The 85462-nt window shown below is 48.2% G+C and carries 82 protein-coding genes and 3 pseudogenes (1 of these 85 running past the window's edge); 32 read left to right on the top strand and 53 right to left on the bottom strand.

Annotation, left to right across the window (positions count from 1 at the left end):
• From IV433_RS22370 to IV433_RS22360, 3 genes are all read right to left on the bottom strand, one after another.
• Window positions 1-1087, bottom strand: a 1087-nt coding sequence (locus tag IV433_RS22370) for a TonB-dependent siderophore receptor (RefSeq protein WP_229893648.1), incomplete at its 3' end; no start/stop codon positions are given.
• A gap of 103 nt (window positions 1088-1190) precedes the next feature.
• The gene (locus IV433_RS22365; protein ID WP_195816005.1) at window positions 1191-2171 is read right to left on the bottom strand and encodes a FecR domain-containing protein; all 981 of its coding nucleotides are present in this window, start codon (window positions 2169-2171) and stop codon (window positions 1191-1193) included.
• Between the two features lie 19 nt (window positions 2172-2190).
• Complete coding sequence (locus tag IV433_RS22360) at window positions 2191-2718, bottom strand: sigma-70 family RNA polymerase sigma factor (RefSeq protein ID WP_104925356.1); 528 nt, start codon at window positions 2716-2718, stop codon at window positions 2191-2193.
• A 97-nt stretch (window positions 2719-2815) separates the two neighbouring features.
• On the opposite strand from IV433_RS22360, the gene IV433_RS22355 reads away from it, so the two are divergent.
• Window positions 2816-3730 carry a GGDEF domain-containing protein gene (locus IV433_RS22355; protein ID WP_195816004.1) on the top strand — a complete coding sequence of 305 codons (915 nt, stop codon included), beginning with the start codon at window positions 2816-2818 and terminating at the stop codon, window positions 3728-3730.
• A 1550-nt stretch (window positions 3731-5280) separates the two neighbouring features.
• Here the strand turns inward: IV433_RS22355 and IV433_RS22350 are convergent.
• Window positions 5281-6252 carry a helix-turn-helix domain-containing protein gene (locus IV433_RS22350; protein ID WP_195816003.1) on the bottom strand — a complete coding sequence of 324 codons (972 nt, stop codon included), beginning with the start codon at window positions 6250-6252 and terminating at the stop codon, window positions 5281-5283.
• 299 nt (window positions 6253-6551) lie between these two features.
• On the opposite strand from IV433_RS22350, the gene oxdA reads away from it, so the two are divergent.
• The 14 genes from oxdA (at window position 6552) to IV433_RS22280 (ending at window position 20001) form a co-directional block, all read left to right on the top strand.
• Window positions 6552-7598: an aliphatic aldoxime dehydratase gene (gene oxdA, locus IV433_RS22345; RefSeq protein WP_195816002.1), complete on the top strand. Its 1047-nt coding sequence runs from the start codon at window positions 6552-6554 to the stop codon at window positions 7596-7598.
• Between the two features lie 47 nt (window positions 7599-7645).
• Window positions 7646-8512 carry a transporter gene (locus tag IV433_RS22340; RefSeq protein WP_195816001.1) on the top strand — a complete coding sequence of 289 codons (867 nt, stop codon included), beginning with the start codon at window positions 7646-7648 and terminating at the stop codon, window positions 8510-8512.
• A 112-nt stretch (window positions 8513-8624) separates the two neighbouring features.
• A complete protein-coding gene (locus IV433_RS22335; protein ID WP_195816000.1) occupies window positions 8625-10139 on the top strand; it encodes an amidase in 1515 nt (504 codons plus the stop codon).
• A 79-nt stretch (window positions 10140-10218) separates the two neighbouring features.
• Window positions 10219-10827 (top strand): nitrile hydratase subunit alpha, encoded by a 609-nt coding sequence (nthA, locus tag IV433_RS22330; RefSeq protein ID WP_195815999.1) that lies wholly within the window; start codon window positions 10219-10221, stop codon window positions 10825-10827.
• A gap of 41 nt (window positions 10828-10868) precedes the next feature.
• The gene (gene nthB / locus IV433_RS22325; protein ID WP_195815998.1) at window positions 10869-11528 is read left to right on the top strand and encodes a nitrile hydratase subunit beta; all 660 of its coding nucleotides are present in this window, start codon (window positions 10869-10871) and stop codon (window positions 11526-11528) included.
• Window positions 11525-11950, top strand: a complete 426-nt coding sequence (locus IV433_RS22320) for a nitrile hydratase accessory protein (protein ID WP_195815997.1) — start codon at window positions 11525-11527, stop codon at window positions 11948-11950. The genes nthB and IV433_RS22320 overlap by 4 nt, the downstream gene beginning before the upstream one ends.
• Before the next feature lie 32 nt (window positions 11951-11982).
• Window positions 11983-12192: a CbtB domain-containing protein gene (locus IV433_RS22315; protein WP_195815996.1), complete on the top strand. Its 210-nt coding sequence runs from the start codon at window positions 11983-11985 to the stop codon at window positions 12190-12192.
• 10 nt (window positions 12193-12202) lie between these two features.
• Window positions 12203-12967 carry a CbtA family protein gene (locus IV433_RS22310; protein WP_195815995.1) on the top strand — a complete coding sequence of 255 codons (765 nt, stop codon included), beginning with the start codon at window positions 12203-12205 and terminating at the stop codon, window positions 12965-12967.
• A 4-nt stretch (window positions 12968-12971) separates the two neighbouring features.
• Complete coding sequence (locus IV433_RS22305) at window positions 12972-13526, top strand: histidine phosphatase family protein (protein ID WP_195815994.1); 555 nt, start codon at window positions 12972-12974, stop codon at window positions 13524-13526.
• Between the two features lie 492 nt (window positions 13527-14018).
• Entirely contained in the window at window positions 14019-15398 is a 1380-nt protein-coding gene (locus IV433_RS22300; RefSeq protein WP_195815993.1) for a methyl-accepting chemotaxis protein, read from the top strand.
• Window positions 15399-15512: 114 nt separating this feature from the next.
• Window positions 15513-15842, top strand: a complete 330-nt coding sequence (locus tag IV433_RS22295) for a flagellar transcriptional regulator FlhD (RefSeq protein ID WP_195815992.1) — start codon at window positions 15513-15515, stop codon at window positions 15840-15842.
• Window positions 15843-16314: 472 nt separating this feature from the next.
• Window positions 16315-17106, top strand: a complete 792-nt coding sequence (locus IV433_RS22290) for a spermidine synthase (protein ID WP_195815991.1) — start codon at window positions 16315-16317, stop codon at window positions 17104-17106.
• A 274-nt stretch (window positions 17107-17380) separates the two neighbouring features.
• On the top strand, window positions 17381-18214 hold the full coding sequence (locus IV433_RS22285; protein ID WP_229893646.1) for a GGDEF domain-containing protein: 834 nt from the start codon (window positions 17381-17383) through the stop codon (window positions 18212-18214).
• Between the two features lie 530 nt (window positions 18215-18744).
• A complete protein-coding gene (locus IV433_RS22280; RefSeq protein WP_195815989.1) occupies window positions 18745-20001 on the top strand; it encodes a dicarboxylate/amino acid:cation symporter in 1257 nt (418 codons plus the stop codon).
• A gap of 264 nt (window positions 20002-20265) precedes the next feature.
• Here IV433_RS22280 and IV433_RS22275 read toward each other — a convergent pair whose 3' ends face one another.
• Together IV433_RS22275 and IV433_RS22270 are read right to left on the bottom strand one after the other, a co-directional pair.
• Window positions 20266-21450 (bottom strand): MFS transporter, encoded by a 1185-nt coding sequence (locus IV433_RS22275; protein WP_195815988.1) that lies wholly within the window; start codon window positions 21448-21450, stop codon window positions 20266-20268.
• 46 nt (window positions 21451-21496) lie between these two features.
• A complete protein-coding gene (locus IV433_RS22270) occupies window positions 21497-21679 on the bottom strand; it encodes an SDR family oxidoreductase (protein WP_326838673.1) in 183 nt (60 codons plus the stop codon).
• Window positions 21680-21734: 55 nt separating this feature from the next.
• Here IV433_RS22270 and IV433_RS22265 point away from each other — a divergent pair.
• Window positions 21735-22299, top strand: a pseudogene (locus IV433_RS22265) (substrate binding domain-containing protein); the annotation flags it as partial.
• 14 nt (window positions 22300-22313) lie between these two features.
• On the opposite strand, the pseudogene IV433_RS22260 reads toward IV433_RS22265, so the two are convergent.
• Window positions 22314-22982, bottom strand: a pseudogene (locus tag IV433_RS22260) (LysR substrate-binding domain-containing protein); the annotation flags it as partial.
• Window positions 22983-23216: 234 nt separating this feature from the next.
• On the opposite strand from IV433_RS22260, the gene IV433_RS22255 reads away from it, so the two are divergent.
• The 3 genes from IV433_RS22255 to IV433_RS22245 all read left to right on the top strand — a co-directional run bounded on the left by IV433_RS22255 (window position 23217) and on the right by IV433_RS22245 (window position 25318).
• Window positions 23217-23498 (top strand): type II toxin-antitoxin system RelE/ParE family toxin, encoded by a 282-nt coding sequence (locus IV433_RS22255; protein ID WP_195816010.1) that lies wholly within the window; start codon window positions 23217-23219, stop codon window positions 23496-23498.
• Window positions 23498-23800 (top strand): HigA family addiction module antitoxin, encoded by a 303-nt coding sequence (locus IV433_RS22250; protein WP_195815987.1) that lies wholly within the window; start codon window positions 23498-23500, stop codon window positions 23798-23800. The genes IV433_RS22255 and IV433_RS22250 overlap by 1 nt, the downstream gene beginning before the upstream one ends.
• 418 nt (window positions 23801-24218) lie before the next feature.
• Window positions 24219-25318, top strand: a protein-coding gene (locus tag IV433_RS22245; RefSeq protein WP_195815986.1) for an IS3 family transposase whose coding sequence is annotated in 2 segments (ribosomal slippage) — window positions 24219-24477 and window positions 24477-25318 — 1101 coding nt in all. Because the reading frame shifts where the segments join, the coding sequence is not laid out codon by codon here.
• Window positions 25319-25848: 530 nt separating this feature from the next.
• Here the strand turns inward: IV433_RS22245 and IV433_RS22240 are convergent.
• Entirely contained in the window at window positions 25849-26682 is an 834-nt protein-coding gene (locus IV433_RS22240) for a hypothetical protein (protein WP_195815985.1), read from the bottom strand.
• A 588-nt stretch (window positions 26683-27270) separates the two neighbouring features.
• On the opposite strand from IV433_RS22240, the gene IV433_RS22235 reads away from it, so the two are divergent.
• The 3 genes from IV433_RS22235 to IV433_RS22225 all read left to right on the top strand — a co-directional run bounded on the left by IV433_RS22235 (window position 27271) and on the right by IV433_RS22225 (window position 32436).
• A complete protein-coding gene (locus tag IV433_RS22235) occupies window positions 27271-27762 on the top strand; it encodes a helix-turn-helix domain-containing protein (protein ID WP_195815984.1) in 492 nt (163 codons plus the stop codon).
• A 196-nt stretch (window positions 27763-27958) separates the two neighbouring features.
• Window positions 27959-30703, top strand: coding sequence for an autotransporter outer membrane beta-barrel domain-containing protein (locus IV433_RS22230; RefSeq protein ID WP_195815983.1), 2745 nt, complete (start codon window positions 27959-27961; stop codon window positions 30701-30703).
• Between the two features lie 683 nt (window positions 30704-31386).
• The gene (locus IV433_RS22225) at window positions 31387-32436 is read left to right on the top strand and encodes a tyrosine-type recombinase/integrase (RefSeq protein ID WP_195815982.1); all 1050 of its coding nucleotides are present in this window, start codon (window positions 31387-31389) and stop codon (window positions 32434-32436) included.
• A 90-nt stretch (window positions 32437-32526) separates the two neighbouring features.
• Here the strand turns inward: IV433_RS22225 and IV433_RS22220 are convergent, their stop codons facing one another.
• The 3 genes and pseudogenes from IV433_RS22220 to IV433_RS22210 all read right to left on the bottom strand — a co-directional run.
• Complete coding sequence (locus tag IV433_RS22220; RefSeq protein ID WP_104925469.1) at window positions 32527-33006, bottom strand: GNAT family N-acetyltransferase; 480 nt, start codon at window positions 33004-33006, stop codon at window positions 32527-32529.
• Window positions 33003-33263 (bottom strand): type II toxin-antitoxin system TacA family antitoxin, encoded by a 261-nt coding sequence (locus IV433_RS22215; RefSeq protein ID WP_195815981.1) that lies wholly within the window; start codon window positions 33261-33263, stop codon window positions 33003-33005. Before IV433_RS22215 ends, IV433_RS22220 begins: the two co-directional genes overlap by 4 nt.
• A 420-nt stretch (window positions 33264-33683) precedes the next feature.
• Window positions 33684-34271: pseudogene (locus tag IV433_RS22210) on the bottom strand (O-methyltransferase); the annotation flags it as partial.
• Window positions 34272-34343: 72 nt separating this feature from the next.
• Between IV433_RS22210 and IV433_RS22205 the strand changes: the two are divergent.
• Together IV433_RS22205 and IV433_RS22200 are read left to right on the top strand one after the other, a co-directional pair.
• A protein-coding gene (locus tag IV433_RS22205) for an IS3 family transposase (RefSeq protein WP_195815980.1) occupies window positions 34344-35518 on the top strand; the annotation gives its coding sequence in 2 pieces (ribosomal slippage) (window positions 34344-34602 and window positions 34602-35518; 1176 coding nt in all).
• A gap of 771 nt (window positions 35519-36289) precedes the next feature.
• On the top strand, window positions 36290-36490 hold the full coding sequence (locus IV433_RS22200; RefSeq protein ID WP_195815979.1) for a hypothetical protein: 201 nt from the start codon (window positions 36290-36292) through the stop codon (window positions 36488-36490).
• A 95-nt stretch (window positions 36491-36585) separates the two neighbouring features.
• Here IV433_RS22200 and IV433_RS22195 read toward each other — a convergent pair whose 3' ends face one another.
• Window positions 36586-37071, bottom strand: a complete 486-nt coding sequence (locus tag IV433_RS22195) for a hypothetical protein (protein WP_229893644.1) — start codon at window positions 37069-37071, stop codon at window positions 36586-36588.
• Window positions 37072-37449: 378 nt separating this feature from the next.
• Window positions 37450-37776, bottom strand: a complete 327-nt coding sequence (locus tag IV433_RS22190) for a hypothetical protein (protein WP_195815977.1) — start codon at window positions 37774-37776, stop codon at window positions 37450-37452.
• Between the two features lie 494 nt (window positions 37777-38270).
• Between IV433_RS22190 and IV433_RS26365 the strand changes: the two genes are divergently transcribed.
• The 4 genes from IV433_RS26365 (at window position 38271) to IV433_RS22170 (ending at window position 42517) form a co-directional block, all read left to right on the top strand.
• Window positions 38271-39929 carry an ATP-dependent nuclease gene (locus IV433_RS26365; RefSeq protein ID WP_195815976.1) on the top strand — a complete coding sequence of 553 codons (1659 nt, stop codon included), beginning with the start codon at window positions 38271-38273 and terminating at the stop codon, window positions 39927-39929.
• Entirely contained in the window at window positions 39922-41076 is a 1155-nt protein-coding gene (locus tag IV433_RS22180; protein WP_195815975.1) for a UvrD-helicase domain-containing protein, read from the top strand. Before IV433_RS26365 ends, IV433_RS22180 begins: the two co-directional genes overlap by 8 nt.
• Before the next feature lie 253 nt (window positions 41077-41329).
• Window positions 41330-41761, top strand: coding sequence for a TraX family protein (locus IV433_RS22175; protein ID WP_195815974.1), 432 nt, complete (start codon window positions 41330-41332; stop codon window positions 41759-41761).
• Between the two features lie 201 nt (window positions 41762-41962).
• Complete coding sequence (locus IV433_RS22170) at window positions 41963-42517, top strand: hypothetical protein (protein WP_195815973.1); 555 nt, start codon at window positions 41963-41965, stop codon at window positions 42515-42517.
• 101 nt (window positions 42518-42618) lie between these two features.
• On the opposite strand, the gene IV433_RS22165 is transcribed toward IV433_RS22170, so the two are convergent.
• The 27 genes from IV433_RS22165 to traM form a co-directional block, all read right to left on the bottom strand.
• Complete coding sequence (locus IV433_RS22165) at window positions 42619-42822, bottom strand: hypothetical protein (RefSeq protein ID WP_195815972.1); 204 nt, start codon at window positions 42820-42822, stop codon at window positions 42619-42621.
• 14 nt (window positions 42823-42836) lie between these two features.
• Window positions 42837-43178 (bottom strand): hypothetical protein, encoded by a 342-nt coding sequence (locus tag IV433_RS22160; RefSeq protein ID WP_195815971.1) that lies wholly within the window; start codon window positions 43176-43178, stop codon window positions 42837-42839.
• A 961-nt stretch (window positions 43179-44139) separates the two neighbouring features.
• Window positions 44140-44970, bottom strand: coding sequence for a plasmid replication initiator RepA (repA, locus tag IV433_RS22155; RefSeq protein ID WP_195815970.1), 831 nt, complete (start codon window positions 44968-44970; stop codon window positions 44140-44142).
• A complete protein-coding gene (locus IV433_RS22150) occupies window positions 44967-45170 on the bottom strand; it encodes an Hha/YmoA family nucleoid-associated regulatory protein (RefSeq protein ID WP_195815969.1) in 204 nt (67 codons plus the stop codon). The genes repA and IV433_RS22150 overlap by 4 nt, the downstream gene beginning before the upstream one ends.
• A 12-nt stretch (window positions 45171-45182) precedes the next feature.
• Window positions 45183-50351: a conjugative transfer relaxase/helicase TraI gene (gene traI / locus IV433_RS22145; protein ID WP_195815968.1), complete on the bottom strand. Its 5169-nt coding sequence runs from the start codon at window positions 50349-50351 to the stop codon at window positions 45183-45185.
• Window positions 50348-52558 (bottom strand): type IV conjugative transfer system coupling protein TraD, encoded by a 2211-nt coding sequence (gene traD, locus IV433_RS22140; RefSeq protein WP_195815967.1) that lies wholly within the window; start codon window positions 52556-52558, stop codon window positions 50348-50350. The genes traI and traD overlap by 4 nt, the downstream gene beginning before the upstream one ends.
• A gap of 75 nt (window positions 52559-52633) precedes the next feature.
• A complete protein-coding gene (locus IV433_RS22135; protein ID WP_195815966.1) occupies window positions 52634-53179 on the bottom strand; it encodes a hypothetical protein in 546 nt (181 codons plus the stop codon).
• Entirely contained in the window at window positions 53176-56028 is a 2853-nt protein-coding gene (traG, locus tag IV433_RS22130) for a conjugal transfer mating-pair stabilization protein TraG (RefSeq protein ID WP_195815965.1), read from the bottom strand. The genes IV433_RS22135 and traG overlap by 4 nt, the downstream gene beginning before the upstream one ends.
• Window positions 56029-56030: 2 nt before the next feature.
• The gene (gene traH / locus IV433_RS22125) at window positions 56031-57386 is read right to left on the bottom strand and encodes a conjugal transfer pilus assembly protein TraH (protein ID WP_195815964.1); all 1356 of its coding nucleotides are present in this window, start codon (window positions 57384-57386) and stop codon (window positions 56031-56033) included.
• Window positions 57383-57676: a hypothetical protein gene (locus IV433_RS22120; protein ID WP_195815963.1), complete on the bottom strand. Its 294-nt coding sequence runs from the start codon at window positions 57674-57676 to the stop codon at window positions 57383-57385. Before IV433_RS22120 ends, traH begins: the two co-directional genes overlap by 4 nt.
• Complete coding sequence (gene trbB, locus IV433_RS22115; RefSeq protein WP_195815962.1) at window positions 57673-58215, bottom strand: type-F conjugative transfer system pilin assembly thiol-disulfide isomerase TrbB; 543 nt, start codon at window positions 58213-58215, stop codon at window positions 57673-57675. Before trbB ends, IV433_RS22120 begins: the two co-directional genes overlap by 4 nt.
• Window positions 58216-58226: 11 nt before the next feature.
• Complete coding sequence (traF, locus tag IV433_RS22110; protein ID WP_195815961.1) at window positions 58227-58982, bottom strand: type-F conjugative transfer system pilin assembly protein TraF; 756 nt, start codon at window positions 58980-58982, stop codon at window positions 58227-58229.
• Entirely contained in the window at window positions 58979-60826 is a 1848-nt protein-coding gene (gene traN, locus IV433_RS22105) for a type-F conjugative transfer system mating-pair stabilization protein TraN (RefSeq protein ID WP_195815960.1), read from the bottom strand. Before traN ends, traF begins: the two co-directional genes overlap by 4 nt.
• On the bottom strand, window positions 60823-61440 hold the full coding sequence (gene trbC, locus IV433_RS22100; protein WP_195815959.1) for a type-F conjugative transfer system pilin assembly protein TrbC: 618 nt from the start codon (window positions 61438-61440) through the stop codon (window positions 60823-60825). Before trbC ends, traN begins: the two co-directional genes overlap by 4 nt.
• Window positions 61437-61658 (bottom strand): TraR/DksA C4-type zinc finger protein, encoded by a 222-nt coding sequence (locus IV433_RS22095; RefSeq protein ID WP_104925408.1) that lies wholly within the window; start codon window positions 61656-61658, stop codon window positions 61437-61439. Before IV433_RS22095 ends, trbC begins: the two co-directional genes overlap by 4 nt.
• 11 nt (window positions 61659-61669) lie before the next feature.
• Window positions 61670-62656 (bottom strand): conjugal transfer pilus assembly protein TraU, encoded by a 987-nt coding sequence (gene traU / locus IV433_RS22090; RefSeq protein WP_195815958.1) that lies wholly within the window; start codon window positions 62654-62656, stop codon window positions 61670-61672.
• A complete protein-coding gene (gene traW / locus IV433_RS22085; protein WP_195815957.1) occupies window positions 62653-63282 on the bottom strand; it encodes a type-F conjugative transfer system protein TraW in 630 nt (209 codons plus the stop codon). Before traW ends, traU begins: the two co-directional genes overlap by 4 nt.
• Complete coding sequence (gene trbI / locus IV433_RS22080) at window positions 63279-63701, bottom strand: type-F conjugative transfer system protein TrbI (RefSeq protein ID WP_195815956.1); 423 nt, start codon at window positions 63699-63701, stop codon at window positions 63279-63281. The genes traW and trbI overlap by 4 nt, the downstream gene beginning before the upstream one ends.
• Window positions 63698-66289, bottom strand: coding sequence for a type IV secretion system protein TraC (gene traC / locus IV433_RS22075; RefSeq protein ID WP_195815955.1), 2592 nt, complete (start codon window positions 66287-66289; stop codon window positions 63698-63700). Before traC ends, trbI begins: the two co-directional genes overlap by 4 nt.
• A 12-nt stretch (window positions 66290-66301) precedes the next feature.
• The gene (gene traV / locus IV433_RS22070) at window positions 66302-66847 is read right to left on the bottom strand and encodes a type IV conjugative transfer system lipoprotein TraV (protein WP_195815954.1); all 546 of its coding nucleotides are present in this window, start codon (window positions 66845-66847) and stop codon (window positions 66302-66304) included.
• Entirely contained in the window at window positions 66844-68175 is a 1332-nt protein-coding gene (traB, locus tag IV433_RS22065; protein WP_195815953.1) for an F-type conjugal transfer pilus assembly protein TraB, read from the bottom strand. Before traB ends, traV begins: the two co-directional genes overlap by 4 nt.
• A complete protein-coding gene (gene traK / locus IV433_RS22060) occupies window positions 68162-68899 on the bottom strand; it encodes a type-F conjugative transfer system secretin TraK (protein ID WP_195815952.1) in 738 nt (245 codons plus the stop codon). Before traK ends, traB begins: the two co-directional genes overlap by 14 nt.
• Window positions 68886-69452 carry a type IV conjugative transfer system protein TraE gene (gene traE, locus IV433_RS22055; protein ID WP_195815951.1) on the bottom strand — a complete coding sequence of 189 codons (567 nt, stop codon included), beginning with the start codon at window positions 69450-69452 and terminating at the stop codon, window positions 68886-68888. Before traE ends, traK begins: the two co-directional genes overlap by 14 nt.
• A 19-nt stretch (window positions 69453-69471) precedes the next feature.
• Window positions 69472-69780, bottom strand: coding sequence for a type IV conjugative transfer system protein TraL (traL, locus tag IV433_RS22050; protein WP_195815950.1), 309 nt, complete (start codon window positions 69778-69780; stop codon window positions 69472-69474).
• Between the two features lie 13 nt (window positions 69781-69793).
• A complete protein-coding gene (locus tag IV433_RS22045) occupies window positions 69794-70135 on the bottom strand; it encodes a type IV conjugative transfer system pilin TraA (protein WP_195815949.1) in 342 nt (113 codons plus the stop codon).
• A gap of 103 nt (window positions 70136-70238) precedes the next feature.
• Window positions 70239-70577, bottom strand: coding sequence for a TraY domain-containing protein (locus IV433_RS22040; RefSeq protein ID WP_195815948.1), 339 nt, complete (start codon window positions 70575-70577; stop codon window positions 70239-70241).
• A 775-nt stretch (window positions 70578-71352) separates the two neighbouring features.
• The gene (traM, locus tag IV433_RS22035) at window positions 71353-71739 is read right to left on the bottom strand and encodes a conjugal transfer relaxosome DNA-binding protein TraM (RefSeq protein ID WP_195815947.1); all 387 of its coding nucleotides are present in this window, start codon (window positions 71737-71739) and stop codon (window positions 71353-71355) included.
• Between the two features lie 431 nt (window positions 71740-72170).
• Here traM and IV433_RS22030 point away from each other — a divergent pair, with 431 nt between their 5' ends.
• On the top strand, window positions 72171-72626 hold the full coding sequence (locus tag IV433_RS22030) for a transglycosylase SLT domain-containing protein (RefSeq protein WP_229893642.1): 456 nt from the start codon (window positions 72171-72173) through the stop codon (window positions 72624-72626).
• Between the two features lie 351 nt (window positions 72627-72977).
• On the opposite strand, the gene IV433_RS22025 is transcribed toward IV433_RS22030, so the two are convergent.
• From IV433_RS22025 to IV433_RS22015, 3 genes are all read right to left on the bottom strand, one after another.
• Window positions 72978-73799: a DUF932 domain-containing protein gene (locus IV433_RS22025; RefSeq protein WP_195815945.1), complete on the bottom strand. Its 822-nt coding sequence runs from the start codon at window positions 73797-73799 to the stop codon at window positions 72978-72980.
• 880 nt (window positions 73800-74679) lie between these two features.
• Window positions 74680-74958: a helix-turn-helix domain-containing protein gene (locus IV433_RS22020; RefSeq protein WP_195815944.1), complete on the bottom strand. Its 279-nt coding sequence runs from the start codon at window positions 74956-74958 to the stop codon at window positions 74680-74682.
• Window positions 74948-75268, bottom strand: a complete 321-nt coding sequence (locus IV433_RS22015) for a type II toxin-antitoxin system RelE/ParE family toxin (RefSeq protein ID WP_195815943.1) — start codon at window positions 75266-75268, stop codon at window positions 74948-74950. The genes IV433_RS22020 and IV433_RS22015 overlap by 11 nt, the downstream gene beginning before the upstream one ends.
• A gap of 367 nt (window positions 75269-75635) precedes the next feature.
• Between IV433_RS22015 and IV433_RS22010 the strand changes: the two genes are divergently transcribed.
• Window positions 75636-75776 carry a hypothetical protein gene (locus tag IV433_RS22010; protein WP_195815942.1) on the top strand — a complete coding sequence of 47 codons (141 nt, stop codon included), beginning with the start codon at window positions 75636-75638 and terminating at the stop codon, window positions 75774-75776.
• Between the two features lie 198 nt (window positions 75777-75974).
• Here IV433_RS22010 and IV433_RS22005 read toward each other — a convergent pair whose 3' ends face one another.
• From IV433_RS22005 to IV433_RS26230, 6 genes are all read right to left on the bottom strand, one after another.
• Window positions 75975-76229 (bottom strand): type II toxin-antitoxin system RelB/DinJ family antitoxin, encoded by a 255-nt coding sequence (locus tag IV433_RS22005; RefSeq protein ID WP_195815941.1) that lies wholly within the window; start codon window positions 76227-76229, stop codon window positions 75975-75977.
• Window positions 76230-76316: 87 nt separating this feature from the next.
• Entirely contained in the window at window positions 76317-77177 is an 861-nt protein-coding gene (locus IV433_RS22000; protein WP_229893638.1) for a DUF4942 domain-containing protein, read from the bottom strand.
• A complete protein-coding gene (locus IV433_RS21995; protein WP_195815939.1) occupies window positions 77167-77631 on the bottom strand; it encodes a DUF3085 domain-containing protein in 465 nt (154 codons plus the stop codon). Before IV433_RS21995 ends, IV433_RS22000 begins: the two co-directional genes overlap by 11 nt.
• An 87-nt stretch (window positions 77632-77718) precedes the next feature.
• Window positions 77719-78078 carry a hypothetical protein gene (locus IV433_RS21990; protein ID WP_195815938.1) on the bottom strand — a complete coding sequence of 120 codons (360 nt, stop codon included), beginning with the start codon at window positions 78076-78078 and terminating at the stop codon, window positions 77719-77721.
• Window positions 78079-78165: 87 nt separating this feature from the next.
• A complete protein-coding gene (locus IV433_RS21985; RefSeq protein WP_195815937.1) occupies window positions 78166-78360 on the bottom strand; it encodes a hypothetical protein in 195 nt (64 codons plus the stop codon).
• A gap of 2381 nt (window positions 78361-80741) precedes the next feature.
• The gene (locus IV433_RS26230) at window positions 80742-80933 is read right to left on the bottom strand and encodes an NUDIX domain-containing protein (protein WP_229893653.1); all 192 of its coding nucleotides are present in this window, start codon (window positions 80931-80933) and stop codon (window positions 80742-80744) included.
• 344 nt (window positions 80934-81277) lie between these two features.
• Here IV433_RS26230 and IV433_RS21975 point away from each other — a divergent pair, with 344 nt between their 5' ends.
• On the top strand, window positions 81278-81709 hold the full coding sequence (locus tag IV433_RS21975) for a bifunctional diaminohydroxyphosphoribosylaminopyrimidine deaminase/5-amino-6-(5-phosphoribosylamino)uracil reductase RibD (RefSeq protein ID WP_195815936.1): 432 nt from the start codon (window positions 81278-81280) through the stop codon (window positions 81707-81709).
• Between the two features lie 154 nt (window positions 81710-81863).
• Here the strand turns inward: IV433_RS21975 and IV433_RS21970 are convergent, their stop codons facing one another.
• Both IV433_RS21970 and IV433_RS21965 read right to left on the bottom strand, forming a co-directional pair.
• Window positions 81864-82331, bottom strand: coding sequence for a GNAT family N-acetyltransferase (locus tag IV433_RS21970; RefSeq protein ID WP_195815935.1), 468 nt, complete (start codon window positions 82329-82331; stop codon window positions 81864-81866).
• Between the two features lie 364 nt (window positions 82332-82695).
• Window positions 82696-83337, bottom strand: coding sequence for a GntR family transcriptional regulator (locus IV433_RS21965; RefSeq protein ID WP_195815934.1), 642 nt, complete (start codon window positions 83335-83337; stop codon window positions 82696-82698).
• Between the two features lie 217 nt (window positions 83338-83554).
• Between IV433_RS21965 and IV433_RS21960 the strand changes: the two genes are divergently transcribed.
• Window positions 83555-84043: an OsmC family protein gene (locus IV433_RS21960; RefSeq protein ID WP_195815933.1), complete on the top strand. Its 489-nt coding sequence runs from the start codon at window positions 83555-83557 to the stop codon at window positions 84041-84043.
• 628 nt (window positions 84044-84671) lie between these two features.
• Here IV433_RS21960 and IV433_RS21955 read toward each other — a convergent pair.
• Entirely contained in the window at window positions 84672-85433 is a 762-nt protein-coding gene (locus tag IV433_RS21955; protein WP_195815932.1) for a plasmid SOS inhibition protein A, read from the bottom strand.
• Window positions 85430-85462: the final stretch of a conjugation system SOS inhibitor PsiB family protein gene (locus IV433_RS21950; RefSeq protein ID WP_195815931.1), read on the bottom strand. 414 nt of this gene lie beyond the right edge of the window; 33 of the gene's 447 nt are visible here — the last part of the coding sequence; its start codon lies off the right edge, out of view — the gene reads right to left on this strand; the stop codon is at window positions 85430-85432. The genes IV433_RS21955 and IV433_RS21950 overlap by 4 nt, the downstream gene beginning before the upstream one ends.

The raw sequence follows: 85462 nt of genomic DNA, 5'->3' as shown, positions 1-85462 counted from the left end.
TGTCAGTTTTTTGCCACGAAATACCTGTCGTCAAAGTGGTCTGTGGCGTGAGGTCGTAGGCCATCGTCCCGAACAGCACCTGACGTTCACTGTTTACGTAATCAGTAAAACTGTCTTTTTTTTGCAGCACCCCAACCAGACGCCCCCGCAGCGAAGCATCGTCATTGAGCGGGCCGGATATATCCACTTCGCTGCGATAGTTATCCCAGCTTCCTGCGCTGGCGCTCACTGAGGTTCGAAAATCGTATGTAGGACGTTTGCGCACCATATTGACGGTGCCGCCCGGTTCACCGCTGCCCTGAGTCAGGCCGGATGCGCCGCGTAAAACTTCCAGATGGTCGTAAATCGCTAAATCAGGCGATTCGGTTGACGCTTCGGCGTATCCCATACCCGCGAGGCTGTTTTGAAACGAGGAACTGATACCATCTTCCTGAATGTTGTCCATCGTAAAGCCACGTGTCTGGTAGCGGCTCTGGTACGAACTCTCGTTAATCACATTGACACCCGTCACCTGACGCATGGCATCGTCCAGGGAGGTCATATTCTGATCATTCATGCGCTGACGGGTTACAACACTGACCGACTGCGGCGTTTCACGCGGAGAAAGATTCAGACGGGTCGCGGCTGACATGCTGTGGGTAGTGTAAGAGCGTGTATCTTCAGTCATCGAGCCGTAATCAATTTTACCTACTACCACGAGTTCTTCGCCTTCAGGGATCTTATTTAGTACATAGCTGCCATTGGATTGTTGATCGGCCTGAAGACCGTGGGATGTCAGGAGGCGGGATAACCCTTCTGTTATGGTGAAAGTGCCGTTGAGCGCTGTCCCAGATAACCCATTAGTTAAGGTGGCATCGCTCGCCAGATATATACCGGACTGTGCGGCAAACTGATTGAGCTGAGATGCAAGCGGTGCCGCCGGAATGGCATAAACATTTTGACGCGCTGTGATTTCAGCGGCCTGAACAGATGTCACCATGTACGTGGCGAAAGAAAGTGCTGGCACGTAAAGCATCATGTGCATAAATGTGGCAAGTGGTTTGCTGCGCAAGGCGCGTGGCTGGTCATTTTGTGATGATGGTGACATAGATCCCCCTGAAAATTCCCAAAAGTAGAAGTGCTGCACAGGGTTAATCGGATGAGGAAACGAAATGGGGAACCGGCGAGGTGAATTTATTTTTGGCGATCATTTATCCGCCGCGTGGTGCAACAGTCAGCCACCACGAAAAACGGCGGTGAATTTGTACAGGGAGTATGTGGGTCAGCATCTCCAGCGCCATATCAGTGTCATGTAACGGGAACGTACCGGTAACGGCCAGCGCCTCTACGGCGGGATCACATCCCAGATAACCGTTTCTATACGCAGAGAGGCGTGTGATGAATTCTCTTAGCGGAATATTTTCGGCCTGCAAAAGTCCACGTGGCCATACTGGTTCAGGCTTGCTCAGCACCGTGACAGGTTCAAACGCATCCTGCCGGAAAGTCACCCCATGACCTGCTGTGATAATCAGCTTATCGGCGGTGGCGGCCGGTGAGACTTCCACTGCGCCCTGATAGACGTGCAGCACCGTGCCTTCGTTGAGCATATGCACGCTAAATCGTGTGCCGAGTGCGCGCATTTTTCCCTGAGCCGTAGTCACCGTCAGCGAACGCTGGGGATCGGCTGCGGTTTCAATCATGACGCGGCCATTAATTAACTGTAACGCCCGCTGTTTCGTGGAATAGTTGACGTTCAGCGCACTGTCAGTATCGAGCCAGATGCGGGAACCGTCATTTAGCGTGAACTGCGTGATTGCGCCGTGCGGGCTGTGATAATCAGCACGCCATGCCAGTACCTGATTACGCAATGGGGTATGACGCCATGTGCTCCAGCCGATCAGCGAACCGACCGAAATCCATGCTGCCATTTTCAGCACCTGACGGCGCCCGGCATTATGTTGAGCATGAGTTAATGCTGTCAGGGCCGCTGTTTTCCGGGCATCGCTCTCGCACAGTGGCGTAAAACGCTGACTAATTTTTAGCACATACTGCCAAGCAAGCCGGTTCTCTGAATTTTCATTCAGCCAGTGCTGGAATGCATTGGGGCTGGCTTGCGATGCGGGGATATCTTGTAGCTCGGCGTACCATTTTGCAGCCTGTTGAAGCGCGATAAAACCGGGTTTATTCGTCATGTTGCTTTGCTCAGTTCACCTATATCGCGCCGAAATGCTCAACTTCTAAGACCAGACAGTGCAGCATGGCTTGAGCCATATACTTCTTCACCATGCGCACTGATACGCAGAGTTCGACGGCAATCTCCGGGTAAGTCAGCCCGCGGATTTGCGACATCACGAATGCTGTTCGGACTTTAACTGGCAGCGCACGTAGCATCGTATCCACCTGAAATAAGGTTTCGAGTACGACTGCGCAATGTTCTGCCGAGACTGCCACAGGCTTTGGCTGAGCGTTTAATGTCTCAAGCCATAGGCGTTCAATTTCTTTTCTACGCCATAAATCAATACACATTCCCTGAGCCATAGCGCCAAGATAGGCACGCGCGCCGGCCAGACTGTCAAAGTTTCGCGGTTTTAACAGCAGCCGTAGAAAAACATCTTGTGCGAGATCGGCGGCATCGCTGGCATTTCCAAGGCGTCGTCTGAGTATTTTTTGTAGCCAGTTGTGATGTTCTGAGAAGATCAGCACAATGTTTTCAGCCGAACCAAAACAAGGAGATGACATTTCGTTCTAACCACCAGCGATGCGTAAATTATGAAATATATAGACATATAAATTTACATGAGAATGATTTTCATTTCAATATGTATCAGGGGGGCATATGCCATTCGTGAAATATGAAGACGGACTTTTTACTAAAAATGAATCACGAAAAACCCTGTATACGCCAATGATATTCTCACTGGCGTTGTGTCTTTTGGTGATGGTTATTAATCTTTTCAGCTTTCCGAAAAAAGAAATCGGACATTCCTGGATGGAGAACTCCGGCTGGGTTGTGGATACCGTTCAGTGGTTGATACTTAATTTTATCTTATGGAGTTTTAACCGTTTGACAGTTAAAGCCAGCCTGCGAAGATGGATTAACCTGGGCCTTTATATCTGGATAATGTCAGCAGCATTTGATGTGATGGATGAGTTTATCCATCAACCTCTGTGGGTGGGATATTATATTGAGGATGTTTCCAGACTGGCAGGAATGCTCTGCGTTTCGATTGGCATCTACTTTATCGTGCAATACGTGAATGATAAATATGCCGATGTCAGTATAGATTCTTATCGTGATGAATTGACGCATCTGCCTAACCGACGTTATTTCAGAAATATTCTTCTGGAATTAGACAATAAAAATATTTATGTTTTTATCATCGATATCGACTTCTTTAAAAACATCAATGACAAATACGGGCATGACATCGATGATGAAGTTCTTCGGGCATTCGGAGAACTACTGAGCAGCCTGTATGACGGCAATGTCACCGCCTCCAGAATCGGGGGCGAAGAGTTTGCGGTTATCTTGCAATTGCCCTCAACACAGGACGCCAGTGTCGTGGCGGAAAAAATATTATCCCGAACGCGGGACTTGGTTATCCATGGGGAGATACGGTTCACCGTCAGTATCGGAGCCGGTCACAAAAAAGAAGACGAGACTGTTGAGAACTTACTCAAGCGTGTTGACGTCGCCCTTTATGAAGCGAAATGTGGGGGGAAGAATAGAATCGAATGGTCCACAGCATAATTGCTCAGATTCTAGTCTCAGGACCAGATCAACATTATTTCCAACTTCATTTAGCGATAAATAATATCTAGTAAATGAAAACTTAGGTCATTTCGTGGCAGATCAGTTGCATCTTTGATACCCGTAGTGTTACCACATAATATTATGGTTGCCAGCAGCCCCAGTAGTTCTGTTATGTCCCAATACCGGGTATTATCTTGCAGCAGCATAAGCCAGACTATATGCTCATCTGGAGTAATCGAGATCTTCCTGAAATGGAAATCTTCCACGTGTACGTCGCAGGTATGCGAAAATTCTCAACCCCTTCAAAATTCAATTTTTTCTGGTTAGGAGCCACAAAAAATCCGATCATCTATTAACCATCAAATTACACTCCTTTTAACAACGCCATATACATACCTATGCAAAAAATTGACGAGCAAATAACTAAAAGTGAAAGAATAAGTAAGCAGATACGAAACATATTTTTCTCAAAAAGGAAGGTTCGCTCCATGCCCAGAAAATCACATCCTTTGGCAAAGCCCCGAATCCCTTGGTAGTTGAAATTATGATGAACTGAGATTAAAAATCCGCCTCAAGTTAGAGGCGGTTAATGATACGACCAAGGGGTTTTCCAAATGTGACTACATGAGGGTAAATAATCACGCAAGCAATTATAAGCACTGTATGAAAACACACAATATAAATTTAAGTCTTTGTGCAAAAACTCCTGTAAAACCTTTTTTTACGGCTCAATCGTTAAAAATCGATATTTTTATTGATTACCAATAGCTTAGGTATGGTGAGGTATGCCTGCAAATTGCTTAGGCTGGGATTAAATGTCTTTTCTGGGAGTAATGAATCTTACAAGATGTGTATTCATTGAATAGTGAATTTTTCCTAGTGGGTCTTTTCTTGCCTCCCGAACGGTCAACTATCTATATTTAGGTGTTGGAAAGTAACCACATTAGAAAACTAAATGGTGTCGATTGAAGAGTATGCTGAAATGTGCATGATTTTTGGGGGACGTTGTGCTTGGACTGCGTGGTAGCGGGTACGCCATCAGCAGGGAGAATCTAATCATCGTTTTTGCCAAATTGAAAAAAGTGAGTAAAAACCAAAGGGAATCAATATGCTATCAGTCAATTATCAACCAATTGAGTGATAGCTAATAAAGACTCCTCAAGCATGAAAAACACCACTAAGGATCGGTTATTTATTAATGCATGGCATATTTGCTCACATCCTGAAGAATTGAAATTTTCAACAGACAGAAAAAAAAGCCTGCAATAGCAGGCGAAAATATCATATCAAAATTTAGTTACTAGGTAGGAGTGATACTCCTGAATTTATTTTAGTATAAGATTAAGTTCTCATGGTGTTTAGTAACTAATAAAAGAGCCCCTGGTATCGGAGGGGCTTTTAAGTATTATTGTAGCGCTTTTCATAGCAACAATTTTAGACTTGGTTCAGAACTATGAGAAGTAATCTTGATTAAACCGAATATTAAGAGGCAGAAATTTCTGCTTATTCAATTTCACAATATTATTTTCTTGCGAGTATTTTTATCGTCAGGGTTGAATAAAAAACTGACGTTGCTGTTTCATAACAGAGCTTGGTGTAACGCCAAACGCTTTACGGAATGCATGGCTGAAATGTGAGAAATCAGAGAATCCGTAGTCAAGTGCAGCCTCAGATACGCTGCAAACATGCCCATTTTCAAGTGCTTCTCGGCTGGCCTGAAGCCGTTCCTGCCAAATAACCGCTGCTGGTGTTTTCTGGTGACGCGCAAAAGTCCTTGTCACCGTGCGTACTGACACATGATGAGCGAGAGCAATATTCTCCACGCTGAGTTCAAGATTAGTAAGGTTCCTACTGATATAGTTTCTCATTCTTGCGTATAAATCGCGTTCTACAGACACGGTGTTCTGATCCTGAAGCTCCAGGCTCAGCATAAGTAGATCTAACATCGTTTGTGAAAAGCGGCTGGCCACATCCGGATTGCTTACCAATAGAGGTGTTTGAGCTGCCTGGTGAATCATCTCACGCAGCGGAACAATACCCGGACGGGTATCATCAAGAACTGTTGCGGTCAGGCTATCACTCGCAGGCACTTTTCCTGCAAGCAGGTGCCGGGGGATTCTTATCAGGTGGTTATTTTTACCCCCAATGCTGAAGCGAAAGGTCTGCGCCGCATCATAAAGAACAAGATCATTTGAAGCCAGGCAGGCCTTTCGTCCTCCCTGTTCCAGCTGCCCGTAGCCACCCTGGATATAACCGAGCCACAAGTCATCGTCCGGTCCCGTTCTCAGATGTCGTGATTTTCGCTCCCAATGGTGAAGTGTTGAAGTGAGAGTACACACATCTACAAGACCCACTTCACGCACGTTAAGTTCACCGTCAAACCCGCAGTCAGCGAGTGGTTTACCATCGGAAGGAATGCAGTGACGAAGAATAACATCATTCCAATACTCGAAACGGTGATGCGCTGAAACATGTTCGGTGGAGTAGCGTATTTCCCGGGAAATGGAATGGCTGTTCACGGCAACACCTCTTATCAGAATGAATTATTTCAAACTGAAAGCAATATTTGCGCCATGAGCGCTTTGCGAGAGATTTCCTAAATAATGGATATCTTTAGATACGATAAACGGAATGAAACGCACTATTAACGGGCAGTGCCGCACTGTTTTATTTCATCATCAGTCACACGACTCAAAAAATATCACACGTGTCCTTCCAAGCCAGACGATTGTCCGGTTGAAACAGGTCTCCGGCTGATTTCTCCTTAGTATCAGTGGTGGGTTAACCCATCGCTGAAACTATTTATCCAGGAGTCTTTATGGAATCTGCCATTGATAAACACCTGCAATGCCCCCGTTCGCTTTCACGCCGGGTACATGACGATTATCAGCCGCCGTTCCCGATGTTCGCTGGTCGATCTGGGGATGATCTGACACAGGTCGTTATGGCCTATCTGGGCGTGCAGTTTCGAGAAGAAAATCGTCAAGATGCTGTCCGGGCAATGCAGCACATGGTGTCGACTTTCAAGCTGAGTAACGGGCCAGGCAATCATGACATCTCTTTCCATACCGACAATCAGGGCTACGGTAATTTTATCGTAGTGGGTTACTGGCGGGATCCGGCTGCTTACTGCCGCTGGATCCGTCAGCCGGAGATCGAGCAATGGTGGTCTTCTGATGAACGCCTGCTGGATGATGTCGCTTACTTCCGTGAAATTATAGCCCCGCGGGCTGAACAGTTTGAAACGCTGTATGCCTTTAAAGAAGACCTGCCGGGTGTCGGGGCAGTAATGGGCAGTATTAGCGGCGAGATCCAGGAACATGGCTACTGGGGTTCCGTACGTGACCGTATTCCGGCCTCCCAGAATGACTGGCTTCAGCCTGGTGAAGAACTGCGCATTATTTCTGGCGATCCTGATGCCGGCGGGAGAGTTGTAGTGCAGGGGCATGACAACATTACGCTAATCCGTTCAGGGCAGGATTGGATGGAAGCGGATGCAGATGAACGTCAGCTTTACTTCACAGAGATGCTTCCTCCTTTGCAGGCTGGTATGGATTTTCTTCGGGATGAAGGTCACATGCTCGGCTGTTATAGCAACCGGTTCGTTCGCAACGTAGATATCGACGGAAATCTGCTGGATATTGCCTACGATATTGGCTTCTGGCGTTCACTTGACCGGCTTGAGCGCTGGGCAGAATCACACCCCACTCATCTTCGCATCTTCACTACATTTTTCCGGGTGGTGACGGGTTTGCAGAAACTGCGACTTTACCACGAGGTTTCTGTTTCAGACGCTCGCTTTCAAACCTTCGAGTACATCAACTGCCATCCTATGACCGGGATGCTACGTGATGCTCAGCGCTAAACCACACGACTATAACTCATCATCCAACTTTCTCCGGGGATTACTCCATGCACGCATTGCGCTTTTTCCTGCCTCTTATATTGATTGGGTCTGCTCCAGTCCTCGCCGTTGAAGTCGCACCTGGCGATTATAGCCAATTTCCCGACGGTACAACAGTGGGGCTGCTTTATTATCAGCATGCCTCAACCGGTTCAGCGCACTCGCGTGGTGAAAAAGTCAGTTCTGATTATAACCTGACTTCTGATATTGGCATGTTGCGTCTGCTTCATACCGTACAAATTTCTGAGACAGCAACGCTGGATCCGCAGTTTCTATTGCCCTTCGGGAGGATATCTGGCGGCGGTGATGCGGCTTCTCTTGGCTCAGCCAGTGGGACCAGTGATCTGATCCTTACCGTGCCTTTAAAAATCAAACTCAACGCAGGGGGGGACATTTTTGGCTTCGCCCCTTATCTCTATGTGCCCAGCGGCAGCTATGACCATAACGATTCACTAAATCTGGGCGAGAACCGCTGGAAGGTCGACCTGCAGGCGGCTTGGGTGAAATATTTCACTGAAAAGTGGGCGCTGGATATGGTCGGTGATGCCATTTGGTACGGTGACAATAACGATTATGGGCCCGGCACATCTCGCCTTCAGCAGGATAATGCATGGGCAGCACAGATTATGGGGCGCTATATGCCAGACCCTACACTGGCGTTGGGTCTGGGTTTTGGTCAGACCTGGGGGGGAGAAACCACGATTGACGGTGATAAGCAAAATAACCAGTCACAAACCACCAACGTCCGTATCACAGCAACAAAATTTGCCACACCTCGTGATCAATTCCAGATACAGCTGGGCAGGGACCTGCGCGTTGAAAACGGTGCTGAAGAAAATTTCAGGCTAAATTTTCGCTACGCACGCGTTTTCTGAGGCTGTCCTTCCTAACAACGTATCTGTCCGTCTAAGACAGGTAACCGCTGTGCCGGTGCGATATGTTCAGGTCAGGATTGAGTCAGTCAATTTTTTTAGCTAAGGAATAAATATGCCTATTGAACGTCCGAATGTCAGTCAATTGCAACAGCTTGCAGGCGAGCTTCATTTGCAGATTTCTGAGAGCGAAGCGGCAGAATATCTTGCTCTCATGCAACCAAACCTCGATGCCTACGACCTGATTGATGGCCTGAGTGATGAGGTCCCCACGGTGAAATATCCGCGTGAAAAAGGATACCGCCCGGAGGGCGAAGAAAACCCGCTGAATGCCTGGTACTACAAAAGTGAAGTGCAAGGCGCACAACAAGGCGTGCTGGTCGGGAAAACCGTGGTGCTTAAAGACAATATCTCCCTGGCAGAAGTCCCAATGATGAACGGTGCATCTTCACTGGAGGGGCATGTACCAGCTTTCGATGCCACCGTTGTAACCCGTCTTCTTGATGCCGGCGCCACTATTCTGGGTAAAGCCACCTGTGAACATTTTTGCCTCTCAGGGGGAAGTCATACGTCAGATCCTGCTCCGGTACATAATCCGTGGCGCAAGGGACACAGCGCAGGCGGTTCTTCATCGGGTAGTGCAGCGCTGGTGGCTGCCGGGGAAGTTGATATGGCGATAGGCTGTGACCAAGGGGGCTCGATTCGTATTCCATCTGCATTTTGTGGCACATATGGCATGAAACCCACCCACGGACTCGTCCCCTACACTGGCATTATGCCGATTGAAGCCACCATCGATCATGCCGGGCCCATTACCGCTAATGTGAAGGACAATGCACTGATGTTGGAGGTGATGGCCGGAGCTGACGGTCTTGATCCAAGGCAGTACATCTCCCGGGGCGGAAGCTATACCGCTGAGCTCGATAAAGGGGTACGCGGGCTGAAAATCGGTGTGGTAACGGAAGGGTTCCAGTTGCCTAATCTCCAGCCTCAGCTTGCAGAAAAGGTCCGTAATGCTGTTGCACGGCTGGAAAGTCTGGGAGCGCTCGTCGGGGAAGTCTCTGTGCCCGGTCACCAGCTTGCCGCCGCACTGTGGTCGCCGATTGGTTGCGAAGGACTCACCATGCAGATGATGCATGGCAACGGAATGGGGTTTAACTGGGAAGGGCTCTACGATGTCCCTCTGTTGGACAAACATGCGGGATGGCGTGACAGCGCTGACACGCTTTCTCCTTCTCTCAAAATCTGCATGCTCATAGGCCAGTTTGGCCTGAAACATTATAACGGCCGTTATTACGCGAAGGCACAGAATCTGGCCCGCCGAGCACGGGCAGACTATGACCGCGCGTTCGATGATTTCGATTTACTGGTCATGCCGACCGTTCCGGTGACGGCTCCGCCACTACCACAACCGAACTGCTCACTTACCGAATATATCTCCAAAGCATTCGAAATGATTGGTAACACGGCCGCACTGGACGTGACGGGCCATCCAGCAATGTCGGTGCCCTGTGGGTTGGTTGACGGATTACCGGTAGGCATGATGCTGATTGGGCGGCACCACGCTGAAAGCACTATTTATCAGGCCGCCGCCGCGTTTGAAGCAAGCGGTAACTGGCAGGAAATGTAACCGCTATTCATCGATAGGTTCAGAGTTATACCGGCGGACTTAAAGCCCGGCAGTAACATTAAATTTATGGAGAAATATCATGGCACACGACCACGACCATACCGAACCACCTGAGGAAATTGCGCTTCGTGTTAAAGCACTCGAGTCCCTGTTAACGGAAAAGGGAATGATAGATCCAGCTGCGCTAGATGAGCTTATTGACACCTATGAACATCGAATTGGCCCTCGGAACGGTGCACTTGTTGTGGCAAAAGCCTGGAGCGATCTTGATTACAAAGCCCGTCTTCTTGCAGATGGTACCGGTGCAATTGCTGAACTAGGTTTTTCAGGCGTGCAGGGGGAAGACATGATGGTTGTTGAAAATACCCCTGAGGTTCACAACGTGACGGTTTGCACACTTTGCTCCTGCTACCCTTGGCCAACACTCGGTCTTCCGCCCGCTTGGTACAAATCAGCACCCTATAGATCGCGAATTGTCCTTGAACCGCGAAGCGTGCTGGCTGAATTTGGTCTTAACATCAGTGAGGACAGAGAAATCCGGGTGTGGGACAGCAGCGCTGAGTTGCGTTATCTGGTTCTGCCAGAAAGGCCAGCTGGCACTGAGGGATGGAGTGAAGAGCAACTTGTCGCGTTGGTAACCCGTGATGCAATGATTGGTACGGGCGTGGCACTTCAGCCGGGCAATTAGCAACATAGGGTATTTCTTTCAACTTTCTTATGGAGAATCCGATGAACGGGATACATGACATGGGCGGTATGCATGGTATGGGCGCCGTCATTTCTGAAGAAAATGAACCTCCCTTCCATCATGAATGGGAGCGGCGCACCTTTTCGCTTTTTGCCTCTTTGTTTGTTGGTGGTCATTTCAATGTTGATATGTTCCGGCACGCCATTGAACGCATGCCCCCAGTACACTATCTCGAAGAAAGCTACTACGAACATTGGATGCATGCTTTCGAGACGCTTTTGATTGAGAGGGGAGTGATTACCGCTAATGAGCTTTCAGGTGCGGTTAAGCCACTCCCAGTCCCGCCGGAAACACCTGTACTGCGACAGGATATGGTGCAGGCAGTTGTCAGTACCGGAGGGGGGGCGCGGGTTGAAATTGATCTGCCTGCAAGCTTTAGTCCAGGCGACCGCGTAAGAGCAAAAAATATCAATCCTGCCGGGCATACCCGTCTGCCACGATATGTTCGAGGTAAGGTCGGTACGATTGTGATTGACCATGGAGTATTTATTACTCCGGATACGGCAGCACACGACCAGGGTGATCATCCTCAGCACGTTTACAGCGTGAGTTTTGACGCGACCGAATTATGGGGTAGTGAAGCGCCGCGTAAAGATACGGTGCGAATCGACCTATGGGACGACTATCTGGAGGCGTTATGAGTAAAGAAATCGGATTAGCTCCTGCTGCTGAGAGTGCCACCTTTGAGCATCCGTGGCAGGCGCAGGTTTTTTCATTGATTGTTTACCTTCATCAGGCCGGAAACTTCAGTTGGAAAGAGTGGGTTGATGTTTTTAGCGAGGAAATAAAAGCCAGTCCATTGCGGAAGGGAGAAAGCATCAACGATGCCTATTACCGGCAGTGGGTCTCAGCAGCGGAAAAAATGTTTATCTCACTGAAACTGGCACTTAAGGAAGATGTTCTCCGGCGAACCGATGAATGGCGTCAGGCTTATCTTAACACCCCACACGGGATGCCAGTTGTACTTACCAACGCGACCTGCATGCCGGCACATAATCACCACCACCTGGCACTTCGTAGCCCTGTGGCAGTGAGCCCAGCATCCATCTGTCTTAAACCCTAAAAACTATCTAAAGTCAGATATAAGGAAAAAAAATGGAGCAGACATCAAATGAGATTCAAGTCGAGCATAAGCCCATCCCGCTTAATGCAATATTGCCGTGGATTGCATTTATCACGCTGATTGTGATGCTGTGCGTCTATTTTATCGGTGCAGAGCAGGGGGCAACGGCTGTTTTCTCTGGTAATCAGATACACGAATACTTCCATGATGCCCGACATCTACTGGGATTTCCCTGCCACTGAGGATAAGACAATGACGGGAAGACTTCTTTTAAATGGAATGATAGCCGGAATACTCGCTGGCATTATCGCTTTCAGTTTTGCCCACGTCTTCGGTGAGCCGCAGGTTGATCGCGCGATATCATTTGAAGAAAAAATCTCTCACAAGCCACTGAATGTGGAGGGCAGTCATCATCACGAGGAAGAAGCTGATGAGCAAGTATTTAGCCGCAAGACCCAGTCCGGTGTAGGGCTACTGAGCGGGATGATCCTATTCAGCGCAGCTATGGGTGGTGCTCTGGCACTGGTCTGGTCGCTGTGCTGGCAGCGAACTGGGCCGCGCAGCGCGAGAGCGTTGGCTCTGTCTTTGTCGTTGGCTGGGTTTCTGATAATGAGCATGATGCCTGGGCTCAAATACCCTCCAAATCCCCCCGCCGTGGGAGATCCATCAACGATTGGTTATCGGACTGCACTCTATTTTAGCATGTTGTTGGTTTCCATGTTGATTGTCGTGGCTGCTGCGTGGAGCGCCCATCATCTCAGATCGCGGCTAGGTGGCTGGAACGCTACGCTGTGCGGAGGCCTGGTGGGACTGACGATGCTGACTGTCGCCTGTGTTTTGATGCCCACAGTCAATGAGATCCCGGAGGTCTTTTCCGCGGATCTACTGTGGCGTTTTCGCCTAAGTGCTTTCAGCACTCAGCTGACGATGTGGTGCTTAATAGGATTGTTGTTTGGTGCCTTTGCCGAGAGGACGATGAACAAACCTGGGCATCGTTATCAGGTGGAAAGGTGCTGATTTCATGACCTGTGTTATGCAGCTTATTTGCCAGGGGGAAACCCTGGCAAACAGGAACTCACGGTTCCCGTTTGATGACCCACTGACCGAAGTCTCCCAGAAACAGGCTCAAGAGCTAAAGGGATGCTTTGGGCCATTCAGTAAAACCTGGACAGCTCCGGATCAGGCGGCGTGTCAAACTTCGCGCGAGTTGGGCTTTCTTAGCGAGTCTGTTTTGGAGCTTGCTGAGGCAGGATATGGAAGATGGAAAGGGGTCTCGATTAAAAAAGTTATAGAACAGGATTATGGTACGTTTCAGTGCTGGCTTTCGGGGGAGGCTCCGCCGGAAGGGGAAAAAATTGCACAAGTTATGGCGCGAACTGGGATATGGCTATCGCGCAGAGTCTCGGACCGAGGGATACATTGTGCCGTTGCATCCTCAACTGTCATTCGGGCGATAGTTATTCAAATACTTGATGCACCCGCTAGTTCTCTTCAACTTATTGATATCTTGCCATTAAGCACAACGCTGCTGCGAAGTGATGGTAAACGATGGCATGTAGTGAGCCTGGGAAAATAATTAGAAACCTTGTATCTTCAAACATTAGTAAATAAGAACTGTTATTTATCATTAAGACCGGAATTGAAATTAGATAATAAACAACAAATTATAAGTAATTTTAACATCCACCAGAATACCCCATCTCCGTTCTAATCTTTCGCATTACGCAACCACACACACTTAGTGTTTAGGGTCATAAAGTATCTCCCGATGAGCGATTACTCCATCCACAGAGAGAAACTTCCACATGAGTGGAACTGATTATCGATTCCAATGGCATAAGCTATCAAATCACAGATTTTCCCTAAAAAAGCCTTACATAACAATCTCATTCCATTCCTTTGAATCTCCGATAGAAATAATAATGTTTCATCATGAAATTATTTAATTGTAGTGATGTTTTATTTAGTCAAACATACTGACATACTCGCACTATTAAGTTGTTCATAAATAAATAGTGAGCTACTTAATTTTCTTTTTATATCACTACAACAAGATAAGAGTGTGACAATGAACTTCCTGAAAAACTTTACTATTCGCCGAGTCGTTCTTTGGATCCTACTCACGGCAATGGGGTTAATCACCGTGACTGGAGGCTATGCCGCGTTTGTGGTCCATGACATGCATAGATATTTTGATCAGAGCTTTGCCCTGACGCATCAAGTGATTTTCCTGGCACATGCCGAAGATGTCTTACACAACGGAACTGCTGCTCAAAAGGTTGCGCTACAAAATGAGGTTCCAAGTGGATTTGAGTGGGCGAGCTATAAACAGCATCTTTCTGATTCATCGTTGTCATCTGAAAATGCTTCGGGTTCACACCTTTCATTGTTAACCAAGCAGATAGATGCTGCTCAACTACAGGTAGTTGATGAATTGCATCAGTTGAATGCTGTTCTCTTTTTGGCTGTCTCATTTACCATATTATTGGTGATTTTTTGCGATCGTTACCTGGTCGTTCACCTGGTTCGCCCCGTCTCCCTGATTAGAGGACATTTTCATGATATTGGTAACGGGGATCTCACACGTGAACCAATAGAGCAAGGACGAAACTGCATAGGCCAAATGGTGCCACTTTTACGAGAAATGCAACAAAGTCTGCAAAAGACGGTTCGTGCTATCACTGTTAACTCCAATGCTCTCTATAAGGAGGCAAGTGAAATCGCCGAAGGGAATACGGATCTTGCAAACCGTACAACACAGCAGGCTGCCGCTTTGGAAGAGACTGCAGTGAGTATGGAGGAGTTTTCGTCGACTGTAAGGCACAATGCTGACAATGCATGTCAGGCACGCAATCTTGCTTTAATAACTGCCACAGTAACGGATAAAGCAAGTGTTCTTGTTGAAAGACTGACCGTAACAATGAGCCGAATTTCCGAAGAAGCAGAACAGATACGTCGCTTTACCTCTACAATCAATAGCATTGCCTTTCAGACAAACATCCTTGCTCTAAACGCAGCGGTGGAAGCGGCTCGGGCAGGAGAGCAAGGACGGGGCTTTGCAGTGGTAGCTACAGAAGTACGTTCGCTTGCTCAGCGTAGTGCCTCTGCTGCCCAGGAAATTGAAACACTAATAAGTACTACTTTCGAATTTGTTCGAGAGGGAGCTGAGGTAGCCGGCGGTGCAGGAAGCGCAATGTCCGAGGTAAAAGAAAATGTCAATAGCGTTAATGAACTTATTGGACTAATCGCTTTGTCTTCTAATGAACAGAGTAAAGGTATTTCACAGGTGACGCTTTCGATCGCAGAACTGGACCGAGTAACTCAACAGAATGCAGCCCTTGTTCAGAAAGTGACTCTTTCAGCTGGAAATCTTCACGCCAGAACCGAGAAGCTGCGTGAAGTCGTCAGTAGTTTCGTTCTTCCTAAACCTAATTCTAATATTAAATAATTTATCAAAGTATTAATTCTGCATTCTGCGCAAACAGCATTATTTCACTTTTGCTGTTTGCATGAAATTGAGTCAACCTTTATAAGTCTAGGGGTTGTTATCTGGAGGTAGCCAGTGAAAAAAAATAAACTTCTGCACAGAAGTACTTATGACATAAATCTGTCTTATTTAATTTTTGCACAGAATGCTTTATATAAAGATATAATAGCTGGAATGTCTGAGTTGAACATTAACCGAGCAACCGCGGAAGTTATACTTGGTTTGACCTTACCTCAAATGCTAAAATTGTCTGAGGCTAATCAGATAATCAGCCAAGTTAGTTTTGATAAGCAAAAAATAATGATGTATATGCAGGCCTCCACACTGTACAAGTTTGAAGAGGAAAGTTTGGGAACTGTATTGAACAATAGGATATTAAAAAATATCGAAAAATCGGAAGAGTGAACATCTTACTTTGAGACATACATTGCTGCTTCACTAAAAATTTTTCATCAGGACTCAAATGCAATCATTTTTGATGTATACTCTTGGACATTCATTAGAAGGAATAACTGGGGTATTTTAAAGATTATGTCAAGCGGCAGGTTCTTAGGGAAGTATATTTTACTCCCATTTATCCCTAAGTGTACGGCACCGAGATCACAGGTTTCCAATGACAACATGTGTGCCAATTATTCCCATTGTCACACGCAACTACCATAGCCTCTTCGGATATCAACCCGTGTCAATTAATGGATTATAAAACACTCAAAAATCTTTAAAGAGGGGGCGAATTCAACAGCAGATACTAATTCCGTCCTTACATTCCAGTGATATTACAAGTATGCGCTGTAATTGTAGATGCTTAAATCTACTCCGTGAGGGCTCATGGATGCGTTCTCTTTTCTATATATTTTAAACATGGACTCAATATTGAATGTCAATATCAAACACTATGAAGTCACTTTCTCCCTTTCGAATTCACGGCAAAAAATTGGTGCATAAGGATGATGAATACGGTTCCATTACCGTTATAGAAAAAAACAAGTACTTTATTTTAACTTTCGATATGATTTATGAGCAAAGTAAAATACTCAAAGCTTCACCCATGGTTCCAGTTCATCATTACATCAGAGCAATGCTTATGGCTCTCGCTTTTACTCCTGTCAACAAGGTGCTTGTTTTGGGGCTAGGAGGAGGGTGCTTGGTCCGAGCTGTTAACGCTTACAATAATGAAGCCGCTATGGATGTGGTCGAGCTTCGGGCTGCTGTGCTAAGTATTGGTTACGAGTATTTTTCGTTACCTGCAAATGCTCTAACCCATTATTATGTTCAGGATGCTAATCATTTCATTAATCATGAGAATAATTCTCTGTATGATCTTATATTTTCCGACCTTTATTCAGAGGATGAGATGTCTCCTTTGCAATCAAAAGGGAGTTTTTTAGTTTCATGCGCTGACCGACTTACACTTAACGGTTGGTTGGTAATGAATTATCATATTCGTCCTGATGCATCATCAGTCTTTTCTCATGCATTACACGAACTTTTTAAAACCGTTCTTTACTGCACAACACATAGTGGTAATGTAATAATTTATGCAAGCAAAATGGATTATCCATTACCGCTTTCAAAATATCAGGAGTTAGGTAATTCCATTGGTGAAATTCTAAATTGTGAGGTGAGATCATTAGCGGAAAAAATATCTTTTTGGCCAAAACTTATTTAACAGATTTTAAAAAATAAAATAAAGTGTTGTATTCCAAGCAACATGTTTTGTAAAAAAATCCAAAGTTTAAACTTTTTATATAAAAATCCTGAGGATTATAACTGAAAGACTGAGCATATCGTGCCTGGTGAGTAAGGAAGCACAAATTATAACCAAATTGATTAATAACATGATACACTAATTATCTCAATTAATCTAAGGTCATAAGATGAATTTCAAGATACATGACAAACTTGTTCATGAAGTTGAATCCCCGAAGGGATTACTATATCGAATGATTATCATTTATGCTTGCTGCATAACTGCCTTATTAACTGTGCTAGCTCTGGTCATAGGTGATACATCAAGATTAAATTTTTACTTTTTTATAAACACATGCACAGTAGCAGTGATGACATGGTTCATAAGAAAGTCATTTAATATTCATTCAAGGGAAGCGCATTTATTGGTTTTTAGGATTAGCTTATTTTTTCTACTAAACTCATCTCTTGCCTCTATGGCTGGAGGAATGAACCTAATCGATAGGGATACGGCTTCCCTAATAGCTGCTATTCTTTATGTGCCGGCTATGCTTATGATTATCTATTCATTCAGGAAATTCATAAATTACGTTAATCATAATTACAAATCAGCTGTGAATCTCTCCTTAACAGATGAACTAACAGGCTTACCAAACAGAAGATATTTGAATATTAAGCTGAGGGAAATTGAAAATAGACTTGCGACAATTTGTATTGCTGATATTGATCATTTTAAAAGAATAAATGATACATACGGTCATGACGCTGGTGATAGGGTATTAAGAAATACAGGGTTAATACTGAGTAATTTGGCAAGCGATAATGTTTTTATTTCCAGATCGGGTGGCGAAGAGTTTGCAATTGTCATTATTGATCATGCCAGTGCAGAAGGTATCGTAAGAAAAATAAAAGAATCAGTTTCATATGATTGTAATGGTACTTTTAAAGTCTCATTTAGTATAGGAGTTGCAATCAAACAGAAGCACGAATCATCATCATCCACAATAACTGCTGCGGATGATGCACTGTATCAGGCAAAAAGATCTGGAAGAGACCGTATAATATATGCTTCGCGTTTCAATAATTAATTATATTGAGAGGTAAGAGGGCAATACTGCCCTCTTGAGTGGCAGCATTCTATACCCGACTTGTAAGTCTATGGCATATTTTCAATTCTCACCAAAGATACGTTTTCTCGAAAAAATACGTTCATTGTTTAAGTGCGTGAATTGAAATCTTCTTTGAGAGTATGCTTGCCTGCGGTAAATGTTGTATCCCAGAATGGCAAGCACTTCCACTGCTTCCCACTGAGGCACCAGTCTCGGTCAGGTTGTCTATGCATAGCTTGGGCAGAATGGTGGAGTGTGAAACACCAGGGGCGTTTCCTTAGGTACTGGGAGACAACTGCAATACGGCCGTTGTGCATCGTTGTTACGACAGCTAGATGATCGCGATACACAGGGCAAACTAAGATTTATTCGACAAAAAATAACACAAAAAAGGGTTGTATCCCACGACACTTTTACTCAATGTATGCGTCGAATATTTCAGTCTATTACGATAAGTAAGTCCTCAGGGCTGAAATCAATACGTAAAAAATATGATAGGGGTTATTTTTGTGGCAACCAAAAACAAGCTAACGTTGTTTATAGTAATTTTCATGCTGGCCGGCATTATTTCAGGAGCAACAATCCATTCTTACGCTTCGTCAGATACTATCCAATCATGGGCTGGAAACATTACTCTTTTTACCGATTTATTTTTACGGCTGATAAAAATGGTGATTGCACCATTAGTTTTTAGCACGTTAACCGTGGGCATCATGCGTCTTGGTGAGACTGCTACTATAGGTAGGGTCGGTGGCAAGGCAATGATTTGGTTCATCATTTCATCCATTTTTTCTATTCTGGTTGGTCTTTTTATTGTTACTATTTTCCATCCTGGTAGTGGCTTAAATCTGGCTATCCCAAAAGAGTCAGTTGATACGGGCCTGGCCGTAAGCGGGATGAATCTTAAAGCGTTTTTATCGCATACCATTCCAACCAGTATAACCGAAGCAATGGCTAGCAATGAAATCTTGCAAATTGTTGTATTTTCATTGTTTTTTGGTATTGCAGGTGCGTCTCTGGGTGAAAAATTCAATGCCCCGTTGGTAGCTTCGCTTAGCGTTGTGTCACATATTATGCTCAAAATGACAGGCTATGTGATGTATGTAGCGCCATTAGCCATTTTTGCGGCAATATCGTCGGTTATAGCGACTCAAGGTCTAGGCATCCTACTAAATTATGCCTCTTTTATCGGAGGATATTATGTCGCTATTATGTTGACCAGCGTGATGTTATTGTCGGTAGGTTATATTGTCCTTAAGAAAGAAGTTTTCCGTCTTTTGAATATGCTTAAAGATCCAGTTCTGGTTGCTTTTACAACAAGTAGTTCTGAGGCCGCGTATCCTAAGACACTCGAGCAATTGGAGAAGTTTGGTTGCTCACGTAATATCGCCTCATTCGTTCTACCTATTGGTTATTCGTTTAACCTCGTCGGTTCAATGGTTTACTGCTCTTTTGCATCAGTCTTTATTGCACAGGCTTATAACATTCATCTTAATTTCACAGAAACTACCATGATGATGCTGACATTGATGCTGGCTTCAAAAGGGATTGCAGGAGTGCCACGCTCTGCCCTTGTGGTTCTGGCTGCGACTATCCCAAGCTTCAATATCCCGGTTGCAGGAATTTTGTTGTTAATGGGAATCGACCACTTCCTTGATATGGGGCGTTCGGCAATTAATGTGCTTGGTAATGGTATTGCCACAGCCATGTTATCGAAGAACGAAGGTTCTGAGCCGGAATCAGTTAAATTGCAGACTGAATTCTGATAATAAAAAACCGCTCTCTTGAGTGGAGAGCGGTTTCGTCACAATCTTTATCAGTCGGTAGTGAAAAAATGTGTTCGCCTAATTCAGGTCTTTGTAGGCAGGTCTGACGAATCGCTAGCACGCCAATTTGTCGGAAATACGGTTGATAAACTCGTCAGTTTTAACGACAACAATTTTTTGCAGTTACTTGATTATGTGGCCCCAGGCAACATTAGCTGCAATTGTTATAGATAACCGGTGTTCAGTGAAGGTTCAAAAATCCAGTCAGGGTAATCGCCCTCTCGAGCAAAGCGCTACCGGAATAGCAAGACTCACCAAAACCATGCTCCACAGAAAGACAATGCTGATTTTATCTGGTGAAACTAACAGTCCTAAAACCGGGCTCGCCAGACCGATGGCAAAGTCAGGGAAGGCTGAATAGGCTGCCATTGCCATGCCTTTATTTGCCATGCCAACGCGGCGTACAGCCTCTGCGCCAAATGCTGGGTATACCATTGCCCATCCGGCTCCGGTCATTGCAGCTCCCAAGGCAGCAATCAGGGGATTTGGGGCAAATCCAATTAACCCTTGCCCAGCCGCGGTAATGACAGAAAAGATGACCCCAACACGAATGCTGCCGAGCGAATCGATCAGCTGTCCTAATAAAAGTCTCGCAGCTATGAGTGCTGTCGCGAATGCGGAGACCGGCAGCCACCCCATTCCCCATCCTTTATTTGCATACATAAGTACAGAAAAGGAAAGCAGAGCTGCATAACCGACGCCGTTGAGTGCCGCACCCAGTCCTGGGACCCATACGGCTTTCATTGTCCGTGTGATTGCGCCTTTACTGGCTTTGGGGTCAACATGGTCCTGGAGGATACGCACAGTTGCAAGCGCGGCAAATGGGAGGAGGATGGTCGCTGATGCAATCCATAAAAAACCGGCTTTGTCGTAAAGATAGGTTCCTACAGGCGCGCCTAAAGCGAAAGCTACAAACATAGCGGTGCCCACCCATGCGATGACACGACCTGCTTGTTTTTCGCCGGTGAGAGCCAGACCGAGTGTCATTCCTCCGGTGATAATGAAGCTTTCAGCCGCGCCGATGACTGCTCTTCCTGTCAGTATCAGACTTATAGCGGCTATTGGATGTGTGATGAACAGCAGTGATATGAGATAGAACATACCGCCACCGATAGCCAGAAACAGACCCAGAACGATGGATTTCTTACCACCTCGAAGGTCGGCGTAGCGGCCTGCGGCAAAACGAGATGCCAGAGATGCTGCGAATTGAAAACCGGTCACCAGGCCAACCGTAAAGGTGCCAAAACCCAATACGTTATGGACATATCGCGGCAGAACGGGCAGAGCGCCCCCGATAATAAGAAAACCAGAAAATATGACAAGCATGAGAGTCAGCAAAACTCGCAAGAAACCTTTATTTGAATGTGGTTCAAATGACTCACGGGACATAATCTGGTTCTCATTTAAGCTAAACTAATTCGTAAAAAAACAGATGTTAGCGAACGGTATATCCGCCATCGACAGGCAGTGCATGTCCCACGATGAAACTTGATGCCGGACTGCATAACCAGAGCACGGCATCGGCGATTTCCTCAGCGCGGCCCAACCGTCGCATGGGAACTTCTTTCATGAGTTCGGCCATCGCTTCAGGCTGGGATTCAAGCATGCCGGATACAATTGGGGTCTCGATAATCCCCGGGCAAATCGCATTAATTCGGATACCTTTGTGCGCGTATCCGGGTATACAACTGGAAATATCGGTTTACGACCGTACCGTGAATATAATCGAAGAGCGTTTTGATTTTGGGATCCGTTTTGGAGATATCCTCGAGGGTGGGGTGGTGGCGCGGCCGTTAATGAAACCCTTTCGTGAAGGGTTATATGCATCCTCAGCCTATCTCAGCGAGCATGGAACGCCTGAGGTACCGTCAGATCTCAGTCAACACAAGCTGATTGGCTACCGCTTTATTACTAACAACCGAATCCTTCCGTTGATCCTGAACGACCGTGGAGAGCAGTTGACGGTTGAGATGCCCGGGCAGTTAATCAGTAACGATATCGACGTTATGGCTGACGGGATCCGTAACGGGCTGGGAATTGGACGCTTGTTTGAACCCATCTGGCAGTTACAGCCCGACAGGGAGCTCTTTATCCCCGCGATGGAGAGTCACTGGAAAACCTACCCGCCAGTCTATCTCTATTACCCCAAAAACGCGGGTAAAACGAAAAGAGTGAAGGCCCTGATTGATTTACTGATATCCGCCACGGAACGATAAAGACGAAATCGCATCGTCCCGTATGGAAGCGCTATTTCACAACCCCAGCGGCCTGGCCTCCTGTATGAACTCAATCAGAAGGCGAAACCCGGTCGGCAGTTGCCGACGGCTTGAATAATAAATATGAAAACCTTCCTCCAGTGGGGACCATTCCGTAAGCACCAGGCGGAGCCGTCCATCCTTCACGTAGGGGGCAACAAGAGGCTCCGGAAAATACATCAGGCCGGCTCCGCCCAGTACGGCCACAAGGCCGGTTTCAGCCTGATTGACCGTCACTGAGCCGGGCACAGAGATTTGGTACGTTTCACCGTCTCGCTCAAGCTCCCAGCGATAAATCCGCTCATCGCCGAGACGATTGCTGATGCAGCGATGGTGTAACAAATCATCCGGATGTTCAGGCGTTCCGTAGCGTTCCAGGTAGTCGGGGGATGCGGCGATAACCCAGCGAATATCGGCAGATAAACGCCGGGCAACCATGTCTTCCGGGACAGTGCCACCATAGCGGATACCGGCATCAAAGCCCGCATCAGTGACGTCAACCATACGGTTGCTGCCCACAATATCGATTTCAATATCGGGATAGCGATCTATAAATGCGGGCATGACCGGCGCAAGCAAAAGGTTTGCCGCTTCAACGGCAGCATTGATGCGGATGCGTCCGGTAGGCGTATCACGATACCGGTTAAGCGATTCAAGCGCGGCTTCTTTGGATGCAGTGCAGCCGATTCAATGCGTACTGATAATTCCATTATAAAATGGGGCTTACATCGTGGTGCGGTTAATGCTATTTATGTTAATTAAATCAATATGATAAAATTAATCGAGCGGTGGTAGAGCTTCGTGTCTTTCCTTCATTCTTATAAAGTGGCAAAGCCCGATGTTTCCTTTTAGGAAACGCATGGTATACTGTTTCCTATTGAGAAACAGGAAGTGATTAAAGTGATAAAAAGCTGGAAGCACAAAGGGCTGCAAAAGCTCTACGAAAAAGGGGACGTAAGCGGGGTTCAAGCTAAAGACGCTGAGCGCATTAAACTCCGCTTACTCGTACTTGATGAAGCATCAACCACTGATGACTTTAGGCTTTATCCAAATTTTAAACTGCACCCTCTGAAGGGTGATAAACATAATCTGTTTTCTATAACTGTTAGAGCTAACTGGCGGATCACCTTCGAATTTAGAGATGGGGATGCATATATACTTAATTTAGAGGATTATCATTAATGGCTATGTTTAACCCACCGCACCCAGGCGGATTAATTACGGAGTATCTTGATGATTATAAAATCACTCTACGTTCACTTGCTCGAGATCTTGGTATCTCGCCGTCAGCTTTGAGCAAGGTGGCTGCCGGTAAAACGGCGATTACTCCAGAGATGGCGGTACGCCTCGAAGCTGGGCTAGGCATAGCTGCACGCCTTTGGCTTGCTATGCAGGCAACTTATGATCTCAGTAAAGCACGTGAAGCTGTAGATATTTCGCATGTTGTTCCATCCCCACATTCCCAAACTACGCAGATACACTAAAGAGAGCCTCGCCTGAGCGAGGCTCTCTTTTTCAAAACAGATTTTGCATTGAGTTGATATTTAGTCGTCTGACTACACGCAATATCTGGCAGATTTTCTCAATGGTCATGTCGAGACCCATATGGACGCGAACGTATACCGCATCTGTTGGTGACGAACATCATGAGTAATACCAAAGCACAATCTCGTATTGATAAATTCCCACCAGTGCGCATCGGAATTATGTTTATAAACAATAACTTAAGTTCACATAATCATAATTATGTTAAATCTAGTTCATTAATATGGACATAATTTTATCATGTTAGCTGTTTTAGTGCTCCAGCGATATTCCACACATTAAGGCTTGACCTGCTCCCCGTTGATTAATACACCACGATGTTAGTAATGTCTTCATAAGCCACATGAGGACATCCCCATGAAGAAGCAATTTTCCGATGAACAGATCATCAGTATTCTCCGCGAGGCTGAAGCCGGAGTTTCTGCCCGGGAACTCTGCCGTAAGCACGCCATTTCCGACGCCACGTTTTATACCTGGCGTAAGAAGTGTGGCGGCATGGAGGTGCCTGAGGTTAAGCGCCTGAAGTCACTTGAGGAAGAGAACGCCAGACTCAAGAAGCTGCTCGTCGAGGCCATGCTGGATAAGGAGGCGCTTCAGGTGGCTCTTGGGCGAAAGTACTGACGACAGACCAGAAGCGCGAAGTCGTGGTGTTGATGTGTGATGCGACCGGTCTGTCGCAACGTAGTGCCTGCAGACTCGCAGGTTTGTCCCTGTCGACCTGCCGCTATGACGCTCAGCGTCAGGCGGCTGATGCCCATTTATCAGGGCGCATTACTGAACTGGCACTGGAGCGCAGCCGTTTGGGCTACCGCCGCATATGGCAGTTACTGCGTCGTGAAGGACTTCTGGTTAATCACAAGCGCGTGCACCGCCTTTATCATCTGAACGGGCTGGGCGTTAAACGCAGACGTCGTCGTAAAGGGCTTGCAACAGAACGTCTGCCGCTGCTCCGCCCGGCGGCGCCCAACATGAGCTGGTCGATTGATTTCGTCATGGATGCGCTGGCTACCGGTCGCAGGATCAAGTGCCTTACCTGCGTCGATGACTTCACAAAGGAATGCCTGACGGTCACTGTTGCCTTCGGGATTTCAGGCGTTCAGATCACACGTATTCTGGACAGCATTGCACTGTTTCGAGGCTATCCGGCGACGATAAGAACTGGCCAGGGGCCGGATTTCACCTGCCGCGCACTGGATCGATGGGCTTTTGAGCATGGTGTTGAGTTGCGCTTAATCCAGCCAGGCAAGCCAACGCAGAACGGATTTATTGAGAGTTTTGATGGGCGCTTTCGCGATGAATGCGTGAATGAACACTGGTTCAGCGACGTCAATCATGCCAGGAAAACCATCAGCAAATGGCGTCAAGATTATAACGAATGTCGCCCGCACTCCACGCTGAATTATCAGACGCCGTCTGAATTTGCAGCGAGCTGGAGAAAGGGTAATTATGAGAGTTAAGGGTCCGACATTACTAACTGAGCCTTGTATTTAATTCTGGGGGCAGGTCAACGACATCCATTCTCCCAGGATGAGTGCACTTGGCACGCTGGATAGAAACAGTTTTGACGAGTATTTAGGCTATATAGAAGTTATATACCAAAGATATTCCAAGTTATTTACCAATTGTTAAGTCTAATGCTTAGGTAATTCAATACCTTTTGTATTCTCGAATTTACGTCGAGTCGAATTTACTGCAGCTAATTCAGCAGCTTGCAGAATCGACGTAGAGAATTTGAAAGATGTTTCCAACAAATGGATGATGTCAAGAGATTATAGTTCAGAACATGTTTTTACCAATTAGTAAAGGTTGTGGGTTGTTAAAATTTGGGGGTAATTTTTGTATTACTCAAAAACCACAGCTAAGGTTATTCTTATATCAGATTTGAAGCTTAGCAGTTCTCAGTCAAGATGTTTTAGGGAATAACGGTAGTGTTCCTAAATATAGGCTATTACTTTGAAGTATATTGCAAATTTTTTTTCAGAATTTTTTAACTCACTTTTAACCCGTAAATTACAAAAGAAAAGTAATATGCCATATAGGACCTGAACATAGAATTGAAAGTATCAAGGATTTGAATGTGCCCTGACTTGTTATCAAAAACGAGGAGGTTCAATTTATTTGCCTCAATGAGAATGTTTCTTAAGTGCGAACGTGATACTCCACAATTTTTTGAAATATATAAAATTTTCGATTTTTTTGACTCAATCTCGTTATTTTGGCATAACATAAATAAGCTAACCATGATCATATGGCCTGAGTCCTTAGTGATGAATATCTCAGCTCCTTTAGTTAAATCTACAAGATATAAACCAGCGTGGAAAATATCATAGTATTTTTTGAAAAATAAACTTAACTCATTTTTCGATAAACTGGGTGAGTTGACAATGTCAGGGAACAAAATATTGAGAGCTGGCATTACAGAATTTATTAAAGATAGCGTATCTAACTCCCCTTTCTCTGTGAAAGAAAACTTTATTTTACGTTTATCTAACCTGCTCTTGTCAATAGTTATTCTTCCTGTGATTTTAAGCATGGAGAGTAGTGAGGTTATTGTATTTTCACTAATCATTCCTGTTTTTAAGCACTCTGATTTTACATCAGAAAAATAGGAATCATTTTGATTATAAAAAACACATGCAGCGATACTAACAGCCAAAAAACGATTATTTTTAAAAATATATTTATAAAAAAGTTTTTTTGAACGGAATTCATCCAAAATGAGCAATGAATGATTTATGATGGCTTCGTTTATAGACTCATTTTTAAGTATGGTTTCGTAAAGGCCGCATATTTCCCTGAAAATAACTAATTTATTTTTCATGAATATCTCTCATAATTACTTTTTAAGTTTCGTGATCGAATCATTTTATAGTAATTAATTCCACAACTATTTATAGATTAGACTATACTTGAAATTTGAAAGCAGACTTTCGAAAATTTGTAACTAAAAATTCACATAATTTATGTGGGAATATTATTGGTAATAAAAAAGTGTTCAAAGTTTTTAATTTTAACTAATTATTAAAGAACATTAAAAATTGAAGGTAATTCATATGTAGCATGCAATAATCTAAATAATAAAACTAAAGTTTATATGTTCATGATGATAGTGAACACGATATCAAAATTATAATTATAGATCAACGCATTCAAGAGTGAATGCCATAGCTTTAGTTAATCTTGATAACACACGGTTTTTTTGTAGCAGCATCTGATTTAGATTCACAAGTGTTACTTATAAAAATTAACGCATTTCTTTGGGTGCATGGCAAATAGACATAACTGGGTACGCTATATACTGCAGAAAATTACTGCGTTCCTATTTTAATATATTCCCCTTAATTTATGATGCGAAAATAACACTTTTTTTTTCAAATTCGAAGGCATTTTATGAAATGGGAGTTAGTTGATGATTATTACAGAGAATAGTTATTTTGAGATTGGTTTAAAAGAGGTGTTAAAGAATGGTTTCTTACCTTCGAACCTCAATATTAAATATTTTTATACAGGACACGGTAGCGTATATGTTTTTTTTCCTGATAAAATAAAACCAAATTTATTTGTTGAACCAATACAGATATTTGCAATATGCAGAAAGAATAAAATTTCGATGAACCTCAACACTAATGATTTTGCTGATGAACTTATGGAAGTTATAGGAAATAGTCACTTCATCCCTAAACCACCGCTTACTATGCGTGAGTTATTGGTTTTAGATAATCTTTGCAAAGGTATGAGTTCAAAAAGTATTTCAAAATTTCTTAATATTGAGGAGAAAACAATCAGTAGCCACAAAAATAATGCATTAAATAAATTGAGTATGGAAAGTTTTTCAAGTTTCCATATGGAATTTAGGTCTTGGTGTAAACTATGGTTTAAGTTTAAATTCAGATTCAAATAGAATTGTATTTGAGTGGCACATATTACAGCTATTATATAAAAGATTATTACGTAGAAATATCAATTCGTCGCTTAGAAAGTGATTAAATTGCAAATGCTTAATAGAATCTAAATAATAGTGTATCTAATGCGAGCGGTTAACCTGCTTGATGTCAGGTGTTGTATCCGGCTTTCGAGCCTACATAAAGGAATTATGTATGTTTTTATTTAAGAAGAAACCCCAATATTTGATCGTTTTTAGCCTATTCTCTTCCCTCAACTCCTTTGCTTTTCAGGACGGTTATGGAAATAAAACGCCTTCACCATCTAATACAGGGAATAATTATCAGAATCTAGGAGATAATCCTTACTGGAATTATAGTGATAACACCCTCAATAATCCCTATAGTCAAAATGACACCTCTGTACATATTACTAACTATGCTATAGGAGTTGAAGCTTCAGATTATCGCGGAGAATTTATTTCTGAAGAAGGGGGAACTCCTTTTGCTTACAATTTTGAAGGTAATAATTTAGAGTCAACATACACTGGCGGTTCTTCAATTTCTTCCGAAGGAGAAGGATCAAACGTTGTTTTATTTAATAATAATGCCAACTTCATTTCACTTTCGTCCTCTAATGGCGGGACGTTACTTGTCGAAGGAAATTCAGCAGAAGGTGCTATTATAAAAAATAATGATAGCTTCATATTGTTAAAAGGAAACTATGCAAATGGAGCAGAAATAGAGAATTCAAATAAGGGTAAGATAGTTGTTGATGGTAATTCTGTAGAAGGCGCAGCCATTACCAACGATGACGCATCCATAAATTTGTATCATAATATTGCAAAAAATACTCACATAAGCAATGTCAATGGAGGTACTATAATTGCTCTTGGGAATAACATATCAGACTCTGAAATTACCAACGCCGAAGGCACTAATTTTACAATTGGTGACTGCAACGATGAAGTTTGTAAAGATAACGTGGGAACCACTGCAAATAACATAACGCTTAACAATAATGGTAATTTTTATTTCTCAGGGAATCTTGATCTGTCTGGATCTACCATAAATAATGGAGGTCTAGTATCTGGTACCGATAATATAATAATGACTGATAGTAATGTTTATAATAATGGAATGATGAGTTTATCTGGGGATATAAGTCTAAATGGTTCTAGTTTTGAGAATACAGGTACATTTACGCTTTCAGATTCATTATTAAATCTTTCGGGAACAGATGCTAAAAACTCTGGAGTTTTTATTATTAAGAATGTAGATATTTCTGGGGGTGCGTTTAAAAACACAGGGGCTTTAAAAATAGACGGAGATAATTCCACGAATATGGACATTACTAATACTGGGAGAGTTATCGTAAATACAGGCAGCTACACAAACTTGAATCAAGGTATTATCTTAAATGAAATTACTGGAAGTATTGATTTATATAATAACACACGTATCGTAGGTGATTTGACAAACTTTGGTATTTTGCAACTTGTCAGTAAAGATGACAGTATGGTCGAAAGCATATTTACTGGTGATATAAATAACTACGCTACGCTTTCCTTATCATCATCTGCCGACACTGTAGGCAATACGTTGACAATTGATGGCAATTATATCGGTTACAATGGTTCAAAAATCGTAATGAACAGTATATTGTCCGATGATACTTCCCGTTCTGACAAGCTACTAATAACCGGTAACAGCGATGGTGAAAGTTCTGTATATATCAATAATCTAGGTGGTCATGGGGCGCAAACTGTTGAGGGTATAAACGTCATTACTGTTGATGGAAATTCCGGGGCAACCTTTACCAAGGGTAGTAGGATTGTTGCAGGAGCCTATGATTATTCTTTAGTTCGCGGTGTTGGCTCAAACAAAGGAAACTGGTATCTAACAAGCAAAGATACGAACCCGACCAATCCGACTGTACCATCGATCGTCCCACCGACTGCTCCCTCGGCTTCAAGCCAAGAACGGCCAGAAGCTGGCAGTTACATTTCTAATGCAGCTGCTGCTAATACGCTTTTCACTACTCGTATTGGCGACCGGTCCTCAGGTGCTACTTACCGTGATTCATTTACGGGTGAGCAAAAGAATACCCTGCTTTGGATGCGTAATGTTGGCGGACATACGAATTGGCACACTTCTTCTGGACAGCTTAAAACAAAAAGTAATCAGTATGTTGTTCAGATTGGGGGTGATATCAAATCATGGAAATTAAAAGGAGCGGACCGTTTGAGTCTAGGTCTTATGACTGGATACGGCACTAGCAAAAGTAGAACACATAGCTCGCTTACAGGGTATTCTTCAAAAGGTAATATTAGCGGGTATAGTGCAGGTCTTTATGGCACATGGTTCGAAGATGTACAAAAAAAAAGTGGGCTTTATATTGATAGTTGGGCATTATATAATTGGTTTGATAACTCAGTAAAAGGTGATCAACTGACCTATGAGAACTACCGGTCTAAAGGCATTACCGCTTCGGTTGAGGTTGGTTATTCTATTCAACTTAACAACTCACCAACTTTACTCGGCGAGAAATATAATTGGTACCTTCAGCCGAATGCACAAGTTACATGGATGGGAGTGAAATCAAAAGAGCACACCGAAGATAATGGTACTCGTGTAATAATTAGAGGTAATGGGAATATTCAATCTCGCCTTGGTGCTAAAACTTATATCGCTCAGAATCCAAATCCTGGTCAAAAAACTTATCAAATATTCCGTCCTTATATCGAAACTAACTGGGTCCATAATACCAATGCGTTTTCAACAAGCATGGATGGAGAACGTGTAAGTCAGAGCGGTACAAGAAATATGGGAGAGGTTCGTGTAGGTGCCGAAGGTGATATTATAAAGAATATAAACATTTGGGGTAATATTGGAACACGTTTCGGAAGTAATAACTACAATAGCAGTGACGTTGCTTTAGGCATCAAATATGAATTTTAATATTTATTACAGATAACCTAACAAAATTACTCTCAGGCCACCTTTAGTGGCCTGATTTTTATAAATATCATAGTTTAGCTAATCTTGATAGGTATAGAAAAATAACAAGAAATTGAAACATCAAATCTATTATTATTATTTACACAACATTGATGACCGATTATGTGCACTCGCTTACATGTCACATTTTGAGTACTAAAGCGTCCGATCACCTTGGATTAGGTTAAGTATAGCGGCTTAGAGGATATGCTGACTATCAGCGTCTGTCAGACATATTTACGCCGATTGCCACAATAAAGGCTTTGAGTACGTTGCTTATTAAACCTAGAGTCTCTAAGACTAACAGTGGGAAGATCGTCTGCAGCAATGGCGACGGACATGCGTTCGAGCACAGTCAACTATACCTGCAGCTTAAATAACCCAAAAAAGCCCTTTCTACTGAATATTTTATAGTATTTCCTAAACATGGGTAGATTTATTCAACTTTATATAATGGGACTTATATAAAGTTAGTTTTCTTTTGAAGGAACTGGTAATCTAACCAGTAGTTACAGGTGTAGATGATTTTTTGCTGTAGATCTTGCAGGTTTCACTACGTGAAATCTGCAAGGTAAATCCCCTGCATTTTTCTCAGAATCTACGTAGCGTCGCCAGTGACCGGGAGTTCGCTTTTTAAGCTATATATGGGCAAATTAACACCAACCCACCAAACTCTACCGGCTATCCAGGCGGAAGAGGATGTTCTGGCCAGGCTTAAGGAATTTGTACAGGACAAGGAAGCATTTTCGCCCAATACATGGCGACAGCTAATGAGCGTGATGCGTATTTGCCATAAATGGTCGGCGGAGAATGGGCGTTCGTTTTTGCCTATGCTTCCAGACGATCTTCGCGATTACCTGAACTGGCTACAAGAGAACGGGCGCGCCTCTTCAACGATTGCCACGCACGGTTCTTTAATTTCAATGTTACACCGTAACGCAGGTCTCACCCCTCCTAACATCTCACCGCTGGTGTTCAGGGCCGTTAAGAAGATAAATCGTGTTGCGGTTGTAACCGGTGAACGTACGGGTCAGGCGGTTCCCTTCCGTCTTGAAGATTTGCTGAAACTGGATGCACTGTGGTCTGACTCAATATCGCTTCGGCACAAACGTGATTTGGCATTTTTGCATCTCGCTTATAGCACGCTGCTGCGTATCAGTGAATTAGCTCGACTTCGTGTTCGAGACATCTCCCGGGCACCGGATGGCAGGATCATCCTCAATGTAAGCTATACCAAAACTATTGTTCAGACGGGGGGCCTTATCAAATCCCTAAGCTCGCAGTCTTCCCGACGGTTGTCAGAATGGTTGTCTGCGTCAGGTATGAGCCCCGAACCTGACGCTTTCCTCTTCTGTCCGGTTCACCGCTCTGGGAGTGCAACTCTTTCTATCACCCGTCCGCTGAGCACGCCGGCGATAGAATTTATCTTCACCCAAGCCTGGCGTACGATTGGAACAGCTGAAACTATCACCCCAAATAAAGGACGCTACATGACCTGGACTGGTCACAGTGCCCGTGTAGGAGCTGCACAGGACATGGCGGGACGTGGCTATGCCGTCGCTCAGATTATGCAGGAAGGGACATGGAAAAAGCCTGAAACTTTAATGCGCTATATCCGCAATCTTCAGGCTCATGAAGGTGCGATGACTGATCTTATGGAAAAAAGTCTTATAAATCAGAAAAATAACAACTAGCATAAATCACACTTCATCATTGTGAAGTATGAATTCTTGTTTGTCTTTTTCGATTTCATCACTTGCTATGCTTCAAGGTTGATGTGAATACTAAAGGCGAAGCATTAATGTCATCGGATTAATTGGCGATGATGTAAAACCGTAGTGTTCATAAAATTGTTTAGCTGGTTCATGAAGTGCATGTACAAGTAATGCTCTGACCCCTGTATTTTCAGCAATTGAGTGAACTCGAAGAACAGCATCCTGTAACAATGAGGCTCCTAACTTTATTCCCTGAGCGCGAAGGTCGACCGCCAATCTTCCCAATACAATGACCGGAACTGGGTCAGGCATATTACGCCGAGCTGCCCCTGTTGCTTCCCTGTGGGACACAGCGCCGGCTGCAAGGGCGTAATAACCGACAACACTTTTATCGTTAGTCGCGACAACAAAAGTACGACTTGCACCATTTAAATGGTTTGTCAGAGCGCGCCTTTTTAACCATTCATCTAACGTTGATTCCCCACAACCAAAAGCATCAAGGATATGTGCAGTTGTCAGTGGCTCAGGGGCAGATAATTGTAAACTCATGCCCAAGGTGATTTCACTGCCATCAGGCGCTCCAGACTCTGATTTGTCTTTTGAGGTGCATCAAGCATCGCTGTGAATTCATGAAATTTTTCAGTATCTAACTGGAAAAAAACCTGGTCGAGCAGAATAGCCTGTGCGCGCTCACAAGCTACTTCCAGCATAAAATCAGATCGGTTTTTACCCAATAAACTGGCAGCTTGATCGATAAGATCACGCTGTTCCGGCAAAGCACGTAAATTAATCGCAGCGTCACGCATTTTTTATAGCTCCTGTATTGACAACAGCTATACATTAGATTGTTGTGTAGCTATTGTCAATACACTCTCCGAGTGACCCTCTTAATAATTAACTGTCTCGTTTTGAGAGTGGGTTTGCCTAGTGGTACCTCTTCTTTGCCAGTAGCAGTAAGAAATGAGGATAGGTATCCCTTGAGATACTCAGATTGAAAAAGACTTGGCATATGTACCTTGAGGGATACACTTACACAGATAGACGAATAGGCAGGATATAACAGCAAGCCCGAAGAAAACTCTCAAGAACCACGTCACGATGAATGTCTGCTGAGAGCGAGAAGCTGACGCTCTGTCCATAACTCAAGCAGTACAGCTTTTGACAATCCTTGAGAAGTTGTGATTAAGAGATGGGGGTGAGTTCGTACTTCTTAGCGAAAAATATAATCACCGGGCTTTAACGATAGCCATGACGAAACCATCCCATCCTTTTTCACCAACAGTCTGTACTGCTGTAGCTTCAAGTCGCTCATCCTCAGAAATCATCTGAACAAATTCTCGCAGACCTTTAACGTTCGGATCATCACTACAGGAGTCTATTACACCGCCACCGCGCACAGTGTTATCCCCAACGATAACAGTGCCTTGCTGCGACAGTTTGATAGCCCATTCAAGATAGTGTGGGTTATTCACTTTGTCAGCATCGATAAAAATCAGGTCAAAGGGGGCTTTAAGTGTGGGTAAGACATTAAGTGCTGCCCCAATATGCAACGTAACGTGCTCAGCCAGCCCCGCTTTGTTTATATTCTGGCGAGCAACCTCGGCATGATGCTCGTTAAATTCAATTGTCGTTACTCTTCCATGTGGTGGGAGAGCCCTGGCCATCCATATGGTGCTATAACCCCCAAGCGTGCCTATTTCAAGAACACGGACAGCACGTGACATACGAATGAAAATGGCCAGCATTTTTCCCTGCAAAGCAGATACATCGTGTGTGGGCAATCCTTGATCTATGTTATTAACGAGAGTGTATTTGTAGTGGCATAGTGAATTTGGCCACCTGAATAGAGGTGATATCATCACCTCATAGTCAAAACAGGTGACATTATGACAGGACGTAACAGACGCAATTTTAGCCCCGAGTTTCGCCTCGAGGCTGCCCAGCTTGTACTCGATCAGCACTGCACCGTTGCCGCCGCTGCCACTGCGATGAATGTCGGCAAATCCACGATGGATAAATGGGTTCGACAACTGAAAGAAGAGCGAGCGGGAAAATCACCCATAGCTTCACCCATGACACCTGAGCAGATTGAGATACGTGAGTTGAAGAAAAGACTTCAACGCGTTGAAATGGAAAGGGATATATTAAAAAAGGCTACCGCGCTCTTGATGTCAGACTCCCTGAACAATTCTCATTAGTTGAGAAACTCAGGGCGCGGTTTCCTGTTGCCGTTGTGTGCAACGTGTTTGGGGTTCATCGCAGCAGTTATAAATACTGGCGGCAGCCCAGGAAGCCTGACGCCACGAGAGTGGCATTACTGAGCCTTGTGCGTGAAGTTTATCGCGAAAGTAACGGTTCAGCAGGAGCGCGAAGCATTGCCGCACTGGTCACCACCAAAGGTATAAAACTGAGCCGCTGGCGGGCAACAAAGCTGATGAAAGCGCTCAATATTATCAGCTGTCAGCAACCTGGCCATCGTTACAAGAAGGCGTCTAAGGAACACATTGAGATCCCTAATTATCTGGATCGCCAGTTTGCTGTTACCGAGCCTAATCAGGCCTGGTGCGGTGATGTGACTTATATCTGGACGGGAAAACGCTGGGCTTATCTGGCTGTTGTACTCGATTTATTTTCCCGAAAACCGGTTGGCTGGGCGATGTCATTTTTCCCTGATTCCGCACTGACAGGTAAAGCCCTGTCGATGGCCTGGGAAGCACGGGGAAAACCGGCTAATTTACTGTATCACTCGGATCAAGGTAGTCACTATACCAGCAGGAATTTCAGACAGTTACTGTGGAGATATCAGATAAAGCAAAGCCTGAGTCGCCGGGGAAATTGCTGGGATAACAGCCCAATGGAACGGTTCTTCAGAAGCCTGAAAACAGAGTGGGTACCGGATAATGGCTACGCGAATTTTAGCGAAGCCAGCACGGCAATAACGAAATACATCACAGGATATTACAGCCAGCTCAGACCCCATCAATATAATGGCGGTTTGACGCCGAATGAATCAGAACGATTGTTCTGGAAAAACTCTAAAGCTGTGGCCAGTTTTTGTTGACCACTACACATTAACCTAATTCCCTTTAACGACGGGGAATTTCCTAATATCAATAAAAAATAAAACAATTATTAGAATTTCTTCTTTTTTTATAATGAGTAAACTGACAAAGAAACAGACAGAAAGTCATTTTGACTTGGTAAAAGCAATACAATAGACATATTCTCCATTCATTTATCAGGAATTAAATATTATGATTGGTTAAAGATGTGGTGAACTCATCATTTCATTTTCGCATTGAAAAGATAAATATCTGATTAATATTGTGTATCACATGAAGGATACTTTAGAGATATTTAACTTTTTCACGCCCAACCATATGATAATTAATCATATTTAATCTAACCAAGAGAGGACTATATGGGTGCTAGCAGAAGCCTTACCTGGACAATTACCAATGCAACAAAATATCCCTGGACACAAACACAGTGTGAATTGAACCATGGCGTATGGATTAAAAACCCACCTAAAGTAATCCCTCCTGGTGGGCACGTTACACTTCAATCAGAATCAAATGGCTTTATGACCGGCTGTGAGGGTACTGTGAGTTATAACTCTACAGTTGGGGATTTTGTATTTTACTTTGACAACCCATATGTAGGCGACGACAGTTATACCCTCACCGTCCCAGAAGAATACGATCATTCAACAACTCAGACTACCGGGAATCAATATAAAATTGTATCCCGTTGTTTTGAACATCCACCCGAGTGATTTTAATTAGGTATTATTAATTTTTATTTTTTAAATAATAAGTTAAAGAGGTTGATAATGGAATGCACAAAAAGTGATGGCACGTTTCTTTGGGAAAATGGTAAAGAAAGAGGAGAGCTTTTAAAAAACATTGACGTTGAGACGAATTTTAAAATCCTAGATAAAGGTAATACTAGATATGTTTTAGTAGAAGTAAAAAGCGGCTACTATAACGGTCAAAAAGGATATTTTCCTCTTAAGCTAATCGGTAAAAAATAAATTCATGGCCGCGTAAGCGGCCTTTATTTATGTACAATAAGCCCATCCGTCTCGGACGGGGAAGGTTAAACTGTAGCACTACTCGAAGCAGCAATTTAATACCGTAGAATCAAGCTTCTAAAGCGACTTTTTACCTCTGGTGGCAAGAGAGGGTTGAATTCCCATGCTAGCGCATAACCGTCATCATCACCTAATTCATTCACAAAACCAGCAGTCTGAAAATTACTGTAGTGATTATCATGCAGGTAGTCGTGAAGGCAGGAAAAAAAATATTCAAAATCAATATTGTAATAACACTCTGACAGTCGTTGCGACTCCATGTGACGAGTCCGATGGTTCGGGAACACAGCATCAAGATGAGTTAAAGCACCAAGTTCAATGCTTTCGAGCTGCGATTTCGATGTACCTTGAATGCACTGAAAAGCGCAGAACAGGTAATAATTGGGATTTGCGGAGCTGTATGAGCGGGATCTGAGATCTCCCATCGTAATACCTACCTTCGCAAAGCCGGGATCTCGGCTATCAGCGCCTACGTAAAACCAGATGTTGGGAGACTCAAAGTTTGCCTTATCACGTTCCATGACGGCTTTCATTTTATAGTCGTCAACAGGAATATTCAGGTCGTATGTTTGTAGTGGCTTTCTCACTGTTTCCTCTCTGTATTTGGTTACAAGTCCACTGGAGGTCAATTTGGAGATTGGAAATTATTGTACACTTTGGTCATTTTTAAACTTGCACATGCAGTCAAGAGATTTATTTAGTTGATAATGTCGCTTTAAGTTACCCCCCTATCCATATCTCATTCAGGGTATCTAATGAGCTAGAAACGCCAGATAAGCGGAAGTAGCGCCTAATTATCCCCTTCTTGCTATAGGTGATCTGTTCAAAAAGCAGACTTTCCGTACAATAGCGTTTGTTTCCCGACCCCCTATTTTTCACCGGCGGTGAAGTATCACGGTTTATTGCTCAGTGATTTCACATCGTTCATTCGCGGACGGAATGTAAGTCATGTCTTTGTCAGCAGATACAAATCCTCGTTTGAAGCTAAGAATTGTTGTGTTGTTGGCCTGAGTTTGGAAGAAGATATTGCGTGCTACACGATATTCATTATTTTGATTGTTTTTACCAATATATAATGTCTGCTTCTGGTCATTTAGGCATAGGATTTGGAAGTCTTCACTATCTGACCCTTTTACAAATTGCCACTGACTTAAAGTCTGATCGGCATTTGCTGACATACTTAGAAAAATCAGGGGAACCAGACATAAAGCCATTTTCATGATCATGATTAAATCTCCTTTTAAAAGATAACTATCGACCGTTTTTTGCAAAACTTTATCTTTTGATGAGCATAGGACTACACTTTTTGGGGGCAGTTTAGAGATCGGAAAATTTTGTACGTTAAGCACATTTTTTCAAGAAAATCAGAGATGTAAGGGATTAATTTAGCGTCAATGGATACCGCTTTTATGTTATCGCACTAGCTTTATCGCATTTAGGTTATCCGATTAAGGCCAAATCCCCTGAAAATGGAGGCCGCTTGGAAAACGAAAATATCCTACGCTAAGCCAGTGACTTAAGCAGGTATGACGGTCCGCTTTGTGCCAGGAGCAGACTTATAAGTTGTCCAAGAACAGCTCTTATATTTTGACCTATTTATGTCGACTACTTCAGTGCCTGCAGGATTTAAGGTGACATCGAGCCTGCATGTGGACACAGGTGTATCGGCGAGTTAATGTCTTTAAGGGGTATTATTTGACAGTATCTTGAGGGAGTTAAAGTGCGCGTTAAATCGATTAAGCTTACCAATTTCAAGAAATTCAAAGATGAACATTTTGAGTTCAACGATGACGTAAATATCTTTGTAGGTGATAACAACGCCGGTAAAAGTACGATTCTGGAAGCCCTGGAAATCGTACTGAATTACAACTATCGGGGCCGCCCCTTCAACAACGAGTTTACGCCAGACATTTTTAATAAGGATGCAGTGCAGCATTTTTTGGCTTCTGACAAATCGGCCACGCACCTGCCTGTCTTGGCGATAGAGGCATTCATCGAGGGAGTGCCTGAATACCGGGGTACTAATAATTTCCTTAAAGCCGATGCTCAAGGGATCGCGGTGCTGGTGCACTTTGATGACACGCTCAAGGACGTTTACGCCGACCACTTACTGACAAACCCGCACATTACGAGTATCCCGATCGAATTCTACAAGCTGGAATGGCTGGATTTCGGATGGAATTCTATTAAAGCCGTAGCGAAGAAATTCAGGGCGTTATGCATCGACCCAACTCGTATCCACCCCACTCTGGGTAAGAATCAGTACATCTCGACCATACTGAATACCGCTTTAAAGAAAGAGGAACTGGTTAAGCTGACCCTCAATTATCGTGAGAATCAGCAGGTTTTTAACAACTCAGGTGAGGTCAGGACAGTCAACACCGGCCTGGATACGGACCACTTGATCACAGAAAAAAAACTGTCCATTGCCGCAAGCACTTTACCTGCGGGATCTATTCAGACCAGCCTTCAACTTGAAGTGGATGATGTCCCTTTCCAGTTCATTGGCAAGGGTGAGCAGAGTAATGTGCAGATCAAGCTCGCGATTCAGAACAAGTCGAAGGATATCGATTTGGTGATGATGGAGGAGCCCGAAAATCACCTTTCTCACACTAACCTCAATAAGCTGGTTCACTACATTGAAAATCAGCGGGGCGACAAACAACTCTTCCTTACCACTCATAGCTCGTATGTGCTCAACAAGCTGAGCATTGATAAAATCTGCCTGGTCCAGTCGGGATACAAACGTCTGCATAAGCTTGCCCCTACAGTGGTCAAAACCTTAAAGCGCTTACCTGGCTATGACACATTGCGCGTGGCACTGTCGCACAAAGTCATCCTTGTCGAGGGGCCGTCAGACGAGTTAGTACTGAAGAAGATTTACCACCGCAAGTACAACCGCCTGCCAGAGCAGGATGGTATTGATATCATCGTCGTGCGCGGAGTTGGGTTTGATACGTTCATATCCGTGGGTATGGAAATTGGTACCCGGATAAACGTCCTCAGAGATAACGATGGCGACTATGATGAAAACGTCGTCAAAGCGCGTGTCGATTATGCGGCCTACCCCAATATCAAACTTATTTCCTCTGCCAAAAATGAGGAGTTTTCGCTTGAACCCGCGATGATATATGCCAATGCCACCGGCTTTGTTACGCTGGACGCTTTCGCCAAAGAGGTGTTATCGACACAGACGTTTAACCTCTACGATAAAGTAGTCGACTTAGATAAGCGACGCGACTTTCTGATCGACTGGTTCCGAAGCGTCCAGGGAAACGGTAAGGGCGCCCGCAAGGTCGATTCAGCTATCAAGTTGTTCGATGGCACCCTGGATTTCAGGTATCCACCTTTCCTCGATGAGGTGTTCGACTTTGCATAATGAATTCTGGATTGCCGGTGCAGGATCAGGAAAAACCCAAAAAGTCATTGAGGATGCCATTGAAGTCATAAAGGCGGGTGGACGCGTATTGGTCGTCACCTACACCATGAACAACCAAGCAGAGCTTCGTTCTCGCTTTGTGGAATTATACGGCAAACACAGCGATGATTTTGTTGTGAAAGGCCTGTTTTCATTTTACATGGAAGACTTAGTAAGACCTTATCAAACGGCCATGTTTCCAGATCGAATTACTTCTACAATGTTCACCGAGCATAACCCTCACCTGATACCAGGTACGAGGAAATGGTATCCCAAAAGAGGGGAAAAAATTAATGGTGCGCTGAATCCTCTTCATTATCTGACGCCATGCAAAACCAAAGCTTACACTGGACTGCTGGCTAAGCTGGCAACAAGAATCTCCGCTTCAACAATGAATGCCCCCGCTAACAGATTGAAAGAGATTTATCAGAGGATCTTTTTCGATGAGGTTCAGGATTTGGTTGGATGGGATTTTGACGTTATCAAAGCACTCAGTAAGGCAATGCATGACTCTATTTGCTGTGTAGGCGATTTTCGTCAAACTATTTACACGACCACGTTCGGCCATAAGGCACCGGAAACACCTGAACAAAAGATTCAATACTTCAAAGACCTCAATTTTAGTCCGTTCTCACTGGCGAAGAATCGCAGATGTATCCAGGAAATCTGCGATCTCTCGGATACCATTCATCCCGGTATTTATGAACAAACGCGATCAGAGGTGGGAAAAGTTCCTGCTGAGATGGCCCATCACTGCGGTGCTTTCCTGATCAAACCATCTCAGGTGAACGATTATCTCGATATGTTCAAACCTCAAGTTTTGCGATGGTCATCGCCCATGGGAAAAGGCTATTTGCCACCAGATCTCACCTGCCACACCTTCGGCTCCAGTAAAGGTCTCGGTTTTGACCGCGTACTGATTATTTCACCGGAGAAACATCTCAAGTATCTAGGTGGCGACCTCAGCGTGTTCGATAAAGATAAAACGGAGGAGTCTAGAAACAAGCTGTACGTGGCCATTACCCGCGCTCGTTACAGCCTGGCGTTTGTTGTTGAGGAAGAGTATCTTACAAATATTAAGCTGCCGCATTGGGTTAGACCTGTGTAAGTCGATGCTAACGTCTAACCATTTAACTTCCGCTTGTCGCTCAAAGCTGCCGGTCATGGCTTCTTAAAAAACAGACTTAATGTAGGATGTTTTACGTTTTCCATGCGGACCCCAAAATGCTGTACAGCGCGGGAATACACCCTGCTGCGACAACGTAGCCTGTTCACATAACAGGCTTACCGTACAAAATTTTCCTATATCCAAATTGCCCCCTTTTATGACCATCAGCCCTGGTACGCGTTGAACATTTTGTTTGTCGTGCAGCCAACTGGTCGCATGGATCTACCCCAGGACGCGGTATTGCTGGATAAAAAGCATTCTGCTTATCGCCATTTTCGCGTGGCCACTCTCACTGGCCAGTTATGGGTTAGGGGGTATTGGCTTTGTGTTGATCTCAGTTCTGATGTTAGCCAGCATCACACCAGACAAGGTAGTTCTATTACTTTGGGTTTTATCATTGATCAGTTTAAATGCTGCTTCATTGATGACTGCGCCAATAATTGAAGTGGTCGTTCTCACCATTTTACCCACGCTGTTTTTACCGCTATTCATGCTCACTTTAACTGATAGCGCGAAAGCAACAGGGAAACGCTTCTTACCGCGGCAAACTTTTTACTGGTTGTACTGCGGGCATCTTCTTGTATTAGGAATAGTTTCTGCTTTTCTCAGAGCGTTTGCTATTTGAAAAAAATCTCAAACGGATGTGGATATTCTCTCAAAGAAACAATCCATAAAATCCTGTTGTAGTTTGAATTAATAAAACAGAATTAAAATAAGAATTATTGTTTAATTAGGTCATTTTTTACGAATAGCTATATAAAAATAAAAATTATGATGTAAAATGTAACTCTCATCGAAAAACTATAGCAAAAAGGATAATATTTTTATGAATTTGCGATATGGTAGTTCTGCGGAGTATGAAAGATTTGCTGCTTTCCTCAAAGAATCAAAGCGGCCAAAAGCATTGGACGCTATTAACTTTTCTAGTCCTGTTTTAGTACAAGTTATAACTTATCATCTCTATAATGAATATTTAATAGAAAATTGGGTAAACCATAAATTTGCAAAAGGAATTTCAATTTTCTCTGGAGCGAATTTTACAACTAATTCCAAGATTACATTTGCTAAAAACATAGGATTACCTGAGGAAATTTTTAAAGCTGTAACTTTATTAAATAGCATTAGGAATAAACTTGCGCATAATATTAATGTGGAGCCAATTGATGATGGGACTTTACAAAGGTTAATAAAAGCAATGGATAACATAGACTTAGATAAAAATACATATGCATCACTATATCCTTACCAAAAGGATAAAATAGAAAGTCTATCTGGTGACGCTAAGATGAGATACATATTGTATATGGTTTTATCGACAATGAGCCTCAAGATATGGAGTTACTTATTTAACGATATGTTTATGAGCACTACGCATGAATAATAGCTATCACTTAAATTTTAGAATGTAAATCCTTATATTTGGACAGTTTTAAATACCTGTCCAAATAGTGTTTGTTAATTATTTAATGAGTTCTCATAAAATTAGTAAATTTGTAAAACATCTTTTTCAAGAATTTTCCAATCTTCTTCTTTTAAAATTTGATTGACTTTACTGCCATCTGCTAAATTTAAAACATACTCTCTATCTCCGTAAATCAATTGGCTATTTTCTTTTCTATAAAATCCAGTTATAGCTATGTATTTATAGCCATCAAACTGAAGTACGTTCTTTATTTTTGCAAACATGCTGAATTACTCCATTATACATGAGGCTGCACAGGGATTTCTCGTGGCGTGTAACACTTATTCAGTATGTTTTTTTGTTCCTGAACGTCGATGTGCGCACAAGGATCAACATCCCTAACTAGTCGCAGATTATCTTTTTTAGTATTATTAACTACATGCTTAATTAACTCTTCAAAAGCAAAAATCGCTGATGGTAGGGACTGCACAGGAATATTAAACAATGCAACTTTAGGAAGAGGTGTTTCTATTGCTGTTATATGAGACGAAGATATATAAAAGGCCCCATTAATATCTTCGATACGACCATATAAAAACTGGGAATTTTCGAGATGAAATTCAAAGTTTTGAACAGACATACGTTTATCCTCTATCGATTATAAAAAGTAATATAATTATCGGAGATTTTTAGAAATTCTTGAGGTGTTTTCAAACCTAATGCCGCATAGCGGCATAAAGGCGACAACTGTTGTTCCGCATAGCTCTGTAGCCAAACGTTGCCGTAAACCCGGCTCAGCCGGTCTGTGACCCGTATATTCCCCAGTCCGCCCCCGCCCTGCAAGGCCTCTTTTAAAGAGGCTTGAGCATGCGAAAGCCGATACTGCCGACTTTCCGCCACGAAGAAGCTTAATGGTCGAATGACAAAAGAATCTTCCCGCAAAACTAGTTACAACATTCACTGTTCCTGATTCTTTTATCCGGCCGGGCCTGTTGCCCGACCGGGTAAAAGACCCACGCCAGCGAAAACTGCTGTTTCGTCAATGCTGTACTCTGACCTTTGCCCGGAACAACGTGGAGGGTGCTACTTTTTCTTTATCTCAACGATGTATCCCCTGAGGACCTACTCAGGGCTACAGATGTATACGGTGCGATGTTAAGGGACAGCGTAGGAGTTTCAGGTTTGCACGGCATAGCAAAAGCAACTGATTTGAATGTTGTAACTAATATGCTCTGCCCTTCCACCTCATGAACTGACCCCTGATGGGTTGCCATGCCGATTCAATCCACAGGGCAAACAGTGAGTAGGTATTCTTTTTAAAAGAAAGATATTTAAGGTCTTTAAAAGACTACACGCAGGTATGGGCCACGGCTATTTGCCGCTATCCGGCCAAACCTCTTGCAGTTAACGGTGGATAAGTCGGAATGCAGTGTAGGTAAACCCCAATCCAAAGGTTCAGCGGGTGAAAACAGGGATAGAAGGAACGTTGTGAGAGAGAATCTGGCTACCAAGAGCGCGCCTGAAGGAAGATTTATTGCCAGATTCGACCGTGGTGGCGCCTTAAGTCCTTCGGTGGGTATCGAATGGGTAAGATTGGGGGATTATGCAGCCAACCGGGTGTGGTGTCCCCGTGAGAGGATCATCCTTTGTTTCACCCTACGCGCCACTTCGGCCATCACGGCGTCTTTCGACGCAGGGAAACGCTGCTCCGCAATTTCCCGCGTCAGTTCACGTTTAACCAGCGCCTCGATTTCGGCGCGAAGACGGCTGGCATCACGTTTGGCACGAACCCGCGCATGCCCGTGTTGTTTGCGTTTCATATGATAGTCATAGAAGCGGTCACGACGGGCTTTCATGGCGGCAAACATCAGCTCATCTAACGGCAGCCTTGAATGCCCCTGTTTAGCGCGTTGTTTGTTTTTCCAGGCCACGCGGGATTCCCGGGCTGCAGCTACGGCCGGAGCTGAAATACCAAGCGCATCAAAAAACACCGGTGTGAAAGTGATATCTGCGGGGAAATTGCACCCTAGCGTGTCACAAAATTGGGTCTCATAAGTAATGAGTCCAAGCAAGGCGAGGAAGTGCAGCGCGCGGGTGGCACGCGTAATAGACAGGTTACCCGCTTCTGACTCTGTCGCCAGCGAGCACTCGATGGCCATCGTCGTGACCGTTGCGTTGACGCGATTTTCCAGCGGATCATTGTGAAAGCACATTGCCTGCAACAAGGCGTCTATCGCCCGCTTGCGGCTGTCCGGTGGCATACGACGGCGTTTGCCGTTTGCCCGGGCAAAAGCAACATGCATAGAAAACTCAAAACGCGAGGTAAACCCTTCAGCCGCCTTCATCAGCTTATGGTTGAAAGGAAGCGTGCGTTTGTCTTCAGATACCTCAAACCGCGGATCTGCGTTTTGGACCACTGTCAGGCCTTTCATGACAGCAGCCGCCAGACAGTTCCGGGTACACGGTCAAACAACTTGCCCATGATGATTTCTGCGCGCCTGTGATCGGCGGCCAGCTCAAACTCATTCACCCACTCACGGGACATGCGTTCCCGCTGGTGACTGACCACCAACTCCAGTGTGTCCAGCTTTGAACAGCGCCTCAGGCGCAGTAAAAAATCCATTTTGGTCATTGCCTGTCTCCTTTATTCGCCCAACGTCTTCTCGATGACGATGTCCCGTTCCATTTGCTGCAAGCGGGTTGCGGCCCGTTCCTGCGCAGCGATCTGCATAACAGCAGGATCCGCAGTCAGATCCGCCAGATCTGCCCGCTTCCCTGCGGCTTCAGACAGGGTTTTCTCATCCGGTTCAGGTCCTGATTTCGCCAGTCCGGCGCGCGCGGCTTCCGCGGCAAGACGCAGTTTCTCGTCTTCTGGCCGTGCGGCAGCGGCATGCAGCACTTTCTCAAGCGCAGCCTGTTGCTTCTCGTCATGCATCGGGATAAACGGCAGGGGTTCACCGTCAGACGGCAGTGCCTGACGCAGGGTTTCCGCATCTATGGCCAGCGTTGTGCCCGTGATCCGTGGAAGGTTGCGCGGGGTGCCCTCTCCGCTAAGCCGGACCAGCACGCCGCTGTCCGGGTATTGGTGAGCTAACACCTGCCCTTCATGAATACTCCCGGCCACGTGGGTATCGCCGGTGCGGCTGGCCTGCAGGCCGGCAAAGCGCGCGTCGTCACTGCCCATGATGCGGGGCTCATTGCTCAGCCAGGCACCGCCGCCCTGTGGCATAAAGCGCACCTCATCGAGATAAATGCCGGCGCGCCGGCCGTTGCTGTCCCAGACGGGCAATGCGATATGGGGTTGGGGGTATTTCTTTCCGGGGGCGATAAATTTTGCCATCGACTCACCCGCATCCAGGCCGCTGGTTTGCAGCAGTTTCCGGCCAAGGGGCGTGTCCTGCAGCGGTGTGCCGGTGGACAGCAGCTTTTCGGCCACCAGCGCTGAGCGGTCGGTATCGTGGTGCAGCAGGTCGTGCGCCGAATGGCGTTCTGACTGCCGGTCGAGCTGTTTCAGCCAGCCTTCACGGTCGTCGGTGTAAACCTGAACGTGCTCTTTGGCACGCGACAGTGTCACGTACCCGGCCTCGCGGGTAGCCATCCTTTTACGGCCACCTTCAGTCCCTTCAAGGGTAATTACATACCGCTCACTGGCACCCTGCGCCCCGTGCGCTGTTACCGCATACGCCAGATCAATGTGCCCATCTTCCGGCAACCGGGCCGGCTCCAGCACCCTTTTCTGTTCGCCGCTGCTCAGGGTGATACGCCCGCTGTTTTCCAGCCTGCTGACCTGCCACTGGCTGTTGGCCACATAGCCCCGTTCGTTATCGCTGCGGGTAAAGCGCATGCGGTCACCGGGACTGACGGTAATGTCCCGCGGAACATAAAGGGAGATGTCCTGGGTGCTGTTTTCGAAGTTTGATATCACCGTCGGTTTGCCGGTATCGTCAGTCAGGGTCACCATTCCCTGTGCAGTGTCCACGCCACTCACCGTCATATGCCGGTTATCCATCACGGCAACGTGCCCGATATGGTCAATAAATCCCGCCGCACTTCGCAGGGCTTTGTCCGGCACCCGGGCCGGCTCAAGCACGGTCAGGGTCAGTTCACTTTTTCCCACCTCACCGTTTTTATGCAGGGCGTCATGAATATGGCGGTTGATGGCGTGCCGGTCGGCGTTCAGGTGGGCAACCACCAGCGTCTGCGCCTGCGTTTGTGGTGTACGTCCGGCAAAGTCACGGGTGATGGCGTCAATGACGTCGGCAGGGTCATTCCCCTGAACTGCCGCTTCTTTTTCATCTTCTTTTGCTGACTTAATTTCCATCACTGAAGACGACGGCGCCCAGGCGTCCGTTTTACGGAATATCTGCGCCGGCGTGACGGCCTCCACCTTCTCCAGCGCCTCACGCGGATTGCCTTCAATCATGCTGTAGATAGCTGGCCGCAGCTCAGGTGTCTGACGCACAATGTCCTGCATCACGGCGGTGTCGATGGCACTGCGTTGCTGCACTAACCGGAACGGTTGTCCGGGTTCGATGGACTGCAGCTGCGCAACGTCACCGCTGCTGATGGCCCGGCCGCCGGTGGCCGCCACGCGCTGGTAAAGTTCCGCCATATCGCGGTTGCCCACCATTGAGGACTCATCCACCAGGAACAGCGTGTTGCCGTAGTCGGTCTTTTCACCGGCCATGGCTTTCTGACGCTCCTCGCTCAGAAACGACGACAGCGTCTGCGAGCGCACACCCACCGACTGCATTTCATGGACGGCGCGGTGCGTCGGAGCCAGACCAATAACCCCCGGCCGCTGCGACGCAGGCAGACTATCGAGTACCGCCATGACGGCCTTGAACTGGGTGGTTTTCCCTGTTCCGGCATAGCCCTGAATGGCCACAAAGCGGTCGGGACTTTCTAGGATAAGTTTGGTGGCGGCCTGCTGACCGCCGGTCAGCCCGGCGAGGTGTTTTTCTGGCACCCTTTCCATCAGCGGTGCGACGGCATTTTTGCCCTCCGCGACGGTGCGGATGATGGATTTCTCCATCTCATAGGTGACGCGCGGCACAATCAGGCCGCTGCCGGCACCGGTGACCGGTGACAGAGCGATCAGGTCACCGTTTTTAACCTGCCGGTCGACTTCAGCGTCGACCTGAGACACCGTGACGTCCGGCGACCAGCCAAGGGAGGCAGAAATCAGGTTGACCTTGCTGAAGGCGATACTTTGAGACTGTGCCCGGCTCAGACCCAGCGCGACCGACTGCGCCACCGGCGTGCGCAGCGCGTCGCGGTTTTTCAGCATGGCAGCATCGAGGTTTAGCTCACCGGCTACCCCCTTCACCTGCTCGCTGGCCACCCTGAAGTTGGGATGGCTGGACAGACGCTTCTCCGCCCTGTCCTGCGGCAGCGCGGTGTACAGCATGGCCTTATTTCCACTGCGGACAACCTGGTTGAGTGCGGCGCCGTTCATATCGCGCAAACCGGCGGCGACCAGCACAGTCTTGTTGTCGCCCACGCTCGCACCCAACCCTTCCACCAGCGGAGAAGCCAGCTTCAGGGCGCGTGAGGTGTCCAGAACCAGCGATGTATCCCCTTTACTGACTACGACGCCGCCGCCCACAAAACCGGTGACTATCAGGCCATCCCGCGCTTTAATTTTGCCTTCCAGCTCGCGGCCGACGGCCATTAGCGGTTCGCCAGTGGCGACCGGTAGCGTTTTATTCGTATAGGCACTCCAGCTGCTGTCGAGTCCGCTGATTTTCTCAACGCGCACATCACCCGTCTCAGAGACCAGCCGCAGGGTATTGGTACTTTCAGCGACGCGGTCAATGCTGTAGCGGGACATCGTTTTCGTTTCCCTATCCCACTGCTCCATCACCATACCCGCGCGGTAGCTGTCGCGCTGATTGCGGGTTTTGCCGTCGAGCCAGACCGGATGGATAACGGAAACCTGGCGTTCGTCTTTCCCCAGCTGGCCCGTTGCCTGCAATTCTGTCCGGATAGCCGTATTGAGCAACGTCTGTTCGCGCGGCCCGCTGGCCTGTGCCACCACCGGCTGACCTCCGGCTTTGAGCGCAGCATAGTCATGAGCCAGGAGGTCATACCGCTGGCGTTTATCGCCTTCGCTCACCACAGTGGTGGGGATTTTCTGACTGTCATAAGACTTGTACTGCGGCACGCCGGCGTCTTTCAGCACCGACAGCGCATTGCCAGTACCGGTGCGGTTTTCCGAGTCGATAAACAGCATCTGTACGCCCTGCTGCTGGCCTTTTTCCAGAATCAGCAGCGTCTCTTTGAGGGAGAGTTTTTCTGCCTGGGCGATAACCACTGTGCTTTGCGGGGGCAGCGTCAGGTCTGCCGTCAGCGCGCTGCGGGACATCACCTTGCCGGTCAGCAGCGGCTCCTGTGACAGGTAGTCCCGGCCGCGGTTATCCGCGGCAATGATGGTGATATCGCGTCCTTTCTCACCCGCCATGATTGCCGCATCAGCAATGCGCTCACGTAGCTGCGCTGCACCGCCGCGCCCGGAGAGAATAGCCACCGGTGCATTGTCCTGAGATAAAACGGAATAGGCGTCGCCGTACGACCGCGGACGTTCGACAGCGCGGTCGGGGAAAGACAGCACGCGATTTTCCTGCATCGCGGTTTTGGCCAACTGATGCACACTGAGCTCGTTGAGCAGATGGACATCAGAGGTGAAAATGCCCTTCTCCTTATCCAGAGGGATAAGGCGCTGATGTTCAATGGCGGTATCTATGCCCTCACGCACCTGCGCAAACAGGCCGGGTTCGGCGGGTAATTGCGAAGCGGTTTTAGCCAGCAGTTCGGAGTAGGTAAACTGCACTTTATTCTCACTGAGCGTGGAAATGGCTGTGCTGATGGCGCCGGCCATGTCCACCGCACTTGCTGCAGGTTCAGGGGTCTCCGTCCCTCGGAGCTCGCGCGCTTTCGCCCGCCCGACAAAGTCCGGCAGGTTAAAGCCGGTTTCTTTCAGCCTTTGATTCCATTGCGCTACCAGAACAACCGGATCTGATGCGACCTTGGCTTTACGGGTATCCAGTGCGGCAATATCTCGTGATTTAAGCGAGGCACCTTCCCCAGCGGCGGCATTAATGGCCTGGCTGCGCTGCGAGAACGGCTCAACGGGCACATCCTTAATCTCCCACAGCCCGTTTTTACCGGTATTAACAGTGTCAAAACCCATGCTTTCTATATCCTGACGCAGGGCGTGACGGTAGATGTTTCCCAGGGCTACCTGATTGGCATACATCGTCTCGGAAAAGCCGGTTTTCATTTTGGTGTCGCTGGCCAGCGCCCGCCATTTCCCGTCGGCTTCGGTGGCGTTAAACACCAGCGCGTGGGTGTGTAGCTGCGGGTCTAAGTCGCGGGAGGTATCGTGGTTATAGAGCGCGGCAACAATATTGCCGGTCAGCACGGTCTGCGTCTGACCACCTTCGGTAATGCGCGCGCTGGCCAGCGCTTCAACCTCCTTCATCACGGTATCAACCGCGCGGTTGTGCGCGTCAATAAACCGCCGGTCGCCGCCGATGAGAGCCATCATCGACACACTTTTAGGCGCCGAAAACGTCAGGTCATAGCCGGGACGGTGCGTCTCTTTACCGTTTTCAACGCGCGACAGCAGGGTGCCATCCGGCAGAACGCCTTTGCGCATCGCGTTCAACTCAGCGTCGATGACATGGCCGGACAATCCGAGGGCTTCTGCCCCTTTTCCTTCCCAGCGGGACTCCAGACTGCCCAGCACGTAATAGTTATCCTGGCTGGCGTAATAGCCGGCGTCGCCGGCAATCGGGCTAACAGACATCATAATAAGTAGCCTCCGTCATCGTCCTTGTCCCGGTTATGAATGGCGTGATTGATATTCACCTCTTCACGACGGGTGGCATCCTGCGTTTCAGTCTGGGCGGCGTACTGCTCATAGGCGTCATAGTCAACGATTTCGCCGTCTTCGTTCATGCCGGGGGGAAGCTCAATATCGATTTCTTCATCACGGCCGCCGGTGGTTGCCGCTTCTGCCGCCACCGCAGCCGCTGCGGCAACGGCAGTGGTGTCAGGTTTAGCCTCGACTGAGTTCGCCACATTGTTGGCGGGAGCAGGCAAAACAGGTGCCATTACCGGACCACCGGCAGCAGCCACAACCGGAGCTGCTAGCACAGATGAAGCTGCAGCTGCTGGCGGTGTTTCGACCGGCGTGTCTTCGCGGAACAACGCATCCATCATGCTTTCTTCTGCCCCACGCCTTTCGAGGTCTTCTTCTATCTCCGGGTCAAGGCTGGATTCGACGTCGCGTTCCAGAATGGCTTCAGCCACTTTCAGCAGTTTCTGGTACTGCAAGGCCATTTTCACCACCGGATAATCGCCCGGTAGCGTGACGAAGCACTCCAGGTCTTCCAGCTTCTGCACGTCGGTATGGCTGACGATATTGATACGCTCCTCCTCCTTACCGAAGGAGATACCGTCACGCACCGACTCATTACCAAAACTGGTTTGCTCGCTGAACCTTTTGCGTACCGTTTCGCCGATGTCTTCGGCGACGAATTTGGACACCAGTGCGCTCGGCGAACGGAAGAAATATTTGGTGTTTAGCAGGTCGAACATGGCTTCAGCAGACTTGTTGCCGTAGATTTCTTCGAGCTGCGGATAGGACTGGAAGCCCAGCAGGAAGCAGCCACCGAATTTACGTGCCTCAGCGATAATGAAGGGCAATCCCGGCAGCTTGTGCAGCGACGGCAGCTCGTCGTAGAAAAACCAGACGCGCCGGTGGCGGTTCTCGCCCATCGACAGCAGGCTGTCGGCGGCAATGCTCAACCACATGGAGATAACAGGCTTGAGGGATTCGTGATGCTGCTGGTTCGAGGTGATGAACAGCCACGGGTTTTTGGCGCCAACCTTCGTGCCCTGCATCCACTCGCGGATGGTGAATTTGGGTTTACCGCTGCGGTCGATGCCCTGCAGATAACGCATGGCCTTCACGTAGTTGGTCAGCACGCTGCGGATAGAGATGGCCGTTTTCTCGATTTTCCCGTCCACCAGAGTTGCCGCCGGCGTGCCGGCGAGAAATTCGCGCAGCTTGTCGAGCTTGATGGCCAGCAAGGTACGCAGGAATTTGTTGTAGCTCAGCTCCGGGTCTTTGCGCATGCGGTGCGCGGCTTCTGAGAAGATAGTGCGCGCAGATCCCTGCCAAAACGGGTCTTCCGATGCCCCCATCGGGATAAGCGAGGTGGAGATGGTTTCCAGCGACGGCAGCGTCGGGCATTCACCCCACATGTCCCAGTTAGCGCAGCGCTCGTCCTGCGGATTCAGCAGTTTGTCTTTGGTTTCGTCGTAATATTCCTCAACGAAGGTACAGCCTTTATCATAGATAATGACCAGGTCGCCGCGCTCACGCAGATAGGTCAGGAACTTACGCATCAGCGTGGACTTCCCGGAACCTACAGTGCCGTGCATGCCGAAGTTTTGAATTTCACTGTCTTTCTTGATCGGCAGATGGTCGACCTTAATATTGGATGCTTGACCGCGGCTTTTCATCATTCTGGCGACGGCTTTCGGGTCGGTATTTAATACGCGACCGCCGGTGATTTCATCTTCACTCTGCTTTTTACCCAGATGGCCCAGATACCAGAAGAAAATGCCTGTACCGATAAAAACGAGAACCAGCGATATCAGCGCGGAAATAATGATTTCCTGTTTGAGCAGTTGCCCGCAATACGAGGTATAGGAATCACTGATGATTTGCATTGCCGTGTAATTAAGTTTCTTGCCGTAATAGTCCAGATGATAAATCGTCGGATTAACAATGTGCTTTTGGAATGGGGCTATTGTGGTGGCATACCAATACATCAGCCCATTCATGATGTTCTGCGTGCTCATGCGAATAAATAATGTCGCACCGGTGATGATCATGAATGACATAATCATATAAAACGAAATTATGTTGTTTATTTGCAGGAACATTCTCAGGCGCATAAACGCAACCTGCCCGCCCTGCGTAAAGTTGCGGGAGTTAAAGCTCATAACCTTTCCTTAGGCAAAGGGAGGGCCAGACCTCGCGCCGCAGCGTGAGGTTTAGCAGTCAAAATCAGTCAGTATTTAGTCGGTTTTCGTCAGGTCACTTTCGGACTCGTCACCCCGCCACGCCGCTATGGCGGCGTTGAAAAGTGACAGGTCGTAACGCCCCATGTCAGCTAAAAAAATGAAGAATGTAATAAATAAAGTTATGAATAAAAACATTACGCACGCGATAGGTATAAAAACATCGGTCATTCTAAGAGCCAGGGTAAACACCACATACATCAGCAGCACGAAAGATGCATAATATTTTATCTTGGTTTTTACAAATCGAATAACAACTGACCCCTCCCTTATTTCAACAGGTAACGAGTAATATTTCGCACTCATACCAAAGCAACTTAAAAGAATAATAAAACCAAGGCCGACAGCCATAACGATTGAAAAGCCACCGCTAAAGTTTTCAGTGGTGAGCGCAAATAAAGTCTGCCAGGAGACCAACCCCACAAAAATGCCAAGCCCCAGGCGCATGCATTTCCAAAACGACGGCACTTCACACTCTTGGCTCAAAAAAACGCGCGATAGCATAGCCACGTCTTCTTTGATCATCTTATTGGTAATATTCATTGAGCACCGCCCTCATCCTTTAAGTTGGTCGAATATTTTTTCGTGTCTTCCCTAATATCACTGACACGAGGAAGTAAGGAGTCCTGAGCCTGCTGCGCCTTATCGTGTTCGGCCGAGTACGTATTTTCTGCCGTTTGATGGTCAGCTTTCAGGTTATCCCGATTATTATTTATACCATCTTTTACTGTATTTATCTCCAGCCTTTCTGAAGATATGGTCTGATTATTTTCATTGATCATAGCACTGGCCCGGCCGGTGCTGTCCGTGCGAACCGCCGCGTTATTGGAACGGCTGGCGATGTCGGCTTCGCCCCGCTGATAGGCATTGCCTGCCGCAGGAGCTACCGTGTTTTGCACTGTCGGCATGCCTTCAGAAAGAGAGGCCCGATTCGCCTCGAAATTCCCTTCAACACGGGAATGCACTTTGTCCATCATGAATTGTTCTGCAAGCTGTTCCCTGTCTGCTCGTACTTCCGGACTGGCCGTATTGGTCAGTATTTCCTCTGCACGCTCAGGTGCCTGAGCCTGAACATAACCCACAAACTCCTGCGCATAATTACTCTGGGTCTGCGCACTCATGGTTTCAGACTGAGATGCAATCTGGCTGTATTCATGACTGCGGGTCATGCTATCGGTATATTGCTGGTACTGGCTGTCCGCCTCGGCCAATGTGGCACTCAGCTGCTCCAGCCTGGAGTTTGCCGTGTTGTCCGCATGACTGCCCGACTGTGACGTCCGGTGGCTAGTGAGCACGTCACGCCCTTCACGGAAATCGTTAAGTTCCTGACTGTTTTTATCTGCAGAGAAATCCTGGCCCGACGTTCCCGTCTTGCTCATTGAGTCCTGACTGCCAGACGCTGCTGTGCCTTCTATGCCCGCATGGATGTCACCTTTCAGGCTAGCTCCAGTGACAAAACCAGCAATCTTGCCCGCAAATTGCCTATTGGAATCAATTCCGACGCTTCCACGAATCCCTCCGTTAATTTGCAATTGGCGTGTCTTCGAATCCATCTCGCTCCACGCGTCTGCAAAGCTCATATTGTTTTTCTGCGCATAGGTTTTGGCGGCAGAGACCATCTTGTTCACCGCGATCGTATCGCTCATGCTCTGCGCATTGTCCGCGCCGCTGCTCATCGTCGAGCTATTGCCATACTGCTGGGAGAATTGGCTCGCTTGATTAAAGGCACTGTTCACTGAGTGGTTGTAGCCCGACAGGTGGGTTTGTGACTCCGCCAAACTTTCACGGCCAGAACGCTGTGCCGCACTGCTCTCAGCCTTCCCAAAATTGATATCCATCGGCAGCTTCGACATCGCCCCCGTGGTGTTGTAAACCGTACCGCCGCCGGCAGTCTGCGTCACCGTCGCACCGGTATCCGTCTGATTGGTTATCTGACCATTGGCGTAGCTGCTGTTGGTGTCCCACTTACCGCCCTGCACGTTGTCCGTCTGCATGTTGTTAAACGACCAGTTCCCGTCCACCGTCTGAGACGCCGACTGTGAGGACGAACTCTGCAATGCAGAGCCCAGATAGCTGCCGGCCTGCGACACGCCATTGCCCAGTCCTTTCACCAGATAGAAAGAAAGGAAGGGAATGGATAAGGCCAGCCAGCCTGCTGTTGTCCCGACATCGGAGAACATCTGCTGTCTTTCTGACAGGTTGGACAGCGTCACCGCAATGCCGCTGGTTTTCTCCTGCAGGTTCGAGTTCATGGCGTTATTCAGAATCGCAAACAGCACCGGCCAGCTCTGCAGGTAGGCAAAGGTAAAGACATAGCCTTTCATTACCTCGAACGACAGCGTGCTTATCATCGCAATCACCAGCAGCAGCGGGAACAGACCAATCAGTACGCCGGTCAGCACCGTCTGCATAACGGGCAGCGTGCGGGTGGCAATACTGGCACTGGTGGCCTGTGCCATGCGCATTTTGGCAAAGGAAGACTCCGCCGACAGATTGACCAGGCTCGCCGTATCGCCGTTGCGCGCCGCATAGCCCGCAAAGCCGTGACGCAGGGCATTGAGCGTCACGTTATGCCGCATAATCTCGCTGGCACTTTTGCCTGCGCCGTAAAAATACTGGTAGCTGTCGCCCATCAGCTGGCTGTACAGCGCAGCACGTTCCGGCTTATTACCCAGATATTTACGCACGTAATACGTCCACGTCGTGCCCCCCACGCTGGCGTCGGTGTTCATTATCTTCTGCAGGAGTACAGCCGCCTCCTGACAGGTCATAAAGTTGCCCGACTCGTTAAACATCCCGCGCAGCGGGCTGGGCTTGCTGAAAATCAGCGTATACGGGTCTTCGCTGTTCATCAGGTCATTCATGCTGTACTTCTTATTGAGCAGCATGTCGCCGACCACGCAGTTTTGCACATAGTCCGCAAACAAATCAGACTGCTCGGCGCTGACCGACTCATAGTCCGTGCTGTTGCCGATAAGCGTGGCACCAAACAGCATGCCGGTTTCGTTATACGAGAGCGCATCAGGTTGGTGCATAAACAGCTCATACCCGGCCACCAGACCGTGACCGACGGTGGTGATCACCGTTGCCGGCAGAACCAGCCCCACAGGGACATTATCCACCTGATACACTTCATGCGGGCTGGTCGCATCGATGATCTGCACCGGCCGCGTGACGCCGACAAGCACGTGAACTATCGTGAGGATCATTGCCCATTTCACCAGCGTTAACATATCGTGGGTGCGTATCCAGGCCACCGCGCAGGTCACGACCGACAGCACGGTGCCAACTGTCATCAGGCTGCGCCCGGTGTCAGACTGCATAAACGCCGCCACGGCATTTAACGAATCCCGGAACCATGCGCCGCCGCTGATGGTGTAAATAACGTCCATATTTATTCTCCCGTATACCGGTAGTTGCCCTGATAGCGCTGAATAAGACGGCTTGAGACCTGTTGGCGTAGGTAACTCATCTGCCGCTCTACTGCCATCAAGGCGTCCTGTTTTATCTGCACCCGCGTCTGCAGTTCGGCGATAAGCGTGGTCGCCTGCGTCAGGCTTTTATCCAGCTGATCGGCAACCTCGCCCGGATAGCTTTTCCCGCCGATCAGGGTACGAACCTGCTTAATCATTTCATTCATGTACTGCATCATGATGTCGTAGCCGATGTAATCGGCCAGCTGGTACACCACGGCGGGGCCGATATTGACTGACAACGGATCGACCAAATAACGCAGCACCGGAATGCTAGTGGCTTCCAGAAAGCCCTTTTCAGCCACGGACAACGGATCATCAGTCACCGCCTTGTTTTGAATGCTCTTAAGCAGGGCGATCACCTGGCCGTTCATGGAGTTAGTTGCGCTGATAGTGATACTGGTCAGTCTCGGGTTAAGGCACAGATCGCTGCTGTCGCAGGCGTAGATGGTCGCGTTACCGCCGTTCATCATCGCTTTCAGCACGTCTTCGTTAGTGGTGATCGGCGACAGGATCTTTATCTGGCCGTTGGCGTCATAAATCAGCGAGCCGGTCAGGCTCATCGCAAACTCCGCCAGCGTCTGATTGCTGCTGAACATGCCCTTTTCTTTAATAGCGTCCCACATCACGTTTTTGTTTTTCATAACCTGGTCTTTGGTCTTGTCGCTGGCCTTATTGGTGACGCTGTCATAGCTGCCGCCCACCGTGCAGCCCTGCTGAGATGCCGCCCAGTCGGAGAACAGGTTACTTTCGCCAGCGATGTCCTGGCACACCTTTTTCTGACTCACCGCCGTGCGCGGAAACAGCCCGCCGACAATTCCCTGCGCCGCCTGACAGCTCGACATATTGGCGCTGTTCACATCGGAGGCCAGCTTTTGCAGAAAGTCCTTGGCCTGCTTCATTTCCGGTACGGTGGTCTGCAGGGCCAGGTCAAAAAAGTAGCCCGCAGCGTTGCCCATAATTTGCTTCACGAACCGCTGCAGTTCTTCGCCGTTGATGTGTGAAAAAGAACCCAGATAGGCATCAATCCCACCGCAGCCAGCACTCATGCTGGGCAGCGACAATGAGACCATCTGAATTTGCCGCACGGAGGTGCGCATATACATCGAGCCACCGCTGGCGTAGCCCGCGGCCTGTCCCTGCCAGACCTGCGGTCGGGACGTGTTGCCGTCAAAGCCCAGCTTGCCGAAGAAGTTGTTCATGTCGCTGTTCACATCCGCGTAAGCCGGTGAGGCGAACAGCAAGCCGATAAGACAGGTGAGTGTCGCTCTCTTCATCGTGTGCCGCCTTTGCGCTGGTGGTATTTCTGCCACCGGTTCGTCATAAACCGAACGATGTCATGCAGCATCAGTCCCGTGCAGCCCAGCCCTATACCCCTTGCCCCCCAGACCAGCCATTGCGTCGACAGACGGGGTAATAACAACGTTGACCAGTGTCCCCAGACACCCATTGAAAACGCCGCTAATACCATCACGACTAGCCCCGCTAAAATCAGATACAGCGACAGCGTTTTAAACAGCGAGTCCGGCTGACTGCCCGGCTGTTTTATGTAGAAAGAAAACCTCATTTCACTCTCCCGCTCATCGCCACCTGAAACACTTCATCCAGACGGGACGCCAGCGCCGGTTTATCCACCGCGCCCTGCAGCAGCGGATAGGTGGCCAGCGTATGAACGTTGACTAAAAACGTGGTCGGCGTGGCCACCGGCATGCCCGGCGTGAAGAACTGCACCATCACTTCCGGCGTCGCCTGCAGGGCATCAGGAAAGGCATCATCACCCTTTGCATCGAGGCTGAACGCCGTCACCGACAGACCGCTTTCCTCCGAGAACGCTTTCAGCATCGGGTCAAACCGGTGGCAGTACGCGCAGGTGGACTGCATGAAGACCACCACCCGCCAGTCGGCCAGGTTGACGCGCTGGCCGTTGGTCAGTGTCGACCAGCGGGCCGGTTTTACGGCGGGGTTAACCGTCTCAACCGGTGCTGACGTGGAAGGATTTCCTTTCTCCGCCTCTATCGCCCGGATGTCATCCCAGGTCGACGCCTGCGCGGTGACGCTCAGTAAAAGTGCCGATAGGCAGGCCGTTTTAATACGTTTACGCATCATGATTTAGTCCCTTAAAAGTTCGGCTTAAAGCCGGTGGCCACGTTTAAAAACTGCTTCGACAGGTCATCGGGCGTGATAAACCCGTAGGCCACCGGCTGATAGCTTTCATCACGCGGGTTGACCAGAAACAACGCAGGAAAATAGCGGATGCCCATTCTCTGAGCCTGACCGGTATCAGTGCGACTTTGCGGCAGCGTCGGGCTGATTGCCCCGTCCACGCTGATGGCCATCAGGCTGATGCCATTCTCAGCGCAGAAGTCTTTCACCAGGCTGGCCAGCAGGCTGTCGCGCGGCTCTTTACCCCGGTAAAAGAAGAACAGGCCGTGGTCGGTGGTGAGTCGGGCAATGGCGTCTTTTGCCTTTGCCTTATCGGCCTGCAGCTGCGCGGGCACCGTGCCGTTGTAGTGGCTGAACTTCAGGTTGTAGTCCAGTTCCGGGTACATCAGCATGGCCTGCTTGGCCGACTGGCTGAACTCGCCCGCCTTGCCCGTCCAGAAGTTCTGCAATGTCATGTAGCGCTTAAAGTTCTGCGGCGTCGGGTACAAAATGGCGGTGTCCAGCGCGGCTTTCGTCGCCTGCTGCAGCTGCGCCTTTTGCTCTGACGGCGTCATGGCAGGTGCAGGCGCCGGTGTCGTCAGTTCGGGCTCATCTTCTTCCTGCGGCTCGTTGTACCAGTGCCAGCCGACCGAATCGTTCAGCGCCGGCTGGTCGCCGTGTACAGACGTGACCGTTAGCAGCAGGGGGAGCAGACAGAGTGCGCGTCTCATTTTCCGCCTCCCGCCTGCTGCATCTGCGCGGCAACCTGCTCTTTGATACGCCCGGCCAGGGCATCGTCGTCCGGGATGGCCGAACCGTTTTCCAGATCGGCATAGAAGTTTTTAAAATCCATGATGGCGAAGTTCAGCGCCTGCAGCTGCGCGACGTTTATCCCGGAACAGTTCGGGGATTCGGCTGAACCAAAGCCGATACCCAGCTGCCACTGACGCCCCTGCTGCTGCACAATCTGGGCAAGCTTGGAGTCGAACACGCAGTAGCTGCGCTTTTTCTCCAGGCACACGCCCAGCACTTTCTTGCTGCAGTATTCGCCGACGTCCACGGTCAGCAGGCGCTCTTTCGCCTTGCCCAGCGCTTTTTCATCGCTGCTGCAGTTGGCCAGCCCGATGTCGCTGCCCCAGCCGGAGGCTTTGCAGCAGTTATTAAAGCCCACCGCCGCCTTGCGGCACGACTGGCCGCGGCCGGTAAAGGCGCTGACGTTCACGTCGTTCATTTCCGCGACGTCCTGACCCGCGGCGGCCACGGCGGCCAGCTGGGAGACCGCTTTCTGGAAGCTGTCGCTCTGGCCGTTCACCGCCTGCGCACAGGTGCCTTCGGTACAGAAGAATTCGCCGCCGCAGACCATGCCCGAGCCGGTGATTTTCTCCTCACAGCTGTAGGTCACGTTCTGATGCAGGCAGATGCCGTCAAGCGAATACGCACATTGCTGGGTGGCCAGCGTGCAGGCGGAATTGGCGGCATAGGTGGCACAGGAACCCTCATCGGCCTCCTGCGTACGGTAGGTGTCGGTGTACTGCCAGCAGTCGCTGTACACGTTGTGCGCAACGCCGTCGACCACAACCTGACGCTCGCCGCCGCCCACGGAGCAGGTGCTGCTGACCAGCGCAGCGCCCACTTCCTGCGAGAGTGCGCACGCGCCAGGCCAGGCGGGCTGACCCCGCCACTCCTGCTCCTGAAGCATCACGGTCAGGTTGAGTACGAAGGTGGTTTTGCCGCTGTTCAGGTTGTTGAGCACGCCGTTTAAAAACGTGTCCTGATGCTGACTCTGGTTTACAACGAAATAGACGCTCTGCGTTTGCCCGGCCGTCAGGGCGTAATTCGTGGCATTCAGTCCGTAGCTGCCGTTGCCGTATTTCGGCACCGTTATCGACGTGCCCAGCAGGGAAATCGTCGTGCTCTGCGTATAACCGCCGGTCGACACGGCGAAAACAAAATCAAAGCTGGCGGCCAGCACCGTGCCGGTGACCGGTGAGACAAAATCGGCACGCAGGCGCCCGCTCTCTTTGTTGTAAGAAAACTGGGTGATTTGCAGCGTCTTCTGCACGTTGACCGGATAGTATTGGCCGGTGGTGGTGGCATCGCGGGTGCAGGTGCGCGTCACGTTAATATCCCGCTCACAGATGTGCGTGGTGTATTCGGTTTTGCTGACCTGCTGCGCCTCACAGCCGTCAAAGGAGCCGTTGGTGACGCTTTCGGCGCTGGCCTGCGCGTCCGTTCCGGCGCTGATAAACGGCGCGTCCATTGAGATGGGGTCTTTCGGATTATTGAGTATCGAGTCGGTGATGGCCTTGCCCGCCTCACTGGTGGCCAGCGCCTGATTACCTTGCGTATCGAGGTTGGTGCTACCCGCCGTCACGCCGCCGTAGTAACCGGACTCTGCAGGATTCGCCGTGTAATCAGGCAGCACGGCGGACGGATCAAACGCGGTAATGGTCTTCCCGCTGCGGTCTTTAATGCTGCTGGCATACCCTGAACCTGCGTTGTACTGATCGTTAGCGTGGGTCGCCAGCGCCGTAATGGCAGAACACATCAGAAAGAGAAGCGCACCTTTATTCATCGCGATTCTCCCGCCGCCAGCAGTAGCTGTTTCGCGACCGCACTGCACTCGCCAGATTCGGCAATTTTGCGCAGCGCCTGCACCGGCGCAATGTTTCCCCCGACGCGGTCAAAGTGACCGTTGCATGTCACCACCAGCGCGGGGACCGCCGTAATGCCGAAGGTCTTGTAGGCGGTCGGGTCAACCTGAACGCCGCCGCGTTTATCATCATTCACCAGTTTGAGTACCGCATTCGCGGTCTGGCGAAAGTCGTTGTTAACCAGCCCGCGCAGCGTGGCCGGGATGCGCAGGCGGTCAGCCTCCAGAACCAGCGCCTTCAGCCCGCCTTCGGGCATTGAGAACGACACAAAATAGAGCGCCTGTAGCACCGGCTTTTCTAGCATAGCCTGCGGTGTGTCAGATCTCAGCCCCTCGATAAACGACTGTTGCGGGGCGCTAAGCGCCGCATTACCCGGCAGCGATTTTAAGAAATCCGGCACCGGTGCATGACGCATTGCCTCACCGGCGCGAAGCTGGTTGTTGATAAACTGCTGGTCGTCCTGTACCGACGCCGCGGCAGCATAGGCCGGCAGGGTGAACAGGGTGGCCAGTAACAACGCACGGTAATTTTTCATGCGCGCCCCCCGAAATTGCGCTGACGCACCTCGGCCACTTCCTGACACCCCACGCACAGCTGCACGCCCGGAAGCGTCTGACGGCGGCGCGCCGGAATGGCATTGCCGCATTCGGTGCAAAACGGCGCCGACGGGCGCTGGCATTTACCGGTGATGACCTTCAGACGCAGGTCAAACAGCCCCTGCTCCAGTTCGGTAATACGATCGATGTTGTCCATAACTTGCTTCCTTACAAAAATACGCAGTTGCGCTTACGCCAGATGAGATAACCGAAGTTCTTGCGCCCGTTCGGCGGGTTGTGCCCCGCCTCCCAGCGCATGACCGTCTGCCCGAACGGGTGGCACTGCACAACGTCCGGATACATGTTGACCATCTGATAACGCCAGCGCTCTTTGGGAATGACAGGGGACGGATACTCAAAGCAGACCGCAGTGTCGGCGCCGACGGAGTTCATGATCATGCCCTGCCGGTGCAACTTGAACGCCATGCGCTCACTGACCAGCACCGAGGACTGCAGGGCACTGAACTCGTTGGAGACCCAGCCGGAAAACGGGTACATCGAGCCCTGCGAACCGGCACACCAGAACAGCGCATCGATAGGTTTATAGACGGCGCTGGCAATGGCGTCCGCCGCGCAGGCGCCCTGCGCAATGACGTTGTTAAACAACATCGCTTCCGGGGAAATAATCAGGCCCAGAGAACTGTCGTTCCACATTGGATCCAGCTCGGAGAGATAGCCGATATCCATGTCACCGCCCTGCAGGCAACCGGCGGAGGTGATGATATTGAGCCAGTAGGTCAGCGGATATTTGTACCAGTGGACGTGGTAAAACGCGCCGGCCGCCGGCTTGTCACTTTGTCCCGCCGTGCCGGAGCCGACCTTGCCGACGTTGAGGTTAAAACCGCCCAGATTGACCATGCAGTACGGTGACCGCGTCACGTCCGTCAGAGCCATCGGTTCCCAGTAGCCAATGGCGAGGCCTACGCGGTACAAAATGCCCATCGGACAGAACTGGATAGGGCTCGCCGGGTTGGCGGTGTCCGCCACGGTGCCGGTAGACACGGCGACGCTGCCGATGGAGATCGGGAAAATGCACTCCCAGCAGATATCGGTGATCGGATTGACAAACCGGCCTTCGCACTGCGGGTCTGCAGCTAACGTCTGCGTGCTGCCCAGCAGTAACAGCAACAGGGTGAAAGTGCGCAGCAGGCTCATGGCTGGCCCTCCACGGCAAACGTATCAATCTGCAGATGAACACCGTCAGGCGCCGCAGTCACGCGCGCCGGCACGGCGATCAGCGCAAATTTTTTGGTCAGCACGCCGTCCTGATCGAAATAAATGCGTGAACCGAGCGCCTTCGTGGCCTGCGCAATGTCGCCGTTGACCAGAATGACTTTGGCACTCAGCGTCGTGGACTTTTGCGTTTTAAACCAGGCCAGCTGACGCTTGTCGTCGGCGTCAATAAAGTAAAGGGTCTGCGCAAAGGGCACGCTGTCGAGCGGGTTCACCCGCTGCCCTTTCTTGGCAAACACGTGGCCCTGATGGTCGCTGATGTCCTGGCTGACGATAAAGGTCGGGTCATAGAGGCGCGTGGTGTTCTCCCGAGCGATGGCCACCCCCCGGACAGGCGCCGGCCGCAGGCTGTTCTCAATCACCCGCTGTTTAAACTCGTCCTGCTTTTGGGCTAGCTCGCCGCTTTTTTCCATGTCCCCCAGCCGCTGCTTCATCGTGCCGACCAGGTCGGGTTCGGCGATGGGGTATAAATCTCCCCAGGTGCCGAGGTCAGCGGCGCGGGCTGTGCTCAGGCCGCATAAAAGCACAATCAGGCAGGCGCGTTTCATCGGGCGTCCTTATCAGCGCGCATCCGGCGGGCCACGTCGCGCTGAATATCGACAGTAATGTCCTTCACGCCCGACACCACGGACGGCGCGACTAAAATCAGCGCATCATGGCGGTGCTGATAGTCTTTCAGGCTGGCGTCAAGCGCGGTGGTAAAACGCAGTGTCAGGGCATCACTCTCACCCTGCGTCAGCTGATGCTGCGCGGTCTGCGTCATAAACTGGTCAACGGTGCCTTTCATATCAAAGGTCACGGTCACAGGCGTCTGCCATTGGATAAGCAGCAGGGCAATGGCGGCATTCAGGGCAATCATCCCGGCGGCAACAACAGCCACCGGCACAATGCAGCGGTTGCGACGCTTACTGCGTTTTTTGACGGTCACAGACTGATGGTCAGACGGGGTTAGCGTATCGGGCGTCATGCAGCCTCCTGCCAGTTTTCAAGCTCATCCATTTCATCAGCAAACTTACGTTTAGCCAGGGCATACACCGCGTCGTGAATATCAACGCCGCGGCTGCGCTGCTCGCGGATAAATTCGAAATCCTTACCGTCCGAGCTGAACATCGCGCGGCTGAGTGGATCGACAAACAGCCGGTGGAACGAACTGGTGTCGTTGATGCGCAGCATAAAGCTGCTGAACCACTGGTCTTTGGCGTCGCCGAATTTCTCAATCACCTGCCGCTCATGCTCATTGAACTGATTCGGCCTGTTCTGGTTGTACTGTTTGAACTCGGCCGTATCCTGCTTGAGTACGACCTTGAATGCCGAGTTGCCCCACGCCGCTTTGGCTGCGCTCGAGGCATCGTCGGCGTCAAAGTCCTTGATGTTCTGGCTAATGGTGATGAAGGAGCCGAGGTGGCGGCGCACGGTGCGGTAGCCGGTTTCGATAAAGGCGCCGACCTTCTCGTTTTTGAAGTTGAGCAGTTTCCAGCCTTCGTCGATGACGCACAGTTTTTTCTGGCTGCGCGGGCTGCGGTACATCTTATCTTCGATGTAGATAATGAGGGAGAACATCACCGCCGCCAGCAGCGCCGGTTTGTCCTGCAGACCGCCCAGCTCCAGCACGACCATGCGGGCATCGTCGGTCAGGGAAGGTTCGTCGCTGTTAAAGTACTCGCCATAAATCCCGGACGTGGTGTACTTGGTCAGCAGCTCGATGATGTCGTCGAGCCGGCCGGTGATCCCCGGCGAGTTGCTGTAACGTTCGGACTGGCGTTCCTGGTCGAGATAGAACACCACGTCATCGATACGCGCTTTGTTTTTCTTCGCGTTCCAGGCGTTGAGCACGCCCTTGAGCAGGAGGTCTTCATGCACCTCATCGAGCGTGCCGTTGGGACTGGCGAGCACCGCCAGCTGGTCGCGGATGCGTTCGCCGGACTCGTTAATGTTGGTGATGTTGGCAAACGGGTTAAACTTGAGCGAACTGCCGTCGAGATAGGTGCCGCCGACGTTTTCGCAAAACGACTTATAGCCGTCCCCCATATCAAACACCCAGTTGATGCCTCCGGAGTCCAGCACGCTGCGGATAACCGGCTGTACGAGGCCGGTTTTGCCCGCGCCCGAGGTGCCGGTCACCGCCATGTTGTAGTTGGTGTTGCCCAGCCCCGTGCCGTAGATGTCTAAAAAAGCCAGCTGGTGACGATAGGACGGTGCCAGCAGGCCACCGGCACAGAGCCGGTTATCGGCCACCAGCGGCATCAGGTTCACCACCTGCGTGCTTTCGGTGCGACAGGTCGCGCCGCTGGCTTTCATGTCGTCCCACAAGCCTTCCGCCGCCATAAACGGGAACATGGCCAGGTAGTTACGCATCTGCATATAGGTCGGTGCATACAGCTGCAGGCCGTTCTTTTTGAACGTGTTAATCACCTGCTGCTCGCAGACCAGGGCGTCGTCGTCGTTGTCCGGGCAGAAGGTGGTGATGTTGAAGTAGTAACGCACCAGACAGCTCTGGTTGCTGTTCAGACGCTCGCGCAGGTCGCCCCACTCTTTAGCCTGTTTGGTCACGCCGGGAAAGATTTTGGCATAGGCCGAGTTGGCTTTTTTATCCAGATCCAAAAATTTGCGCGACGCCTCGCCCTGTGTGCTGACCTGATCTTCGGCCTCGAGCGTAAAGGTGATGACGAACGGGTTAGAAATACTCAGATCGGGGCTGAGCAGGTTGCAGATATTGTCCCCGCCCTGCCACAGAAAGAAGATGTCCGGGTTTTTCTCCTGCATAAAGTTCATCACGCGGGTGTGCGATTTTTTACCGCCCGACTGGTTAAGCGACACCGTCAGGCAGTCTGGCTTCACCTTCAGGTTAATACTGCGGTCAACGCACACGCGGTTCAGTTCATCAAAGGCATCGACCCTGACCGGCTCGGCGTACAGTTCGCCGTCGCGGTGGTTCACCATCTGACTGATCAGGTGGACGAACTCGTCCTGTGTCGCCGGGACGCAGGCGATTTTGGCCGAGTCCAGCGAGGCGCGCAGCACCTTGAGCAGGTGCGTCAATTCAGTGATGACCGCCGGCGTACGCTTTTTGGTTTTCATCGCATACGAAATATACAGGCGGTAATCACGCAAGGTCAGCGGCAGGTTGGTCGTGCTGTTGAACTGCTTTTGCGTGGCACGCTGATAGAACGCCCGGGTGATGGCGTTAAATTTATCGGCGTCCTTGCCCGTCCAGCGAAAATCGCGCAGGCCGGCGTCAATCTGTTCGCCAATCACGCGGCTGGAGACGAGGTGAAAAGAGATCGGCGTATTGCGCGGCAGCTTGCTTTTGACCATGTCGTCAAGTACGCCGATGATGTGCTCATTCGCCCCGATAAGCGGAATGGCCTGCAGCAAAAAGCCTATCGAGCCCTTGTTCATAAACAGCCCGCTTTCCTTGTCAAAATCACGATAAGGCAGCTGACTGCTGATCTGCGGATACTGCATGTCGCCAAGGGTCTGGTTGGCCTCGGCGGCGCCGTCCGGCATTTTAAAAGACGACATCAGCCGGTTAAGCGTTTCAACGATACGTTCCATGTTCAGGCGTCCTTATTGAATTGACTGCGGTATCTGCCAGCGGGCATCGTTTACGACGAACGACACGCGGCCGGGCTGGTGAAAGACGTCGTCGGTATCGACCCAGGGCGCAACCCATACGTGGGCAATATCTTCCACGGAGCGCTGTGCGCGCACCTGACCGGGGTTGTCGCAGCGGCCGGTCGGGCAGGACGGCATGGACAACGGCGTCACCGACGTGGTAACCCGCGGCCTGTTCAGGGGAGCCGGGCGCACAGGTGCCGGCGGAGCAGGTCGTACAGCGCCCGCCACAACCGGACGGGCTGGCAGCGCATACGAATTTGCAGACGGCGTGACCAATGCCTGCGGCGGCGGGTTAACCAGTCCAGGCAGTGCGCCCGCAGCCGGCTTTCCCGCCGCGTCACCTGACAGCTGACGCGCTTTCTGATTGGCCTGCCCCATCGTCATGCAGCGGTCGCTTGTGGTGACGTTACATTCAAGGTCACCGCTGACGCCGGCACAGCCGGTCAGCAGCCACACGCCGCAAATGGCGGATAATAAAAAACATGGTTTCATCATTCATTGCTCCCTGCATTCATGTCCGGATGAACCAGATCGCCGACTTTGAAGTCTTTCAGCTGACTCATCATGTTAGGTGTACTGATCGCATCGCTGGCATTGCTGGTTGCCTGCTGCAGCTGCGTTCTGCGTGCTTTTTTCAGCCGCGCTTCTTCGATGGTTTCCAGCTGGAAGCCGTCCTGAAACACCACCGTGACTTCGTTACCGGCACCGATCGGAATAATCGGGTGATACTGCTCAGCGCGCTTGATGTAGTAATCGCTCAGCGTCTTGGCCGCCTGGCTGACGCCCCCGCCTGCACCGGCCGCTGCGACATCGCCGGCGCCCATGCTGGCCGTCGCGCCCAGACCGACCTGCGGCGTCGAGGCCTGTGAAATGCCTTTGCCGATGCCGTCCACGAATCCGGCCCCAAACGCCCATCCCAGGATTTTGCCGTTGCGCATCACCACCGTTCCCTTGATGCCGTTTTTGCCCATAAAGCTGACGTGCCCGGGAATTTTCTGGTCGATGATGTCGCTGCCTTTATTGCAGCTGATGCTACGGGTGCGCACTTCGGCGCGTTCGCTGGACACGTCGCCGTAGGCTTCCGCCGTCACAAAGCAGCCCGTCAGGTCATACTCTTTGTCGTTTGGCATCTGAGTTTTGCCGGTCAGCCGGAACTGCATCGGCGCCGTGTTTTGCGCACCGGTCACGGCGGCGTTGGCGTCAGCGCCCTCGATGACCAGCGCGTCGGTAAAGCTGCCGGACGGGATGTAGGGCAGCGCCGGTTTGGCAGACTGGCTTTCATAGCTGAATGATGTGTTTTCAATGCCGCCCGCTTTTGATGGCATCGGGGTAAAGGTGGTTTCCCCCGCCTGCGGTACGCCCGCGCCCGGATAGAACTGCGTCGGCGGCGGAACGGCGCCGGGCAGCGGCTGAGTCATTGACGGTACCGGCTCGCCGGACGGCGCGTTATTAGCCGCCTCCAGCTGGGTCTGCAGCAGCTTGTTGTCTTCTTCCAGTGAGTTAATGCGCTGCTGGTCGCCCTTACGGTCGCGGGACAGTGCGTCCAGCTCCGCACGCAGGGCATCCATTTCCTTACGGACTTCCTTACTGGTGACCTGAGATTCGGTGATAGCACTGCGCTGCACCTTGTCATCAAAGGTGGTGTTGACCACGCCGGTCATGTCCGGCGCCGGTTCGCGTGCGGCTTTAGCGGTCTTTTGTTCCTTCTTAAAAGACAGGTTCGAGGCATACCAGCCGGCGCCCACGGCGGCAGATATCCCGAGCACCGCTGCAATAAGCAGGGCAATCTGCTTACGTTTAACCAGCGCATTAATATTGGCCATCGCTGACCTCCTGCGCGCGGGTGATATACACGGTCACCGACGTGCCCGGCAGCAGGGAAAGCACCGATGGGGTAAACATCACGGCGCGCACGCCCGCCCGCCAGAAATCCTGCTCTTTAAGGGCCACGGCGTAGGCAAACGGATTGGTGACGCGATAGCGCACCACGCGCAGCGCGTTGCCGGTCCAGGCTTCTTCCGCCGTCATGGACAGCCCGGCAGGCGCAGACAGGCGGTCATATTCTGTGCTGGCCGGTGCATACCCTGCCGGCATGCGGTTTTTAAGAATGGATTTGTTGATCTCCACCAGCAGGGACTCATATGGCTGGCTGGTTTCCCACGTTTTTGCCGCGGGGCGTGCCACCGGTTCAGCGTTCAGCAGGTGGTAGCTGCGTCCTTCACCGGCACGGGGCGTGGCCTGCACGGATACAATCTGCCCGTGCTCGGTTTCGATAAACAACGTGAAAGGCTTATCACCGGTCGATGAAAACAGTACCGCGCCGTCGCGGGTGTTGCGTTTGTCGGTCAGCTTGCCCGCCGCGCTGCTGATGCCGGTGATACGGTCGCCCGGGATCACGATAAGGTTCGGGTTAGTATTGCTGACCGTCAGCTGAAACTGACCGTTCGGCGGAAAGCTCAGGGAAACGGGCGCGTTGACGGCAAGGGCCGGTATAGAAACGAAGGCGCACGACAGCAGGCTTAAAAAGAGTCGATTACTTTTTCGCATCGTCAGCCTCCAGGAATGCCGCAATGGTGGTGACACCGCCGGCGTAGTCGAGCTTGAGCTGATAATGTTTAATCTCAGAGGCAGGTTTGCCGTTACCAATCCAGGTGTTAAGCACGCCGCGAATATCAACGATGCCTTCCACCGGATACACCTTAATCTGCGTCTGATAGAAGGCGCTGCTGACTTCGTTTTGTTTAACGCGACGCGCTTCGCCGGCGAGCGTCACTTTGAAATCGGCCTGTGCGCCGGGTCTGGCGAAGGAGAGCAAAAACTCGTGCTGGGCGTCGACGGTTTCCGGCGACACGTTGAGGCGCAGGGACAGAAACGACAGGGACATCATCTGCATATAACCCGGACTGGTTTCAGACTCCGACGTCCAAAACGGCGCGGTGAATGCCATCGGCACCGTAGTTATTTTCTGGTGCAGCGATAAATAGCGGTTTTGCACGACCAGCAGAATGACGGATACCAGCGCGAGAACCAGCAGGAGAAAAAGCGCTGCCATCGTCCAGGCGATAATCTTATTTGAGGAATTTCGGGCGGTAAGTTCCATAATACAGTCCCTGATTTATTTACTTAATCCATTGCCGAAAACTTGAGTCGGGTATGACCTTGAACACCGTGCGAAATAAGACGGTGGGGAAATACCAGTACAGGACGTTATAGAGCCACATACTGCCCTTCCCTCTTTTCGCACTGTGAATACAAAACCAAATCAGCACCGCTAACCCCATTCCAAATAATGCTTTGTGTGTTAACAACCCCCATACTAAGACGGGGATGGAGGGAATAGCTTCATCATAAGGCAATCCAAGAAAGCGGCGCTGTTCACTCAATGTTTTCGGGAAACGGTATTTATCAAGATTGTTTCCCGTATTCATTGTTTCATCTCTATTAAGCTGCCAGACCGAACCCGATAGTGGTAAATACGATAACGACCGCAATACCAAACAGCATGAACATATTTTTGGTTTTGATATATGTGATGATACCGACGATTACCTCTGCCAAGATAATCCAGGTGGCAATGGCTGAATTGGCACCGAAGGTGTCCGTGACAGTTTCTTTACCTGCAGCCATTAAGTCATCAGCCAGCGCATTACCTGAAAACAACATCAGCGCCACTAGAGCAGGAATAATTCCGCCTGCTGCTTTTCGCGCCTGATTCATTTCGCTGAAGGTTGATTTCGCTTTTTTAAAGACAGAGATACCCTTTGCCTTGATAGACAATTTCATAATTTACTCCATGTAAAATTTTAATTAGGGTTTCGGGTAACGATGTTACGCCGCCATAACGCTATCTAAAACGGATAGCGTTATGACTGGATAACAGATTTTTTTAACTTACCCTCCTCCCAATGCTTGCAATACCTGAAAATTTCGACAAGTGGTCCTGAATTCTAAGTGAAGCCTCTTTAGACTTATCCCTGGCATTGATAATCGCGCAAATCGAAAGTTTTTTATTGATATCTACAGGAATGCCGACAGTAAGGGATACGGTACCCCCAACCTTTGTTTTGTCAGGCACAATTGAGTTAAGAGAGTTATTCAAATGGTCTTGCAATCGAATACTCGCTTCTTTAGCTCTGGAACGAAAACTTCTTTCCGATGATTCAGAAAGAGATTCGTCAAAAGTTAATGGCAACTCGACAACAAGTCTTATTTCCTTTTTTTTCATTTTCCTGACTCCATTCGCAATAAGATTTAAATAAATAATAATCCGAAATTTCAAAAACTCAAAGTTGTATATATCAACCTAAATTTGAATTAATAATACCCAGTCCCCACCTGCGATACAGATCGATTTTGGCAAAAAAGCCGCCAACCTTAATGTAAAGATATGTCAGCAAAAAAACGTGATTTCTGAGCGACATTACATGCCAGAAGAAAAGAATGAGTGAGGAAATGCTAGGCGCTCCCAAGAACTAACGCGCCTAACAAATGAACCAGGGGGTATGTTCTAGTCGTTTGCCAAAGGCATTAAATAGACGCGACCACCGACTAACAACCTAATAAGAAAGACATTTCTTAATGCTTCGCGCGAAGGTACATCATAGCGCCTTATACACTCACTGAGTGTCTTTGTAGCCGATTGGACTGAAACGCTCCGATAAAGAGAAATGTCCTTAAGAGAGAAACCCGTACAAAAAAGGATCAAAGTCTCACGCTGTATGTCGGTAAGTTCGGGAAAGATATTGCGGAAATATATAGAATCAGTAATATTCATTATAGCCATAGCAACCTCTCATGTAGGATGTTTGTGGTGAGTTGGTAATAGAGATGGGCGTCTCTATTACCAACGTTAACAAGTTTCGGAATACCTCTCTAATATACCTTCATTAAGGTTGTAAACTCAAAGTCATTATCTATATTATTTGAATTAGATCCGATATATATAATTTATTTATAAATTAAACCAGATAGTTCCCCTAGGAATATTCGCGCACAAAATATTATTCATCCTCAAACATCTGCGGGAAAAACTGTTCCATTATTGTGTCCACTCCACTCTTAATTTGGGCAGACATTCTAGAAAGTTCAAAATCATCAACCCCTTTGATTTCAGTGCTTCTGGAAGAAATTCTGAGTAGTTTCTGAGATATAAGACTTGTTTTGATCATATTCTCCAGCATGACCTTGTTGAATTCAACCTGGCTGAATCCATCTTCCTGCCTGTTCCTTTGAAGTTTATAAACGCGCAAACCAAGCTCGACCAACATTGATGTCGTATTAGATAAGTTAGCTTCAAACCTATCTGCGCCTTCAGCTCTCTTCTCCAGAACGATATTATTGATTTCTTCTTCAATAGCGGAACTAACGAATGTTTGGATTTTTGGCATATTCATTCCTTAAATGTGCAGCTTTTATGGCAGAGTCTAAAATAGACTCTAGTACGGTTAACACCTTCGTTATCGTGATTCTTGAAGGACTATTTGGTGGATTAGATCATAGAGTGCAATCCCTGTAAACAACTGAAGAAAATAATTTAATATATATAGTAATCTTACTAGATTCGTTAACCACTCTTATAAGAGTATGCTTAGAACCTACCTTTTATCTAAATCTTAAATGTAAAAACCAATCTTAAGTTAACTAACTGTTTTAAAATATTAATCAGGCAAGATGAAATCTTGCGAAGGGTGTGAGTCTTTTGGTTAGAGGAGCAGGCATTTCTATACTGTCACTTTTTCCGGACTTGTGAATAACCGCACTTGGCATTTCCTGGTGAAAATGTGAGGATGTAGCACGGTCAGAGTTAATGGAATTAATAATGCTAAGGATTGTCACCGTGCTTTGTTTCATGTTCACGTTCACCGCCAATGCCTCGGATTGTTTTGATGCAGCAGGAAGGGACTATCATATTGATCCAGATCTCCTGCGCGCAGTTGCATTCCGGGAGTCATCGATGAATTCACATGCGATGAATATCGTTAGCCCTGATAAATACGCTGTGGGTGAAATGCAAATCCACTCACAAAACTTTGCTCATCTCTCACAGTTTGGTATAACACCGCAGTCGTTGTTCTCTGACCGGTGCATGAATGTTTACACGGGCGCTTATTATCTTGCCATAGCCTTCAAGCGCTGGGGGGTAAAGTGGGAGTCTGTCGGCGCATATAATGCAGGCTTCTCTCAAAAACCTGAGCAGAAGGAAAAACGACTGAAGTACGGAAAAGAAGTCCACCAGATTTACATGGAAATTAAAAATCAGAAAGCACCTCAGTAGGTATTATATCGGCAACGACTTATCCACATATCCATATGAAGCCAGCAAGGTTATTTTATCTCCCCAAGGTCTGGTGAAATAGCCGCAGCGCATTTTAACCTGTTCAGGGTTAAAATGACTGATTGTGGGTATGTGGGTAAGTTGTTCTATTCAGGGCGCCCCTGGGGCAGCGGGAAGATGGAAAGTCTTTTATTTCCATCGGGGCGGGCGGGGAATAAAATGCGTGCCGCTCGATGCGGTATGCGTTTTACAGGCGCGCACGGAAAAATATTAGCATCAACTGCTGATACCTTAAATGAATTAAAGCCGCTCATATCTTCAAAACTGGTTATAAATGAGCGGCTACGGACATTATGATTTCAATTGAATCATCTCTTGTGCCATTCTCCATAACGCCTGATTGAGCTTAATATCACCATCAATTCCGGTCACCTCCCGCGTTCTTATCCGTTTTCCTTTTTCTGTACGACCGCTTATTCCGCCCTTCATCACATTTTCCTGAATACGGTTAAATGTTGTCCATAAATCATTCCGGTCATCTTCCCAGCGGCGGTGCCTTATAACCTGCTCTGCCGTAATCGGGGCGGTTTTCCCTTCATATTTATATTCCAGTGCCGCAGTCCCGAGTAATAATCGCTCCGGTTCAGTCAGCTGAATACTGCGCATCTTATCGATATTTTCATCGACATTGTCAAAGGTCCGCAAAACTTCGTAAGCACCTTCAATGACCCGCCCGATAATATCGCCCTTATGGGGCACGCTGATTTCACCAAAATCCTTCCAGGCAACAAGACCATTTGTACAAATCTGCCGGAACATTCCGGGGATCATTTTGTAACTGCTTGAGCCGTCATGGCTGTTTAGTAAAATAATTTCCGGTACTTCCTTGCCGTCAATCTGGTCATGACGGCGCAGGCGTAGTAAATGTTTTGTGAATTCCCGCTTGTCTGCAATCCGTGTTCTGGACTGCGTTGCATAATAAGGCTGGAATCCCTCATCACGTAATTTATCCAATAACGTGATTGTCGGAATATAAGTATAACGCTCTGAACGCGAATCATGCTTTTCAGCTGAAAAGGCGCTCGGAACAATTAACTGAAGTTCTTCATTCGTCAGCGGACGGTTTTTACGGACAGATGACGGTAAGCGATAACGGCTGGCAAAACTGATCATAATGTTTGTCCTCTCAGGCAATGAAAATAATTGGCATTCGTTGTGTATTTAACCCCTCACCCGTTGAGTTGACGGGGCCGCGGTTTTAACGTTTTGCGGGAACCTGCTGAACGCTCCGGCTGGTTGTTACCTTCACCCGTTTGAGAGCCGTTCGCCGCAGGGGCGAAACAAAGCACTGACCGGAGCAGATGTCCGGGGGGAGCGGGAAATTTTTCCGGTCTAATGGAGCCTGCGAAATGGCCGGAGAAAATTTATTGCGAAAGGCTGGCCGTCCCTAGACCACAAGGCGGACTGTGCTTGTCTCAGCCCCGGCGAATGGACTCAGAGGGGTGAGTGCATAAACAGGAAATGAGCAGGTTACCGCCGCAACGACAGTAAGCGCGTGCGCGTAACGGCGTTGCCCTTTGCAACCCATCGTGATTTTGGTTTTCCGACGGGTTGTCGGGAGCGCAGGCAACGGCGTGACAACGCGGCGCATCCGTTTACGGATGCTGCAAGCGGAATTTTCGCGTCAGGATGGAAGCCCGGAGGGCAGAGACAGCTTGTCTGGCTCTGTTAACGACAGCCGTGCCCGGGGGCGACGTCCACAAGCAGCATTTATTACCCTACAATCAGCACAGAAGGAAAACACAAAGGGATCCCGAACACTACAGCTGAAAGGATAATAAGAAGAGAATTAAGGGGCAGACGGAAGAAGCAAATGACTTCTGTCCGTGTCGAATTTTACTGGAAAACAGCCGCGGCAAAGCCGCAGCCGTTTCGTTTTTAGTTTATCCGCGCAGGCTGAAGCGCGAACATAATCTAACCCTGAGAATGTCCATCGATGTCTATTAATGAGATATCCGAACTGAGTACAGCTCGATGAAACATTGTTGCGGGTTCAGATCTGTTGCAACTTAAAGCTGATACCACATGCACGCGCATATCGGATGAGTGTTTCATAGCTCATTTTGGTAGCATTTTTTTCCATTCTGCTGATTGTAGGCGGCTTAATCCCCATACGTTCCGCTACCTGAGCAGAGGTTAAACCGGCTTCAATACGCCAACCCTGTAATGTCTGTTGAAGGCGTTCTAACGCTATTTCGGCTTCATACGCAGTGCGGTACTCAGGATCTTGCATGGATTCAGTATGAATTTGATCGAGTGTCTTAAATTTCATTATTCATCTCCTTGAGTCTTCGGAGTGCTGTTTCTATCTCGCTACGAGGTGTTTTGGCCGATTTTTTTATAAATATACGAAGTAAAAAAATCCGCTCACCGGCCTGATATACCCACACTCCACGGGCGATATCAGTTCCCATCGTCCTGATCTCAAATAATCCATCTCCCAAAGGCTTTGTGTCCGGCTCTCTTAGTAAGCGCGGGTTGACCTCTAATTTTTGCAGTAACCGGGTCATCTTTGCCCTGATTGTGGCAGGCAATGCTATAAATTCCAGTTCAGCTTCATCATGAAAAATTACTGTGAACACATGTGTTCCTCCATGAAACAATGTTAGCCTTAAAGCTATCTTAGCTCAAGAGCTAACTTACCTTTTTTTTATCCATCAGTACAGGCTTCACAATACTCGCTCATCAGCTTTTACACATGAAGGGGGTAACATGCAGGTGTTATGTGGAATTTGCGTCAGGATGGAAGCCCGAAGGGGCAGAGACAGCATGTCTGGCTCTGTTTACGCAGCCGTACCCGTAGGGTGACGCCCGGCAGACAAAAGTTATTGAAAAACGCTTAAGCAAGGCGAGTAAGAAGAATCAAAAGATGAGTAAGAGAAGGTATATGAAAAGTAGCACTTTTCTGATGGGGTACAACTAAGGGGTTAGTCTGCGAAGGGGCTGGAAATGAAAGCGGGAGAACGGCAGCGGCGTAGCCGCAGCAGTATACCAGGAGAGTTTTTACCGGTGGCAGGAAAGACTTATGAAGGTATCCGGTTTTCAGCATCAGAATATGTTTCTGTTTTTCATGCTTTCCGAAAGCAATAACAAAAATGATAATTTCCTGATCTATCACATGATAAACCAGCCGAAAACGGACTTTCTCAGCGTAATTTTATAACACCTTTTAAAATTACCTCGATCCTCGGGTCTTCCTGCAACTTTTTATGCTTCTTTCTGATTTATTCCCTGATGGCACAATCAAGTTTCTCCCATCCCACATAAGCCCGTGCAATAAACCTGATCTCAAACCTCATCGATGTTTACCCTGATACGTGCAACAGGATGCGCCATGCGCTCTTTAGCAATTTTGATGATGTCATCACCGTTATCGCTGTCGGCGACCACCACAGTTACAGCAGAAAATGGCAGTTTCTCGTTATCCACAACGTACTGAAACAACTGTCGCATCGCATCGGAAGGATCGATGCCTAATTTTTTTAAGACCTGGGTTGCTTCTTGTTTTAAATTTTCCTCAACGCGGATCTGCATCCTGCTCATAGAAATCTCCTCAATCGTAATGACGGATATAATGCAAATTGCATCTGCTGCATTTTTGGCGGGAGTAACCCCCGCCAGTATGTTTGATTACAACCTTGAGGGAAGCATAGACGGATAATGACGGGCAACAATATCGTTTATACGGTCAACCAGTTCGGGCCGTTTAAAGGTGATATGCGCCGTTCCTTTCAGGTAATAGCGCATCGAGAAATATTCGGCCTCATAGACCTCACCGGAAAACCGTTCACGTGCGAAATATTCCGCAAATTTCGCCCCCTCCGATACCCTGTAATCTGGAACATTGCGCCCTTCCAGCAGGTAAAAAACTTTGGTCAGATCGTCCAGCTTTGACCTGCCCAATGTGCTGAAATGAATGCGGCCGCTGCTGTAGGAATCCATCAAACGAGAAACAATAATTTTTTTGCCGAATCTGCACGGGTTGTTGGTCTTATAATCCCATGACAGCGATTTAAACAGGTCGATCACCCCCTGCTCAAAGGTGTCATTTTTGCTTGTGTGAAGGTGGTTAAACGTGGCCAGTACCGTATCAAGCGTAATTTCTGGCATATTTTCACCCGATAACTCCCTGTACCATTCATCGCGCTGTCGTGTGCTCATCAGTGTACACATGCCGGTTTCATTCATCAGCCGCTCCCAGATTTTGCCGTCAACTGCCTTTTTGATGGCTTTCTCTGCCCGTTCAGGTTGGTCTTTCCAGCTCAGTGCATCCTTCACGCAGAGTTCAAAACCGTAGAGGTACTCCCCGCCGGTGGCCGCTAATAGCAACTTTCGGGCAGATTTAAGTATGTCCAGCGCCTCAGCGTATTGTTTCAGGCCGTTTTCCCGCAGGGCAATAATCCGGTCAATCTCTACCGAAGGGATCATCTCCCCCGCATGCTGTCCGTTGATATCCAGATCGGCAACTGCTGTGTGCTGTTCATTCAGCATGGTTAACCTCCGCATCCCGCGCTTTAACCGCGTACACAAATCCGCTCTCGGTGACCTGCATGACCAGATCGGCGATGCCTGACTCCACGCTGTCATGCATATCCGGCGACAATGTCACGCATTCCCATATATCACCGCCTGCTACCACTTCGTCTATAGCATTGAAAAATGTCTCAGCATCGTCACTCTGATAGGGGTCAAATCCTTCCGCATAAAAAATATTGCGCTTTCCCCTGACAAAAGATGGCTTTTCAGCCGTCAGATAAATGCCCTCATCCACCAGTAACCACAGCTCGCACGCATTATTTTTTACATCCGCTATCACCGGTGCCAGCGTTTCGGCTTTAAACAATAATTCCTTCGGTATCACCTTTTCCGTCACTGTCGTTGAAAAAGCGGTCTCAGACTTTACAAACTGAGCGGGTGGTGTAATGATTCGTACTTCAGTATTCATGGCATGAACTCCAATCGAGTATTGAAGGCCGGTCTGACTTTCCTAGGGGCAAACCGGCATGACAGGGCAGACGAAAGTCTGCTTTTTTCATTTCTGCGATATAGTTTCTTTGCTTAGCACCTCCTTAGTAATGCGGTTCACAATCGCCTCATGCAGCATCGATGCCTTGTCGCGGAACGTGAAATACCGCTCCCCCACCTTGGCATAAATATCCGTCACGTCGCCGCAGACCATCTCAGCCAGTTTGAACGATTCGCAAAGCGCGTCGCCCTGCCAGTCCTTCGGATACATTAGCGAGATAGCATCCATAAATGCCCCCAGCGTGATTTCTGATACCTCCGTGTAGGCGATTTTTTCGCACTGTTGCCAGTAAGCCGCTTCTGCTGCTGCGTTCCATTCGAAACGGTCAGTGCTGTTGTAGTCGGTGGTGATTTCAGGTTGATACATGGTGTTTCTCCTTGATTGTGATGACGGGACGATCCCTCCATCGGGTACTATTTGCTCGGAATTACTCAGACTCTTTAAATGCCTCATTCAATTGGGCGAATGCTCCCGAATAAAGTAATTACAGACGTCAAAACGCGTAAATTTTTCACCATAATGCAGGTGGGCTTCTTCCGCACAGGCCACGTTGCTGTGGGCTTTATTGATAATTCGACGAAGTTTTTTTGAACATCTTTCGGGCGTTTTTCTTGTGGCGGTTTTGACGTTGACGTTATGTGTGTGCATTCGGGTTCTCTCCTTAAGGTGAAAATTCATCTAACGGTCTGTTATCTCGCGGCAGGGGCAACGGAGTAATGACGCAGGCATGAGCAAGGGGCGGAGACAAAAGTTTTACGAGGCACGAGGAAAAGTTTTGGCGGAGTACATTTTACCCCTTGAGGAATGACCAGGCGGTGCTACGTTACAGCCCCGTGCGTGATAACACGGCCGTGATGAACACGCAGAACCGGACGGATGCACACACCCGACACGACGTAAGGCGCGGCGTCTTTAGCGCCGGTGGCCATATCACCGGCAGTTTAGGCGGCGCGGCCACTGGCCGTTGCAAGCCATCAGTTGCGTCAGGATGGAAGCCCGCAAGGCAGAGACAGCTAGCGGGCTCTGTTCACGACAGCCGAGCCCGCAGGGTGACGCCAGGCCTACGAATTTTTTGCCGTGCAATCAGCTCAGCAGGAAGAAAAAAGAAAGTCACACGCTTCGCTGCACGAACCACAAAGGAAATAGCACCAGGAAGATAATAAAAAAGGGTCAAACGAAAGAAATTAGTCGGGTACGGAGGTAAACCAGAATGCGGAATAACCACAGCGGCGCAGCCGCAGCAGTTTCTCTGCAAAAGGTGTTAGCATCGGCAAAATCAGGCGGAGTTTCTCCCGCCAGTGAGCAGACTCAAAGTCCAGGCGGCGACATATCCAGATACCCGACATGCTGTGGCAGTGGTTGTTTTTAGGGATAAGGCATCATCGGTCACCGAAGACCACGAAAAAGAGTGGCTGCGCAACCCGCTGGGGGTGTTTTAAGCTCGGCAAAAGTCAGGGAGCGAGACCACAGCCAAGTTATGCCAGTTTCGCAGTTCATCCAATAACTCCGGATGGTGAATGAGTACACGGAGTAATTATATAATCAACGGATGCGGCTGTGCCTTCCTCTGCTCATAACGCGAAAATGCATTCACGTCCCACTAAAAACCTCGGGGATTTTTTGATACTAAAATCAAGTTCTCCACCGCCATAAACGAAACACTTCATATTACTTATCCTTGAATAAGACGATCAAAACACCGTTACTGACCGTTAGCTTTAGGCAAAGTCACGCCGGAGACGTGAACAAGAAGATAAAATTAAAATAATTTAAGTGAGGTACAATGTGGCTGAAAAACAGGATTTTTCGTAGAACATTTTTATCGCCTATCGGCGCGATTGAGCATAACCTATAAAACAATTAACTTTAAACTTCATTAAAAGTAACTCAAGAAATATTATATTGGAGAGACAGGAATATGGAAGTTAATAAACCCGCTCAGACCTCAGAACATGAACCTTTGAAGGCTGGCTTTACCGCATTTTCACATCAATCCTTAGTAATGAAACTCGCCCCGTCCCATTCACTGCCGGAATTGGCGAGTTCAATTAAACCAAGTTTAGGTCAGCCATGTGACACGTTGTTGGCCATAAGTAGGCATCGTAAGGGTGCAGACATCGTTGTGGTGAAATTCTTTGTAAGTACAGGGAGGGACGCTCCCAATAGGTATTTATACTGCATCGCATTGGAAAACAGTCGGGGTGAGATGGTTATGAATGAAGTTCATTCCGACTTTCTTACTGCATGTGAAGTCCACAAACGTCTTAAAGAGATAATTGATGTAGCTTGAGCATATAATAAAAGGTGGAGAGAATGATTAAATTTCACGATATTCATTACCACACGTCCAGTGGTTCAACCGCTGATTAAAATCCTTGGTTCGATTCTAAAGACGACAGCATTTAAATAATAAGCATTGAAATGATTATGCAAAACAATATTGGACCGAAGGGGAGTAACTACCTTAAGCCTAAATACTTCAGAGTATGGTTTAAAGAACCGGATAACTAACAGGCGTTTTAATGAATTTTAATAAGCTGGGTTGCGGCTATTTTAATATATAGCCTCCTGGATGTGGCTGACCCGGGCGCACTCGTTCATCCAGGCCTTGCCAGTATTACCCATAAACCCGCAATTATTTTCCGGGACTGAGCTCGGAAATAACCTATCGTCCTACATGATGCATGCCAATCATTTTTTGATAGTTGTTTCCCCCAAGTCGTCGGATATCTGCTCAGAGCTAATGTTAGCAGGGGTGCGTGACGTCCGCTGTTCGCTCGTAGCATCCCTTTGTCATACGCATACTGACTGAGGAGCGGAAATATTGCTACGTAGCAGAGGTTACTTACATATGTCCCAGCCACATTCTGAGTAACTCTCATCAGCACTAATGGCTTCAATAGCCTGCCTTACATAGGGTATTGTTTCTTCTGGCAGATTCGACATTTTCTTCCAGCTTACTTCGGCATGCTTGTCAGGTTCTGCAAGGAAAGGTACACCACCCCATTCTCGGCAGATAAAATAATGCCCTACCCATGAACGGTTTTCCGTCCACACATGCATGGTATGTACAAGGTCAATTCTGAAGGAATTGCGTGCACCCCTGCCTCTTCTTTTAGCTCTCTGACGGCAGCGGTAGAGAGTGTTTCACCTTTTTCTAAGCCACCGGCAGGTAAGCTAAAGCAACCATCCATCCAGCCCGTATTAGGTCTTCGGAGCATACAGAGTTCATCCCCTTTTATAAGCAAAACGAATACTGCTATGGATAGATTATATCTGTCACGGCTCATGTAGCGATTGCCCCTTAACTAAGAATACTGTCTATATATGCATTACTTTTATGCGTTTTGATATCTGTTAATTTTGAAAGTGTATGGCCAATTAGTGTGTTGTATCCATCGGTTGAACTCATAGCTGACATGCGTTCCTTGCAACAGGCAGCAGTATGCCAAAAGCGGAAGTATCAAAAGGTCAGTACGAGTTAATTGATTTAAATAATGGACATTCATGCCGGATGATTTGAAAATCGTAAGCCTGTGATTTACATATTAGGGCATGAAAGCGGATGAGCGAAAATTTAGAATTCATGTTGTTAGCGCTTGAAAAATCACGCCAAGCGCTACCTGGCTGCAGACCAAACCCACCTGTTGGATGCGTGATTGTACATAAACGGGAGGTAGTTTCCGAAGGCTTCACTCAACTTCCAGGCCATCATCACGCAGAGATTGACGCCATTTCAAAACTAATGGTTCCAATTGGTGAATGTGAAATCTTTGTCACACTTGAACCCTGCTCCTATCAAGGAAGAACCCCTTCCTGTGCCTTGACAATTGCTGAGCTAAAACCGCGCCATGTCTATGTAGCCATTGAAGACCCTCATCCTAGAAACTGCGGAGAAGGACTCAGAATTTTAAAAAATGCAGGGGTCAGCTTTACCCTAGGAATTGGAAAACGAGAAGTAGAGAATTTTCTATCGCCTTTTCTGGTGAAGTCCTAGGCAGTGTGGATACAACAAAACTGTGCTGGCCATAAAATTTCGGTCCGCTATTCGCTCATAGTTTCCCCTTGAACCTTTAGCGGATAGACCTGAGTAGTTACGCACCTTAAAATGATTCAAGAAATCTTTATTTCGGGTGCAGTTTTAGTAACCGCTACAATTTTTTGCTCATAAAGACAGTCTTTCCACCCATGAATTTTTCACGTCTATCGATTTCATATCCTAGCGCCGCATATAATGCAATGTTGGCCTCGAATGCTTCGTTCGTCTGCAGGCGAATTTCCCCAATCTTAGCTTGAGCTGCTTTACTTTCAACATGCGACAGTAATCTCCGGCCGATTCCAATTCCTTGCCGGTGGGGATGTACCGCAACATTTTCTATCCAAAGATGATCAGCATGGAGCCATATTTCGATGAGGCCGACGACATCCCCTGCAACAATGGCTAGGTCAATGTCATGCTCACGGACGACTTTATTGAAATCGGCCTTCATCGGGGTCGGTTCACGACCAATGACCGAAATCCATTTGGAATAGGCCTCAAGTACTATCTCACGAACTAATTCTACATCATTTTCTTCCGCGCGGCGGAACCCAACGACGATGTCATGCGATTTGCTCATATAAACTCCTTGAAGCTCGGCTGCCACTAATATGTGCAACATAGCAGGCTGTTCTGCTTTGTGACTAATTAACTCCGGTCGGTGCGGCCAAATCGACGTTGCCACTTCCTGGTTACTGACACTGGATAGAATAATCAAAATGTATAGTTGGAGGTAAAAGAGGTTAGAAGGCATGCTACCGGCCTGGTCGTTAGGGTTGACTTGGTAATTAAGGTCTCGCCGTTTGAATCAAATTCAACTGGTCCGTAATGTCCGATCCTCGCTCATAACTGCCCTCTTTACTGTTAGGGCAGCTGAGTGCCAGAAGCGGATCCTGCAAACGCTCTGCCGTTTGGATTTTTATCGCGAGCAGCAGCTCCCTGGATTACCGATTGGTCATATAGCTTTTTAGAATCAGCCCGGCAGAAAGAATATGTTCAACGGTAAAGTCGCGAGCAGCAGCGGGATCACCCCGCAGGCAGGCGTTTAAAATATGCTCATGTTCATCCTGAAACTTGAGTGTTTCAGACAGTAACCGATGCTGCAATAGTTCATATCTTTCAATCTGCGCTCGTAATCCATTTATCATTTTCAGCAGGCGCTGATTTTTACACTTACGGTATAACAGCTCATGAAATTCCCGGTTGTATTGCCCCTGTTGTGTTGATTCGCTGACGCTACCAAGAAGTTTGTGAACAAGCTCTGCCCGCGTAAGCGTTTCTGAATCCATGTATTGAAGACTCTGAAAAATAGCATCACCTTCCAGTAAAGCACGGAGTTGATAAATTTCGTCAACATCGTGAACGGTAAGCGTCCTGACGACGGCTCCGCGGTTTCTGTAAACGTCAACTAAGCCTTCCCTCTCAAGTTTCTGGATTGCTTCTCTCAGCGGGATGCGGCTGACAGAAAACTGGCTGGCGAGGTCTCTTTCCACTAGACGATCACCGTCCTGCAGCGAGCCGTTGTTGATTAAATTTTTTAGCTCAAAAACAAGCATGTCCGCGGTCGAAAGAATAACCGAACTCATAAAACCTACTTTACTTGATGGTATAATGGTATACCATTATACCATCTGTATAAGCACTTTGATAATGATTTACGGTAAGTCGTGCTTCATCTGAGAGTGACTAAACGTAGAGAAGATAGAGTGGTAAGAATCTCAAAAGCAGATAAATATTTATTTCATTGGCCGACTGAGAGTGTATTGCTAACGAGCAGACATTAAGAACTGGAGCGGGAAATTTATGGAACACAGTTATTCGTCACATATATGTTGGACAGGAAATCTGGGCAAAGGGACAACAGGTTATCGTTCATATGACCGGACATGGGATATTTCTATCGCTGGAAAGGAAATAATACATTGTTCTAATGACCCGATACTGGGTGGTGACCCTGGTAAAATGAATCCGGAAGACCTGCTTATATCCTCTCTTTCTGCATGTCACATGCTGTGGTATTTACATCTAGCATCAGATGCGGGCATCACTGTAATGGATTATGAGGATTCGCCGGTAGCAACAGGAGAGGTGTTAAAAAATGGCGCTGGCCGCTTCCTGTCAGCCGTACTCAGGCCAAAAATTACTGTCGTAGCCGGTACTGATATTGATGCTGCAATGGCTATTCACCATGAGATCCATAAAGTGTGCTTTATTGCCAGATCAGTAAACTTCCCTGTGAGCTATGGCCCTGAGTTTATTATCTCTGACGAAGCGCATTCTGCAACGGTGTAAAACTCAATGCCGGATAAGGCCGGTTAGCAGGACGATAGCTAACAGTTACTGTATCAGCCAAACCTCCGTTCATCGCTCAAAACTGCCAGGAATGGTTGTACCCACAACTAATTTCGATCTCATAGCCACCACACATGACAGTTGCTTGCAGGCGAGTCGGCACGTCTACAGTGCGGGCACGGCATTGGCGCTAACTTTGAGAAATAATCAGGGCAATAGAATAAAAAGGGAAAAGAGGACAGTGCCGTTAACACCATGTTGTGGAGCAACACGACGTCATTAGCGTTTGCGCCCCGGTGGGGACGGCCACCGGAAACTGGGATGTGTCAGATAAAAAATGCCGCAACGGGAGCCACGGCGATAATAAGTGAGGAACAGGTGAGGCTAAATAATGCCGACTAATCTAAATGTTATTGTGGCTGCAGTTAAAAGCAGTGCGATAACCATGTATAAGTAATTTTTACCCGATTTACTAAACCGGATACTGCAATACACTACTGCGAGTAAATTTAGAATAACTACTAATACAAACATGATAATTTCCTTTATCTGAATGATAAATTGATCTCTTGTACGCCCTTGTATTGCGGCTTCTTTCGCTCTCAGAGTAACTTCCTTTTGTACAAGTCTACCTGACTACAGAACAAAGACTGACATCTTCAGCACACCTGCTCTTACCCCGGACTGTGAGCCTGTTTGACAATAGCAGAGCATCAAACCACTGCACTGCCGTTGGCCGTTTTCCTAGTTCATCGTTTATATTATCAAGAATCGCCCGCAACGGCTGACCTGAGTAAAATATCTCGCCCTGCTGGCGGGTAAAACGCCCGCCCCACGCCGCTAACATGTCCGTCAGGTCATCGTCATAAATACCCCGCTTTTCCTGCCGTTTGTACCATGCTTCCAGCCCTGTTGGGGTCACAAATGCCAGCTCGATTTCAGCCTGTGCCACGGAAGTCTGATAGCGCCTGCGCTTTTGCTGCCGCGCCTTTTCTTGCAGCTTTTCCCTGCGGCTGTAGCTGGCATCCCATCGGCGGTTCTGACGTTCACTCAGACGATAACCGGTTTGCGGGAAATATTGTCCGACCGCGCAGCCCGACAGCGGCAGCGGGCACACGCTGCCACGGCTTTCCACCAGTTTATCGAGCGCAGCCAGATAGCGTTCTTTCGGTTCACCGGCACGGTCTTTCGGATCGTAGTTTGAGGCAGCTCGGCGCACGTCTGTTGCACTGATGCGTCCCGCCTCCCCGCCGCGCAGCTGGCGGAGCAACGCCACGGCATAAGGATACTGTCCCCGCCGGCGCCGACCGTCTTCCACATCAATGATGGCCTGCAGCGCAGCAGCCTGAAACGGATTCACGGGCACTAACGAAAGGTGACGGGGGATCATACTGCACCCCCATTTTTTCGCAGCGTCGC

Origin of the sequence: Rahnella laticis (assembly GCF_015644585.1) — a bacterium.
Lineage (GTDB): Bacteria > Pseudomonadota > Gammaproteobacteria > Enterobacterales > Enterobacteriaceae > Rahnella > Rahnella laticis.
Note: the sequence above shows the minus strand (reverse complement) of the source record. Positions and strands in the feature narration are given on the sequence as shown.

Coding starts and splice junctions, on each gene's coding strand:
- IV433_RS22300 (WP_195815993.1), top strand. CDS start 14,019: ATGAACTTCCTGAAAAACTTTACTATTCGCCGAGTCGTTCTTTGGATC.
- IV433_RS21965 (WP_195815934.1), bottom strand. CDS start 83,337: ATGAGTTCGGTTATTCTTTCGACCGCGGACATGCTTGTTTTTGAGCTA.
- IV433_RS22335 (WP_195816000.1), top strand. CDS start 8,625: ATGCCTATTGAACGTCCGAATGTCAGTCAATTGCAACAGCTTGCAGGC.
- IV433_RS22010 (WP_195815942.1), top strand. CDS start 75,636: ATGAAAGCGGGAGAACGGCAGCGGCGTAGCCGCAGCAGTATACCAGGA.
- IV433_RS22195 (WP_229893644.1), bottom strand. CDS start 37,071: ATGGAACGTGATAAGGCAAACTTTGAGTCTCCCAACATCTGGTTTTAC.
- repA (WP_195815970.1), bottom strand. CDS start 44,970: ATGAAAGGCCTGACAGTGGTCCAAAACGCAGATCCGCGGTTTGAGGTA.
- trbI (WP_195815956.1), bottom strand. CDS start 63,701: ATGACGCCCGATACGCTAACCCCGTCTGACCATCAGTCTGTGACCGTC.
- traI (WP_195815968.1), bottom strand. CDS start 50,351: ATGATGTCTGTTAGCCCGATTGCCGGCGACGCCGGCTATTACGCCAGC.
- IV433_RS21955 (WP_195815932.1), bottom strand. CDS start 85,433: ATGATCCCCCGTCACCTTTCGTTAGTGCCCGTGAATCCGTTTCAGGCT.
- traM (WP_195815947.1), bottom strand. CDS start 71,739: ATGCCAAAAATCCAAACATTCGTTAGTTCCGCTATTGAAGAAGAAATC.
- IV433_RS26230 (WP_229893653.1), bottom strand. CDS start 80,933: ATGCTCCGAAGACCTAATACGGGCTGGATGGATGGTTGCTTTAGCTTA.
- IV433_RS21995 (WP_195815939.1), bottom strand. CDS start 77,631: ATGAATACTGAAGTACGAATCATTACACCACCCGCTCAGTTTGTAAAG.
- nthB (WP_195815998.1), top strand. CDS start 10,869: ATGAACGGGATACATGACATGGGCGGTATGCATGGTATGGGCGCCGTC.
- IV433_RS22320 (WP_195815997.1), top strand. CDS start 11,525: ATGAGTAAAGAAATCGGATTAGCTCCTGCTGCTGAGAGTGCCACCTTT.
- IV433_RS21990 (WP_195815938.1), bottom strand. CDS start 78,078: ATGTATCAACCTGAAATCACCACCGACTACAACAGCACTGACCGTTTC.
- trbC (WP_195815959.1), bottom strand. CDS start 61,440: ATGAAAAATTACCGTGCGTTGTTACTGGCCACCCTGTTCACCCTGCCG.
- IV433_RS22340 (WP_195816001.1), top strand. CDS start 7,646: ATGCACGCATTGCGCTTTTTCCTGCCTCTTATATTGATTGGGTCTGCT.
- IV433_RS22120 (WP_195815963.1), bottom strand. CDS start 57,676: ATGAGGTTTTCTTTCTACATAAAACAGCCGGGCAGTCAGCCGGACTCG.
- traL (WP_195815950.1), bottom strand. CDS start 69,780: ATGAATACGGGAAACAATCTTGATAAATACCGTTTCCCGAAAACATTG.
- traU (WP_195815958.1), bottom strand. CDS start 62,656: ATGAGCCTGCTGCGCACTTTCACCCTGTTGCTGTTACTGCTGGGCAGC.
- traH (WP_195815964.1), bottom strand. CDS start 57,386: ATGAAGAGAGCGACACTCACCTGTCTTATCGGCTTGCTGTTCGCCTCA.
- IV433_RS22095 (WP_104925408.1), bottom strand. CDS start 61,658: ATGGACAACATCGATCGTATTACCGAACTGGAGCAGGGGCTGTTTGAC.
- IV433_RS22285 (WP_229893646.1), top strand. CDS start 17,381: ATGATTATCATTTATGCTTGCTGCATAACTGCCTTATTAACTGTGCTA.
- IV433_RS22315 (WP_195815996.1), top strand. CDS start 11,983: ATGGAGCAGACATCAAATGAGATTCAAGTCGAGCATAAGCCCATCCCG.
- oxdA (WP_195816002.1), top strand. CDS start 6,552: ATGGAATCTGCCATTGATAAACACCTGCAATGCCCCCGTTCGCTTTCA.
- traG (WP_195815965.1), bottom strand. CDS start 56,028: ATGGACGTTATTTACACCATCAGCGGCGGCGCATGGTTCCGGGATTCG.
- IV433_RS21985 (WP_195815937.1), bottom strand. CDS start 78,360: ATGCACACACATAACGTCAACGTCAAAACCGCCACAAGAAAAACGCCC.
- IV433_RS21975 (WP_195815936.1), top strand. CDS start 81,278: ATGAGCGAAAATTTAGAATTCATGTTGTTAGCGCTTGAAAAATCACGC.
- IV433_RS21970 (WP_195815935.1), bottom strand. CDS start 82,331: ATGAGCAAATCGCATGACATCGTCGTTGGGTTCCGCCGCGCGGAAGAA.
- traN (WP_195815960.1), bottom strand. CDS start 60,826: ATGAATAAAGGTGCGCTTCTCTTTCTGATGTGTTCTGCCATTACGGCG.
- IV433_RS22025 (WP_195815945.1), bottom strand. CDS start 73,799: ATGATCAGTTTTGCCAGCCGTTATCGCTTACCGTCATCTGTCCGTAAA.
- IV433_RS22290 (WP_195815991.1), top strand. CDS start 16,315: ATGTCAATATCAAACACTATGAAGTCACTTTCTCCCTTTCGAATTCAC.
- IV433_RS22275 (WP_195815988.1), bottom strand. CDS start 21,450: ATGTCCCGTGAGTCATTTGAACCACATTCAAATAAAGGTTTCTTGCGA.
- IV433_RS22045 (WP_195815949.1), bottom strand. CDS start 70,135: ATGAAATTGTCTATCAAGGCAAAGGGTATCTCTGTCTTTAAAAAAGCG.
- IV433_RS22030 (WP_229893642.1), top strand. CDS start 72,171: ATGCTAAGGATTGTCACCGTGCTTTGTTTCATGTTCACGTTCACCGCC.
- IV433_RS22215 (WP_195815981.1), bottom strand. CDS start 33,263: ATGCGTGACGCTGCGATTAATTTACGTGCTTTGCCGGAACAGCGTGAT.
- IV433_RS22135 (WP_195815966.1), bottom strand. CDS start 53,179: ATGAATATTACCAATAAGATGATCAAAGAAGACGTGGCTATGCTATCG.
- traK (WP_195815952.1), bottom strand. CDS start 68,899: ATGCGAAAAAGTAATCGACTCTTTTTAAGCCTGCTGTCGTGCGCCTTC.
- IV433_RS22250 (WP_195815987.1), top strand. CDS start 23,498: ATGGCTATGTTTAACCCACCGCACCCAGGCGGATTAATTACGGAGTAT.
- IV433_RS22170 (WP_195815973.1), top strand. CDS start 41,963: ATGAATTTGCGATATGGTAGTTCTGCGGAGTATGAAAGATTTGCTGCT.
- IV433_RS22240 (WP_195815985.1), bottom strand. CDS start 26,682: ATGAAAAATAAATTAGTTATTTTCAGGGAAATATGCGGCCTTTACGAA.
- IV433_RS21960 (WP_195815933.1), top strand. CDS start 83,555: ATGGAACACAGTTATTCGTCACATATATGTTGGACAGGAAATCTGGGC.
- IV433_RS22220 (WP_104925469.1), bottom strand. CDS start 33,006: ATGAGTTTACAATTATCTGCCCCTGAGCCACTGACAACTGCACATATC.
- IV433_RS22365 (WP_195816005.1), bottom strand. CDS start 2,171: ATGACGAATAAACCCGGTTTTATCGCGCTTCAACAGGCTGCAAAATGG.
- IV433_RS22305 (WP_195815994.1), top strand. CDS start 12,972: ATGACCTGTGTTATGCAGCTTATTTGCCAGGGGGAAACCCTGGCAAAC.
- IV433_RS22230 (WP_195815983.1), top strand. CDS start 27,959: ATGTTTTTATTTAAGAAGAAACCCCAATATTTGATCGTTTTTAGCCTA.
- IV433_RS22200 (WP_195815979.1), top strand. CDS start 36,290: ATGGAATGCACAAAAAGTGATGGCACGTTTCTTTGGGAAAATGGTAAA.
- IV433_RS22165 (WP_195815972.1), bottom strand. CDS start 42,822: ATGTTTGCAAAAATAAAGAACGTACTTCAGTTTGATGGCTATAAATAC.
- IV433_RS22235 (WP_195815984.1), top strand. CDS start 27,271: ATGATTATTACAGAGAATAGTTATTTTGAGATTGGTTTAAAAGAGGTG.
- IV433_RS22190 (WP_195815977.1), bottom strand. CDS start 37,776: ATGATCATGAAAATGGCTTTATGTCTGGTTCCCCTGATTTTTCTAAGT.
- IV433_RS22000 (WP_229893638.1), bottom strand. CDS start 77,177: ATGCTGAATGAACAGCACACAGCAGTTGCCGATCTGGATATCAACGGA.
- IV433_RS22005 (WP_195815941.1), bottom strand. CDS start 76,229: ATGAGCAGGATGCAGATCCGCGTTGAGGAAAATTTAAAACAAGAAGCA.
- IV433_RS22360 (WP_104925356.1), bottom strand. CDS start 2,718: ATGTCATCTCCTTGTTTTGGTTCGGCTGAAAACATTGTGCTGATCTTC.
- IV433_RS22355 (WP_195816004.1), top strand. CDS start 2,816: ATGCCATTCGTGAAATATGAAGACGGACTTTTTACTAAAAATGAATCA.
- trbB (WP_195815962.1), bottom strand. CDS start 58,215: ATGATGCGTAAACGTATTAAAACGGCCTGCCTATCGGCACTTTTACTG.
- traE (WP_195815951.1), bottom strand. CDS start 69,452: ATGGAACTTACCGCCCGAAATTCCTCAAATAAGATTATCGCCTGGACG.
- traF (WP_195815961.1), bottom strand. CDS start 58,982: ATGAGACGCGCACTCTGTCTGCTCCCCCTGCTGCTAACGGTCACGTCT.
- IV433_RS22310 (WP_195815995.1), top strand. CDS start 12,203: ATGACGGGAAGACTTCTTTTAAATGGAATGATAGCCGGAATACTCGCT.
- traC (WP_195815955.1), bottom strand. CDS start 66,289: ATGGAACGTATCGTTGAAACGCTTAACCGGCTGATGTCGTCTTTTAAA.
- IV433_RS22150 (WP_195815969.1), bottom strand. CDS start 45,170: ATGACCAAAATGGATTTTTTACTGCGCCTGAGGCGCTGTTCAAAGCTG.
- traB (WP_195815953.1), bottom strand. CDS start 68,175: ATGGCCAATATTAATGCGCTGGTTAAACGTAAGCAGATTGCCCTGCTT.
- IV433_RS22020 (WP_195815944.1), bottom strand. CDS start 74,958: ATGAAATTTAAGACACTCGATCAAATTCATACTGAATCCATGCAAGAT.
- nthA (WP_195815999.1), top strand. CDS start 10,219: ATGGCACACGACCACGACCATACCGAACCACCTGAGGAAATTGCGCTT.
- IV433_RS22225 (WP_195815982.1), top strand. CDS start 31,387: ATGGGCAAATTAACACCAACCCACCAAACTCTACCGGCTATCCAGGCG.
- IV433_RS22040 (WP_195815948.1), bottom strand. CDS start 70,577: ATGAAAAAAAAGGAAATAAGACTTGTTGTCGAGTTGCCATTAACTTTT.
- traW (WP_195815957.1), bottom strand. CDS start 63,282: ATGAAACGCGCCTGCCTGATTGTGCTTTTATGCGGCCTGAGCACAGCC.
- traD (WP_195815967.1), bottom strand. CDS start 52,558: ATGAGCTTTAACTCCCGCAACTTTACGCAGGGCGGGCAGGTTGCGTTT.
- IV433_RS22160 (WP_195815971.1), bottom strand. CDS start 43,178: ATGTCTGTTCAAAACTTTGAATTTCATCTCGAAAATTCCCAGTTTTTA.
- traV (WP_195815954.1), bottom strand. CDS start 66,847: ATGATGAAACCATGTTTTTTATTATCCGCCATTTGCGGCGTGTGGCTG.